The sequence below is a fragment of the Paenibacillus herberti genome (genome assembly GCF_002233675.1).
Taxonomy (GTDB): Bacteria; Bacillota; Bacilli; order Paenibacillales; family Paenibacillaceae; genus Paenibacillus_O; species Paenibacillus_O herberti.
This window is the reverse complement of sequence record NZ_NMUQ01000001.1, coordinates 2664018-2773355: the sequence shown is the minus strand read 5'-3', so window position 1 is coordinate 2773355 and position 109338 is coordinate 2664018. Positions and strand designations below refer to the sequence as shown.

Genomic DNA, 109338 nt, shown 5'->3' with positions numbered 1-109338 from the left:
GGAAGCTTAGCTCAGCTGGGAGAGCATCTGCCTTACAAGCAGAGGGTCGGGGGTTCGATCCCCTCAGCTTCCACCATTTTACTACCGCGGGGTGGAGCAGTCCGGTAGCTCGTCGGGCTCATAACCCGAAGGTCACAGGTTCAAATCCTGTCCCCGCAACCAATATGGAGCTGTGGTGTAGTGGCCTAACATGCCTGCCTGTCACGCAGGAGATCGCGGGTTCGAATCCCGTCAGCTCCGCCATTTTTTAAGAATATGTAAGGCTCGGTAGCTCAGTCGGTAGAGCAAAGGACTGAAAATCCTTGTGTCGGCGGTTCGATTCCGTCCCGAGCCACCATATGACAACTGAATAGTATGCCGCTGTAGCTCAACTGGTAGAGCAACTGACTTGTAATCAGTAGGTTGGGGGTTCAAGTCCTCTCGGCGGCACCATTCATGGAGGATTAGCGAAGTGGCCAAACGCAGCAGACTGTAAATCTGTTCTCTTACGAGTTCGGTGGTTCGAATCCATCATCCTCCACCAGTTTTTAGGGGCATAGTTTAAGGGTAGAACAACGGTCTCCAAAACCGTTAGTGTGGGTTCAATTCCTGCTGCCCCTGCCAGATGGCGATCGTGGCGAAGTGGTTAACGCACCGGATTGTGGTTCCGGCATTCGGGGGTTCAATTCCCCTCGATCGCCCCATTATTATTGGGGATTAGCCAAGCGGTAAGGCAACGGACTTTGACTCCGTCATTCTCAGGTTCGATCCCTGAATCCCCAGCCATTGCGGAAGTGGCTCAGCGGTAGAGCATCGCCTTGCCAAGGCGAGGGTCGCGGGTTCGATTCCCGTCTTCCGCTCCATTTTTTATTAAGGCGCCATAGCCAAGTGGTAAGGCAGAGCTCTGCAAAAGCTCTACCCCCAGTTCGAGTCTGGGTGGCGCCTCCATGTTGCTTAATGTGTGCCCTTAGCTCAGCTGGATAGAGCATTTGACTACGAATCAAAAGGTCAGGAGTTCGAATCTCTTAGGGCACGCCACAAGCAGAACTTATTGTTCTATGGCTTGCTTGTTTAAAGTAAAACTTGAATTTTATTATGCTGGTGTGGCGGAATGGCAGACGCGGCGGACTCAAAATCCGCTTCCGGAGACGGAGTGGGGGTTCGAGTCCCTTTACCAGCATCAAACCTAACTTTTAAAGCTTCGAGAATGAATCATTCTCGAAGCTTTTTTTGTGTTAACAATCAACAGGTCGGAAGCGATTCTGCAAATTCTGTTGAAATTTCCGATTTCATCGTATCATTGCTTGCGAGTCATCTCTATCTCCGAATAAACTGGCATAGAGTTCATTCCTTCCTTTCTCTGAAAAAGCTCTTGATTGATCCCACCAATCCCTCGTAGAAGCTTAATCGAAAAACTAGATTTTGTTTCATGTCTTAGAATTTTTTAGCGATCGTATTCAAAATTTTTTTGATATTATTGTTTTGATGATATCAAACCATGATCAGCGTTTGACCGTATAAAGCATTATGTTCAATTGCGCTATGAATGAGTGGAGCGATGCGCTCATACGAAAGTTTGACTTGGTTTCGGCTAGTATAAGTTCATCTAGGGGATAATTTCTCTGGTGAGCTTTTTTGTTTTGGGAGCGCTTCTTTTTATGTTCGAAAAAGTGTGTTATTATAAATCGAACAAAAACAAACCACATTGGTTCGCTCATCCATAAACCGCACCTGTATGAACCTAAGGAGGCTTATTTTCCCATGGAAATTCGTCATACGACTAATCCTGCAGATGTTAAACATTACACAACAGAACGTCTGAGGCAGGAGTTTCTTGTCGGAGGATTGTTCGAAGCGAATAAAATCAACATGGTGTATTCCCATTATGACCGTCTTATCGTGGGCGGGGTGTTACCGGTTGGCGAAGCGCTGAAGTTGGAGGATCGGGAAACGTTGCAGACGGAATATTTTCTGGAGCGTCGTGAAATTGGTTTTCTGCATATCGGCGGCGGCATTGCGGTTATTGCCGTTGATGGCAAAGCTTATGAGCTGTCGAAGCTGGATGTTCTTTATGTAGGAAAAGGCAGGCAGGACGTGACAATCGCCAGTAAGGACAAAAACGATCCCGCGAAAATTTACCTCGTTTCCGCAACTGCGCATGCCGAGTATCCAACGCGCAAAATGACGGCGGAAGAAGCAAATCCTACGCATCTCGGCTCGCTGGAAACGTCCAATGAGCGTGTGCTGAACAAATATATTCATGCGGACGGTATTCAGAGCTGCCAGCTGATGCTTGGCGTAACGACATTAAAGCCGGGAAGCGTCTGGAATACGATGCCGGCTCATGTGCATGACCGCCGCATGGAGGCGTATCTGTACTTTGATTTGAACGATGACGCCCGCATATTCCATATGATGGGCGAGCCCGCTGAAACGAGACATCTAGTTGCTGAGAACGAGCAAGCGGTTCTTTCTCCACCCTGGTCGATTCACTCTGGAGCGGGGACGAGCAATTATTCGTTCTGCTGGGCGATGGCCGGCGAGAACTATACATTTTCAGACCAAGAGTTTATTCCCATGAAAGGGTTGAGGTAGTAGCTATGCTTGCGGCAGATCGTCATCGGCATATTATCGAGCAGTTGGAGCAGCGGGGCAGCGTTAAAGTATCGGAGCTTAGCGAGCAATTCAAGGTAACGGAAAAGACAGTCCGCGAGGATCTTGAGAAGCTGGAAGAAAAGGGACTGCTTCGCCGCATTCATGGTGGGGCGGTGATGGAATCGACGGGGGAAGACAGCCTTCTGCCGATTCAAATACCGAATATTAAGCGCCAAAAAGAGAAGGCAGCGATTGCCGACAAGGCTGTCGCCATGATTGAACCCGACGACATCATCGCGCTTGATGCGGGAAGCACAACGCTGGAAGTGGCCAAAAGGCTGCCCAATATGCCGATTACAGTGCTAACCAACGATCTGCTCATTATCCGCGAGCTTACGCTTAAAGATCAGATTCGGCTTATCGTGGCTGGCGGCTACCGCCGAAAAAATCTGCTTATCGGTACGGAATCGAGCGAATGGATCCGCAAGTTGAACGTTCACAAGCTGTTCCTTTCTACGACCGGAATTCATCTCGAATACGGCTTGACGATTTTTACAGAAGAGCTGGCCGCTTTGAAAAGATTATATATGGAATGCGCAAAAACCGTAATTTGTCTCGCCGATCATAGCAAGTTCGACCGGGGAGCGCTAATTACGTTTGCCGAATTAAGCGAAATTGATTGTATCATTACAGATGCATCGATGGATGAGTACGTCGCGCTTAAATACGAGAATGCAGGCGTCCGTTTGATCGGAGTGTAACGGTTGAAGGGGGATTTTATCGGTGCATTATTTTGACCTGACGGGCAAGGTTGCTGTTGTAACGGGCGCGGGACGCGGACTTGGCGCAGCCATCGCGGTTGGGCTGGCGGAAGCAGGCGCGGATCTCGTGCTTGTCACAAACGATACGCCTGCCGACGGAACCGCCGGTAAAGTGCGGGAGCTTGGCCGCAAGGCAGTTACGCTCCAGGCTGACATTTCTAACCGCAGCAATCTGCCTGGCATTATCGACAAGACGGTTGAGGAATTCGGCCGGATTGATGTTCTCGTTAACAATGCAGGAATCATTCGCCGTACGCCTGCCGCCGAACACAGTTATAGGGATTGGGAGGACGTGCTGAACGTCAACCTGAATTCCGTCTTTGTTCTGAGCCAGGAAGCGGGCAAGCGGATGATCGCACAAGGCGCGGGGAAAATTATTAACATTGCATCAATGCTGTCATTCCAGGGCGGCATTAATGTGCCAGGCTACACGGCAAGCAAACATGCCATTGTCGGTCTGACGAAGCAGCTTGGCAATGAATGGGCGTCAAAAGGCGTACAGGTCAACGCCATTGCGCCGGGTTATATGGTTACGGACAATACGGAAGCGCTTCGCGAAGATCCGTTGCGCAGCACTCAAATTTTGGAGCGAATTCCTGCGGGGCGCTGGGGAACCGGGCAAGACTTGGCTGGCGCTGCTATTTTCCTCGCATCATCTGCATCCGATTATATGAGCGGCCACGTGCTGTGCGTGGACGGTGGCTGGATGAGCCGTTAATGTTGATAGACTTGAATTAATAAACGCTTAAAAGCTGCCGTTTCATCATTTGTTGATGGAACGGCAGCTTTTTTAATAGTCAGGTCTTCAGCCGCAGGTTGACAACGGAACATCATCGTTACAGCGTTCATCCCGATTCCTTCTTTTTACGGTATTCTCCGGGAGTGGTGCCGGTCCATTTTTTGAACACTCGGATGAATGAAAAGGAATGGACATATCCAACCTGCAGTCCTATGTCCTGAATGGAAGCGTTAGTCGTTACCAAAAGCCTCGTTGCCGCTTCTATGCGAATCCTTGTCAAATAATCAATGAATTTCTCATTCATCACCTCTTTGAACAAGGCGCTGAAGTGAGAGGGACTAAGCTGGAAATATTCACTGATCTGGTTCAGGGATAAGTTTGGATCGGCCAGATGAGCTGAAATATAAGCTTGGATCGCCCCAATATTCTGATAGTGGGGACTTGATTCTCGACGAATGTTGATTTTCTCTGAAATGTCGCAAAGGGCAGCAAAGATATCGCGCTCTAGCTCGTCGATTGATGCAAAGTGTTTTAGCGCTTCCTTTAGTTCTGGCAGCAAAATATGATTCCAATAAACCGCTATGTCCTCCGGCAGTCCGGAAATTTCCTTGGTTAGATGGTAATGCAAATAGTCGGCCATATTTACAATTGCTTTGCGTGAGGAATGCCTGGCCTTTATCTCGGCAAATATCGACCTGAACTCATTTTCCCATAACTCTTTGCCTGTTTTAATATAATGAATCATAGAGCGAATAGTGGCAAGTTGTTCATATATGACTGCAGTAGGCTGCTGCGACAGGTTTTTTTGCGAGATGACCTTATTCGAACCAAGCGTAGCTTTGATGTCCAGCATATCCAAAGCGATTTCATACGAGTAGGGCAGATTTGAAAGGGCAGGCACGGGTTCTCCCACTCCCACTGTAATAGTAAATTTCAAATACCCCTCAACCCAGTTTCGCCACTCTTCGCACATTTGCAAAATGGTGTCCAGCGAATTAGGCTCCACTTCATCCAGCGCAATGAGATTGCATAAGCGCGAGCCGGATAGCCATTCGATCCAAATGGAGTTGGAATAATGCCCGGACATTTCCGAGACGGCTGATTGCAGCGCAAATCTAAGCAAAAGCTGATCGCGTTCGTTGTACGTTTGTAAGAAAATGTTGTACGCATCCACCTCGATGAGCAAAACTAGGCAGGAACGCGGTGCTGCCTTAAATCTTTCCAGCAATTGCTGCTCCAACAGTTCCCGCTTAGTCTCGGCCTGAACCGAGTTCATCGTTCCGGTTACAAAATCACGAAGCAACGTGCTTTTTTTCCAAATGAGATCTTTGGCCGCCTGCGCTTCATGATGCTGAGACTGTAAAATTAGCTTTTCGATTGAGGAGTCGATGAAAGTGAACTGGTCGCCTTCATAGCGGTACTTGTCGTTGTATACATATTGCTGAATCCGGTTTGTAATCGTATCGATTGGCTTGTAATTGCGGCGAAACACATAGATCAGCAAGGAAATTCCGAACATCAGGACGAGGGTTATGAAAATAATCCAGAAGAAGGAAATGATTGATAAAAAGCCGCCAAACTTCGTGTTTTTCAAACCTGAATGGAGGCTCCAATCCGTTAGCTCCGATTGAATTTGGACCCGGTCATTGTTATAGGATTCCATTGAACGAAAGAACGGTTTACCCGCCGGATCGGTAAAATAGGCATAATGGAGATCGGATTGACCGATTTCCGCCAACTCATTTTGCAAATACGGCAGAAAAATGTTCACTACGAGCAGTCCCTGCTGAGCGGTGCCAAACGGAATCCCTTTCACAAGAGAGACAACCTGCCGGCTTTGCCCGCCTTTAATGGAGGAATAAGAGCGGGGCGAAGACCAGCTGTTCAGGTTAGGCTGCTCCATTCGGTTCGTTACGAACTCCTTGTCTTCGAAGTCGGCGAGGTCCAGCAGGTAGGAGTCTGACATGACCTTTTGATCGGAGGTCCGATAGAGATAGATAGAATCAATGCCGTTAATGCTGCTCGTCAAATCTCTAAACCGGGAGTATAGCAAATAATTGGAGTATATATCGTTGGTGCCGGTGTGGTCGTAGAACGATTGCAAATCGCTGTTTGTAAGAGTCTCTTGAATGATTGCCTGCTCGATATTCCGAAGCGTATTATCGAAAGTTTTCACTGCGGTGTGGGCATATCTGTTGTTGGCATTGTCGGCTTCCTGTTTGGAGGCGTTTCCGAGGATAAATAAAAAAATAACGACCAGCGAGACTGCTGTGAACAAAAAAACAAATAAATAGGACAGGAAAAAACGCAGCCATGGATTTTTTTTCATAGAAAACTTCCACCTCGGATTATATGAAGTAGTCTATCTGCGAATCCCGACCTAACCTTCGTTATGGTCAAGAAGAGGAACGACAAGTTCAACCGTACGGCAAAAGCACAGCTCCCTTTGCCGTGGATCGACAAAAGGAGTTGTGCCTGTTCTAAAAGTTCATTCGTTATTCTTCTTAATGAAATCGTAATAGTCCTTTGTCAGCAGCGTTTTGTCCTTGTTCTCTGTATACCATTCCTTCATAAAGGCTTCGACCTTGGCTCCGTTTGAAGTTTGCCAGGCAGCTTTTGCATCTTTGATGGCTTGCTGGGCGGTATAACTGCCGCCGGAAATGATGCTTTTGGCGATAATATCATAGACAGTTTTGAAGCCATTGGTTTGATTGATCTGTAGAGTTTGCGGCAATGAAGGCAAAGCGGCGTTCGGAATGATGCTGACCATCGGTCTGGACGGATCAAGGTAGGCGTCGAAAGCAGATTGATAAGCTGCTGCGAATTGTTTGGAAATTTCATAAGCGGCTTTGCCCTCGGCAGTCTGTTCTTTCGGTTCAATTGGATTCAGCAGCAGGTTGTAAGAGGCGCATTTGCCGGTAATGCCGCCTGTAATCATGGCAAAATCTCCGCTGTAGTTTTTCTCGATTTTGTTTTTGTCGGGATCGATGACAGTTGGACAGCCGTTGTCCCCAATTTTGTAATGCTCACCTTCAATTCCATTGTTCAGCACCATGATTGCTTTTTCTGACATCATAAAATCGATATATTTAATAATGTCAGCCGGATTTTTGGCTTGAGCATTAACGACGGCATTCATTGAAATTGGGGTGCCGATAATCGGGCTGAAAGAGCCAAAAAGACCTTCCGGCAATTGCAGCGCTGCAATTTCGGCATCCGGTACATTCTGCTTTAATGTGCTGTATGCGGCGGCATCCGGTCCGTTGGAGCCCCAAATGCCAAGCTTCCCGGTCGTAAAATCTAGCTTGGCTTTATCTCCCTTGCCATCGGTCAGAAAATCTTTGTCTACGATCCCCGCGTCATACAGCTTTTTCTTAAATTGGAGGGCGGCCTCTACCCGATCCCAGCCGAGCACCAAATTTCCGTTTTCATCCAGAATCCAAGGATTTTTGTCATTGGCATTAAAGATAGTGCCGAACATGGCGTCAACGCCCATCATGCCCACAAAGCTGAGGTTAGCGCCATAGGTATCCTTCTTGTTATTGCCATCGGGATCACCGTCCGCGAATGCTTTGGCAACGTTGAAGAAATCCTCTGTCGTCTTTGGCATTTCAAGGTTCAGCCCTTTGAGCCAATCGGTGCGAATATAGATGATATGCTGAGGAATAACATCGCTGATTCGTCCGATTTCATAAAGTTTGCCGTCATCTTTAGTTCCCAGCTTGCGCAGGGTAGGATATTTCTCGAGCATTCCTTTGTAAACGGTGCTTTTTTCTATATATTCGTCCAAGGGAAGCAGCTGCTTCTGGGTGTAAAGCTGGTTTTTGATGACCGAATCGTATTCCAAAATTAAATCGGGAGCAGTGCCCGACGCAAACAGCGTGTTCAGCTTTTGGGCGGACTCCCAGCGCGGCACGCTTACAAACGATACGTCCACCGGGCTGTTTTCGTTAATCCATTTGGACCACCGGTTGGAGATCATGGTGCCTTCCTCCGGTGCAACGCCGCCTCTGTCGTAAATGGTGGAAGTGATTTTACCTCTTGTCTCTGTGTTTTTTCCATCCGATTTGCCGCCGCTGCCGGTTTCTTTTGAAGTACAAGCGCTGAGCAACATCATGCCGCCCAGCAGCAATAACAAAATGGCAGAAGATGTTTTTTTGGATTCTATCATTGATATGCTGCCCCCTCCGAATGTCTTCTTCAGATTTAACGCCTCCTTGGTGAATCGAGCCCTCACCCTTTAATTGCGCCTATCATTACACCTTTGACAAAATACTTTTGAATAAAGGGGTAAACCAGCAGCAAAGGGATAATCATGACCATAACGCCTGCCGATTTGACGCCCTCCGGCGTAGACTGGGCGATATCCTCCGGCCGCAGCGCGAAATCCTGTGCCAGCGACTGGCTGCGGACCATTTGCTGCACAAGCACCGACAAATTCAGCTTATCTGCATCATTGATATAGATCAGCACGGACATGAAATTATTCCACATCGCGACTCCGTAAAACAGGGAAAGCGTGGCAAGCATCGGAACGGAGAGAGGAAGAACGATTCTACCGATAAAACGCAGCTCCGAGGCCCCGTCAATACGGGCGGCTTCTTCCAGCTCAACAGGAAGATTTTCGAAATAGTTTTTCATAATCAGCATGTTGTAGGCACTGATGGCGGCCGGCAGCCAAATCGCCCAATAGCTGTTGATTAGGCCAAGCGACTTGACCAGCAAATACTGCGGAATGACTCCGCTGCTGAATATCATCGTAAATACGATAGCAAGCGTAAAAAACTTGCGGCTGTAGAAGTCCTGCCGCGATAATGGATACGCTGCCAGAAATGTAAGCAGCATCGCAACGACTGTACCTGATACGGTAAGAATCAGGCTGTTCTGAAACGCATTAAGCACTGGGGTGCCTTTAAACAGAATTGCGTAGGCTTGAACATTCATTTCAATGGGCAATAGAAAAACTTTGCCGGACAGAATGGCTTCGTTGCTGCTCAGCGATACGGCGAGTATGTTGACCAGAGGCAGCAAACAGGTCAGCGCGGCAACCGAAAGCAGAACATAATTGATGAGATTAAACCATTTTTCGCCTCGAGTTATGCGCATCCCTTTTCCTCCTTACCATAATCCTTGGCCGAACCGGCGGGCGACCGCATTGGTGGCCAGTATGAGCACAAGAGCGATAACGGCCTCGAACAAGCCCATTGCAGCAGCCAGTGAGAACTGTCCTCCCTGCAAACCCATTCGGTAAATATAAGTGGATATGACTTCGGATACATTGGACACGATCGGATTTTGCAGGTTGTACACTTGATCGAAGCCGACATCCATCACTCTGCCCATGCCGAGTATAAGCATGAGAATGACGATAGAACGAATGCCCGGCAGCGTGACATGCCATATTTTCCGTATTTTCCCCGCTCCATCTAGAGATGCCGCTTCATAAAGGCTGGTATCAATATTGCCGAGAGCGGCCAAATAAATAATGGCGGCAAAGCCAGCTTCTTTCCATACTCCGGAAGCCAGAAATATAGTCAGCCAGGAAACCGGTTTATAAAGAAAAGGAAACGTTTCGCCCGTCCACTGCTTCAACAGATGATTGATGGTGCCGGACTCCTGCGCAAACAAAGTAATGACGAGTCCGCCGACTATAACCCATGAGAGAAAATGGGGAAGGTAGAGCAAGGTTTGAGCGGTTTTTTTGAACCATTGCTTGCGAACCTCGTTAAACATCAGAGCGAGTAGTACAGGAAACGGGAAGTTTACAACAATAGAAAGAAAAGCGATAACAAATGTATTCCGAATTGTTGCGAAAGCGAGCGGATCAGTGAACAGCAGCTTGAAATTTTGCATACCTACCCAGGGGCTGCCCCAAATGCCATCCGTAAAATTATAGTTTTTGAAAGCGATGACGTTCCCGCCCATCGGGATGTATTTAAAAACAATATAATATGCGACCACGGGGACGAACATGAACATCCATGGGATATTCTTACGGAATCTCCTTCTTCTTTGAATTTGTTTGCTGCTTAGCATACTGCTCTTTAGAGGGGATTTTTTGTCTTTGACTGGAGCGGTCTGTTGCATGATGTCACCTACTTTGGTGTTTGTTGTGATCTTACGGCCAGAATATAACAAAGTCCTTTGGAACCGTCCATAAACATGAATTCCCGCATCTACAATTCCCCGGATCATAATAATTGTGTATGTCTCCGTGAGTATTGTTTATTTTGTCTGCACCCCTTTTTTCATAATGTTAAGAGTACTAAAGAGGGAAAGAAGGTGCGGACAAAAAAATATGCGTGCCGATAATGGGTTGAAGATGGATTCGGAAATTCGGAAGGTAATGGAGCAGCTGAAGCATCTGCAAAGTCCTGTGGAGGAAGTTTGTCCGATCGGCATCGTATCGATGGACAACTGGGAATGGCCGCAGGGCGTAGGTTTGTTCGCGATTTATTTATACTACAGAAAAACAAAGCGACCCCAGCTGCTGAAGGAGCTTACCGACTGGTTCGATTGGCAGCTGGAGCAGGGGCTTCCGCCCAAAAATGTAAATACGATGTGTCCCATGCTGACGCTTGTTTGCCTTTATGAAGAAACGAAGAACGAGCGTTATTTGCGCGTATGCCGGGAATGGGCCGAATATGCCATGCACGAGATGCCGCGCACGGGAGAAAATGCCATTCAGCATACGGTATCGGGGGCGTTGAATCCCGGAGAAATTTGGGATGACACCTTGTATATGACGGTTCTTTTTCTTACGAAAACGGGCGTACTGCTTGGTAATGACGCTTATATCCAGGAAAGCATCCGCCAATTTTTGGTGCATTTGAAGTATTTGACCGACCGGAGAACGGGCTTGCTGTTTCACGGCTGGACTTTTCTGGAGAACCATCATTTCGCGAAGGCTTTATGGGCTAGAGGTAATTCCTGGTATACAGCGGGGCTGGTTGATTACCTCGAGATGGTGGAACTTCCCGAAGGCGTGAAGGCGGTGCTCCTATCGGCGCTGGAGAAGCAGGCTGAAGCTCTATTGCTGCTACAAAATTCCGAAGGCATGTGGCATACGCTGCTTGACGACCCGTCGTCTTATGCGGAAACATCGGCCACAGCCGCGTTTGCTTATGGTTTGCTCAAAGCGGTAAGGAAAGGATACTTGCCGATTGCTTACAAGGAGGCCAGCGTAAAAGCATGGCGGGCGGTACTCAGCCAAATAGACGATTGCGGAATCGTCCGCGGCGTATCCTACGGCACAGGCATGGGCCGAACGCTTCAGGAGTATAGGGATATTCCGATCTGTCCGATGCCCTATGGCCAATCGATGGTTTTGCTGATGCTGGTAGAAGGACTGGAGCATGATTTGGAATTGGAACCCTGATGGAAGAGGAGGTGAGACACGATATGGAAGGAGCGCTTTATTACGATTTACGGGGGCAACGTGAAAGGCGGGCTGTTATATGCGCAAGAGTGACAGCCGATACGCTGCAAATGGCCAACGATGGCACTCTCTGGAAGGAGCCGTCGATGGTAGACGATTTGCGCGAGCGGTTGTGGACGGCTTTGGTCTACTTGGAGCATGGCAGCAGTGAGGCGTCTGCAGCGGCAAACCGCATTATTATGGAGTCCTGTTATAAGTTCTGCCACTTTGCGCCGATGATTGCTTTGCAAATTTTAGTTAGAGATATGGCTTTGCTTGCGCCTCCAGCTAAAGAACTACTTCGCGAATATGTAACAAATGTGCTGCCTCATTTTTTGAGAGATGACATGGATTACGTTGGAGTAAACGACAACTTTCCTTCGATGGCCTCCTTTATCTGTCTGCTTGCCGGTCAAATGTTTCATGATCAAGTCGCATTTCGGGTCGGGTCGGGCCGTTTGCTGCAGTTTAAGGAGCTGCTTCGGCGGCGAGGCGTATCCACAGAATTCAACAGTCCAACCTATACGCCTATTCATGCTTATGCGCTTGCAGAAATTTCCGCGTGGGTACAGGATGAAGCAGTTGTCGTCCTTGCCCTTGAGTTGGAGGAAAGAACCTGGGTTGATTTGCTCGGGCATTACCACCCCCAAACTCTCCAGCATGCCGGGCCGTATTCACGCGCGTATATGAGGGATTCGGCAGGAAGAATTCATTCCAATCGGTTTATGCTGTTGTCGCTGCTCGGGGCGAGTTTACCGGATTACGTGGCCGATACGGAGTGGAGTTACGAGGCGCTGACAACGGGACAACGCATTTCTTCCGCTATGCGGATGATGGCCGACTTTCATTGCCCGACTAGGCTGGTGGATGCGCTGCTGCATAAAACGTATCCGTTTACATTTAAAGCCTCCTTCGATTGCAGTCCGTCAAGCGATTACGGCGCGGATGCGGAGCCCGATCTGTGCGTCCAAGGCGCCTATGAATATCCTGCTGCGGAAGGGCTGATTCAGAGCTTCATGACGGACAATTACGCGCTCGGGACCTCTACCCGCGAATTTCATAATGGCATGCAGACCGATGCCTTTCATCTATTGTACAGACGCGCTGTCCCCGTCCGAAAACTAAACGATGTTGGCACTGTATTTGCCAGATATGTGAGCAATGCAAAGAAAATCGACCTGTCCATGAACATATTGAACGACGAAGGCCGAAAAATAGCGCTTCAGCATGAAAATACGGCTGTTGTCGTGTATAAGCCCAAAGCGTTTCTGCAGTCGGGCATTCATCGGTTGGCGCTCCAACTTTATGTGACACTCGGCGATAATGGTGCTGCGCCGGATGAGATTTTTTTGGGCGAACAGCCCGTTGCGGGGGAATGGGGGGAGAGTGCAGCTCCATGCTCCATCTATGTGAAGGATGGCCCGGTTTATATCGCTATTCATCCGTTGCGAATTTCGAATCTGGGAAGGAAGACGGGAGTATCGGTAACAAGGCAAGGCGGTTTTTTGGTGGTATCGCTAATCAACTATGAGGGACCCGCCCGGAATTTCAGCGCAGAAGAGCTTCTAGCCGTTTGCAATGGTTTTGCGGTGGAGGTAGGCAGCGGGGAAAGGGATGGAGATTTTGCGTCATTCCGGGAGCGATGCGCGCTTTCTTCCGTCAGCGATAGGCTCTCTTCAAGCGTTCATTCGAGATACCGGATATCCCGGACGGTGAAGTTCAATCGCGATGGTTTGGAGCTGGCGCTGGAATACAGCCCGTTCAGTGAAGGAGTGCGATACATGTCCGTTAATGGAAAATCGATGGACATTCCGACGTTCGAGCTGTCAGGCTTTATGCTGTAATGACGCTGTAATGGTCCGCGTATGCACCAGCGGATCATCGCATGCGCGGTTCATGGGTTCTCGCCGTTATGAGCAATGTAGAGGAGGAGTATGATGAAACGCGGCGAATGGATAAAAATTGCAGTTGTTGTCAGTATGATGATAGGTCTGCTGCCGGTATGGCAGGCGGAGAAAGCCGAGGCTTTGTCTGAAGGTGCATGGTATGTGGATGCTGTTCAAGGAAATGACGATAATCCGGGGACGGCTGAGCTTCCATTCCTAACAATTGAGAAGGCGCGTGACGCGGTTCGCGGCATGACTGTCGGCATGGGGGCGGATATTCACGTTTATTTGCGCGGCGGCGTGTTTCGCTTAACGGATACGGTTGATTTTACTGCGCAGGATTCTGGGCAAAACGGCTATAACGTCATTTATGAAGCCTATCCGGGTGAATCGCCTCTATTGAGCGGAGATCAAACGATAAGCGGCTGGGAGTTGCACGACGCTGCAAAAAATATATACAAAGCGGCGGCAGGCGCCGATGTGGAGACAAGACAGTTATACGTGGACGGCATACGCGCGATAAGGGCGAGAAGTGAAGGCGGCATGCCGGACGCAACACATGATGATAACGGCCTGAGCACATCGGCAGCAGAGCTTGCGGGCTGGGGCAATCAAAGCGACATGGAAATGGTATTCAAGCAAATGTGGACCAATCCGCGCGGCGCTGTAGAGGCAATTACACTGTCTGATGGGAAAGCCTCTATCAAAATGAAACAGCCGGGCTGGTATGCTTTGCGCAGTAAAGGCTCCACATCGGCGACTGTTCCCTGGTATTATGAGAACGCTTACGAACTGTTGGATCAGCCGGGCGAGTGGTATTTGGACCGAACCAGCGATACGTTCTACTATAAACCTCGGCCGGGTGAAGATCCCAGCACCGCGCAGGTGTCCATTCCTAAGCTGGAGAAGCTTGTAACGATTACGGGAACGGAAAATGAGCCGGTTCATAACATTCAGTTCAGAGGAATAGGGTTTCAATATTCAACTTGGCTTGAACCAAGCAGCGCGCAAGGGCTGCCTGATGTACAGTCCAACGTGCTGCGCCGGAAGGATCTCAATACGGGCATCACTACGGAGAGTTTGACGCCTGCCGCCGTGGAGATTACAGCGGGCCGCTCCATCGTATTCGAGCGCAATCGTTTCTCGCAACTCGGCAGTGCGGCGGTCAATATGTCGGGCGGAAGCCAGAATAACCGTATCATCGGCAATGTGTTTATGGATTTATCCGGGAGCGGGATTCAAATTGGGGAAGTGGATATGCGCAATCCCGATCATTACAATCCGCTTGATCTCGGAAAGCTGGAGAAAGGCCATACGATTTCCAATAACTTTTTTTATCGGATAGGCGCTGAATATCGCTCCAGCGTTGCTATCTTTGCAGACTATCCGCAAAATATCGAAATCGCCAATAACGAAATATCGAATATGCCTTATTCCGGCATTACGCTTGGCTGGGGTTGGGGAGATGTAGATACAAGCAACCGAAACAATGTCATCCGCAATAACTACATTCATCATACGATGCAGGAGCTGGTGGACGGAGGCTCCATATATATGCTTGGTACCTCTTACGATATAACGATAACCGGTAATTACATTAAAGGTCAGAAAAATAACTTTGGCGCCATCTATTTGGACCAAGGAAGCAGCAACATAACGGCGGAGAACAATGTCATCGAGTTCGCTGCTATTCCGATCTTCATCAATCCGTCCTCCAACAATAAAGTGCGTTTAACTTATACGGATAGCCGCAAGCAGGTGAATATGGGAACCAACAGTGAAATTTCCGGTACGGTTTATGTGCCGGATGGCAGCTGGCCTGCCGGAGCGCAGGCGATTATTGCGTCGGCGGGAATTGAGAGCGCTTACCGCGATATCATCCCGACCGTGCCAGATTCCGGGGAGTTAATCAGACCGCAGCCGCCTGAGACGACACCATCGCTGCCGGTTGATTTTGCCGGAAAGAGCAGCTTTGTCCAATCCATCGTTAAAGCGGGCAAGCTTCGCAACGAATGGGGCGGCTGGGTAGGCATGAAGCTGGAGACGGCGGGCAATCCAATCGTCGTAACGGCTTTTGGACGCATTAACCTGCCCGGCAGTTACGGCCTGCATCGGATGAAAATGGTGGATGCCGCCACAGGCATCGATGTTCCGGGCAGTATGGTTCAGCTTAATATGTCGGATGCGGCAGCAAACGGCGATTTCAGCTATGTCCAGCTTCCCGCCGCCGTTACGCTGGAGGCGAATAAAGTCTATTATTTGATGAGCGAGGAGAAGGTCGGAGAGGATGTGTGGTATGACAGCGACATGATTGTAACGACTGCTTCCGTAGCGACTGCCCATATCGGAGTTTGGGGCTCGGCATACAAAGAGAGCCCTCCGGGAGGAAACAGCTTTGTCGGACTGGATTTTCTATACGAAAATGGCACTTCCGACACTCCCGCGCCCATCCTTCTTCCAGAACCTGTAACGACGCAGCCACAGCCTGAGCCCGACCCGCTTCCGGTGGATCTGGAAAATACGTCCGGATTCGTGCAATTAATATCGGGCGGTGAACAGCGCAGCGGCTGGAGCGGTTATGCAGGCATGAAGTTCACCGTTGGCAGCACGCCGATTATGTTGACTGCGCTTGGACGAAAGTTTGAGGCAGGAAACTTTGAAACTCATCTGCTCAAGCTGCTGGATGCCAATACAAAAGCTCTGGTCACAGAGGCCAAAATAAGGCCGGACGGTGCGCAGGATGGGGGCTTTCTCTATGCACAGCTTTACGAGCCGGTACGTTTGTTTCCCGGAAGATCCTATTATCTTGTCAGCAAGGAGAATTACGGCGGAGACAGCTGGATAAGCGGCAGTATTTCCGCATCGCTGCCGGAGATAGGTTCAATAGACGGTCCAATTTATGCTTCCGACGATAAAAAGCCGCGTGTAAATAATTATTTGGGAGAGCCATTTGCCGGAGGCGGGTTTGCCGGACTGGATTTTCGGTACACGACGGATCAGTCGGGAGCGAGCAACCTGCTCAATAACGGAGCCTTTGAATATAACACTTTAGGCTGGACAGCAATGAACGCTACCCTTTCCAGAGTGACGGTGACGGCGGATACTTACAATAATAGCGCCGGCTCCGCCAAAGTGACGGTGACAGGCAATTACGGAACAGCGTTGCAGAAGGTGGCGCTTGAAAAAAATAAAACCTATGAAATATCGGTTTGGGTTAAGCTGGCGGCAGGCTCCGATGTGGCCCAAATCATTCTCGACCATGGTACGGGAACGCCGAGATACGGATATGTCGCTAAAAATATGCCGGTTGATACGACATGGAAACAGCTGAAAATGAATTACACCTATACCGGTTCCAACGATACTGCAGATGCTTCTATTCAGCTTCGGATTGGCAACGGTACCTCCAGGCTGACCTATTATTTCGATCATTTTGAAATTAGGGAAGCCGACAGTGGGAGCCTTAATGGAGAGGTTGAGCCAAGCCCTGGCGAATAGACTGCTGTAAGGAGAAGTTGCCGATCGTTACAGAAGGGACGGGGAATTGAGTCCAGATGCGGGCGATGCGCCGCTCCATGCTGGTCAATTCCCCTTCCAGTCTCCATTCGGGAGGGAATTTGTCTTTTGCATTACCACAAAAGAGCTATATGAAACAATAGCTCTTTCGAGTGCTTTCTGTATTTTTCACCAAGTTTTCAGAAAGAGTTGACCCTTTCTTTAACGTTTAGAGACGAAGGCGTGTCAGTGATTGAATTGCGGAGAGACAAAGATATAATAATGATATCAGGTTTATATAGGCGTGTCAGATCTCGCTTCAGCCAGTAACAAACGGCAGGCAAGCGAAAGTTTATGTGGACAGCATCATTTGCATCTTACTTTGTGAAAAAATTCTCAATCACACGGTCAAGATCAAGGAACGCCATACTAAAAAGCAACATGCAAAGTTTTCATTAAGCCTATCCAAACCTGATATTGAATGCAGTCCAACGGCTAGCAAGCCTGATTAAAAGTTTTAATTTAACACAATAATGGAACAGAGTTTGAAAGGAGGCAGTTAAGTATGGCGATTGATACGGTACTGTGGAGTAGGCTAGTGACAGGCTTGACGCTCGGTTTCCACGTTATTTTTGCGACGATTGGTGTCGGTGTGCCATTAATGATCGCTATTGCAGAGTTCATCGGAATCCGCAAAAAAGATCAACATTATATACTGATGGCGAAGAGATGGGCACGAGGATTTGTCATTTCTGTTGCGGTTGGTGTCGTGACCGGCACAGCGATATCACTGCAGCTGGCCCTGGTGTGGCCGAATTTTATGAAGTTGGCTGGGAATGTCATTGCACTGCCATTATTTATGGAAGTATTCGCGTTCTTTTTTGAAGCTATCTTCCTGGGCATTTATTTGTATACGTGGGATCGGTTCAAAAATCAGTATATCCACTGGCTGTTGACGATTCCAATTGTGGCCGGGGCAGGTATGTCAGCCGTTTTTATTACGACGGTGAATGGATTCATGAACCAGCCTGGAGGCTTTGTCATGGAAGCAGGCCAATTCACAGCGGTTGACCCAGTGCAAGCGATGCTGAATACGGCTACGTTCTCCAAGGTATTCCATGTGTTAAGCTCGGCCTATTTGACAGCAGCTGCCCTGTTAGCCGGAATTGCAGCTTTTGCGATGCTAAGAAGAGGGGTATCCGCATACCACAAAAAAGCTTTGAACCTTATGATGGCGGTTGTTTTGCTGTTCGGTTTGCTGAATACGCTGGCCGGAGATGTTTCTGCCAAGTTTTTGGCCGAGCATCAGCCGGAGAAGCTGGCAGCGGCAGAGTGGCATTTTGAGACGGAAAGCGGCGCAGATTTGGTTTTACTGGGATGGCTGAATGCAGAGAACGAGATTCTAGGGGCTATTCACCTGCCGAAACTGCTCAGTTTCCTGGCCTTTGGAGATTTTAATGCAGAGGTAAAGGGGCTGGAGGAATTCCCCAAGGATGAATGGCCGCCGCTTCTCGTTCATTACCTGTTTGATGTAATGGCCGGAATCGGATTTACGTTGCTCGCTGTTTCGCTCTTGTATTTCCTGCTTGTGTTCTGGAAAAAGCGCAATGAGCTTAACAAGTGGATGCTCCGGATTATCGCACTGAGCGCACCGCTCGCCTTTCTGGCTGTTGAGATGGGCTGGTTTTATGCAGAAGTTGGGCGACAGCCGTGGATTATCCGTGGATATATGCGTGTAGAGGAAGCCGCTACTTCTTCACCGAGTGTAAGAATATTATTTTTCGTCTTTTTGCTCCTGTACATCTTACTCGGCGTCATGTGTGTAATCGTGTTAAGGCGCTTATTCAACAATAATTCGGCAGAAGTTGAGATGGAGAAATGGATGAAGGAAAAGTCTAATCATTCAAAGGGTGATCTGACATGATGAGTTACGAATTGATTGGCATCTCGGTGCTCTGGTTGTTCTTGTACGGCTATTTAATTGTAGCCTCCATTGATTTCGGAGCGGGCTTCTTCGCTTTCTATGCACGTTTGACGAAGCAGGATCATCTCATTAATCGTCTGATTTCCCGTTATTTATCACCCGTTTGGGAAATCACAAATGTATTTTTTGTCTTTTTCTACATTGGCATCGTCGGGTTTTTTCCGGACACCGCCTATTATTATGGCTCCGCGCTGCTTGTTCCGGGAAGCATTGCCGTTATTCTGCTTGCGATTCGCGGTTCGTTTTATGCTTTTGAAAATTACGGTTCCAAGAAGAACATTGTGTATCTGTTTTTGTACGGAGCTACAGGTTTGCTTATTCCGGCTTCGTTGTCAGTCGCGCTAACGTTGTCTGAAGGCGGCTTTATCGTGAAGCAGGGTGAGACGGTTTCTCTGGATTACTGGGAGCTGTTTACCAATCCGTTATCGTGGAGCATCGTTGGACTGGCAATCGTGTCCGTTTTGTTCATTAGCGGCTCGTTTCTGACCTTTTACGCTTCTCGGGCTGAGGATCATTCCGCGTTGAAGCTGTTGCGGAGTTATGCCTTGTTCTGGAGCACACCAACGATCATTCTCGCACTGACAGCATTTATTTATTTGGGTCAACACAATGAGCGGCATTTTCAAAATATGATGGATTTATGGTGGCTGCTGGCGCTTTCCGTTGCTTTTTTCATGATCGCGATGTGGCTGTTATACAACGGACGTCGTTACGGATTAGCTTTCATATGCGTTATGCTGCAGTTTTTCTGTGCCTTTTTCGCTTACGGGATTGGGCAATACCCCTATATTCTTGATCCTTACATCACGATTCAGAGCAGTGCAACTTCACCTGCGATGGGTTTAGCATTAGTTATTGTATTTATCGGCGGTTTGTTCCTGTTGATCCCATCCCTTATTCTGGTCTTCAAGCTTTTCCTGTTTGATGCGGATTATGTAAAAGGGAAAAAATAAAGCGAATTGTTCCATAAAGGAGGAGAGATCAGTGAAGAGGAACAGGAAATCGGGTCTGATTTCTGGGCAAATGTCTTCCCAAAGGAAAAACATGACCCTCCTCGCGGTCATTTCACTCGCGCTTGGTGCAGCTATTGTGAGTCAGGCTGGACTGTTAGCTGAAGCCGTCCAGCGGGTTTTTGTGGAGAGGGCTTCCTTTTCATCGGTTATCGTGTTGCTCGGCCTGCTTCTGGTAGTAATGGTTGTACGCACACTTTTGTCTTATGGAAACGGTAAAATAGGTTTGCGTATGGCTGCCGCTGCCAAGACGAATATGCGAGCAGCCGTACTGCAAAACTTGACTCATGCGACCATGCCTTCAACCCTTCGTGGACAGACGGGAGGCAAGGTCAGCATTGCTCTGGATGCTGTGGATGAGGCTGACAGTTATTTCAGTCAGTACATGCCGCGTATGATGGAAGCTGCTATGATCCCCATTCTGATTCTAGTCGTCACATTTATCCTGCATGCCAACACAGGTTTCATTATGTTATTTACTGCTCCGTTCATCCCGTTGTTCATGATTTTGGTAGGACTAAAAACGAAGAACAAATCCGAAGAAAAATATGCGCAGCTGGCCGAGTTTTCAGGTACGTTTCTGGATTCTCTTCAAGGGCTGGTAACGTTGAAAATATTTGGACGGGCTCACCGTCAGCAGCAGGAGATTGAACGCAGCAGTTTGGGTTACCGTGATGCCACGATGGGCATTTTGAAGATTGCGTTTACGAATACCTTTATGCTGGAATCGATCGTGATGTTAAGCATTGGCATTGTTGCACTCGAACTGGCCATCCAATTACTCGTTTTCAAATCAATGACGTTCCACACTGCCTTTTTTGTTTTGTTGCTCGTTCCCGAGTTTTACAGCCTGCTAAAAAATACGGGCACGGCCTTTCACAGTGGCCGAACAAGTATGGGAGCGGTTCGTAAAGTGGAAGGGATGCTACAGGAAACAACAGGGGAGAGCAGGGACACTAATGGCAATGAAGGAGCAGGTACATCCGATGGTATTAAATCAGAGATTTTCCATCCCGACGACCTTTCAAGGTTGCCGTCCATAGAGCTGGACAACCTCCGGTTTCGATATGCTCCAGATTCATTCGAGCTTGAGACGGGTCGGATCTCACTCGGTCCTGGAGAACACATTGCCATTGTTGGCAAAAGTGGTTCCGGCAAAACGACCTTGCTCCATCTCATTGCCGGTTTGCTGAAACCAGCATCGGGAACGGTTCTGGTCAATGGAATCCCCCTCTCGCAATACGATGAGACCGCATGGTTTCAACAGGTTAGCTACATTACACAGCATCCGTATATTTTTGCAGGTACATTGGCTGATAATATTGCGATCGGTGCTGGTGGGAACATCACCAGGGCTGAGATTGAGCGGGCGGCGGAGGAAGCTGGACTTGCTGCGCTGACAGCCCAATTGGAGCATGGATTGGATACCATTGTCGGTGAAGGAGGTAGAGGACTGTCAGGCGGGGAAAAACAACGGCTTGCCTTGGCACGCGCTTTTTTGAAGCGTCCTCTCCTCATTTTGTTTGATGAGCCCACGGTTGGGCTGGATTTGCACACCGAGCGGGTACTGCAACGCTCCATTGCTAAGCTGGCAAAAACGGCAACGATGATTACGGTGGCTCACCGACTATATACGATTCAACAAGCGGACAAGATCTTGTTTATGGACAATGGAGTATTGGTGGACTCCGGACGGCATAACGAGCTTCTGGAGCGTCTGCCTCAATATGCCGAGATGGTTGATGTCCAACGAAAAGGGGGATTATCATCATGAATGGACTGGCTGTTCTGTCGAAGGCGATGTTTCAGGAACGCAAGGATATCATTCTTTCGATTTTGGGTGGATTTATCGCAGGCATAGCCGGCGTGGCACTCTTTTCCGCAAGCGGGTATATGATTTCACAAACGGTATTTGCACCACCGCTTTATACTTTGATTTTACTCACCTCAATGGTCAAATTGCTTGGTTTGCTTCGGGCGGCAAGCCGTTATGGAGAACGTTTGTATTCTCATCAGGCGACATTCTCCATGCTTAGCCGTTTGCGTACATCCTTTTTTGCCAAGCTTATTCCTCTAACGCCCGGTATATTGAACAAAAATCGAAGCGGGGATCTGCTTGCGCGAATCGTTGGAGATGTGGAAAGCTTGCAAAATTATTTTTTGCGAGTCGCTTATCCCCCGATCATGGTCGTCATGGTGTTTTTGGCTACGGTGTTGTTTACTTCAGCCATTTCGTTCTGGATTGCCGTTCTGTTTATACTAGGCATGCTGGTGACGGCATTTGTTGTACCGGGAATTGTTTTGCTCGGACAGCGAAAAATAAATGGACGCGTTCGCGAGCAGCGGGCACTGCTTTCCACGGAAGTTACCGAGGTGTTGTATGGTTTCCGGGATTTGAAAGTATACGGGCAATTGGCACAGCGAGAGGGACAGCTTCAGCAGGCTTCCGCTGTATTGGCAGCTGAACAGCAACGAGCAGCCGGGCATTTGTTGCGCGGGCAATCGATGCATGCTTTGGTTACGTTCCTCATTTCGTGGGGGGTGCTCGCGCTTGGTGCCTATTTAATTATGGACGGAGCGCTTGCTGGGGTATTTCTTGCTATGCTGATCATGGCTTCGTTAACTGTATTTGAAGAAGCGGCGGCAATGGCCACATTACCTGCGTATAAGGAAGATAGCGAACACGCAGCTAAAAGGCTGACGGAAACGGTCCAGTCCACCGAGGTGCTGTCCCCGCAGCGGGGCGGCGTGTTGCCAGTTGATCATGCCATTTCGATAGAGCTATCCGGTGTTACGTTTCAATATGAAGGCGAGTGGAGACCAGCGCTCAGGGATATATCCCTGCATATTTCACCTGGCTCCAAAACGGCGATTGTCGGGGCGAGCGGATCAGGAAAGTCGACGATTATTGAATTGCTGCTCAAGCTGCGTGCACCAACGGCTGGCGACATACGATTAAGCGGCCTTTCGGTGAACGAACTGGATGAGACGAGCATTTGGCAAGCGGCTAACGTGGTGTTACAGCAAAGCCATTTCTTCCGGGGAACGATCCGGGACAACCTTCTTCTGGATGGAGAAGAACATTCTGACGATCAATTGTCGGAAGTGCTGACTAAAGTGCAGCTGCCCGATAAATCGTTGACCGATATGGTGTATGAAAAAGGAGAGAATCTGTCAGACGGCGAGAAACAGCGGCTGGCTCTGGCGCGAGCAATGCTCCGCAAAGGGCGGTTATGGCTGCTAGACGAACCAACTTCATCGCTGGATTATGTGACAGAGCAGCATGTTTTGAAGCAGCTGTACGCACAGGCGGCTAAAGATACGCTTATCTTGATCTGTCATCGGCTTGCCGGATTGGAAGAGATGGATCGAATTGTGGTCATTGACCAAGGCAAAGTAGTGGAAACAGGCTCCTACTGGGAGTTGATGGAGCAAAAGGGCTATTTTTATGAAATGAAGAATATTGAACGGCAAATGATCGGAGAAGTTGCACATATATAGCCCTCCTGAGTCATCTCAAAAAATACCGCTACTGTAAAATAGCAGAGAGATGACACAGAAGGGACATTACATTACTCATGCGTATGAAAATTGGAATTGCTTTCGGACTAGTTCTCTTTGCGGTTATTGTTTTTATTATTCCCTTTTCATTTGAGCCGCCAGGTGACACTCGTTTGGTAGCTGACCGAACGAAAAAGACTTATATTGCGCCTCCTTGTTTTGATGAAGCCAGTCCCACGAATAATCTTGCTGAAGTAGATTGGACTTGGGTAAAGGAGTCGGGCTACAAGCCAGAGTCATCCTGCACTTCGGAAAAGCTGATGACAGCAAAAGAGACGTTAGGAGAAAAGTTTACCCAGTTGCTGGGGCTGTCCAAAGACCCTTGGGCTTGGTGATTTTTGTCCAGAACTTTTGCTGTGGAGGTGTTGCGGTATGACATTCGAGTATGGCATGGAAATACCCAAAGTTGTGGCCCTTGCGGAGCGGTTTATAGAGAACTTTTCTATTATGTTGCTGCTCGGGATCTTTTTTTTCAGAAAATGTCTTTGGCCGACTGTTCAAGTGAAGTATGAGTTTGCAAGCATCATTCACCTGGAAAGAATCGCCGTTGTTTTAGTTCTTTACGCGGCGATCTTAACTGGTGAAGTGGATGGGATTTCCTTAACGAAGGTTATAGTTGGCGTATTATGGTTGGTATTCGCTTTTGAACGACCAGAGTCTGCATTAATATCTAATGGGGGAAAAGCTTTCCTTTCCGTAATCCTAATGGTAATCCTTGCAATCGATAACTATCAGGGAAGAGTCGACCTTGAAAGCATCGCCCCGCTTGTTATTGTTGCTATGAGCTACTGCGGCCAGATCATCCCGTTAGGTGGAGGGCTTGGATTATGGCTGTCCGGTCGAAGTCAATCGGGCTTGATATCGACTCAGTTGAAATCGCTTACGGATCGATTTATGTCCTGGGCTTTGTTTAGCCTTCTGTTTATTCTTTTTCCAGAACTAATTGCGCTATTGCAGGGCCAATTCTCAGCCATCAAGCTTTTTCTTCCCCTAATTATCGCTGTAATGGTTTATAGCTATCCACGCTCAATGCAAACCATCAAACAAGGTATTCTTGGCTTGAATATCAGCCTTCTGATCTTTCTGATTGTTTATGCTTCGATCTTGTCGGTCAGCTCTCCATCCCGTGAGGTAGAGCCGTTCTATTGGCATGTCATGGGAACGGAAGCTCATATGTCGTTACGTGTTATTCATAAAACGGAGCAAGCGAGGCTGGATACATGGCTTCCGATTGGAATGGGGAAACCGGTGGAGGCCGTTGCTGAATTAAGCAAAGCAGGCGTAAAGGTCCAGGTGCCTTTTTCCTTTAAAGAAGGGGGTGCGGATCCCTATGGTTATGAGGGGTTTGATAAGTACACCTATTTGGCTTCAGGGACCTATCTCGATAGCCCCGGAATATGGACTTTGTCCGTTACCGTGAAGGATATTAAGGGCGGAGTTCATGTATTTAAGAAGAAACAAATGGTTTATTAATGGAACGGATTGTCATGCTTGCGGCATGAGGCTTAGTCTTGCCCCGACCTCAGTCCAGGTCTAGAAACGTTCCGAGGTCCGTTTTGAGAAGTCGAATTCTAACCTAGAATAAAGACATAAAGCAAACGACCAATGAGTCGGGAAGGCGGTGACAATCAAAGATGAAAAAGAATTCGACGGTTGGCATGATCTTGATTGCAGCTGGAGTACTTGTGGCAATGAAGTTTTTGGGATTAGGGCATCTGATTAGCTGGGTCGTATCCCTGGTGTTCCCGCTAATTCTGCTCGGTCTTGGGTACATTGGCTGGAAGCACGGAAATCGCATAATCGGTGGTGTTATAGCAGGCGTCGGGGCTATCATGCTGCTTGGCAAGCTGTCCGGTCTGATCATGCTGTTGCTCGCGGTTGGCCTGATCGTGTGGGGCGTATCCAAAATCAAAGATAATCGTTCAACTAACAGAACATAAAGCCGATTTAACGCTTAAGCGTCTTACGAGGAGGATTAAACGATGAGCATCATACGACGTGTCCGGGACATTACCTTAGCAAGTCTGAACGAGCATCTCGAAAAATCGGAAGATCCGGTCAAGCTGATCGACCAGTTCCTATGGGGAACCCGGGAAGAGATCATCCAATCGGAGCGTCTGCACTCCCAATACTCCGCCCACAGCCAGCATCTTAAGATGCAATGGCTGCAAGCGGAACAGCAGAAGGATAAAAGAGAGCAGCAAGCTGTCACAGCGCTGAAAGCTGGCGAAGAGCAGCTAGCACGTATCGCTCTTCATGAGAAGGCCTCCGCTGATGAGCGGGCTGCCCAGTATCGTGAGCTTTACGAGCAGAGCCGCCTCAGCTTGGAAGATCTCGGGAATAATCTGCAGGAAATGCGCAGCGAGTACCAGATTGCATACGATAAACGGGAGTATTATTCAGCCCGGATGGAGTCCCTGAAGCTGCAACAGCGAATGAACTCGCGCTACGGTGCAGTCGGAGGAGGCAAGCAGGACGGCATGTTCCGCCGGTTGGACGATCGTCTGAGTGGCATGGAGCATGAAGCACGCAGCCTGCGCGAGCTGAGGCAGGGCGGCGTTGATTCTTCACAAGGACGCACAGGCGCTCAGAACCCAGCTGTCGAAAGAGAACTGGAGCAACTGAAGCGCAAGCTTGGACAAGGAGGCTAATTCATCATGAAGCAACTATACCGGTCCAGACAAAAGAAAATGATGGCCGGGCTCTGCGGCGGATTGTCCGATTACTTTAACGTAGATGCAAATCTGCTGCGTATTCTTGTAATCATTCTGGCGATCTGCACGAGCGGCGCCGCCATTCTAGTGTACATCCTGGCTGCCCTGGTTATCCCAAAGGAGCCCGTATACAATGACTATCCGCCCGGAAGCTTCGACTCCTACGGTGGTTACAACGATAACGGCAGAGGATACAACGAGCCGCACCGCTCTGGACGCGATGTTCGGAGAGGTCGTCCGCAAGGTCCCTTTGGTGGCCCATACCGCAATCCTTCGAATTTCGAGGGAGGTCAACCAAGTCAAGATTGGAATGCACCATCGGAGCCAACGGCTTCGGAGCTGGACAAGATGATGGACGATCTGGAGAAAAAGGCGCTCCGTAAAGAGCTTGAAGAATTGAAAGCCAAACTCGCGAATTACGAGAAGGGAGAATAACAACATGGGTATTTTCAAACGGGTAAAAGATATCACTAAAGCATCAGTACACGAGGTTCTCGACAAAATGGAAGATCCGATTGTTATGTTGAATCAGTACCTGCGTGATATGGAGCAGGAGATTCATCAAGCGGAGGTAACTGTAGCCAAGCAAATGGCCAACGAGCGTCGCATGCAGCAACGCTATGAAGAAGCGCAGCGCAGCGTAGCTGACCGCGACAGCAAGGCGGAAGCGGCCATTCGCTCCGGGCAGGAAGATTTGGCCCGCACAATGCTGGAGGAAAAGCTTTATTTTGAAGAAAAAACACAGGAATTCAGCCGCTTGCATGCTGAAGGCAAAGCTCAGGCCGATGATCTTAAGCATCAGCTGTACGGTATGAAGGATGAGTATTACCAGCTTCGCAACAAGCGCAATGAGCTGGTAGCTCGCGCTCAAATGGCGAAGGCCCAGAAGCAAATGTCTCAAGCGTCAGCTTCGACTAGCCATCTGGATACAGGCAGTGCTTCCCGCGGCTTCAATCGTATGGAAGAGAAGATCCTGCGTATGGAGGCGGAAGCGGATGTACTCCGTACACCTCACGGCGCTGGAGCTAATACTTACCGCGCTCAGGTTAAACCGGAGAATCAGCTGAAGGTCGAGGAGCAACTGCAACTGCTGAAAAACAAGTTGAATCCGCCACAGGAGCAGCAAAGTTCTTCGGAAGAATAGCTCAGCCTTTACCTGCTGCTGGGATAGGTAAACCATTCGTCCAGCAGTGTTAGCAGCAAGCCTTGTTCCAGACAGCTCAGGCTGCCTGGGCGGGGCTTGTTTGCTTGTGTAGAGATGGAAGCTTGTCCCGAGGATGCTTGAAGCGTTAAAGTATAGATAGAGAGGGGGATCCGAAGTTGGCTGTAAAAAAACCTCCTGGCATCGAGCAGGAGCCGAATCGACGCAATCGTTTGGAGATTATAATATGGCTTCTTATTATTATGGGACTGCTGCTGATTTTACTGCAGGGCATTGGGTATGTGGAGTTTTTTGCGCTGCAAGGCAAAGCCGCCCTGTATGGATTATCAATTATCGCGGTTGCATTAGCCGTAACGGCTCTTAAAAGCACGGTGCAGACAACCCGCCTGAGGGAAGCGCTGCGAAAGCTTAACCAGCAGCAAGGCAGAAGAAAGTCAATTACGATTCCTTCCTCAAAGGATGGAACAGAAGAGTCAGAGCAGGAAGAGCAAGCCCAAGAGGATTGGAGGGAGCAGGTCAAGTTTACTGCAGTCATTGAAGAGCGGCAGCGCTTGTCCCGTGAGCTCCATGATGCGGTCAGTCAGCAGCTATTCGCGATCTCGATGACCGCTACAGCGGTCAGCCGGACGATCGAAAAAGACTGGGAGAGAGCTCGCAGGCAGGTTCAGCTGATTGAAGAAATGGCGGCAGTAGCCCAATCTGAGATGAGGGCGCTGCTACTGCACCTGAGACCAGTTCATCTGGACGGCAAAGTTCTTGCGCAAGCGCTGGAGCTGCTGGTGACTGAGCTGCAGGTAAAGGTCCCGATGGATATTAACATTGAGGTGGACCGGACGCTACTGTTTCACCCTACGGTAGAAGATCATCTGTTTCGGATCGCGCAGGAATCGCTGTCCAATACGTTACGTCATGCCAAAGCGACCAAGATGGATATTTCCTTGAAACGTGATGGAAAAATGGCCAAGCTGAGCTTCATTGATAACGGCATCGGATTTGATTTGGAAGAGAAGAAACAAGCTTCTTACGGCTTGCTGACGATGGAGGAGCGGATTCATGAGCTGGGCGGGCTTATTGCCGTCATGACTGCCCCGGGAGAAGGTACAGCGATTGAGATGTGGATTCCGATCGAGGATGGAAAGGGGATAGGGGCATGATCAGAGCGCTAGGCCAAGAGGAAGAGCTGGCGCCATCGGTTCGTGTGCTGCTAGTCGATGACCACGAAATGGTTAGAATCGGACTTGCAGCGGTGCTGGATACCGAGGATGGCATTGAGGTCGTCGGGGAAGCCGGCAACGGTAAGGAAGGCATCCGGCTTGCCTTAGCTTATAAACCAGATGTTATTCTGATGGATCTTGTCATGGATGTGATGGACGGAGTAGAGACGACGCGTCTAATCATGGAGGAGCTGCCGGACACGAAGGTTATCGTACTGACCAGCTATCTCGATGACAGTAAGCTGTACCCAGTCATTGAAGCAGGAGCGTTCAGCTATTTGCTCAAGACTTCAAGGGCCAGCGAGATTGCAGAAGCCATTCGTGCAGCTTCGCGCGGCCAGTCGGTGCTGGAATCACAGGTAGCGGTTAAGATGATGAATCGTTTTCGCCAGCCCAAGCAGAACATGAAAAAAGCTCCGCATGAGGAGCTCACGGAGCGGGAAATGGATGTCCTGATGCTGGTCGCGCAAGGTTTGTCCAATCAAGATATTGCGGACAAGCTGTTCATCAGCATTAAGACGGTCAAGTTCCATGTGACCAATGTGTTGAACAAGCTGGGAGTCGAGGATCGTACACAAGCTGCAATCTATGCGCATAAGCATGACTTAGCTGTGGACTAGCTGATCTAGGCTGCGGAATATGATGGCCTCCGGCCGCTAGATGGATTCATGAAGCAGCCAGCCTTGAGTAGGTAATCCACCTTCATTCTGTCCGTACTCATTGTACTGACTGTAGGGGAGAGTTAGGGATCTGCTGATCATTGAACGAGCCGGCTGATGTAAAAAGTTGTTCAGAATTTCTTCGGCGCAGGGCAGAAGTCCCTCGCTGTTAAAAAGCGCATTCAGCACGGAATCTGGCCGCTCGTCGAGCAGCCGGCCAAGCCGGACGCGATCGATCTGCCACGGGCCTTCTGACTGGGACTTGAAGCCAGCAGTTATAGCGGCAGGATGTTCCCGCAGCCGGCTAAGTTCATCTTCGATTCTGGAGCTGAGGTTAGTACTACAGCGGAAATAGAGAAGTCCGAGCGAGTTCCAGCGTTCCTCGAGCTCATGCACCGTGTCGGTAATCCCGAGTAAATCGGGGTTACCGGGCTGGCTTTCCAGCGTGTGGCGGCGTTCCCTCATGCGGCGGAGCGCTTCCCGCTGTCGACTGGCCGCATCGCTCCAGCGAGCTGCGTCATCTAGCGCATGGCGCATCTGGCCGTAGGCTTCACCGTAGAGCAGATACCATCCTGGCAGTCCGGCTTGCCCGGCATGTCGGGCCGTTTCGGAGCGTAACGTAACACGTTGAACGGATGAGGCTCGTTCGACATTAGAACGGGTGAAGACGCGTGACAGGGGCGTGGGCATGAAGGGCCTCCTTCGGCGTAAAGCTTGATTTTTTCAAACCATTACCCTATACCAACCTATGCATAAACAGCCTGTAGAAGCTTCCAATAGGAAAGTTCCACAGGCTGTTTAAGTTTCCTGCTTGAAGTTCCGAACCAAGCGAGGCGAGAATCAAATAAGTAACAGCAGGAAGGCGAGAGCGGAGAGGCCGACTGCAAAAGCGGCACCAAAACCGAAGCCATTCCTGTACCCGTATCCGTACGGACGGTAACCCGGATAACCTCCAAAGATGGATCTAGACCCATAAGGATAACCTGGATATGAGGTGAAGGCCTTTATCTGGGCCGTAGGTTCCTTCATTTTGTCTGGAGCTTTCTTAATCGTTTTGCTCTTTTTTCCTTTTGTCGAGGAAGAGGTACTTGAGATACTGGCGCCGCCACTCTGGCGGGCATGATACTCTTCTCCTCCGTTCAAGAATATATGATCGTCTTGACATGCGGTCAAGATGCCTGTATAACGTGATCCGTCTCTCAGAACCATGCAGACGGGCATACCGCAAAATCTCTTGATATTATCTTCATGAAGCGGTTGAATCTGTTGCATATTGTCCCTTCATCCTCTCTGGCGATAGTGGGCTGGATGATGCATTATATTCACTTACGGGCTAATGCGTATGGTCAAACACCCATCTAGATGAATTGGAAGGAGCGAGAAGCTTGGACCCACTGCAAAGCAAGAAGCGCAAACGGTCGCTGCAGGCGATGGGAATGGTCGCGGCGGCGCTGCTGCTGGCTGCACTAGCGACGTTGTATTCTGCTGGAAATAAGGGTTCTCTCGGTTGGACACTTCCCGACAAGCCGGCCATAACGGAGCAGACGGGCACAGTTTCAGTGGAGGATCTTGCTCAGCTATGGCAATGGTCAGATGGAGAACTGCGAGGCGGAGCGGCTAACAGTCGGTGGGAGCTGCGTTGGCTTGCCAAGGGGATGACAGAGGAGCAGGCGTTGAAGTTGGCGGAGCAACTAGGTTATACGGATAAGGAAGTTGTGCCAGAGAAGGATGAATCAGGTGGCGATACGGGCATTCTATGGAAAGCGCAACATCAAGAGGATGTAGGTCGACTGATGGTGACAGCTATTCGGGATAGTGGCGAAGCTGTTGATCAGGTACAGGTAGTTCTTTTGCTTATACCATCCAATCCTGCACAGCATCTCGGGTTAGAAGAGGCGGATGGGCGCATTCGCGAAGCTATAAGGGCAAGCGGCGCTACCTCTGAACCGCTGCTTAGCGTCAAGCTGAGCGGGCAAACCCTGCATCAGGATAGCGTGGAGAGACTCGTTAAGGCTGCAGGAGCCCTGCAATTGGACAAGTACGAGGATGAGGCGACAGTCATCAGGACTTATTCTTCACCGAAGCTGGATGCTTCAATTCGGCTGGTTGATGGAGAAAAGGGGGCGGACGCAAGCCTGCAAATAGCGGTGCAACAGGCCCGTTCCGAAAAACAGAAAGACGAACCTTTAAACCTAACAATTGGAGTGCCGCTCATTGCCGGAGAGGCATTGGCGACGCAAATTTCGGGAAAGTGAAGGACCCATGAAGATTGAATGAGATCAATAGCGGTTGAAGCATCGATATGATACACTACATACCATATCAACCCGATCCAACCAAAAATTTACGACGAAAGAATGAGGAACATGAACAACTCTAACAAACAGGAACTGACAGCCGCCGAAGGCGCGGTCTACTATCTGTTCGGAGCCACCGGCGATCTGGCACGGAGAAAGCTGTTCCCGGCGCTGTTTTCTCTATATAAAGAAGGCAAGCTGGCGGAGAATTTCGCAGTTGTCGGGCTTGCGCGCCGTCCTCGTGACAACGAGCAATTCCGCCAGGACGTTTACGAGTCGATTCAGGAGTTCTGCCGGTATAAACCGTCCGACCGGGAGCTGTGGGAACGGTTCGCCCAGCATTTCGTCTATATGCCCCTAGATATCCATAATGTAGACGGCTTCCGTGAGCTCGATCGTCTCTCCAGTGAGCTGGACGAGAAATTCGGCATTAACGGCAACCGCCTGTTCTATCTGGCACTAGCACCAGAGCTGTTCGGTCCGGTATCGTTCAATCTGCGCGACGGCGGCCTACTGGAATCGAAAGGTTGGCATAAGCTCGTCATCGAGAAACCTTTCGGCTACGACCTGGAATCGGCGCGTGAACTGAACGGCCAGCTGAGCCAGGTGTTCAAAGAGGAAGAGGTCTATCGGATCGACCACTACCTCGGCAAGGAAATGGTTCAGAATATCCAGGTGCTTCGTTTTGCCAACCAGCTGTTCGAGCCGCTCTGGAACAAAAATCATATCGCCAATGTGCAAATTACGCTTTCGGAAACGGTCGGCGTCGAGGAACGCGGCGGTTATTATGACCATTCCGGTGCTCTGCGCGATATGGGACAGAACCATATTTTGCAAATGATTACGATGATCGCGATGGAGCCTCCTGCCAAGCTGCATGCAGAGAGCCTTCGCGACGAGAAGGTTAAGGTGCTTCGCTCGCTGCGTCAGTTCAGCGGCAGTGAAGAGGTGCGCGAGCGCGTCGTACGTGCGCAGTATGCGGCTGGCAGTAGCAAGGGCAAGGAACTGCCTGGCTACCGCGAGGAGGACAAGGTTAATCCGGAGTCCTCTACGGAGACGTATTTTGCAGCCAAGGTATTCGTTGATAACTTCCGCTGGGCGGGCGTGCCGTTCTACATCCGTACGGGCAAACGACTCCCAGTCAAGACAACCGAAGTTGTTATCGAGTTCAAAAACGTACCCGATAATGTACTGTTTGCGAAGCGGCATAATCTCGGACCAAATTTGCTCGTCATCCGGGTCAACCCGATGGAGGGCATTTACCTCAAGATCAATGCCAAGCGTCCAGGAGCGGACAATGAAGTTCAGCCGGTAGCAATGGAGTTCTGCCAAAGCTGCCAGATTGGCATCAATACGCCTGAGGCTTATGAGCTTCTGATCTATGATGCAGCGCGCGGCGATTCCACCTACTTCACTCGCTGGGATGAAGTGGCTGCGGCTTGGACCTTTGTCGACCGTATCGCTCAGGCATGGCGTGAGTCGCCAGAGGATCTTAAATCGTATCCAGCCGGTTCTTGGGGTCCGGAGGAGGGCGATCGTATGCTGAAGCAGGACGGATTTTTCTGGTGGCCGGTTAATGGCCAGGCGGAAGATAATGTGGTTTGGATTAGTGGGGGCGGCAGCTAAGGCAGCATTCCCTTTATAGAAGGTACTTCAATCCTGTTCGGGTTCCCGGACAGGATTTGAAGCGTTTATGGAGCAACTTATCCCTTTTTAGCGTTGAATTAGCTTGCGCGAAGGTGGGTTTACAGGTTTTAATTGAAGTTAGGGCTGCAGACAGCTGCGACAAAGCCAGGAAAATACACCTTTTCAAGGAGCACAACTATGACAAGGCCGATCTGATCCGGACTCTGCCTCATGTTTGAGCCGCAGATTCGCTTGCAAGAAGATAAATAGCAGGAAGCAAGGAGACCCAAATGACAAAGCCATTAATCGATGAAATTAAACAAGAGGTGGAAAAACGGCGCACCTTCGCCATCATCTCTCACCCTGACGCCGGCAAAACGACGCTGACCGAGAAGCTGTTGCTGTTCGGAGGAGCTATTCGCGAGGCAGGTTCAGTTAAGGCTCGTAAAGCAAACAAACATGCTACGTCCGACTGGATGGAGATCGAGAAGCAGCGCGGTATCTCGGTTACTTCCTCTGTTATGCAGTTTGATTACAACGGACACCGCATCAATATTCTTGATACGCCTGGTCACCAAGACTTCAGTGAGGACACTTACCGTACGCTGACAGCGGCGGATAGCGCCGTCATGCTGATCGACGTTGCCAAGGGCGTCGAGGCTCAGACGATCAAGCTATTCCAAGTATGCCGTATGCGTGGCATTCCGATTTTCACTTTCATCAACAAGCTGGATCGCGAAGGTCAAAGCCCGTTCGATCTGATGGAAGAGCTGGAAAGGGTGCTTGGTATCCGTTCGGTGCCAATGAACTGGCCGATCGGAATGGGCCGGGAGCTGTGCGGCGTTTACGACCGGATGAAGAATCAGGTTGAGCTGTTCCAGGGCAACGACCATTCCAATATCCAGGTGAATAAGGTAGGCGACTATAAGGACCCGATCATCCGTGAGATGGCCGGCGACTATCTCGCCGATCAGCTTGAGCAGGATCTGGAGTTATTGGATGTAGCAGGTGATCAGTTCGACTTTGAGAAGGTTCGGGCAGGAGAGCTGACGCCGGTATTCTTCGGCAGCGCCGTCAACAACTTCGGCGTGCAGACATTCCTCGAGAACTTCCTGCAGTTGGCGCCGAAGCCGGAGCCGCGCAACAGTACGAATGGCCCTATTGAACCAACAAGCGAAAAGTTCAGTGGATACGTCTTTAAAATCCAGGCAAATATGAACCCAGCCCATCGGGATCGAATTGCCTTTCTGCGTATCTGTTCCGGGCGTTTTGAACGCGGTATGAGCGTGAAACATGTGCGGATCGGCAAAGATATCAAGCTGGCCCAGCCGCAGCAGTTCCTCGCTCAAGACCGGGACATCGTTGAGGCTGCTTATCCGGGTGATATTATCGGTCTGTTCGATCCGGGTATTTTCAGGATTGGCGACAGCTTGGCGCAGGGCGGCAACGTCGTGTTCGACGAGCTGCCGACATTTTCACCAGAGATTTTCGCCAAAGTCTCGATCAAAAATGCGCTCAAGAAGAAACAGTACGAAAAAGGCATTGATCAGCTGACCGAGGAAGGCACCATTCAGGTGTTCCAATCCGCCAGCGGCTTCGAGGATACGATTCTCGGCGTTGTTGGACAGCTGCAATTCGAGGTGTTTGAGTATCGGATGAAGGCGGAATACGGCGTCGATGTCATTTTGCAGCGTATGCCATTCCAGTTCGCACGCTGGATTGTTGAAGAAAATATCGATCCTTCCAAGTTCCGCATTAACTCCACACTCGTGAAGGACAAAAAGGGCAACTATGTCGCCCTGTTCGAGAACGAGTATGCGATGCGTACCGCAGAGACCAAAAACCCAACTTCTAAATTCCTAGAAACGGCTCCTTAAGCCCATTAAGGCGGCGTGAATGATTTAAGCTCTCAGGCTGCAATGACTGTTGCAGGAGTCGGAAATTCGTGGAATATGGTGTTTGAACAAGTAGAGCCTTCGAGAAATACGATGTTTAAAGGAGCAGAGCCAGCCGAGAAATCGGTTGGCTTTTTCATGTTCAGGTAGCTGCCTGCATCGGGTATTCATTGCCTCATTGAGATGGCATAGAGAGGCGTGGCGTTGACAGCTAGAAGGATTTTATGAGAAAATGAACGCGCGTACATTATTGATACGGAATTTATAGAGGACAACATGTTGCCATCAGCAGTTGGCTGAATGAGGTGAAGAGAATGCGCAAGCAGGTAGCGGAGCGGGCTGGTGTATCGGAGGCGACCGTGTCTCGGGTATTCAGCGAATCAGACGCCGTCAAGGAGAAAACCCGCGAAAAGGTGTTGAAGGCGGCGGCGGAGCTCGGATATGTGCCGAATGAACTGGCGAGGCAATTCGCTCGTAAAAGAAGTGGCAATCTTGGTGTTATGCTGCCTTTTGTACCGAAGGCTAAGCTTTTTTCGACCTACTATTTTTACGAGATGATGGGCGGGATTAGCGAGGCTGCACAGCAGCATGGGGCAGATTTGCTATTACTGCAACGGATGCCGGGAGAGGACCGGGGATGTGGGCTGCTATTCCGGCAGCAAAAGATAGACGGGTTGATTCTGCTTGGAGCGAGAGATATTGCAGAGGAACGTGAAGAGCTACTGAAGCTGGATGCGGAGGGAAGATCATTTGCGTTTGTCAATCAGCGGATTGACGGTCTGGAGCATCGAGCAGTCGAGACGGACCATCGAAGAGGCTGTTTTTTGGCGGCTGAGCATTTGCTCCAACAGGGCTGGCGCAGACCGGCTTTTGTAAAAGGGCCACCAGGCTTCTCCAACAGCTTGGACCGGCTGCTCGGCTTCCGAGATGCCATGCCGGATGAGCTCAAGGGGGAGCACGCTGTTCTGCAAGGTAATTACAGCCGGACCAGCGGGCTGGCGCTTGCCGGAGAGGCGGCTGAACTGCTGCGCTCGGGACAGGCGGATGCCTTTGTGGCGGGTAATGACCGGATGGCGATTGGTTTGCTGCAAGGCCTGCGGCAGCTTGGATATGAGTCCAGTCGAGACTATGGATTGACTGGATTTGACGATTCAGATGGGGCGCGGCTTATGGAGCCAACGCTGACCTCGGTTTCTGCTTCCTTTTATGAGACGGGACGAATGGCGGCACTAATTGCACTGCAGGTACAGAGCATGCCGGTTGATAAGCTGCCTGTTGGGTTGGTGGTACGGGAATCGAGCTTGAAACGAACGTAGAAGAGGTTCGGAACAGGTTCGGAACGGACTAAATGCAAGGAGATGGATAGAGGATGACAACTGAAACCAACAATAAGAAAAAGACACTTCGGGTCGGCATGATCGGCTACAAATTCATGGGTAAGGCGCATAGTAACGCATACCGCGCGATGCCGATGTTTTTCAGTGGTGCGCCCCTTCAACCTGAGATGGCCGTGTTATGCGGACGCAACGCAGCAGGGGCTGAGGCAGCCCGAGCTCAGTTCGGCTGGCAAGAGCTGGAGACGGACTGGCGGCAGGTGGTCGCTCGGGATGATATTGATCTGATTGACATCAACACTCCGAGTGACGCACATCTTGAGATTGCGGTTGAGGCTGCTCGCTCCGGGAAGCATATCCTGTGCGAGAAACCGCTAGCTATCACGCTTGCGGACTCCAGGACGATGCTGCGAGCGGCGGAGGAAGCGGGAGTAAAACATATGACCGGCTTCAACTATCGCTTCTCGCCAGCGGTTAAGCTGGCCAAGAAGTTGGTTGAAGAGGGCCGGCTAGGGAAGATTAATCATTTTCGTGCGCGGTTCCTGCAGGACTGGCTCGTTGATCCAGAGTTCCCTCTTGTCTGGAGACTGAAAAAGGAGATCGCAGGCTCTGGAGCACAAAGCGATCTTGGAGCGCATCTGGTTGATCTGGCTCGCTATCTAGTAGGCGAGTTCGAAGAGGTTATCGGCATGACCGAGACTTTCGTTAAGGAGCGGCCACTTCCTTCAGAAGAGAGAGGACAAAGTGGCAAGGACGGAACGGATCAAATACAGCGTGGGCCAGTAACTGTGGATGATGCGGCTGTGTTTATGGCCCGTTTTGTCGACGGTGCTCTGGGAAGTTTTGAAGCGTCGCGCTCTGCTCCCGGACATCGCAGCACAAACGCATTCGAGATCAACGGCAGCAAAGGAAGCCTGAGGTTCGATTTCGAGCGGATGAATGAGCTGGAAGTTTATTTCACGGATGATGCCGAGGATGTACAAGGCTTCCGCCGTGTACTTTGCACGGATGAGGCCCATGCCTATTCGGAAGCTTGGTGGCCGCCGGGCCATACGATTGGTTTCGAGCATACCTTTACGCATGAGGTGCTGGAGTTTATGAGTGCGATTGCGGAGGATCGTCAGCCGTCTCCAAGCTTCGTTGATGGAGTGAAATGCCAGGAGGTGCTTGAGGCGGTGGAACGTTCCATCGAGGAGCGGCGCTGGGTAAACCTGTCGGAGATGGCCGAGAGCGGTAGCTAGAATTCGAGTCGACCAGTCGAGTCTAAACACAATGATGAGGCAAGGGAAAGAGAGCAAGCCAGAGGCCGTTGCCTCTGGCTTGTTTGATATTCCCGAGGTAGCGGCAATCTGCGTTGAATGGTAGGACATGCTGTTGATTGTCGGGGATAATGTTCCCGCGATAGTATGCTCAAGCTTTGTTCAAATGGCCATGCAGCTTTCCCACAAGAGTTTGCTGTTCGGCAGCAGAGCTGTCTTTCCAAATCATTTCGAACAGTACGCCAAGACCCGGCAGAGCCTTTTCGTCACTGTCGATGGAATCACGAATAATTTCGCTAAGCTCACCCTCAGGCTTGTCCTGAACGATCTGGGTAATGGCTTCACGCAGGTTAAACTGACTCATCCGTTCTGTCACTCCCCCTGTATTCAATTCTCGATTATAATGCCCTTTCCGCTCATGGAGCATTCGGGAAAGCGACGGGTCAATATGGTATAATGAAAGCCATTAGCGGGTTAGGAAAGGCGGAGTGTTCAGCATGCGTAAAAAGCAATTTGCCGTCGTCGGCATGGGCCGATTTGGCTCCAGCGTCGCCCAATCGCTGTCAGAAATGGGCTTTGAAGTACTTGCTATAGATAGCGACGAGGATCGCATCCAGGAAATCGCGTCGACCGTCACGCATGCGGTCTCGGCCGATACGACGGATGAGGAGGCGTTGCGCGCAATCGGCGTACGCAACTTCGACGTTGTTGTTGTCGCCATTGGCGAAGACATTCAGGCGAGTATTTTGACGACGCTCATCTTGAAGGATCTCGGCGTACCCTACCTGATTGTCAAAGCTCAGAACGAGCTGCATGGTAAAGTGCTGAGCAAAATTGGAGCTGACCGCGTCGTTTATCCAGAGCGGGATATGGGCTTACGCGTAGCTCATCATCTCATTTCGCCGAGCGTGCTCGACTTCATCGAGCTGACGCCTGAGCACGGTATCATCGAAATCGAGGCTCCAGATGCAATGATCGGGCGTACGCTGAAGCAGTTGGACCTTCGTGCGCGTCATCAGTGCAATGTACTTGGCATCAAAAACAACGGTAAGATGGACATTACACCGAGCCCGGATCATGTTATCGGCAAGGAAGATGTGCTCGTCATCGTCGGCTCAAACAAGGATATTCTGCGCCTTGAGGTAGCTTATGCGGTGGAACGGGAAGTGAAAAGCCGATGACTGCAGAGCTTATACTAACCTCTGCCAGCAATCCGCGCGTTAAGGCTTGGGCTGCCCTATTGGAGACGAAACATCGGAATCGACAGGGGCAATTTTTGGCCGAAGGCACGCATATGCTAGTCGAAGCACTAATATGCGGCGCAGCGGTACGCACGGTCGTTTACGATGCGGAGCGCGGTTTACCCTCTGAGCTAGAGGAGCCGCTGCGCCTGCATGGGGCAACGGTTGAGCTCGTTGCGGCAGCTCGCTCGGTCATTTCCAAATGTACAGGAACAGATTCGCCGCCGCCGGTTTTCGGGATCGTGGACAAACCCGTCGCTGACCATGCGGCGTTGTTCCGTGAGCGAGGGCTCGTCGTTGTACTCGATGGCGTTCGTGATCCGGGCAATGCCGGAACGATCATCCGCAGCGCTGATGCGGCCGGAGCGGATGCTGTTGTGCTTGGCAAGGGGTGCGTTGATTTGTACAATCCCAAAACCGTGCGTTCAACGATGGGATCGCTGTTCCATCTTCCCGTGCTGGAGGGAGATCTGACCGAAATGTTGCCAGAGGCGCGCTCCAAAGGCATGACAATTGCCGGCACGAGCCTGCAAGCGGCTCGCAGCTGTTATGAGTGTGATTTTACCGGGCCGCTTTGGCTGTTGCTTGGCAATGAAGCGGACGGCCTATCCCAAGCATCGCTGGAGCAATTGGATTACGGCGTTATTATTCCCATGAAAGGCCGAACCGAGTCGCTTAATGTGGCGATGGCGGGCACGGTCGTGCTATATGAGGCGCTGAGGCAGCGTGAGTTAAACAAATGACGGATTGTAATATGAAGTGCGACACCTAGAAAAAGAAACAGCCCATGGAAGATTCTTGTAAAATGGAGTCAACACAACAACCCTTACACAAGGAGAATCTCTCCATGGGTTACACACATTTTAGCATAACCGAACGCTGTAAAGTAAACTGCTGGTGAAGATGGGATGGTCGACACGATTAATTGGAAGGGAACTTGGTCGTCATCATAGTTCCATTACAACGTGAGATAAACGTGGCTGTCTGGATCAGGAGTACGAGTCCCGATCTGCTCAGGAGGCTTATTTTCATTGAAGAGTTAAGCCTCGTGGTAAATACTCCCCTGAGCTTGTGAAAGACATGAATGTGCAGTTGCAACTGAACTGGTCACCAGAACAGATTGCGGAGAAGCGACGGTTCGAGGCATGCCATTCGTCTGCTTTAAAACTATCTACCGTTGGCTGTATGCGGGACGTCTTGCGGCTGGTGAAATTCGGTGTCCTACGGCATAAAGTAAACGAAGTGAACCCATAGAAACAAGAGGGCGTTTCCTCGTAGGCAACAAAATTGGCAAATCATCGCCACCAAGCGTATCCTTACGCGGTCGGGTTGCGTAATAACAAGGCAAGCAAGCCGTCTCCATAACGTCGCACATCGTATGGAAAACGCTGTACTTTTTACTTTGAACCGCTTCATGCGCTAATGCCGGGAAAATTGAAGTGTCCGCCGAATGGCTTGGGGGATTTAACATATTTTCGATAAGTTTGCCGCTTTTGACTTGCATTTTCATATGTAGGCCTTTTTCCGTAAAATAATAAAGCCCGACTCGGTTAAAATTGGGGATGCGCCGGGATGTTCGTCCCTTACGAAAAGGAATGCGGCTGATGGAGCCGCGGTTACACCGTTTTTGGGGGAGGGGGCGTCGCCGTTCAGATTGTCAAGGGTCGCGAAACCCAACGTCTTACATTAGTGGAACGTAAAGCAGAACAGAAAAACCGCCTTCGGATTCGTCCCAAAATTCCATTACGGAAGGATTCGTTTGGATGCCGAAGGCGGTTCTTATTGCCTTACACTATTCAATTAGACCGAAGTAGGACTTCGCAAGGATTCGTCATGAAGCATTTTTGAATTACAATAATAAACAGACGAAGTTCCTTTGAGCAATGGAATATATTTAATTATAGCTCACCTTGTGTAGTCGCCAATTTAACCGATAACAAACCTGTCAGTGCTTCACTGTTCTCAGTGGAGATTGCAACATGAAAGTCTCCAGTTGACCACGCAGCAGTTCCATCTACGGACACTTGACTATTAGCTGGTACTTTAAAATTCATCTTCTCCTTCCCCGTAAGACTGCCTTGAGTAACGCGGACAGTCATTTCCGCATTAGTAGTATTTTTAACCCATACTTTGACCCATCCGTAACCCTTTGGGATATCGAAACTTGATTTTAAGCCATCTTTAAGTGCAGCGTTGAAAATGACATTTGAAGTATCGAAAATTCCGATTTTTGTTGGAGTAACCAAGCTAGGACTTGGTGCAGGAGAAGCAGGAGAAGCATTCTCGTTAGCAAATGCAGAGGACCCGCTCACCAACAAAGTGACAGCCATTGTAGCAGTTGTTGCAAATTTCATCATTCGATTCATCTCAAAAAAAATCTCCTTTATTGAAACAATTTTAGGTAAAATTAGAATATATTCCAATTCCACCCTTTCCTGAAACGAAGTATATCAATATATTGGAAATATTACAATATATTTTTTTCATTTCAGCGTACCCGGTTTCATTAAGCTTGAAGTTCTTGTTCGAATCGTATGCGCCCAATCCGTTATTGAACGCCCAAGTATATTCCCAACGCATTGTTCCTTTTGTCCCCGGCATAGCGACCCCCGTCACCGAATCTATGCGGTTGTCCCAACCGGTCGAGCAATACAAATGGGTAAAGGAAAATCAAGGCCCACAGGCGGATAAAGGCCTTGGCCGAACGAACTTGAAAGGTACCCACTCTACTTTTCCTCGATCCTTTCTCCAGTCTTTTTTCATGTAGAAAACAGGGAAAGCAGCCATCTGCAACCTTAACCCGGTTTGCTCCGTCCCTTTAACTCAAAGAGGGGGAGATGATTTGAAAAAAATTACGTCGCTTATAGTCGCGCTTCTACTGCTAATCCTGTTCTACTCGCCGCAGGCTCAAGCATTGTCTTGTGCACAGTTGCTGTCCGTGGAAGAAGCATATGCGAAATACGACGGCGTTATTGTCGGGAAGGTGGACAAAGTTGTCCCGAACGGGGTTCACAACATCGTAAAATCAACGGTAACAACAAGCTTTAAGGGCGTTAGTGCAAATAAAGTCTCGATTGGTGAGGATGGGTTTTGGGGCAATCTAAATGGTCCAAGTAAGGTTGGGAAGCAGTATTTATTTTTTCTAACCGAAAAGAACGGAAAGTGGGAAAATCCTTTATGTTCCCCCAGTAAGCTCGTTGGCGAGGCGACAGAGGAACTTGCTTTTTTACAAGGGAAAGAGATTCCGCTGCCAAGCATTCCGGATGAAAATGAATCAAAAGCCTCTCAAGCTTCAATCTGGATCATATCCGCCATTGCCGCTTTGGTTCTAGGGATATTGGCGTATGTTTATCTCCGCACACGTAGAAAAACTCCATCAAAATGAATAGCTCTATAATCGCCATTCTGTTGTAACAGCAGAATGGTTTCCTTATAATATTCATTATCTCAGGTGTAAAGGAGCGCTGATGGATATGGCAATAAAAGATTGCCGGATTGGCCGGTCTCATGCAAAGCCTGTTTTGAAGGCGATACTTTGCATGGGCGAAAATGAGTGACAACAACATCGCCTAAATGAGCATAGATCGGTTTCACGAATTGGCTTTGCACCTTATTTTGTTCCACTATAAAAAAATAAGGGGCTGTACCTAATGAGTGAACCATTTATCGTTAATCATCAATACAACTTTATTAAAAAACAAGCTGGGATATTGGAGCAAACTCTCAGGGCAAATGCCGATTCAAAAATATTGGAATCAGTGAGATACAGTGCAGAACTCAAAATTGCCGAACTGTTTCCGAACGGTACGAACTTCCAGAAACACATGCTGGAAGCGATTTTCAATTTACAATCTTCAGATGATTTTGCAAAGCATCTGATGGAGTTAGAGTCTTATTTAATTGAATTTCCGCAAATTACAGATAAGCAAATTCAGAAGTTATTTCCCAAAAATAAAAAGTTAAAGTTGCCTGATTTAGGGGCGATCGATTATCGGTATGTAACTTATATTAGCTGGATCGATATATCCACGAATAAGCTGTTCATTGTGTATCATATGAATGGACAATTCATTGGTATCGAAGGCAGGTATACGCCGACCAATAAAAAAGGCTATTGCTTTGTATGCAATAGGCATGAAGAACTTGCCCTGTTTACGGCCATCTCCAAAAAAAGGCCGGCAAATTCTTCGCCTGATTACTATAGAGCAATCGGTAACTATCTGTGTATACATGGTCATGAATGTAATAAGAACATTACAGACCCTTCGTTGTTAGAGAAATTTGTTGACTCTGTTATAGGTTAAACGTCATTTATAAGGCCGGGACTTCTTGCAACTTAAGAGTTCCGGTTTTTACTTTACCACGATGGCTATTTCCATAGACATCCCATAGAAAAGCCGTTATGATGTACAGGACAATTTCATATACAAACACGTAAAGGTGCAGATTTGTTAGGATACAAAGTCTGCTTAAAAGGGAAGTTCGGTTCAAATCCGACGCGGTCCCGCCACTGTAATTGAGGAGCGACTCTACATAAACCACTGGTTTTTATCTAAACTGGGAAGGGTGGAGAAGCGATGACTCATGAGCCAGGAGACCTGCCTTCACGCGAATGTTTTTAATTCTTCGGGGGGTGAGAATTGGAAATTCAGGGTAGATATACTTCGGTGTATTTACTTTGATGTCTGTTCATTGGCAACATACATACGTTGTTACAAGCCGTCCTATTTAAGGGCGGCTTTTTTCGTATGGGTATGTTAAATCTATTTCATCCGAAAGAGGGTACATATGAAACGATCTGCAAAAAGCACCTTCGGCAGGTACGCGCTGTCGTTATTGCTATCCATTACATTGTTGTTTTCCACATTAGGACAAGTTTATGGGAATACAGAAAATCCCGTATCCAATCTAAAGCAGGCTTCCAACGAACTGCTTCTGGCAGAGGTCCAAGCTGCAATTGAAGGAGCATCGAAATTTACTCTTGGTTTAGGCGGGATTAATGATTGGCAGGCTGTTGGCCTGTCGAAAGCAGACAAACTCCTTCCTGCTAGCTATGTTTCAGGATTGCATGGCACACTTTTAGCTAAAAAAGGGACATTTTCATTAGTAACGGATTATGAACGAATCGTCATTGGTCTGACAGCCGCGAATCAGGATGCAAGCAAGTTTGCAGGTTATAACCTGATTGAAGGCATTTACAACAATACCAAAATGACGAATCAAGGGATAAATGGGCTATTATATGCTCTTATCGCTTTGGATAGCGGTAATTATACGGTTCCTAACACTGCCTTGTGGACCCGTGATATGTTGGTTTCTACAATTGTGGCGAGGCAGAAGGATGACGGAGGATTTGCACTTGGGACCGGTAAAAGTGATCCCGATCTCACAGGCATGACATTGACGGCGTTAGCGCCGTACGCAGCGCAAGCCGGTGTTGGGAACTCTGTTGATAAAGCGGTGAATTGGTTATCGATCAACCAGACGCCGAGCGGAGGTTATCTGTCTTGGGGAGCGGATGCGAGCGAGAGTGTGTCGCAGGCCATTATCGGGCTGACTTCCCATGGCATTGATCCTACAGAAAGCCGGTTCACGAAAGATGGAGGCAATCTGGTTCAGAAGCTGCTGACGTTCCGTAAAGGCAACGGCGCTTTCTCTCATACTCCTACGGGCGGCTCCAATTCCTTGGCAACCGAGCAAGCTTTACAGGCTCTAGTTGCTTATGATTCCTTTAACAAAGGAAAGAAACGACTGTACGATTTCGGAGACCGTCAAGCTTATGAAGTCTCTCTTCAAGTGGAAGGACCGGATGGGCCGATTACTGAAGGAGATCTGAATGGCACTTACGTTCTGGAGACGCTGGAGCGTCTTCTCAACAATTCCAATATTCCATTTAGAGCTGCAGATTCCTCATCCGGAAAATTAGTGGCTTCTATAAATAACATCGATGCAGGCAAATACGGCGGCACGGATGGCTGGAAATACGCTGTTTACCGCGATGGTAGATGGCTCTTCCCGGCAACGAGTTTAAGTGTTTATCCTTTGAGTACAGACGATAAGGTCGTTATTTACTATTCCGGTGATGATACTCAGCTCGCGCATTCAATTCAAGTAATGCCAGCCGAGCCGGCAGTGGGCGAGCCTTTTAAGGTATGGGTTCAAAAGGCATCTAAGTCTGGCAATGGACCAGAGGGAGTCGTTGTTCCAGCTGCTGGCGTGCAGGTGAAAATCGGCAGCGTTACGCTGGACACCTATGCTGGTGGAGAAGCTGTTTTCAGCAGCGGTATAGACGCGATCGGCAATTACACGATTGAAGTATCAGGTTATAAAGGGGATACAGCGCCTCGTTTGGTGCGTGCGAGGAAGTCACTAACTATAAAAGAAGCGCCGATAGTAACTCCGGGTGAGCCATCGCCATCGCCGACTGCACCTCCTGGCAATGGAGGAGGCGAACCGTCACCGTCACCGTCTGCACCTCCTGGAAATGGAGGAGGCGAGCCAGAACCTTCACCATCTGTACCTCCTAACAATGGAGGAGGACAGCCGGAGCCACCGACAGCTCCTCCTGTCGAAGTCCCGACAGGGAATTATGCAACCATTTCTGTCACGGGTGACAGTCAAAAAGGAATGATTTTGGGTTCCAAGCAAGCGGTGCTGCAAGCGGGCGATACGGCGTTTTCGATATTGGAGCGGGAGCTGCCGGGTAAGATTCGTTACATTGGTTCGGGAAGTTCTCTCTATATACAAGAGATCGATGGATTAAGCGAATTTGACCGTGGATCGGAAAGTGGATGGATGTACTCGGTCAACGGCGTTTTCCCAGAGTACAGTGCGGGCGAATATGTTCTTAAGCCAAATGATCGTGTAGCGTGGCGTTACACATTGAATCTTGGTGCTGATTTTGGGCAGGTACCTGGCGGCGCTGCACCTGTACCAGCAACACCGCCTGGAGCAGTTCCAGCTCTGAAACAAACGGTAGTAGATGTGCCGCGAAATTTGCAGCAGGATTATGTTCTGCACCTTTCCAAGCAACAGAGGGATACAGAGCAGTTTACGCTCAACATCCCCGAAGAGACCCGCAAGATCATTCTTGACGTGGAGAATGCCAAAGAGGGTCTTCCCAAACTTACCGCTAATAAAGGGGATTTCACTTTCGAAATCGACAAAGGAACAAAGCTTAAAGCTGGTGACAACAGCATGGAGCTGTTCACCGGGATGGATGTTCAGGATTCAAGGCTGAGCGGACTCGTCCAGAACGGCCTTGCAGATAATGAAGAGATGGAAAAAGTTAGTCATGCGTTTATTATGGGGTCAGTGGATAAGCCTTTCTTATTCGATAAACTGTTGACGCTCAAAATAAAGGGCGGCAAGGGTCAGCTTGCAGGCTTTATAGAAGGTGACAAGTTCTCGCCGATCAAGCTTTACGAGTCTGATGATCAAGGATTACAGGCGACTAAAGGAGAGGGCGAAAAAATCACTTATGCCTATGTCTCTGGCAGTGATCTTGTAATAAAGACAAACCATTTTACTACATTCGTGACCTATACGACCCGCAGTAAAAACGAGGAAGATTCGAGCACGAGCATTGATCTGGGTCAGTCCTATTCGGATGCAGATCAGATTTCGGCATGGGCCTTGGAATCTATGAAAGCAGCGATACAAAACGAGTTTGTTCAAGGAAGCGGCGGCAAGCTGACTCCAAAAACCAATATTACAAGAGCTGAATTCACCCGGCTGATGGTTTCTATGCTTGGCTTAAAAGCAGCCATTGGAGAGTCTAGTTCATTCAAGGATGTGCCTCAGGAGGCATGGTTCGCTCCTTATGTTGGGGCCGCTCATAGGGCTGGGTTTATTACCGGCTATCAATCTCAATTCAAGCCGCATGATACGATCTCGCGAGAGCAAATGGCAGTCATGATGATTCGGGCGTTAGACGTTCAGTCATCCTCGTCAACGTCTGCAATTAAGGATTTGAATCGGGTATCCCCGTGGGCCAAAACCGCCGTTCAAGCGAGCGTATCGCTTCAATTGATGATCGGACAAGGCAATGAATTTAAGCCATCCGGTAGCGTTACGCGGGAAATGGCGGCGGTTGTGGTCATGCGGGCGTTTGATTATAAAAAATCTGCCCCGGATGATTCTGCAAAACCGAATAACAAAGAGCAGATTGCTCAGCAAATTGCTTTAACCGCAGCCTTTTTACAAAAATCCGTCCCTAATCCTGACGTCTCTACGCTTGGAGGAGAATGGACGGTACTAGGTCTGGCGCGTTCCGGTATTGAAATTCCGGACTCCTACTTTGCGAAGTACTATGCTAATCTGGAAAAGGAATTAAAAGAAAAATCAGGTGTTCTCCACAGTAACAAGTATACGGAGTACAGCCGTGCGATATTGGCTCTTGCGTCGATTGGAAAAAGTACAGAAAACATTGCCGGTTACAATTTACTTGATAAACTGGCGGATTTCGACGCTATAATCAAACAAGGCATTAATGGACCGATCTTTGCGCTTATCGCACTCGACAGCAAGCAGTATGACATTCCTTCTACCGTAGAAGTTAAGACTCGCACAACAAGGGATCTGCTAGTGGACTTTATCTTGAAGCGGCAGCTTGAAGGTGGAGGCTGGGTACTCGGAGAGCTTCAAAAAGAGGCGGATCCAGATGTAACGGCAATGGCGATTCAAAGCTTAGCGCCGTACTACCATTTGAACAATAAGGTTCAAGGGGCAGTTGACAAGGCTGTTACCTGGTTGTCTTCCGTTCAACGAGCGGACGGAGGTTTTGCCAGCAACAAAACCGTTAATTCAGAGAGCGCCGCACAGGTTATAGTCGCGCTGACAAGTATCGGAATTAACCCGCAAACCGATCACAGATTTATCAAAAACGGCAATTCCCCCATCGGGGCTCTTCTGGGTTTTGCAGCGTCTGATGGAGGATTTTATCACATAGGAGGCGTCAATAAGGTGGATGCAATGGCTACTGATCAAGCAATGTATGCGATGGTTGCCTACAACCGGTTACTGAATGGGCAAACACGTCTCTATGATTTGAGCGACAATGAATCATAAACATATGAAAAAGCTGTCCGCAAAAAAATGGATCGTATTTCTTGGAATTATCGCCATATTGGCAGCTGCGTTCCTCTTAGACGGAAGCGGAGACGGCGGAAAATCGGGACAATTAGCCATGCAAGAGGGGGCTTCTGCAACATCTGCGGAAGAGCCCTCAAGCTCTTCGTCTGCCAATGAAACGGGGCAGAACCCAGCGTCATCTAATCAGCCATCAGTTGGGCCAAGTACGGTTCCTCCATCCGCAACGAGCAGTCCTAGTGCACCGAATTCACAGCAATCGCCACTTCCGAGCCCGCAAAAGGAGACAGAGCCGACGAATGCGGTGAAGGAAAGTTCAACTCCTTTACCGACGCCAGCTCCAGGGGCGACAGCGGAACCAAACGGGTCCGTAATCGAGAAAGCTCCGTCTGCCAAGCCAAAGCCGACGACCAGCCCGGCGAAGCAGCAAGGCGGAAGTAAAAACACGGGCAAGCCAAAGCCAACAGCGCCGGTAACTTCTAAACCTACCGGAAAACCTTCATCAGGATCAAAGGAGAAGCAATCCAATTCGGCAACCTTGTCGGTAAAGGCCGATACGATTCTCGCAAACAAGGATCAATTTGATGAAGATAAGCTTGAACTGCTGCCGAAGGATGGAGTCATTTATTCCAAACAAAAAGTAATCTTTGAGAAAGGAGAGAGCGTCTTTGATGTTCTTCTCCGCGAAATGAAAAAAAAGAAAATTCATCTTGAATTTTCGAAATCATCGATCTATGGCAGCAATTATATTGAAGGCATTAATAATATATATGAGTTCGATGGCGGAGAGCTTAGTGGGTGGATGTATAAAGTAAACGGAGTATTCCCGAATTACGGCTCCAGCAGTTATAAACTTAAGGATGGGGATACGATAGAATGGATTTACACCTTAGATTTAGGACGGGATGTCGGAGCTAAGCAAGTGGCGGCACCGGAGGGGAAACGTTGAGACGAAACGCATTCACCACCTTCCATCCCATCGTTAATTTTGTTTATTTTACGTTTGTTCTGGTGTTCAGCATGGCGTTCATGCACCCGCTCTTCCAAGCGATCTCGCTTGCAGGTGCCATTGGTTATTCAATCCTATTGAATGGCCGCAAAGCGGTGAAATTCAATTTGCTCTATATGCTGCCGCTATTGCTCGTGATGGCTGCTTTTAATCCGATTTTCAATCATGCCGGGGTAACGATCCTATTTTATCTTCCTAATGGAAACCCCTTCACCAGGGAGTCTATTTTATACGGAATTGCCGCAGCCTGTATGTACGTGACCGTAATCGTCTGGTTCTCCTGTTTCAACAAGGTGATAACGTCGGATAAGTTGATGTATTTGTTCGGGAAAATAATGCCGGCAATTTCGTTAATTCTCGCCATGACGCTTCGTTTTGTACCGAGGTATAGGCATCAATTAAGCGTCATATCGCAAGCTCAACGATCTATAGGAAGAGATTTATCGCAGGGCAATCTCATCGAGCGAGCGCGCAACGGACTGCGGATTTTATCCATTTTGACGACATGGGCGATGGAAAATGCAATTGAAACGGCCGATTCCATGAAGGCAAGGGGCTACGGCCTACCGAAACGAACGAGCTTTTCCATTTATCGTTTTGAACGCCGAGATCAGCTAACGCTGTCCATCATGATAGGACTTGTTGCAATTGTGCTTACCGGAGCCGCATTAGAGGAAAATACGATTCGGTATTTTCCTTCCGTTGTCATGAAGGAGTATTCGCTGTTCAGCTTCGTTGTTTATGGGGCGTATTTCATTTTTTGTACGCTGCCCGTTATGTTCCAAATTGTGGAGGAAGTTAAATGGAAGTATATCGTATCGAAGATTTGAGCTTTTCCTTTCCGGGCCAACAAAAAAAGGCGCTATCGCAGATTGATCTTACGGTATCAAGCGGTGAATTCATTACGATTATTGGCAAATCGGGCTGTGGTAAAAGTACTCTTCTCAAGCAATTAAAGCCGATTCTGGCGCCTCATGGGGTAAGCAGCGGTACGATTCATTACAAGGAAGCCCCGTTAAGCGAGATAGATCATAGAACCCAAGCATCGGAAATTGGATTTGTGTTGCAAAATCCGGACAATGGGATCGTAACCGATAAAGTATGGCATGAACTAGCTTTTGGATTGGAGAGCCTGGGCCTTGATGGGCAAACGATTCGGCTTCGTGTGGCGGAGATGGCTAGCTTTTTCGGTATCCAAACTTGGTTCCATAAACCGGTGTCGGAGCTGTCCGGAGGACAAAAGCAATTGCTTAATCTGGCCTCTGTGATGGCGATGCATCCGTCCCTTTTGATTCTCGATGAACCAACGTCCCAGTTGGACCCGATCGCAGCGATGGAATTTTTGGAGACGGTAAGCAAAATCAACCGGGAGCTGGGAGTAACGGTCATTATGACGGAGCATCGTCTTGAAGAGGTGCTGCCACTCACCGATCGGCTCATCGTTCTGGATGATGGATGTTTGATTGCTGATGATGCACCTCGGAATGTCGGGAAAAAGCTGCATGCGATGGGACATCCCATGTACCTCTCGATGCCTGCACCAATGCAGATCTATACAGCGATAGAGACCGAAACAATGATGCATACGCCGCTTCCGCTTACCGTGAAAGAGGGCAGGCAATGGCTGCAGGGCAAGTTCCGCTATTCAGCGGAGACATCAGGATTACACGATCAGAAGGATGGACCCGCTGTAAAGCTCCAGCAGCCCGTCGCTGCCGAGTTCAAGGACGTCTGGTTTAAATACGAAAAAAATGGTCCTGACATCATTAAGGATCTGTCATTTAAAGTGCAAAAAGGGCAGTTTTACTGTTTAGTTGGGGGAAACGGCACTGGCAAATCAACCGCGCTCTCTCTACTAAGCGGAATTGTCCGTCCTTACCGCGGAAAAGTGCTGCTGGAAGGGAAACAACCGGCCTCTATGAAAGTACGTGATTTGTTCCACAATTTCCTGGGGGTGCTGCCGCAAAATCCCCAATCCTTATTTGTGAAAAAGACGGTTGAGCTTGATTTATACGAGATGCTGTCGGACTCAGAGGAAACGATGGAGCAGAAAAAAGTGAGAATGGACGCTGTTTCAGCTTTTGCGGAATTGGAACCGCTGCTCTCGATGCATCCTTATGACTTGAGCGGGGGAGAGCAGCAGCGGGCTGCGCTTGCCAAGGTGCTTCTGCTTGAGCCTACAATTCTGATCCTGGATGAGCCAACCAAAGGGTTGGACAGTTTTTTCAAAGAAAAGCTAGGCCTTTTCCTGAAAAAATTGAATGCGGAAGGAGTCACTATTATTATGGTTTCCCATGATATTGAATTCTGTGCCAAGTACGGAGAAGAGTGCTCCATGTTTTTTGATGGCGGCATCGTCTCTACGAACACGGCGACTGCTTTTTTTGCAGGAAACAATTTTTATACAACGTCGGCTAATCGCATGGCACGCCATTTATGGCGGGATGCGGTAACCGTGGAAAGCGTGATCGAGCGATGTCAAACCAGTCTTTGAGCAACCGTCGGCTCAGCAAACGCACTTTAGCTGCAGCTATACTGATTCTAGTTGTGATTCCAGTTACCATTTTAATGGGCGTGTTTTTATGGGAAAGCCGCAAGTACTACTTCATAAGTCTGCTTATTATGTTGTACACATTCATCCCATTTGCACTCGTATTCGAGAAACGAAAACCTCAGGCGAGAGAGCTTGTTGTCATCGCCGTAATGACGGCAATTACCGTAGCAGGAAGATCGGCCTTTTTCATGCTGCCGCAGTTTAAACCGGTCATTGCAATTGTGATTATTTCAGGGGTAAGCCTGGGAGCGGAAGCGGGATTTTTGGTAGGAGCAGCCGCTGGTTTTATATCCAACTTCTTTTTTGGACAAGGACCATGGACGCCGTGGCAGATGTTTGGGTTTGGCATTATTGGGTTTCTGTCAGGTCTTCTATTCCAAAAAGGGTGGCTTAAACGGACGAAGTTATCCCTTTGTTTATTTGGCGGTGCGGCTACAGTCTTGATCTATGGTGGTATCATGAACACTAGCTCGGTTCTTATGATTACTCCCACTATAAACAAAGAGATTCTGCTCGCCGCTTATGCTTCAGGAATAGGGTTTGATTTGGTTCATGCAGCCGCAACGGTATGTTTCCTGTTCATTCTCTCGCGGCCGATGCTTGAGAAGCTGGATCGAATCAAGTTGAAGTATGGGATGATCGAGTCGTGAATTGAAAACAATTATTTTTTGAAAAAACTCTTCATTGCTGTGCAGTTATACCGATGTAATCTGTGTATGATAAATTTACCAATACACAGAACGGGGGAAGTGAATTGTCTCTTAAGAGATGGTTAGTCGGGTGTCTTGCTTCAGTCTTGATTTTGTCCGGCAGTTCGGCGGTATATGCTGCGAAGACTGCCGACTCATTCAAAGATTTAAAGGATCTGGATGCGGCTACAAAGGCCAAGTTTGACGCTCTTATACAGGCGGGTGTTTTCAACGGGGTAGGCGAATCGCAGTTCGGTCTGAAAGAGGAAATGAATCGTGCTCAATTTGCCAAAGTAGCGGCGCTTATTTTCCAGCTGAATGTAGATCAGTCGCTTAAAACATCCAGCTTCAAGGATGTAAAAAGCGATGATGCAGCAAATGGATATGCGCTGCCTTACATCGAGGCGATTAAAGCGGCTGGAATTACAGATGGCGTTGGCGGAGGTTCATTTGCTCCATCAGGAAAAGTGTCGAAGGAACAGCTGGCTGCCTTTTTCATTAAAGGATTGGGGCAAAAGGAAGAAGCTGCAAAGACTAGCGGAGTTAACGATTCAACCGTTTCTGACTGGGCGAAGGGTTATGTTGGGCTTGCGCTTCATTTAAAACTTCTGAACAATGACAGCAACGGGAAATTCGGCGGCCAACGCAATGCTACTCGTGATCTGCTCGTAGTAGGAGCTTATGAAGCGAAGCAAACTTTTGAAGATCAGATTTCCCGGGCAACGCCGACACCAACGGCAACGCCGGCCCCAACAGCAACGCCGACACCAACGGCAACGCCGACACCAACGGCAACACCGGAGCCAACGGCAACGCCAGCGCCAACAGCAACGCCGGCACCAACAGCAACACCGGCACCAACGGCAACGCCGGTTGTCGGCAAGCCGGTTGCGAATCCTTCAGGCGGCTACATCCTTTCGGGAACACCAATCTCCATCAGCACGGGCACTGTCGGTGCATCGGTCTACTATACACTTGATGGAAGCGATCCAACGGAATTAAGCACATTGTACGCTCATCCAATTGGCATAGACGAGAATGTTACAGTTAAGGCGATTGCGCTTATGGAAGGCATGAATCCAAGCGAGATTATGACGGTAACCTATACAGTCTATGCTGAACTAACAGTTACAAGTTTGACTTATGACACGACCAATGGCTTAGTTGTCACATTCAATAATGAAGTTTTAGATAATGCTGAGGACGAAGTAAACTATACTTTAACCGTTAAGAACGGGTCCGGGCAGAACATAGAGATCGTAAGAGCTAAGTTTCTTTCATCGAACCAAGTAAAGCTTGATATTGGCTCCGCTTATGACGAATTAAGTCCAGGTGCCATTCTTCAACTATCGGTATCCGGGATAGAGGATGAGTATGGGCAGATCGCAGATGATTTGATTGAGTGGGTAGAACCAATCGACCCGAACACCCCTCCGGGACCGGTTTTTCCTCCGGGACCTGGCAATCCTCCAGTACCTGGTGGTCCTCCAGGAGGACCGCTGCCCGAAATGCCATAATTTAAGTCAGTCGAAAAAAGGATACTCCCAGGAGTGTCCTTTTTTTGATTTTCTGGACATTGGATCGATTAAACTCTAGCAATTTGGAACATACTAAATCTTACTAGACCCCTAAAAATCACATGCTACAAACTGTGGAATATGCTATGATGGACAAGAATTGTGCAAACGTTTGTACAACCTCGGCGAGCTGAAGGCGGATGGCATTTTCCCTTCCGAGCCAGACAAGCTAAAACAAAGGATGGTAAACAATGAATAAAACGATTCGCTGGTGGAAGGAATCAGCTGCGTATCAAATTTATCCGCGCTCCTTTATGGACAGCAATGGCGACGGAATCGGCGACATCCGCGGTATTATCTCCAAGCTGGACTATCTTAAGGGACTAGGCATCGGACTTATCTGGATCTGTCCGGTTTTCAAATCTCCTAATGACGATAACGGTTATGACATCTCCGACTACCAGGATATTATGGAAGAGTTCGGCACGATGGAAGATTTCAATCTGCTGCTGGAAGAGGTTCATGCCCGTGGTATGAAGCTGATTCTTGATCTCGTCATCAACCATACGTCGGATGAGCATCCATGGTTCATTGAATCGCGCTCTGGCAAAGAAAGCGAGAAGCGTGATTATTACATTTGGCGAGATCCGAACCCGGAGACGGGCGGCGAGCCGAACAACTGGGAAAGCATTTTTGGCGGTCCTGCATGGGAATTCGACGATAAGTCGGGTCAATATTTCATGCATATTTTCTCCCGTCGCCAGCCGGATTTGAACTGGGAAAACCCTGCCGTTCGCCAAGATCTGTATGGAATGGTCAACTGGTGGCTGGATAAAGGCATCGACGGTTTCCGTGTGGACGCAATCTCCCATATCAAAAAAACAGCTGGTTTCCCAGACATGCCGAATCCAAACGGCCTGACGTATGTACCGAGCTTTGACGGGCATATGAACCAGGAAGGAATTCATGATTTTCTTGCTGAGCTAAAGCGCGAGACGCTTGAGAAATACCCGGATGCAGTCACGGTAGGCGAGGCGAACGGCGTAACGGTCGATGATTCCGAGGCTTGGGTTGATGAGCAAAAGGGCGCTTTCAACATGATTTTCCAATTCGAGCATCTTGGCTTGTGGAACAAAAGTCCGGAAGGCGGACTTGATCTTCATTCGTTGAAGTCGACCTTGACGCGCTGGCAAAAAGGGCTGGAGGGCCGAGGCTGGAATGCTTTGTTCCTGGAAAACCATGATCAGCCGCGCTCGGTTTCCACTTGGGGCGATGACGGATTGTACTGGAAAGAATCGGCGAAATCACTCGCGACGATGTATTTCCTGATGCAGGGCACGCCGTTCATTTATCAAGGGCAGGAGCTCGGCATGACCAATGTACAGTTCCCGTCCATCGAGGACTACAATGACATAGCGATCAAGAATCTGTACCGATATGAGACGCAAAACGGGACGAGCCATGAGGACGTTATGCGGATCATTTGGAAAACGGGTCGTGACAACTCACGTACACCGATGCAATGGAATGCGGAGGAGAATGCTGGTTTCACGACAGGAACTCCGTGGCTCAAGCTCAATCCGAACTATACTCATATCAATGTTCAACAGTCGATAGAGGATCCAGATTCAATCTATAACCATTACAAACGGTTGATTCGTCTGCGTTCCGAAAATCAAGCTGCTATCTACGGCGACTATGATTTGATTTTGGATGATCACACCCAAATTTACGCTTACACGAGAACTCTCGGTGAGGAAAAGATCCTAGTCATTAGTAACCTGAGCTCGCTGGAAGCTTCCGCCCAACTGCCAAAAGAATTGGCGGGACGCACATCTGAGCTGCTTTTGACCAACTATTTGACAGATGCGGAGGAGCAGATCGGCGAGCTTACGCTTAAGCCGTATGAATCCCGTGTTTATCGGTTGATCGGAGCTGCAGGATCTACTGACTCTTCGTCGAAAAACAATTCGCCTGCGGCGGTAGATGCAAGCTCATCGGTTATCAGGAACAACTAAACTTTTCAGCCCCTTTTCTATCTGCGTCCAGCAGTGGAGAGGGGCTTTTCTAATTATCGAACTTAGCCGCTGCGGCTGTTTCCAGTCTGTTGCGAAGCTGCCGTCGTTTCTCCAGGCTGTTCAGCAGTTCCTTTCTGTAGCTGCGATCCGCGAGCAGTTCAGTCAGACCTGGCTGGGCAAAAGCGATTGTACGTATTCCGGGCCGACGGAACAATTGCTGCATATCGGAGGAGCTGCGTGAAAGATGCCGAATCCCTTGGGCAGCACGTATGCGTAGATAATGTTTTTCTATTCCATCTGTATTTGTCAGTTCCAACAGGAGGTCGGCAAGTAAAACTCCAAGACCCATATTCCCACAATCCCTTCCATAAATTGAATAATACTTATACGTCGGACCTTCAAATAAGGTTTCCATTACGGCTGTCTTATTGACTCGATCAACTGTAACCATTAGAATAACAGTATGGCAGGAAAGGGGGCATGCGGATGAATAGCGAATTTACGATAGCCGTCCATAGTCTCGTGTATCTGGCCAGCAGACCAGACCGAATGGCGACAAGTGACGCCATTGCCCGCAATGTGAATACCCATCCGTCAAGGATCCGCAAGGTCATGAGTTTGCTTCGCAAACAAGGATATATCGCCACTAAGGAAGGGATCGGCGGGGGGTATTTGCTGGAATGTCTTCCTGAGAATGCGACGCTCGCGGACATTTACCGGGCAACCTCAATTGGTTCGATCAAGCCGAATTGGTGCTCAGGGGACAAGCAGGGGAATTGCTCCATTGCTAGCCAAATGGCTGCGGTTATGGATGAGATATTTTCGGACACAGAAAAAAAGATGCTTCAGCATCTAGAGGAAATGACGGTTCGCGATGTGTTGGAGCGGGTCCGAATAGCCCACAGATAAAATTATAATCCGGCTTATAGGGGAGGACGAGCGGTATGAACTTGGAGACAGGAATGGAGCACATCGGAGTAGGCGATTGGGTGAGCGGTGTCACGGTGATGGATGAGAAGTTTATAGGATATGTTGATGTGGAAGATCCTATTGGCATATACCGCGTCGTCGTTACCCAGAGCGATCGGGATCGGATCATTGGCAAACGCGTAGGAGCAAGAGCGTCCAAGGTCCGTAAGCTGGATGATTCCCATACTGCTGGCAGCGGAGGAGAGCTCGAATCTCTGATCGAGCTCGCGCTAATGACTTGGGACGAGGCCTGGTTTCATGAGTTGGCATCGCGCAAGGGGCGGCCGACTGAGGGTGAGATCGGGAAGAAGCGTCCTCAGTTGCCTGTGAATCGGATTAAAATGAACGAAATGCCTTGATTTTTATGGCTTGAATAAGCCTTTTCGAAAACCGGTCCCATGTGGATCGGTTTTTTTCATTAGCCGATGACAACGAAGGCTTCTACATTGCTTGGAATCGTAGCTGAGCGAAGCACATTGCCCTCCATGTTAATCGCTAACTTGTAGCTGACTGTCGTTAAGACTGGAATTTCTGCAATGACAGCAACTCCGTTCGCATCAAACGGTGCAACTCCCACTGGATTATTGTTTGCATCAAGTATTATAGCAAAAACATTCGCTGATGTTTGTTTGGGAACACCATTTGTGTTTACCCAGAGAATCGTTAAGTTGCTAAAAGAGGTTTGGGATTGCGACATGCCTAGCAGTTTTCTTAATGCCTTGCAATTCGATTTTTTTTTGCACGTCGTGCTTTTTTTAGATTTAAGGGCCATAATTTCACTCCTTATTTTTTTGAATAACTTCTTCCTTTATATCAATATGCGAGTTGAAGTAGATTGGTATAGTCTATTATCCTATTGGTCTTTATTTATAATGCACGTGTCTTCTTATCACGGGCATGGCCGCATAGGATGGGAAAGGAACCTAGTTGTCCGGGGAGGGAAATCGATGGCACGATGGGGAAGACGCCGCATATCGTGGCGGATGCCGGTCCGGCCGGTAAAACGGATGAGGCTCGCCCGTCCTGCTGCAGCCCGCAGAGGCCAGGTAACGCCATGGAAGTTGAATTTGCGGCCGATGTTGCCGAGGCGCGGGCCGAGAATATACTCAGCTGCTCTAGATTCAGATTCAGCCCAGCCAAAAAGAAGGCGTCGCAGGGGCAAGCGTTGGATATTACTTATTATGGCGGTTCTGCTGCTCCTTTTTTCTATAAGCTCACTGCTTGTCATCGAAAAGAAGCTGCAGCCGCCGCTAATGCGGATTGCGCAGCTAAAGGTGAAGCAAATCATGACGGAAGCGATCAATAAGGCGATCATGGAACAAGTTGCTTCTGATACGAAATCCGAGGACCTGATCGATTGGAAGACAAACGAAAGCGGCAAAACGACCGGTTTCATGATGAATTACAATGAACATATGAAAATAACGGCGCAGACAATAGAAACCGTACAGCGTACGCTTAAGGAAACGGAAAATTTCCGTGAGGGAATTCCACTCGGCCAAGCGTTTGGCAGCGCGTTGCTCTCCTCTTTTGGACCTCGTGTGCCGATCCGATATGAGCCGCTCGGCGATGCGAGAGTAGAACTTAGTACGAGGCAAAAGGATGCCGGCATTAATAGCATGGTGATTGAAGTTTATCTTAAAATACGTACTGAGCTTTCCATCATTATTCCTTATGATGCGGCTTCGCAGACGGTAGAAATGGAAATACCAATCTCCTATTTAATGGTAGTTGGAGATGTGCCAACTTACTATTATGACGGGAAAGGCCGTGCAGTAGGCGATAGCGCTTCGTCAGCTCCGGCGCTAGCTTTGCCTCCCGGCCCAGCGAAACCAGGAGCAGACGGAGCGCTGGAGGGGGCAGCTGGGGAGTAAGATGGGGAGGTTGAGAAGGCTTAGGGGAGAATAGTAGGCTTCTTAGGTGGGAAAGTCAGGGAAGTCCTGAGAGAACAGGATATTTAAAGAATTTTAGTTTAGCAGGATGCAAACAAGCAGGAGGGGAGGCCCCGCCTGCTTGTTTGAGCTGCGTTGTAGAGATGCTGTTTAAGCCAGTTATTTTGCCTGTTTGCTCTTCTTGCGGGCTTTGAATTCCGCCTTTTCCCATTGGCGCAACAGTGGGTAAGGGTCGAACGCCCACTCCAGCATGCCGCGATCGCGATAGATGCCGTAATGGAGATGCGGTGGGAACTTGCCTGAGGTGCCAGGCTTGCCATAACCGGAGCTGCCGACCCAGCCAATCGTTTGGCCTGGCGTGACGGCTTGTCCGCTGCGCAGTGACTTATCGAAGCCGGACAGATGAGCGTAGTAATGGTATCGGTTATCGAGATCCCGAATGCCGATGCGCCAACCGCCATAGGAGTTCCAGCCCATATTTTCCACGACGCCATAACAAGTACTGCGAACCGGCAGACCATGATCGGCGAAAATATCTGTGCCTTCATGCGTCCGATGTCCGCCCCAGCCGCGGGCTGTTCCCCAGGTGCTGCGATAGGAATAATGCGTCCCGACGGGGACCGGGAATGCACTGCCTTCCAGATTCAATCGTCCGTGGGTACGGTACAGCTGGGCAAACTGATTTACGCGCTGTACGGCGCGCATATTGTGGTAGAATTCCCACACGCCGATTAGGAAATCATCGGAAGAGGATCCCATTTTGGCAACAGCTGAAGCTTGAGAATAGAGAAGGTCAATGTCGTTAGTGGGATCGGCTTTGCCGTCGCCATTGCCGTCTTTTCCGATTCCGCCGAAAAAAAGAATGGATGTGGAATTACGGTCTTCTTTGTCTGGATTTAAATAGCCGCTCCATTGGTCAGGAGTTACATAGAGCCCTGCCCAGGAGCCGAGCTTTGGCCGAGCTTTGGGACGAGCCTTACGTAACGTGCGCTCATACTGATCCAGCGCCGCCACCTGCTCCCACTCCAGCCCCGTCATCAGAGCTAGCCGGTCATAAGCAGATCGGCGTACCTCCAGCGCGCCAGCCTCTTTGGCTGGTTCAAGGGAAGGCTCCGGCGCTGCATAAACGGTCGCTGCCGCATAGGAGCCCAGCAGTACAGATGCGGTTGCCGCGGCTATCCATTTTTTCATTAATCTGCACACCTCCACCGCGAACTTGAGCTTGTTCCCTAGGTTCTGCGTTCTGATTGGTTTTTATCCGAAACATAGAATATATGATTCCGAAAAACCCTATTAAACCAAGGTTTACAAGACTTATAGAGTCGGTATAAGGGCAGAAGGTCACGGAAAGGTCACGTTTCTTGCAAAACGAGGCCCTTGAGGATGTCTTCGTACGATGTTGATACCATCGTCGCGGCATCCTTTTTCATTTTCTCCGTTATGTGTGTATAGATCTTCAGGGTGGTCTTTGGATCATCGTGACCTACTCGCTGCATGATGGTGCTTAGCGGCACTCCAGCTTCTGTTAGCATACTGATGTGCGTGTGTCGGAAAATATGCGAGGTCACGCGCTTGGTGATCTTAGTCTTCTTCAAAATCCTCTCTAAACGAAGCGAGAGCTTTTTCGGAGTCCAAGGATATCCATTATCGTTCCTGATTATAAAATTCCCATCATGGAAATCCTTAATGACAAGGCGTATTGATTCGAATTCCTCCTCTTGCTTTTGTTTCAGGGCCATGAGCATGTCGATGATTAATTCATCCAGGTCAAATTCACGGATTGATGCGTTCGTTTTTGGTGGAACCAGCTCGTATTGCTTCATGTTATTTTTCTCGCTGAACAGCGTCTTTGTAACCCGTATGTGTTTGATTAATGGTGTGAGGTCTGTCCACTTAAACGCAAGTAGCTCTCCCATCCTCATACCGCCGAAAGTCAACGTAAAGAAAACTTCCTTGTCGAGCTTGAGACCGTGTTGGATTACGGCTTCAAGAAATTCGCTTAATTCGTGCCTCTCTAAATACTTTTCCTCAATCGGGTTATTTTCAATCTCTTCGACCGTACGACGTCGTATCGGAATTACTGCCCCAGTGGCCGGGTTGTCCTTACGGTATTTCATCTTGACAGCATATTTGTAGATCATGTTAGCTGTCACATGTACCAATTCGATCGTCGACTTTGAATAGCCCTCATCATCCATCGTGTTTAGCATATATTGGTGGTCCCGCGGAGTGACTCGGTCAATGATCTTCTGTCCGTTGAATCTCAGGATCGTCTTGATGCAGCTTTTACGTATAATGATGGTTCTTTTTTTCACGCCTGTCCGATGATAGGATTCGATCCATTCCTCCGCGACTTTCTCAAAGGTCAGGTTCTTCAGCTTCTTCACGTCAATTCCGAACTCCGTCAAGCTGCGAATTGCCTCGTCGCAGCGAGCCTCAGCTTCCTTCCTCGTGTCTGCACGCCGTTTGATTTGATTCCGCGCGCCGGTAGCGGGGTCGGCCGGGCCATCCTTGATGCACATCCACTTATAGCCCTGCTTGTTGTTGGCTGGGATCTTTTTGAACGATGCCATGTCCAACCTCCTCCTGTCTCAGAATGTACGTTCGGATAAATATGGAAAGAAAAAGCCCTCAGCGGGCTTCTTCGAGTCTAAATTCGTACTGGCTCTTGACGTAGTACATGCCGTTTACCTTCACCGCGTCTTGAATGTGCAGCTCGATCAGGCCGTAGTCCTGCGGCTCACCGTCCTGCCAGATACTGATGGGGAGGCGGTGGAGGAAGGCGAGATTTAGCTCATTACTCCGCATTACTTAATTTTAAGGCTGTTGCTGGAATTTACCCAACCGACAACCTTGCCATCTTCGAATTTGACAGAGTCTTCTCCATAGCTCCAAGTATCAAATGGGCCAATACTATTTATTGAATCAGGGGCGCCCATAATCTTTTTGACAGTGTCTGTTGTATCATTAATAGTGAACGAATTATTTGGATCGAGAGAACTTTCTTTATAAATTGCAATTTCTTGTTGCACAGCTTGGAGATCTGACTCAACTTGTTGAAGAACTTCAGATCTAATACTCTCAACGACCTCGTTTTTTATATTTTCTTTATTCTGCTCAATTTGTTCATAAATTTCAGATTTGAATTCTTCAATTTCTTGTATGTCGTTAGTTGAATCAGATACTGTATTCCAAGTACTTCCGACCAATACTTTTGTTTCACCAGTAATTCGATTAATCTTTACGGGATATTTTTGATCGAGTTTGTCATACTTGTACAACGTTGGATAAACAAAAACTGCAATGCCGAACAATAAGATCAGAATGAATCCATACCGAATCAAGTCTTTTTTCACGCTATACACCTTATAGGTCCCCATCGGATGGGGGAGTTGCTCGTTATCCTCTATGACGATTTTTTCTCAAAGCCGAATCAACACTTTCTTGAATCGATATGTTGGCTCCAATCACTGCCAAAAACGCAAATATGCAAGTTGGAATCAGCGCGTAATAACCAATGAATTGATAGAGAATATACCCGCAAGCGATAAACCCCAAGAGCATGCTAATACCAGCAATGCCGACAAGAATCTTTGACCCCAATCCATGTTCTTTCAACTCGATCAGCCTTTCAATTCCTCATCGGATGAGGAACTTGCTAAATGTCGTAAAGCACACAGCTCACACAAAAATAGCCGAACCAATCCCTGATAAGGACGTCTTCGCAATGTCTGCAAATTCTGAGTTCCATATCAACTTCTGCCATAGCGGCGGCTTCCATCATAAAGATCTCTGAGTAGTACTTAAAATCATTTTCAGGAATAACAAAAAGCGACTTATCTTCTATGTGCTCTTGCTGCCATCCGTAAAAGAGAGATACTTCTTGGGTAAGACGCTCTTTAATACGTTCATCTAGCTTGTCCAGGCGTTTTTTAGCCGCTGATAAGTTGACATCAAACTTAGCCATTACTGAAGTAGCTGTCAGATCCATCACGCTCTGAAAAGCGTAGTCCGGCATCAATAGTCGACTGGCGAACCAATTAGCCTCGACTTCAATCTTACTATCCAGTTCAGGATCGGCAATCTGGTTCCACTCGAATTTAGGGTGCATTAGAATGTGGCCTATTTCGTGGGCCAGCGTGAACCTGTCGCGTCGATAGATCGTATCCTCGGGAAAAGATAGGTCTGCTTTGTCGCTTATGAATATCGCGTATTTCATTCCCGATTTCTTCTTGATCTTGTAAGTCATGCCGGCCGCGCCGCGGACATCGTCGTATGCTACCTTCCAGCCCATCTCTAAGGCAATCCAGAATGGATCGATTGGAGGCGGTGGATTCCCCAGCTCGCGTAATAGTTCGTTCGCCATGTTGATCGCTCGCTTGAAATCAGGACGAAACCTCGCGGAGCTGCTTCGCTTAATCCTCGTCGTCGAACATTTCTTTTGCCTTTTTTGCGAGCTCCATCAGGTGTTTGAAATCTTCAGGTGTCATGTCTTTTTTGGATCTGGCTATGAATTGAACGTCCTCAGTCTCATAAAAGAAAAACTCTTTTTCTTCCGTAGTGGTTGAGCTTAGTGTAATTTTACGTCCGAGGATATCGTCGACCGTTGTTTCAAATATTTCTGCTAGCTGATTTAAGAGGTCCGAGTTCGGTTCGTAAATCCCTGCTTCCCATTTTGAAATTGTTGTGTTGTCGACACCAAGGCGGTCAGCGAGTTGCCTTTGAGTTAAGTTTTTTAATTTCCTAAGTTTCTTAATTCTTTCTGCATAAGCTTTTACGGGAGGTTTCACCCTATCACCTCCATTATTTGATGATACCTCAAAGAAAGGATAGCAATATTTGAGGATAAAGAAAATTAAGTTGAGTAAAAAGCAAATAAATCATTGACAGTTGATGAAAACTCAAATATATTTAATTCATAAGTTGAGCAAACATCAACAAAGGTGGTGAGGGATAATGGATGTAAATTACGGAAACCTTCGTCAGTTAAGAATTGACAAACGCCTTCATCTTCATGAGATGGCAACGGCATTGGGCTTACGAACTGCGGGAGGATATCAAAGAATCGAAACGGGCGAAAACGAGTTAAAAGTGAAACATTTGCCGGCGATTGCTGAAAAGTTTGATATGGGAATTCTTGATTTGACAGATCAACTTTTTTTTCGAAAAAAAGTTGAGCAAAACTCAACTATAAAGGAGGTGATTTAAATGAATCCAAACGATATGAATCCATTCGACGAAATCGCAGCAAGCGGAGAAGGTGTAGAACCATTGGCTCCAGCACGGAGGATCCTTGAGTTGGCAAACATGGTCAGCAACTTGGTTGGGTATGTGCATCTCAAGCAGTGCTCACCGCTAGAGAAACAACTTGTCGCAGCGAGCTTCAGTGTCCTGTTGCTACAACTGGAGGAAGGAGCTGAAACGAATGCTTGAGGTCAAATTTGATGAGGATCAGTTGAACCGCATCATCAACGCCGCAGTTGACCGGGCGCTAGAGCGTCATAGCCTGGCAAACAGCTTACCGCCGATCCTTACCCGGAAACAGTTCATGGAGCTGATGGATATTGGATCGACGAAGGCTGCTGAGCTCTTCAATCGGGAGGATTTCCCGGTTACCCGAATTGCAGGATCGCCGAGGGTGCTGACTCACCTGTTGCTTGAGTGGTGCGAACGGCACACGGACTGGACGGAGAAGAATGCTGGTCCAGGCTGGACCCGGCGGAAAGGACAAGCCTCATGAAACAGCATATCGATGTTCGAAAGGTTATCGAGCAAACCGGATGGGGCCGGCAGTTCCTTGAATGGTGGGGGCCCGCTCGGTTAGTTGGCGGGCAATGGGATAGGCAAAGCGAGGCATCAATCGAGGCTGCCAAGCGGGGAAGTGAACCTGCTGCTTCCAGCTTACCCCCATCGAAAGGGACAGATAAGGCCCGGATGCGTGCCGGTTCAGCACAAAGTGGAGGCGGGTGGCCGGTGAAACAGCAACCGATCGGTGAGATTCTGAAAGCTTGACGTGAACGAGCGGGGATGACGCAGGAGCAGTTAGCGAGGAAGCTTCATGTTGATCGTTCCGTGATTGCGAAGGTAGAAACAGGTGCGACAAAAAGCCCCAGCTACACGCTTGTGAAACAGTGGGGAGCGGCAACTGAGGGGTTGGAAATGGTCAATATGGATTTGACTGGGGGCCAGGATGGCTGGAAGAAGCTGACGGCGATGGAAGCGGCCCTGAAACAAGTGAAGTCGGTGCTGGACGTGATGCCGATGCGGAAGCGCGGCGCGGTCAAAGAGAGGAGCGGGGCTTGATGAAGAGCAAGCGGATTTTGAAACAAGAAGCAAAGCAGCGGATTTCAGAGCTGCAGAAGCTGCGAGAATGGCTGCTGAAACATCCAATGCGAGTGGAGCTGGAACTGCGGAGAGCAGCAATCTGCTGGACCGAAATTGAAGTGACTGACATTGATCGGGAAATAAAAAACGCCATCCGGGCAGGGATGACGTCGCAACTGAGGACCCGACTAAAGGCGCTCGTTGACGCCATTATAGCACAGCCAGTTCGGACCGTGAAGGAGGAAGCACGATAACGAACAATGCGGCGATTGGATATTTCATCTTAGCAGCTCGGGAGTTTGGAATGAACTCCAAGGAAATTAAGGAGATTGCAGGAGAAATGAATTTTCAAATGGACATTTCCACCGAAGGGGAGGCAGAGGAAGCTTATGGAGCCCAACCTTGATCGTTTCAGTCGGCCCATGATCTGGGAGAAAGAAAAGCTGCGGGAGCGCTATGGATCTGATGTTGACGAGTGGGAAGAGGAAGAGCGGATGGAGCGATACGAGCGGGAAGAAGCGAACCGCAGCTCGTGGGACGAATGGCTGTAAATGATTCAACAGGGGCGCTTGTCCCCTGTCTATGGGTGGCGTGAACGGTTATCCCCCCTTCCGTTCATGCCGCCATAGATGCGGACAAGCATCCGGGGAACATCCCCGATTTTTGAGAAAGGAAGTGACCTATGAGCGAAATTAAAAAGAAGGTGGCTCAACTGTTCGAAGACGTGGACAAAGATATGACCGCGGAGCAGGCCGCTGAGTTTGTGCAAACCCTCGCCAGTGGATTCGGGGTATTCGTGGCAATGCATTATTCAGAGAGACATTATGGAACGATTTGCGCCGGGTTCAGCCAAATTGCAGAGAAGTCTGCAATCATTACCGAGACGCTGAACGGAGTAATTGGCAGGCAAAAGGGCGGCATTCATGTCGTGGTCATGAAAAACGAAAAATGACCGGCGGGCACCGGTCATCAAGATTACAACTTATGCGGCCATCTTAGCATGGTGGCCCATTCCAATCAAGAGGGAGAGTGCAAGGATGACAGTCAGAAGTCCCAAGTCCGAAACGTTGCGAACGCTGGAAAATCTGCTGGATGAATACGACGACATGATCGGTTCTAAGGTGTTTGGAGAATTGGAAACGGCATATGAAGCTTTGGATGACGAGGTGAGCGAGCTTGAGAGCGAGCTCGAAGATCGCGATGGGCAAATCAAGAGTCTTGAAGCTCAAATTGAAAAGCTGGAAGCCGAGAACGAACAGTTGCAGGGTCGGATCGACGGAATGGAGGGTGAATAGTCATGGCAATGGCAGTAGCAGCTGTAACGAAGGGAATGGAGCGGGCAGAGTGGCTTAAGCTCCGGCAGGCTGGAATCGGGGGTTCGGATGCAGCTGCAGTAGCCGGCATGAATCCTTGGAAGTCTCCGGTTGGTGTTTACCTGGAGAAAACGGGCCAGATCGTACCGGAAGTAGCTGGGGAGGCCGCCTACTGGGGCAATCAGTTGGAGGATGTGGTTGCGAGGGAGTTTGCGACCCGGTCTGGCTTCAAGATTCAGCGGAGCAACAAGCTCTACCGGCATAAGGATCATCCGTTCATGTTGGGCAACGTCGACCGTTTGATCACAGACGGCAGCAAACGGCGCGGAATCCTCGAGGTAAAGACGACGAACGCCTTTGCCGGAGATGACTGGGAAGGCAACAAGATTCCAGATCATTACGCGCTTCAACTTCAGCATTATATGGCAGTCCTTGGTCTGGATTACGGATTCTTCGCTGTATTGATTGGAGGCAATCGATTTGAAGAGCGGTACGTTGAGCGGGATAAAACGGTCATCGATGCGCTGATTTCCATAGAGAAGGAGTTCTGGGAGCAGAACGTCCTCAAGGGTATTCCACCCGTGGTTGACGGAAGTGGGGCCAGCACAGATCTGCTGAACTACCTATATCCAACGAGTAGGCCAGAACACACGGTTCAACTGGCAACGATGGACATGATTGAGGAGTTGCAAGCGGCGCAGGCAGCGTCAAAGACGGCCGATGAACGCCTAGAAGCAGCGAAGAACATCATTAAATCAGAGATGGGCGAGGCAGAAGCGGCTCTTTTCAATGGTGAGAAGGTCGTTACGTGGAAAAGCAACGAATCGACTCGATTGGATAGCAAGGCGCTTAAAGCAGAGCATCCGGAAATCTATGAACAGTATGCGCGGACGTCATCGTCCCGGCGCTTCCTGATTAAGTGAGGGGGATCTGAATGGCAGGTACAAGCAGAAGCACGCAGGAGCTTGGGAACAAGCTTCAGAACAGGGCGCAGCAGAGTGGTGAGAATAAGCCAGCAGTTACGCCGGCTCAGACCATTGGCGCATACATGGAGAAGATGAAAGGCCAGATCGCAGAAGCTCTTCCGAGGCATATGAGCATTGAACGACTGAGCCGGATTGCTCTAACGACGATCCGGACGAATCCGAAATTGCTTGAATGCACAACAGCCTCCCTTATGGGAGCGGTCATGCAGAGCGCGCAGTTAGGACTTGAACCGGGATTGATCGGTCACTGCTACATCATCCCTTACGGTAAGGAAGCCCAGTTCATTATTGGTTATAAGGGAATGATTGATCTGGCGCGGCGCAGTGGTCATATTCAGTCTATTGCAGCACATGTGGTCTACCAAAATGACTTCATAGAGCTTGTATACGGACTGGACGACAAGCTGACACATGTGCCATGGCATCTTCGATCCGATGCCTTTCCAACCGAGTCTGGGGCAATCAAGGGAGCATACATGGTTGCCAAGTTCAAAGATGGTGGCCATCAGATTCACTACATGCCGTACTCGGAGATTCTTCAGCACCGTGATCGTTCTTCTGGTTACAAGAACGCCGTCAAATATAACAAGACCGATAACCCTTGGATTTCTGACGAACCTGAGATGTGCAAGAAAACGGTTATCCGATCTGGATGGAAGTTCCTCCCGATCAGCGTGGAAATCTCTGCAGCGGTTACGCGTGACGAGTCGGTGCATGCAGACATCTCGACAGCTGCCGGCGATGACATGATCATCGATCTCGGCAAGAACGATTACAGCAGTGAAGAAGAGAACGCCGGAGAAATGGAGTTTAACGGCGCTGCTGCCGGTGTTTGAACCGAAGCTGGACGAGTTTGGTCGGCCAATGTGCCGATCGGGCGTCGCGGAGTGGATCTGGGCGTTCTATCGCTCAGATCCTCGGCGGTTCAAGGAAGAGGTTAAGAAGCACTTTGAATTAGGCTACCCGAACTACACGGTACGCAGTGCCAATTATGAGCAGCGGGTTATCTGGCTGCAGGAGAACAGGAGCGATAGGCTGTGAAAATTAAAATGCTCGAATCTATGAAGCCCTACCTTATTGAGGGCGTGCAGTATCCTGTGGTCAACCAAAATCAAACCCACCTCATCATCATCGACTCCAAGGGCAGTTATCACTTCATTAGCAAATCCGGTGTGCTGAATTTCAGATTAATCGAATAGGAGGGAAAAGATGCTAAACGACGTTACCGTGTTTGACTTTGAAACCTCCGGGCTCAAGCCGGATCGCGACCGTGTTATTGAGATGGCTGCCGTCCGGATCAAGAACGGCCAGATTGTGGCCGAGTTCAGTACACTCATCCGGATCGACTTCCCTCTTGATCCGAAGATCACTGAACTGACCGGCATCAAGCCGGAAATGCTGGCCGAAGCCACTGACGAAGTACTAGCCTTTAAGATCCTCCGCAACCTGATGGGAGACAGCCTTCTGGTCGCTCACAATGCGGCCTTTGACCTTCAGTTCCTGCATCACAGCATGCAGCGGCTGGCAGGCAAGTCCTTCACCAATCCCTTCATTGACACGCTCACGATCTGCCGAGACCGGCAGCCTTACCCGCACAAGCTGGAGAACATGGCGAGCCACTACGGTATTGAACTGGACGGAGCTCACCGCGCTCTGAACGATGTTAAGGCGACTTGGGAGCTGCTTGTAATGCTCCACCTCGAAAAGCCTGTAGATGACTGGGTGAACCGGCTGGGTTACCTCAGCAAGTACGGACCGCCCGCTTGGGCGCCGAATCACGCCATGCTCTTTGGAACATCCAACCGATACGCGAACTGATTCCGTTTGAGAGGAGGACACGGCCGATGGAATCGCAGGTTAACCCACAGCCGGACGACGCGCACATACGAATTTCTCACGAGGTTTACCGGGAGCTGATCCGCCGGAATTTCTCGAAGCGGCAGCGGAACATCATAGACTTCATCCTGACGCTCAGCTGGGGCTGCGGGAGGCCTGGAGCCGTGATTCCTCAGCTCTCACATTTCACTCTCTGCGGTGTGACGAAAAACAATATCCGCGACGAGCTGGAGGCTTTGGTGGCCGCAAAGGTCATCAGCTGGGAGAAGACGGAGGGCATCTTCCGATTCAACAAGCACTGGGACCAGTGGCAGATTACCCCGAATAAAGGGCATGATCCAGAGCTGATGAAGGATCTGATCGCATTAAATATTAGCCGAAGTAGCCCTGAAAAAGTTCTTAAAACAAGAACTCAGCGGTTCTTAAAACAAGAACTCGGCGGTTCTCAAAATAAGAACTTTGATGGTTCAGAGTTCTTAAAACAAGAACCGAAAAGTTCTCAAAACAAGAACTACCGAGTTCTTAAAATAAGAACCGCGACCCTCAAAAAAACCAGTCGTATCAAGGCTTTCCGGCTCTCTAAAGCAATTATTAAAGCAAATATAAAAAAAGATCTTAAAAGCAGCTGCTTTAAATCTTTACCCTCTGGGGCTGAAAAACAAGATCCAACCCCTGACCCCTTCATCCAGGTCTTAGACGTTTACTGTGAGCTTCACCGGAAGATCGATACGCAGATCACGATGATGGACCGGCAGACGATTCAGGAGCTGCTTGGAAAGGGAATCCCTTCTGACCTGATTTGTGAAGTCATGGGACGCGTCTACGCAGATCGGACGGCCAAGGGCCAGACAATCGGTTCCTTGAGCTATTACCGGAACCCGGTGCTGGAAGAGTGGCAGCGTCGGCAGGCTCCGCCGAAGCTTCAGGTCGTTCCAAGCCCAGCCCGGCAGCAGCCTGCGGTGCAGGAGCGACACTACGGCGGCATCATGAGCATCGAGGAAACCAACGACTGGATCGCCGAGCAGGACCGTCGGCGCGCCATCGTCGAGGAGGCGATACGAAACGGAACCTATGTCATCCCAGAGATCCCAGGAATCAGCAGACGTAAACCAAGTGCCGTTTGACACGCACCTTGAAGAGCATATTCTCGGCGCTATGGTGTACGAGCCTGCCTGTATCGCAGAAGTTTTTGAGACAGTTCAGCCCCGTTATTTTTATCACACGGCTTACTCCAAGCTCTGCAAGCGGATCTTCGAGCTGTGGGAGGATGACCCGAAGCAGATCGACCTAACAGCGCTGATTCCGGCGCTGGAAGATTCGGGTGTATCGGTTTCCAAGATGGCAGAGATGACCCGAAACGTCATCACGACGTTGAATATCACCAGTCACTGTGAGCGGCTGCGGGATATAGCTGCGCTGCGGGCCGGCATTCGGACTTGTCAGGAGCTTGTTCAGCAGGGCGGCCTCCGGGACCGTGACGAGATCCGAGAGGCGATTACGACAACGATGGGCAAGCTTTCCCGCGTATCGGACATGACCATCAAGGTTGAAACGATGGTCGACGCCAAGACGGCGGCGATGAACTTCCACGACAGTTTCGAACGGATGCTCGCCGGTGCCAAGAGCGGCATGAGCGGCATCCCAACCAAGATCCATGCGCTGGACAAGATTCTGAGCGGGCTGCAGGACAACAACCTGATCGTCATTGGAGCACGGCCGTCAATGGGCAAGACGACGCTCATGAATCAACTGGCCCTTAACATATCGCTCGCTGACGGTGGGCAACCGGGGGAACCCGGCGCAATATTTTCTCTGGAAAGCTCGTCGGATGAGTTGGCGCGCCGGATGGTGTCCAACATCTCCGGCATAAGCCTCCAGTCGCTCAAAGCTGGAACGATCCTGCCTGAGGAGTGGGAGAAATACACGATGGCCATCAGCATTCTGAGCAACGCCAATTTCGTGATCGACGACCAAGCCGGAACCACTGTGGCGGAGATCAAAGCCAAAGCGAGAAAGATCCAGCGGGAGCGTGGCCTCCGGTACATCCTGATCGACTATCTCGGCAAGATTGGCGGTGCGCCGGGAGCCAAGCGTTACGATCTGGTCAGCGAGAACATCCGCGGGCTCAAGGATCTTGCAAAGGAGCTGAAGGTGCCGGTGGTAGTGTTCTCGCAGCTCAGCCGGAAGGTCGAGGAGCGCCAGAGTAAGCGGCCGCTGATGAGCGACCTGCGGGAGAGCGGCGAGATTGAGCAAGAGGCGGATGTGATCGGATTCCTGTACCGAGACGACTACTACGACAAGGAATCTAGTAAAAAAAACATCATCGAGCTGGACATTGCCAAGCAGCGTGACGGCCCTCTAGGAACGGTCGAGATGGCCTTCCTGAAGGACTTCAACCGGCTGGTGAATCTGGACAGAGGAGAGAATGCACGTGCTGAACAAATGGCACTCGTATGAGGCTGCCAAGCAGCTATATATGGCAACTGGCATGGAGCCAACACTGCAGCAGGTAAACCAGCAACTGCTCGGAATCGAGACTGAGGCGCTGGTAGACGGGATGATCGAGTTTTATAAATCGCAGGGGAGTGGATGGCGTGTACCAGTTGTTTTACAAGGGGCGGAAAATCGGGCCGGAGTACAAGTCGGAGAGCGAGGCAGCCGCGGCACTGGTGAGGAATTGGGCCTGCTTCCACGGACTGACCTGGAAGCGCGTAGCTTAGATCGCCAGCAGCGGGCTGGGCAAAGCTTCCTTCGAGTGCTGGATGACCTGGAGACAAAGGCGGAGCTTATGCGCGAGCTTGGCGCTTCGACAGCAGCCCTTTGCTATGAGTATGCGGCGGGGCAACTACGGACGGCGTTAGCGGATGCCTAGGTATGTCGGGATGGATCCGAGCACGAAGACCGGGATTGTCATTCTGGATGAGGATGGCGAGGTTTGGGAGGAGCGGGAGATTTCGGAAGACAGCCTGAACGGCCGCTCGCCGACGCCAGAAGCGATGCTCCGACTGTTGCGGAAGGTGATGGCCCTCGTTGAGCCCGATGATCAGGTGGCCATCGAGGGTTTCGGTTTTGCGAGCCAGAGCGGGTTCCTGCTCGGCGGCATCGGCTGGGCAATCCGCTTGCAGTTGCACATCCGGGGAATACCGTTCATCGAAGTCGCACCGTCCGCGCTAAAAAAGTTCAGTGGCGCCAGCGGCAACTGCGCCAAGGAAGAGCTGGCCGTTGAGGTCTACGCTCGCTGGGGCTTTCGGAGCAAGAGCAACAACATCACGGATGCCTATGTACTGGCGCAGATCGCGCGCGCCATGCACGAGCCAATCCGGCTTATTAAAAAGCAAGAGGAAGTCATTTCAAACCTGAGAGGATCTGATAATCATGGCAAACGTTCAATTTCAAGCGAAGTTCGGGAAAATCACACTGGCAGGAAAAAACAAAATCGAGCTTGAGTTGCCGGAGAGTATAGCCTTTGCGAAGATCGCGGAGATTGCGAGTTTCAAAGGGCACGAGATCGTCGTCCAGTTCGGGAATCCGCAGGTGGAGATGCTTTTCCATTCAACGGCGGGTGGTGGCTTAATCGCTAGGGTTGACGGCCAAGGCGTTGTTCAATCTGCTGGGCGGTCAGAAGATGGCGAGGGCGATCCGGAAATGGAGCTAGACTTTGGCTCCGACGATCCGGGTGCTAGCAGTGAAGAGACGGGCGAAGGAGAGCAAGAGCAGTCAGAAGAACCGGGCGATTCAGAGCCAGGAGACAGCGCCGAAGAAGGTGAGTCAAAAAACGACAGTGAGGAAGAGGAAGACGTGAGCAAGGAAGAGCTTGAAGACTTCATTCTCTCTGTTAAACCAACCTTCCAAGACATTCCGTTCGACTTCCCCGGCATCCTTTCCAGAAAGCGCGATAGCGGAGAGTCGTGGGTCAAGATAGCGAGGTGGCTCAACACTAGCAGCTCCAAGCTTCAGGTGAGTTTCACCGCATACAAGAAACGCGTCAAGCGCATGATTCACGAGCAGAGAGAAGACAACGGGGCTGCCTAAGCCCCGTTTCCCTTGGAGGATAGCATGTGCGATAGAAAATTTCCGTATGAAGCCGAGCTGCTGAAGCTCGAAGAAGGGCAGGAAGAAGTCCTGATTATCGGAGGCAGAGCGTTCATTGTCTCGCCGGCAACTGAGGCGGACATTGAGCGAATTGGGAAAGGATTCTTTTGCCTGGATTAGGATTCTTCAGAAATTCGTAATTCCACTTGGTGTTTGCAGTTTGGGCAGCAAGTAGTAGCCATAAATTTTTTCTTTTCTTGATGTACTAAATCAAAAAGTTGAGCGGTTATTCCCGGGAGAGAAAGGGCTCCTAGAAATAACGCCATTGAGTTTACAAAAACGGTGTCTTTAATAAGAGTTTTACTAGCTATGCCGCCAATGAGAAAGAACCCCAAAAACAAAATTACTAAAATAATTGTAAGAGCGTACACAACCTTAATCCATTTAATAACTAGTTTCATATTGATTACACCCCTTTTAAAACTAGTTATCGGATGGCTTCGCGACTCCCATTACCAAGGAGGGAACAATGCGCTTCCTCAGCTGGATAAATAAAAAAGGCCGCACAAGGCGGCCAGAACACTCACAACTCAATCATAAGGCAGGAGAGGGCGATGGTAAAGGGCCGATGGGAGATTCATGGGGGCTACGCGATTCTGAAGGACTCGACGGGCCGGGAGGTTGGTCTCCTCAAGATGTTCGAACCTCAATCACAGGAGATTCTGAGAGGAGACATGAAGAAATGCCACAAGAAGAGATGCAAGCCAAGTACGATGCCCTTGAGGAAGAGAGGAGCGCTTTGAACCCTGACAACCCGGATGATCGCTTCCGCCGGACTGTGCTGGAAAATGAGCAAGCTGGGATCCTGACTCAGATTAAAGAGGCCGGGCGCCTCCAGCGTCAGGCTGAAGAGGTTGCGGATGTGCAGCTGCCAGAGGATTATGATGCTCGTTGGGGAGTCACAGGTGCTAACGGCGAGATCCGGAACTTAATTAGCCAGGTCAAAGAGTACGCGTTCGCACAGCACAACGATGAGCTCGCTACGTTGATTGATGAATATGTGGTGCGTGAGCGGGAATTACAGGAACAGCTCCAGGCACTATCAGAGCAAGCTACTGAGACAAAGCGCCTAGTGGATGATACGGCAGAAGAAATGCGAAGGGAGCGCTCAGCTAAACATGCTGCCGTTGAAGGGATGCAGGACGCCGAGCAGAAGCGCGACAACGCTGTGGCGATGCTTGAAGAGTCACAGGCGGAAGCTCAACGGTTGAAAGTCCAGAATGATAGCTACAAACGCCAGATTGACGAGTTGGAAGGCATGATGCGGACATACCGTAGCCGTCAAAGCTCCGGCAACAAGGGTGGCATGATCCTGACATCCACGCTTCCAAAAGAGAGCGATGAGGATCGGGAAGAGCGACTGAAACGCGAGAAGCTGGAGCAACTCAACCGTCAACTCCAAGCCCGCGGTATTGATCCGCTTCCAGTACCTCCCTTGTCCGGATCCGTCATCTTTCCCTCTGCGGCTGATGATGCACCAGCGAGTGTACCGGCGGAAGAGGTGAAACCGGCAGACGAGCGATTTTCTACGGATGCGGTTCCACACGACTCCTTGGACGGACAGCCCGCTGATGGAGCGGTGGCGCTCTCGCCAGAAGAAGTTATTGCAAGATTCACAGCACTGGAAGGAAGAATTGAACGCCTCGAAGCGCAACGGATTCCCGTAATGCACGGAACACAGTCGGCCTAATTCATAAACAATCGCCAGGAGCGCCCATAGCGGCGCTCTTTGGCTCATTTAGAAGGAGGATGAACAGAGAATGGCAATCGGACCGCTGTATACGAAGTATGAAGCCTTTACAATCATGAACATGGGGCCGGCGACAGCTGACAACTACCGGCGCTCCCGGAAGATGACACGTGCCGTGCATTCAAGGGCAACCGATAAGGCAGAGCGGCGAGTCCTTGCTGAAATGGTGGCGGAGTGCGATTACGTCATCGACTGGCTGGAGACTGGCCGACGGCCAGGAAGCTTCACTGGTGCGGAGCGTGCGGTGCGCGTTCAGACTTGGGATCCGTCGATTCTAGACAGCTATAGCAGCCCGAACAGTCGCTGGGTGATTGAGAGGGACAAAAGCTCTCGCGACCTGACAGATGACGAGCGCTTCCGCATTGAGGAGGCTATGCGGGACCTCTCTCAAAGGGAGCGGCAATGTTACATGCTGAATGTGGTCGACGGTATGACGTTCGAGGAGATTAGCAGGGAGCTTCATGTTGGGCGGAGCAGTGTTCAGAAGTATATTGAGCGGGCACGTGAGAAAATCGAAAATACAAAGATGACGAGCTTGTTCCTTTTGGAATAAGCTTTTTTTGAGTTAATAGATTCTATTGGAAAGAACATGGGATACCAATATACTATCCTCTGAGGTGATTCTAGTGAATCAACAGGGGAGAGTAATTTTGTTTATTGATTTCCAATCGCTTTATGCGTCTATGGAAAAAGCGGCACATCCACAATACAAAAATCGCCCTGTCGTCGTAGGGGATCCAGCGAGCATGGACGGCATGGTGCTGGCGGTCTGCCCGATGGCTAAGGAGAGAGGTGTATTGACTGGTTGGCTTATTAGAGAGGCGCTGGCTAAATGCCCCGAGCTCGTAGTTATCCGGCCTCGAATCAAAGCCTACATTGAAATTTCTCATCTTATTAGCAACATTCTTAAATCTTATTCAGACCAGTTTCAACCATTTAGTATTGATGAGCAGTTCATAGACATCACGATTTCTGCCAATTTATACGATACTCCAGAAGAATTGGCTCATATTATTCAAAATCATATCTTCTTGTCCACTGGCGTTTGGGCCCGAATAGGGATCGGGCCAACCAAAATTATGGCCAAGATGGCCATTGATAATTGTACAAAAGAAGGGCCGGAAGGCGTGTTTACGCTATGGCGCGAGATGCTGGAGTCGACTTTTTGGACGCTGCCGGTGAAACAGTTATTCATGGTGGGGGCAAGGATGACACGCCATTTTACACAAATGGTGCTTCTCACAATAGGTAACATTGCCCGTTTAGAGCTCCAGGAGTTTAAAAGTCGTTTGTCAATTGAGATGGGTAAACAGAGTGATAATCTGGCGGTCTATTACTGGCAAATGGCCAGGGGACTCGATCCAAGCCTCGTTAAAACAGACATACAGGAATCTTTTAGTCAAAGTAGAGCACTCCAGTTGCAGATATTCCGCAGCTTGGCAGATATCGAGGCTGTTTTACTAGAATTAATAATAGAAGTCTCTCAACAAATGAGGCGGCATAATTATAGGACTGCGGTTGTCTCCATATCTGCTATTGAGACAGAAGGGGATCAAACTGGTGGTTTTAGTCGGCAGATTAAGCTATCTCAGCCGACCTTTCTGATTCACGAGATAGCTGAAATAGCGGTAAAGGTCCTGCGCGAACTTTGGAATGGTATGCCGGTGAGTCGCTTGAGCGTAACCCTTTCAGAACTGACGGATGAAAGTATCGTTCTAGGAACACAAAATAAAGGAATGGACGAGAGAGGGCATCAAAAAACCATTTGTTCCCGCCTCCATCATAAGAGAGGTGCCTATTATGTAGGTAGACATGGAGCGCAAGTTGCTAAAGCGGTAAAGGTCTCCACTGCGGAGGAGCGCTTGATGATTAGTAAATACATCTTCCTGCTTTACCTGGAGAAGATGGCTCATAAGGAACTTCTAGAGCTTGAAAACTCATCATACCCACTCCTGCGTGTCTATAAGATGACTATTTACAACGTTTTGAATCAATTTATTAACGAAATCTACTTCCTTCGGCGTGAACTTCGCAGCCGTAATATTCGAATGCTTTCGGAAAATCACTCAAGTGCCGATATATACCTCCGGTACTCTTGTCGCGGATATGAAGAGCACTTTGTCATGAAGCAGGAGGTTATGCATTCTAAAATTAAAGAACAGATAAAGCACTATACGGAAAAGTTCTAATCAAGAAGCTTAATTTGTTTCTTCTTGGAAATTTAGCTTTTTAATTGTTGAAGGGAGTCAGAGAGAGGTGAAACTCACTGATTTTATTAGCATCATTACGCTTATCGGTGTTGCTGGGACTTTTTTGTCAGGCTTATCTAACATGAAAAAATATCAATTTGAAAAGAACAGGGATTTAAATTTAAAGAAATTAGAGAGAGTCTATGCACCGTTATATTCTCACTTAGTTAAACAAGAATTAGTGAGAGGATATTTGCCTAAGGAATTCACTCGCAATTCATTCCCTATATTTGATTTAGTTAATAGAGCCCCAAGTGTTATGGGATTTACTTTGTATCATATTTTTACAAGAGCTAAAGATGAACCGTTGTTTATAGATCGTACTGATATAATTAATATTGTAAAAGAAAATAAAGAGCTATCCTCTCATTTATTATTAAAAAGAGTGAGCGAATATGAGGTTTTAATATATATACGAGAATGTATTTTAAGAAATAGTGCTGGAGTTGATGTTGAGCCAGTAAAAAAACATATTCAATTAACTGAAAAATTAATAGTTGATGAAATAGTACTTGGATATAAGAAGTTAATTGTTGATCTGAAGCTAGAGGAACAGGATTCAATAGCACGGATAGATCAGTTTTATGAAAAAAACTAGTACTATTGACGAGCTTATTCCTTCTGGGATAAGCTTTTTTTATTGTTAATTTTCCATATGATTTAGGGGGAGTCTTTTTGACAAATATATTAGCTGATAGTGATGAAGAGAATGTCCAATCTTTAAAAACCTGCTTTGTGATTATGCCAATTGCTGATGCCGATGGTTATGAGCAAGGGCATTTTAAACGTGTATATGATTACATTATAAGAGAGGCTTGTAAGAGAGCAGGATTTAAAGCAATTAGAGCAGATGATGTACTGCAAACAAATGTAATTGTTGTTGATATAATAAAGCAAATTTTGGATTGTGATATGGCTATTTGCGATTTAAGTGGTAGAAATCCAAACGTGCTATACGAATTGGGAATAAGGCAGGCATTTGATAAGCCTGTAACCCTAATAAAAGATAACCTAACTCAACGTATATTTGATATTTCTGTTTTACGCGATGTTGAATATAGTAGCTCTTTACGGATCGATACCGTCGAAAGAGACATAACTGCAATCGAGAAATCATTAAAAGCCACATATGAAAATCGGGACTCCGGAGATCTGAATTCTCTAATGAAATTTGTGGGAATAAAACCGGCGACTGAAAAGGTATCTGAAATAGCACATGATACCTTGGTAATACTTGAAGCAATAAATAACATATCGACAAAAGTCAATAAGTTAGAACAGATCAATAATAACTATATTGTGAAAGACTTTGATTTAATACGTGGACAAAACGTATCTCATAAAATTCATGGGCTAGGGAAAATTACGAAAATACTTGAAAATGGTGGTTGTATTGTTCACTTTACGAGAGATAATGAACTAGTTATTGTTGAACAAAATTCATTAGTGCCTACGAATCGTTTACTAACGAAGATTATTAAAAACAAAGAGGCACTTATAAATGATACCGTTGAAATTATTGAGTAATTATTTAGTCGTACACCTCGCCATTTAACGAAAAGCATAACGTTAAGCCTCGAGCCCTTGCTATAAAAGGGATTGAGGCTTTTTTGATTGGGATTTTAACGGAAAGCCTAGGCTCCAAGCCTCGTCGTTTAATTTTTAACGTTAAGGAGGGCGGACGATGGCAAAGCCGCTGAAGATTGAACAGCTTGGTCTGCAGCACATCGTTGCGGCCGGCATTAAAGATGGGAAGAATCCGCAGCAGATTGCGGCGCAGTGTTCAAAGGAAGCGGAGGAGCCTATTAGCAATATGGCAGTGCGGCGGTACTTGGAGACTTTGGAGGTAAGCAAGATTACTCCAGCTCAAGCTGCTGCAGCACCTGTCTCCACTAAAGTACCGGTAGAACAGAAGCAGCGGATAGTGCGCAAGGATCCTGAGCGTGTGACGAAGCTGATCGATCGTGACATTGACCTGATAGAGCTTCAGTTCCGGACAACACAGGCGCTGGCTGATCGCTTTGATTGGATCGCTGACCTGCCGGACATGTTCGAGCGGCGCATGATCATGATGCGGGACATGCTCAAGGATGACGGTGTCGATGTATCCGCGCTGGATAGCTGGGGCATCGGCTTCACCTTGGAGCTTCGGCGTAATATCGGCACGATGACGGCTCTTAATAGGGAGCTGCGGGAGAACGCAAGGTTCATGGCGACACTACGGGAGAAGGCGTTCGAGTTCTCGCTGATCCAGGAGTACCTGTCCGTCTTCATGGACATCTTTCGACAGGAGAATGCCGAAGCTTACGAGATAGCCGAGACAAAGATCGCGGCCAACCCGCGCTTGCAGCGGATTGTTGAGCAGCAACAGCAGATGAGGGGTTATGAAAACGTGAATTGATAGAGCCTCCCTTCCGATGTAGAATAAATTGGAAGGGAGGTGTGGAAGATGGAAATCAAAGGTTTAAAGGAACTTCAAAAGAAGCTCGCCGGATTAAATGATGCCATGAAGGATGATGTCAATGGAGAGCATTCTTTAAAAGATCTCATGAATGAGTCTTTTATGAAGCGGAATACTCAATTTTCTTCTCTCGATGAGTTCCTTGATGCAAGCCCATTTGAAATTAACTCGAATGAGGATTTCAAGAAGATTGACGAAACTGAGTTGAATGCTTACGTTTCTGATAAAACGAACTTTTCTACCTGGGAAGAAATGCAGGGTGAGGCAGGGAAAGAATTCGTTGCTGCAAAAGTAAAAGACTATTTTAAGTAAAGAAGACGCCTCCTTTGGAGGTGTTTTTTTATTGGTGGTGAAAGAGGCAATGTTTCTTGCCAAAATCCATAACCGAATCAAGGAGCAGGCGAAGGTAAAAAACACACCCAAGTGGGAGCGGAGGCCGCGCGAGTACATCCAGGAGCGGTTCTATATCCGGAACAAGACGAAGCAGGTCGTTCAGCTTCGCTTCAACCCGATTCAGGATCTGTACTGGAATGACAAGACGAATCGCGACATTATCCTAAAACCTCGCCAGCTGGGCTTTTCAACGCTCACGCTGGCGAGGTTTTTTGAGGCGGTTGTCAATGAGGAGAATGTCACGGCCGTTGTCGTGGCGCATGATGCGGACAGTACGCAGAAGCTCTTCCAGACGGTCCAGCTGATGTACGAGCGGCTGCCAGAAGCGAAGAAGGAGCAGCTGAACAACGGCAAGAACCGGCCGAAGTACGGCAACCGGAAGGAGTTCTTCTTCGCGGGGAACAACAGCCGGATCTACGTAGGTACTGCGGGCTCATCCAGCTTCGGTCGCGGACAGACGATTAACTATCTGCTCTGTTCCGAGACCGCCTTCTGGCCGAATCCAGAGGAGCTGATGACCGGCCTCCTGCAGGCGGTGCCACCTGATGGCGAAATTGTCATCGAGAGCACGGCCAACGGCGTCGGCAACTACTACCACCAAACCTATGAGGATGCGAAGCGCGGCGGGAACAACTGGCGCGCACATTTCTATGCCTGGTTCCAGCATCCGGAGTATCTGCTTCCGCTAGCGGTCGGCGAGCGACTCGAGTACGACGATGAGGAGCAGAAGCTGGTCGAGCGGTACGGACTCAGCATGGAGCAGATCAAGTGGCGGCGCTGGAAGATCAGCGAGATGCCGCAGACGGCGGACCGAAGCAAGGAGGATCAGTTCCGGCAGGAGTATCCCGCGAACGACCTGGAGGCTTTCCTCATGACAGGTACGCCGGTGTTCGACAGCAGGAAGGTTATGGTTCGCATCGAGCTGCTCCGCGTCAAGTACGAGGAACAGCGCAAGGCAGGCGAGGGGCCGGTTCGAGGCAGCTTCGTCTATACCTACCAACAGGAACGGATAGTCGACAGTTCCATTCGGTTCATGCCGGATCCTAATGGTGTTTGCACCATATACAAATATCCGGAGCCACGGCGGCCGTACGCGATGGGCGGCGACACATCTGAGGGCGGCAAGGACTATTCCGCTGGCCAGATGCTCGACAACATCACCGGCGAGCAGGTAGCGGTCTGGCACGGCCACAGTGACACGGACTTGTATGCCAAGCAGATGTATTGCTTCGGTAAGTATTACGGTTACGCGCTACTGGCCATCGAAATGAACTTCGACTTGCATCCGATCAAGGAGCTGGAGCGGCTAGGATACTGGCGGCAATACCGGTGCGAGAAGCTGGATGACATCAACGAGCCGGAGCAGACCAAGCACGGCTTCCGGACGACGAGCGTCACGCGACCGGTCATCATCGCTGAGTTGGTCACGGTTGTGCGTGAGAGCATCGAGCTAATCAACGACCTGGCGACGCTGCACGAGATGCTGTCCTTCGTTCGCGGGCCGACGGGTAAGCCCGAAGCATCACCAGGCAAGCACGATGACCTGATCCTGTCGTTGGCCATTGCTCATCAGGCTCGCGGGCAGCAGAGTATGCAGCTTGAGCCGGAGCAGCAGTATGACACAGGCGATTATGAGGTGGCGTTTGGAGGGACAGGGTATTGAAGCGAACGATACGGCTCCAGTACTCTCGGGCAGACCGGGAGGCAACTGGCTTGATGATAGATTGCTGCAGGAATCGGCATTTGATAATCGATCTCTACGGGGACCCAGGAGCTGCGTACTGCTGTCGTAGTTGTGGGCGGCCGCTAGCCTGTATGGGGATTGACGGTAAGCTCTACCGCGTGGGTGATCCAGTCATAGAGGGGAGGAGGGACAAGGATGGCAACAAGCAGCAATAAAAAGAGAACGGCGGCCTGGTACATGACCAGAATCGAAGCGTCCGAGAACTACCGGGATCGCACATACAAGGAGCGATGGACTCGATACTACAAGATCTATCGCAACATGGTGGATAAGCTGACTGATAGGCAGACGGGTAAGGTCATCACCGACAGGAGCAACATCAGCATTCCCATGGCTTTCACGATGCTTGAGACGATCCTTCCACGCTTGGTGGAGACGCTGTTCGCTGCGCGTCCGTATGTGCGATTGCGGGGCGTGCCGATTGATGTGATGGATTTCCGGACTAATAAGGAAACGAAGCCTTGGGAGGCTGCAGCTCGGAAGATGGAGGTACTGCTGGACTATCAGCATAACGTGCCGATGGACTTGCAGGACCTGTTCATTAGCGGGCTTAAAACCTGCTGCCTCTATGGTACGACGGTCGCCTACACGGGCTGGCGATACTCGGAGCGGAAGCGTATCCGTCGAGAGCTGCAGCCAGTCATGAGCGACGAGCTGGATCCGTTAACGGGTGAGCCAATGCCGCTGATGGACGATGATGGCATGACTCCCGTCCAAGATTGGCAGCCGATTGAGGAGACTACAATCGATTACGACGATCCAGAGGTCAAGTTCATGGACTTGGGCCTATTTTTCGTGGATCCGAACGCGGAGGATATTGAAGATGCGCGGTATTGTGGCCATGCCGCCTACCTCTCAAAAGAGGAGCTTCAACGCATGGCCGACGATGATGACGAGATGAAGCTGGACTGGAAGAAGATCCCGAAGCAGTCGGCCAAGAATAAGGCCCGCGATTATCGTATGAACGCGATCGGGCTACCAAACGTCGACGATGCCAATTTGGAGCAGGACGGAGATGACAGTCTCTACGAGGTGCACTTCTACTGGGAGGACGACCGGCAGGTCATCATTATCAACCGGACGTACCTGGCGAAGGACGGGGGAAATCCGTTCTGGCACAAGAAAAAGCCCTACGACAAGGACGTGTACTGCGACGATCCCGGCAACTTCTACGGCATAGGGGTAATGGAGACTCTCTATGATCTACAGATGGAGCTGAATACGGAGCGGAATCAACGCATCGACTACCGTTCATACAGCATGCGTAGGATGTGGAAGGTGCGACGAGGTGCGGTTGTCGATCGCAACCAGCTCAAATGGCGGCAAGGTGGCATCGTCGAGGTCGACAAAATGGATGATCTGGTGACGCTAGACGCTTCAGACAGCAATCTAGGCAACTCATATAACCAAGAGGCCACGATCAAAAAGGATGCTCAGGATGCTACTGGCGCACAGGATGTAGTGATGGGATCCAGCGGTGCAAGTGAGACGGCTACGACGACCATGAGCAAGGACAACAACGCCAGTGTACGCTTCAAGATGATCATTTCAAGCTTGGAAAAGAAGTTGTTGGTTGCCATTAGCCGGAAGATGATTCAGTTAAACCAGCAGTATATCGACGACATCCGGCTTCTCCCGCTCTTTGACAAGGACGAAGCGGAGTGGCCGGAGATCAGCCCGGAGGAGATCCAAGGCGAATTCTTCCTGACTCCGGCAGGCAGTAGCGTCGAGCCTATCGCCAACAAGGAAGCCTACAAACAACGGATGGTTGAGCTCTACAACATCGCGAGCAAGGATCCTTTCTATCAGCAATTCCCATTGAAGCGGCGCGCTTTGCTGGAGAAGATCCTCGAAGCCTACGACATCCAAGATACGGACGAGCTGCTGCCGACCGATGCTGAGCTTAATGGCCAGATTCAGCAGCAGGCCGTCATGCAGTTCCTCCAGACTTTGCCGCCGGACATCGCCCAGGCGCTAATACCGTTTGCTCAAGGCGCTGGGCAGCAACCGGATCCGCAAGGCGCTCCTCCTGATGGTGGGATTGCGGCGGGCGGAGGTGCAAACACCGCACTGATGCAGGAACAAGGGCTGCAGATGCAGGAATCGGGATTATGAGTGCGCAGCAGCAGGCGCAAGAGTTGCGCTTCCTCGTTGAGATGGCCGGCTGGCAACAGGTAGAGAGCTTCATAGCAGGGCGCATCCATGACCGTATGCAGCAACTGCGGACGTGTGGTAGTTGGGAAGAAGTTATTCAGCACCGCGCCGGAGTCGAGGCTCTGGAGTCGGTGCTTTTATATATATCCACTACGATTGAGAAGGGAATTGATGATGATGAGCCAGCAGATTGAGAACAATTTTAAGTACCACGCCCCGAAAGAAGGACAGCCAGAGCAGTACGAGAAGATTCGGAGCATGGCCAAGGAGTTGGCCTACCTGATCGAGGCTGAGGTACCGAACAGTCGCGAGAAGTCGTTGGCCATGACTAACCTTGAACAGTCGGTGTTTTGGGCAAACGCAGGCATCGCACGCAATTGATCCCTGGGCGTCAGCGAGACTCTGGCGCCCATTAACCACTACGGTGGATCGGCTCCTACGGGAGCCTTTTTATATTCCACAAATTGAGAGGAGCATCACCCATGAGCATTTTCGGCGACGAAGGTACGATAACCGTGAGCGAATCCCCGGACACGACCGGACAAGAAGAGCTGGCGGCCGGACAAATCACCGAAGGCGAAGGCGCTGATCCCGAAGAGCAGGACGACTTTGAGGACGGTGCAGAGCAAGACGAGGATGGCGATGAGGATGATGCGTCCCCGGATGAATCCGGACAAGGCGATGAGCTCATTCTTGGCAAATTCAAAACACCGGAGGACTTGACGAAGGCTTACCAGAACCTCCAGCGGGAATTCACGAAGAGCCGACAACAACCTGCAGCTGCTCCAATTCAACAACAACCTCAAACGCAGCCAGGCGGACAGCCTATGGATCCCAATTCAGTGTTCTGGGATCACTTCCGGGATAACCCGCTTGGGACAATCCAGCAGCTTGTCTCGATGGCGACGCATCAACAAGTGGCGCCTCTGCAGCAAGCACGCGAAGATGAGCAACTGATGCGTAACGTCGAAACGCTGGCCAAGCAGTACCCGAAGGCGACGACTGACGAGGGCATGGGGCAATTGTTTGGGAAAGTGGCCGAGATTGCCAACGAACTCGGCAACCCTGGGCTGATCAAGAATCCATCACCACGCATTCTACGCATGGCGGCCGCCGAGGCTTTCGGCGAATCCGGGGCCAAGGCATACGAGCAAGGCAAGAGAGCAGGCCGCGAGGAGAGTACAGCTTCACGCAGAACCAAGAAAGCCGCGAACCTGCCAAAAGGAAGCGGCAAGAAGCAATCCGAAGGCGAGCTTTCCCCTATCGAGCAGATGAAGGCCAACATCCTCGCTGCTAGTGCAGGCGGAGGCATCTTCGGTTAACCCAACCCAATCAGGAGTGTGATCCCATATGCCACCGCTTGTTACCGGTGTACGCGATACAGCCAATATCGCACAAAGTAAAATTGTAGTAGACATGTCCGATACGATCGGCCTGCTGCAACCTAATGCAGAGCCTTTGATTTCTTTCCTCAAAATTGCCAAACGCAATACAGAGGTTGCCAACAGTCCGAAATTTGAGTGGTTGGAAGATGACTTGCTACCACGTTGGGATGCGATTAACTTGGCTGCTGGTTACATTGCGACTGATACCTCTATGGTCGTAGACAATGGTTCCTACTTCAGCGTCAACGACATCCTCAAGGTACCGCGCACAGGTGAGGTAATGCTGGTCAAGACAGTTAACAGCGGAACCAATACGATTACGGTAGGCCGCGGATATGGCCTTACAGCTGCTGCGGCAATCGTTAACGATGATCCGCTGGTCATCATTGGCAATGTCAATCAAGAGGGATCCGGCACGCGGGAAATCAAGTCGACTCAAGAGGTTAACAAATTCAACTACACGCAGATCTTCAAAACGCCATTTGGTGTGACAAACACCGAAAACGCAACGAAGATGTACGGTGGCAAGGACTTGAGCTATCAGCAAATGAAGGGTGGCGTGCAGCACAAGATCGATATTGCACGCTCCTATATGTTCGGTGAGCGTAAGCTGGACACGTCTGGTGCTAAGCCGATGAGGGCTACGGGTGGTCTGTTGTCCTATCTCAACAAAAATAACTATGACGCCGGAGGCCTGCTAACACAGCCCGAATTTGACAACAACATCTCTGAGGTTGTGTTCAAATACGGATCCAAAGAGAAAATTATGCTCTGTTCTGCTCGCCTGATTTCAGTGATCAATGGCTGGGCTATGGGTAAACTGCAGATCAACCAAACGGCGAAGAGCTTCGGCTTGGAGATCTTCGAATATGTCACGCCATTCGGAAAGTATCAGCTCATAAATTATCAGCACATTCTGGAAGGCGCGGTTTACGGTGGACACGGCGTCATCATTGATCCAGGCAATGTTAAGCACCGCCCACTCGCTGGCCGCGACACAAAGCTGGAGACGAACATCCAAGCCAACGACGCAGATGCTCGGATTGACCAGTACATTACAGAGGCTGGGCTTGAGGTCCGTAATCCGGAGACGCACGCCGTCTTGACAGGTGTTACTAGCTAGTATTTGAGCTAATCGAAGGGAGATAGTCCAATGGCAAGGTTCAACAGTCGATGCGCCAACCAAGTGCTCTGCATGGTTCAAGCGCGTAACAGCATCGTTGATGGTATTATCGTACCGGTTCCGGGCCAGCATATTCGGTTTGAAAACGGGGATTACAGCACAACAGTGAAAAAAGAGGTCGACTTTATTAAAGGCCATCGCTTGTTCGGATCGGCCATCGTCGAGGTAACTGGCACGGAAGCAGTGAACGAAGGTTGAAACCAAGGGCAGGGCATTCGTGCCCTGCCCTTTTTACGTTCGAGGAGGGATGATTCATGACGCTGGACGAGATGATCCAGCAGTGCGCGGGTGACATCGATGAGACGTTAACTAAGTCGGCAGCGGGGACTTATGAGGGTGAGGAGTTGTCTGTCGCATCCAAGATCGTGACGGGGATCAACTATGCCTATCAGCTGATCGCCCGTGAAAAGTACGTGCTGACGGCGGTGGAGCCAGTGGTGCTGAGTGAGAGAGGATCCTTTGATCTCAGCAGCTTAACGATGCCAGCAGTTAAGCTACTGAACGTGTACGCAGATGATGAGGCGGTGGACTGGACGCAGCGCAATCAGTCGACGATCTACTGCCTTGGCTTTGGGGCGACTAATCCGCAGGTGGAGTATGCCTATCTTCCTCCGCGACTTCCTATCAGCAATCTGGCTGCAGTTCCGCTCGTGCCAGAAAATCGAGTAGACCATCTGTTGTTCTGCTACTACGCCAATTTTTACGTGTTGAGTCTGGAGCCGGACAACGAAAGTCGCGAGAAGGCGGCCACGTTCCTCGGTCTGTTCAACTCGGCCTTCGATCAGCTTCAGACGCGAGTCAGCCAGTACATGACCTTCAGCGTAGAGAGGTGATTAGATGGGCATCTCGATAGACCGCCCAGCGGCAACTGCGCCTCCACCCGAGCTGCGGCTCGGTGCAGACTCGCAGGTCATGCTTTCTGGCGGCGTCTCCTATAAGTACGATCCTACGCAGATCCGGGACAACCAAAGCCCGGCTATGCTCAACATGCTGGCCAACGATAACGGCAGCATTCTGAGTAAGAGGGATGGCCAAGCCTACGTCTTCGCTACTTCGCTTGGAGCTGGTCGTGTGAATGGGGCATATGAGCGCCTTTGGATGGGGCAGCGCGTCTTTGCTTGGGGAACAGGGTTGTACCGACAGGGCGGTAGTAGCGCGCCTGTATCTCTTATGAGTGGCTTAGCTAATACGCCAGGTACCTTCTTCGCATTCGGCGGCGGGAAACTCTATTATCTCAACGGCAGCCAGTACGTTGTCATCGACAACAGCTTCGCCGCGGCTAACGTAACGGGCTTCGTGCCAACGTTGACGATTTCGGTTCCACCGAGCGGTGGTGGAACTCCTTATCAACAGGCCAATCTGCTCACGCCAGCATTCAAGGTCAGCTTTAGTTCGGACGGCAAGGCGACCAAGTACTATCTGCCAGTTACAGGGATGGATGCGACGGCCATCACGCTAACAATCAACGGTGCGGCGAAGACGGAGGGAACACATTTTACAGTAGACAGGACGGCATCGCCCTATGCCTTTGTAGATTTCGCCAGTGGCGGTTCTCCTGCCGGAGTGATCCCAACCAGTGCGCCGAACAACGTCATCGTTACTGCCTATAAGACTAATCCCGGCGCAGCAGACCGAATCCGTGGCTGCCGTTATTCGATTGACTACGGCGGTGACAACGACACGCGCGTGTTCCTATGGGGCAATTCAGGTTATCCAAACCGAGCGTTCCGAAGCGGGCTCATGGATCCGACCTACTGGCCGGAGAACGAATATTCGGATGTGGGTAGCAGTTCGGAGCGGCTCATTGCCTGTGCTAAGCATTACGACAAGCTCGTGTACCTCAAGGAGCGCAGCCTGTACTTCACCAGCTACTCCAACCCAGTCACGCAGGGCTTCTGGGGGGCGAGCCAGATCGGTGCATCGTTCCCGCTCTATCCGATCAACGGCGCAATAGGCTGTGACATGCCGGGCAGTGTTCAGATAATTGATAACAACATAGTTTTCTTTAACTCGGAGCTGGGCGGCTTCATTCTGCTGCAGACGAGCCTCAAGGACGAGCGCAACGTACAGCCGATTAGTGGCAATATCAACGGGCAGCCGACGAGGCCGGGGCTCTTGGATCTACCGCGGTCGGACTTGCAGGCGGCAAGCAGCGTCGACTTCGATGGCCGTTACTGGCTCTGCGTCGGCTCGACCGTCTTCGTCTGGGACTACCGGCTCGGTCCCTTCGGGAGCAGCGGTAATGTGGCAGCTGACGAGGAACGGCTCCCATGGTTCCCGCTCAGCGGTATCGACGCGGCATGCTGGACCCAAAGCGACCGTGAGCTCTACTACGGTAGCCGCGGGGCGGGGCGGCTTGTCAGCTTCACGGCCAACCAAAATGACTTCGGTCAGCCGATCAAGGCGTATTGGCTGACCAAGCGCTTCAGCTTCGGCTTACCGGACTGGCTTAAGACGGTGAAGAAGGTCTGGTTCACGAGCAAGGCTGGGGGCTATAGCACGGTAAGCATTCGGTACATCAGCGAGCGGGGTGAGAAGGTCGACGAGGAAGAAGTAAACGTCAACTCATTCCGTTGGGATCTGGCTGCCTGGGATATTTGGACGTGGAGCGTGAACGAGTATCCACCGCCGGAACGCCTTCGGCCGCGAACGAAGAAGGTCGTTTACTTCCAGATGGAGTTTGCGAACGCGTCTCTGAACGAGAATCTCTCCCTGATGAGTTTGATTATCCAGTATCTAATTGTGAAAAAAGTCAAATAGGAGGTGCAGCGTGCCTTTTCAATTTAATCCACCAGACGGATTTCGGAATACGGTGACATTCCCGCAGAAGCCGGCCAACGAAACGGCCTTTCGGGACCAGATGATGCAACCGCTAGATCAGATGCGGGATTATATCAACGGATCAGATCCTTTGCCCCAATATTCTATTTCAAATCGAAGCAAACAAGCATTTATTAACGGAGGCTTTGATATCTGGCAGCGAGGCAGCTCTTTTTCAGGACGCAACATATACACGGCTGATCGATGGATTGTAACTGATGACGGAGGCTCAGCTTCTTATGCCGTTTCTAGATTGCCTTTTCCTTCAGGAGAGATGTTGGGTGGTCTGAATCCAAACTATTATTTATCAATGAATGTAACATCACTATCAACAGGAGCAGTCACGTTAGGCCAAAGAATTGAAGACGTCAGAACATTTGCAGGTCAAAAAGTCACCTTGAGTATGTATGCTCGCTGTGCGAATTATAACAGCACGATTGACGTGGCAGCTTTTCAAATTTTCGGTAGCGCAGGCTCACCATCACCAGGGGTATCAGTCAATTCTGCAATAACGTTAACAACTACTTTCCAGCCCATATCCATAACTCTAAACATTCCAACCATTACGGGAAAGACTATAACAGATAATAGCTGCTTGTATTTCCAAATTCTTAGGCTCGGAAGCACTGCAAAAACGGGGACTTACGAGTTTGCTAACGTCCAGCTAAATGTCGGGGAGTGGGCTTTTCCTTTTGCTTCAAGATCGATTGGGGAAGAGTTGGATTTATGCCAGCGCTATTACGAGAAAAGCTACGATTTAAATACAAAAGCAGGAACGACGACTCATACGGGGTCCAATCTAACGTCTAGTTTTGACGGAACCAACACAGGTACAACCGTTAATTCAATTAGTTTTAAAACGCCAAAGCGCATCGCGCCGACTGTGAAGATATATGGCATCACGGGCATGGAAACGGCAATCTATGACGGAATTGGGGATCGTACTGTAGTTAATGGTAGTATTGCAGTTTCTATAGGGGAAAGAGGATTTGTGCAAGATTATGTTCTGAATGGTCCACAAACCCCAAAGCGGTACTGTCATTGGACTGCTGATGCAGAGCTATGAGGAGGATTTGAATGAACGATTACCAATGGTACATTCGAGCCAACGTTGATGGACTTGTCGTGTTGGGATATACAACGGGCTTTGAGCAACCACAGCCAGGAGACATCCCAGTCTCCGGGCAGTCCGGCAGGCACTTCAACATTCCGTTGACTAACGAACGCGGTCAACCAATTTACAAAATCGTGAACAGCAATATGGTCATGCGCTCGCAGGTTGAGCTTGATGAAGAATGGAGCGCACGACTAGTTCCAAAGACGCCGGACCAGCTCCGTATCGAACAGCTAGAGCAGCAGTTGGCACAACAGTCTGCTGACCAGACGGCATTCATGGAATTTATCTTGGATAGCATGGGGGGACGGTAGATGGCGGTTTATGCGTTCCTAACAGGAAACTACGCTCGCGACATTTTCTTGTACGGAAATCGGGCTTTTCCAAACATTCGAGTGGAATACGTGCAACCGGTAAAGCAGTACGCTGCTGCAACATACAGTTACGACCAAGTGGATAACGCAAAGGCTAAAGGCTGGGTTACGGAGCAGGAACATGCAGCGACAGAGGCGTTAATGCCTCCTCGTCCAGTACAACCAGAGCCGGAACCTACTCCGGATCCTCCAGTGGAGCCCGGACCGCCGGTGGTGATTCCTACTGATCCAGCGACACCGCCGGTAGAGCCTACGCCGGATCCGGTGCAACCTCCAGAGGAAGGAGCGGTTTAGATGGCTGGTATTGATTTGGCCAAGTTACGTGCAGCACAAGAAAAGGCAGCAGCTGCAGGTAGCGAGAAGGCACAACAAGCTCTGCAATCACAGGCAAACGGTGGTAATGCGCTAGGTGGCAGCTTCACGCTGCAGAACCCAATTGTCAACAAACCGAGCGGCGGTAACTATACCACTTATGGCAGCAGTGCGCCTACACCTGCACCGTCTCCTGTCCCCTCGACGAATTACGTACAACAGGGAACTAACGTCACTGGTAGCGCTGGCTCAGGAAAACTGCTCAACGACATCCTGTATGCAAAGGATCAGTATGATGTAGGTAATAAAAATTGGGCGTCTAGTACAGCTCAAGGGTTATATGCTCAACTTGATCCAAGTCTCGCCAAGCAGATCCAAGGCATGAATGCAGGGCAACTGCGAACATACTTGGCTGGACAAAACAACAGCACACCTACACCGTCGCAACCATCTGGTGGAGCGACGTTTACTCCTTCTCCCAACTACCCGATGCAAGGTGGGCAAAGTGGCATGCCGCAGTCATCTCCAAATAGCGGCGGTTACCAACCATCTTATACTGGGCCGGATATGAATGGCATGAAGAATGAGTTAAACGCGCTCTACGATAACCGCTTAGCTTCGGAGCAACAGAAACTTCGAGATGCACTGGCAACGGCACTACAAGGTTACAACTCGCAAGAGACGCAAGCCAAGCAATCAGCCTATGACAATCGGAATGCATCTGACGTGGTCTCTATGCAGGGCCAGCAGTCGATGCAGGAGCAAATGGCTAATGCCGGGCTTACAGGAGATGGGCAAAATCTTACGCTCGCAGCATCCCAAGCGGCAAGTCGGCAGGGGGCGCTCACGGATATTAACCGACAGGAATCGAACGCCCTTCAAAATATCAGTGAGCAGCGCTCACAGTTACAGAACAACGCAGCGAAGAACGAGCTCGCTCTGCAGCAAGGAGTCAACTCGGATAAAGCGGCGGCACTCTATGATCTGCTCAAGTACGGCGATGGCCGGGCTTTTGAAATGGACCAGGTCAACTACGGCCGCTATCGGGATGACATCAATCAGCAGTTTGCAGAGGATCAGTTTGATTGGAACAAGCTGATGCAGGAGGCTGGTTTAACAGGCCAGTACAACGGTCAGTCAACAATGGCAGGTAAGCAGCAGAACCTCGAAGCGGCTTTAGCCTATTCAAATTTAACGGGGCAGGTTTTGGGACCGCAGTCGGATTGGAGCGGGCTACTCCGTCAGGCTTCGAGCGGTAATGCACCATTGAGCCTCGCGGGCCAGCAATCTCAGCTCCAGAATCGACAAGCCAACTTTGATGCTGCTCTTGGAGTGGCTGGTCTTACAGGCAATATTGTAAACCCACAGTCGGATTGGACGGGTCTATTCCGTCAGGCTGCTGCTGGCGGTAAGGGAAAGACGATGGAGGCATTGCAGCTTGCGTTTAATCAAGCGATGTCCCAGCAGCAGTACAATCGTGGTATTTATCAAGATGACCGTGATTATGGTAGAGGCGTGCTGGAATCCGATCGTTCATATCAGCTGCAGCAAGGAAGTCAAGGCCAGCAAAATAGTAATAACTCTTTCAACCGCCTCGTTGACATCTGGAAACTTACTGGTCAAGCTCCAGCAGGACTTGAATCCTTCGGAGTACAATCGGGTACCCCATACAGCGATGGTAAGGCCGCGGAGATCCGTACAGTCAACCCTAATCAAATCAAAGACTTGGCACAATCCTTTCAGTATGAGGGCAAAGACGGCACGGGTAAGGCGTATAGGTATACACCGCCGAAAACCAATGCTGGTGCGAGATACAACGTTTGGGTGGACACGGTTACCTCAATGCAGTCTCAGGGATACGATGACGGCAGCATTGCGCAGGTGCTTCGCTACATGGGTATTACCTCAGATGAAGAAACAGCCTTCATGAAACAGAACCAAGGTGGAGGCAGAATCACGACACCGGATCAGCCAAATATGGGAAAGTAGGTGCTGGTGTAGAGGCGCCGAACCAATACGCCAGCCTATTCGATTCGGCACAAAGTAAATACGGTCTACCATCCGGAATCCTAGAATCCGTGGCCAAGACGGAGTCAGGATTTAACCCCAACGCTAAAAATAAGAAGAGTGGTGCAGCAGGGATGATGCAATTTATGCCAGCAACCGCACGCGGCTATGGCATCGATCCTTATGACCCAACCCAAGCAGTGGATGCTGCAGGTAAAATGCTCTCAGGCCTAGCAGCTAAGTATGATGGGGACTGGCAAAAGGCGCTCGCCGGTTACAACTGGGGCGGAGGTAATGTAGACAAGGCCGTCCGTAAATACGGAGACAACTGGCTTGCACATGCTCCAACAGAGACTAAGAACTACATCAGGAAAATCTTAGGCTAAAGCCTGGAAAGGAGAATGATGATGGCCAGCAAGTATGCGGGAGTGAAGCCCCTTAATGGATCGACGGAGAGCAGCTCATCTGGCAACGGAAGAACGTCTCGTTATTCCGGAGTGAAGGCTGTTTACGCGGACACATCTCCAGCGCCGCTAAGAACGCCGGAAGAAAAGGCTATTGGGAATCAGGTCTATGCAATGACCAACCCCTGGACGATCCAAAAGAATCTTGATTATATGGCAACTCCGAAGGCTGCGGCATCCTCGCCGGAGCCTTTTGAATTCGATCCAATCAAGCGAGGAGCTGCTGTTTTCGGCCAGTCACAGGAACGGAAGACACTGCCAGGCATGATTAAGGTTCCAGAGGTGCACTACGAGACCAACACAAGCAGGGGACAACAATTCCTTGAGGATCTGAAGGACTTTCCCATTTATCGAGCCGGCGAGGTCTTCCAAGAAGGAAATTACAACTCATCAGTTCCGTGGGGGAAACCCCGGTACGATGCGACGACAGGCAATGAGGAATTCGATAAGTTTTTACGTGGGCTTGGGGGCGGTATGTCGGAGCTGACGCGTGGCTTAATGGCTGGTGGTCCGGCTATGGGGGCAGGTGCTATTGCGAGTCAGGTAGAGCGTGCTGCAGCAACCAAATTGCCCGGATTCGCATCGAGGATCCTTGGCGGAGCGGCAGAAGGTGCGGCGACCAACGTTGCAACCGGTATGGCCATGAACAAAACTGATGGCGGTGAGATCGCTAATCTAGCTGTTACAGGCGCTCTGCTCGGCGGTGGCCTCAGTGGGGCTGTTGAAGGATTGGCACAGATTCCTCGGGCCATTCGGAACGTGCAGCAAGCTCCTCTGCGTAAGGAAATAGAATCGTTCATTGAGAGAACGAATGCTCCTACTCCTCCGGATAGCTTCCCGGTACCATCTTCTGCGCGCATTGAGCGGAACATCAGCGGGCAGGCGACGGCTGATCAAGGCGTGGAGTTGGCAGGCAATCTGAACCGGTATGATAAGCTGCAGCAACAGTACGGACAGGCGGTTGATGATCAATACCAATACCTCAAAAAGTCGATGACGGAGCGCGGCGGTGTGAGGCAGGGCGGTCTTGTTCAGAACGCCGATGGGGAAGTCACAGGGCGTTTCGGCAGACAGTCGGAGAACCCACGGTGGTACCGTGATTTTTTCGCAGAGAACGGCCGGAAGCCTACGAATAAGGACTTGCAACAGCTCGCTGTGAAGCAGGTAAATGAGGGCTTTGCTGACGATATGGGCGATGTACCGCCTTGGCGCCCGAAGGACATCGAGGATATTGATGACGAGCTGGCATCGATCCGTGCGGTGGCTCCAACAATTGAAGATACAACTGAGCGGGCAGCGGTGCAGCAGGTAGCTGACTCTCTACAGACAAGCCGAAATCAGATCAAGCGGCAACTTCCGGAAGGATCGCAGGCGCGAATCGCGCTTCCGGGGAGCCCCACGGTAACAACACCGTCACCGACTGTAACAGGTACCGGCAAAACAATTTCCCGCGTGCAGGTCGTAGCGAGCTACCGAAAAAATCTTGGAGTAACAATTGATACTGGGCGTATGGGTGTTTCCCGGAAGAAGGTTCTCGGCCTTTATAAGGTTCGTCCGGAAGTCATCCGAACCGGTTATGCCGAAGATCTGGACACCATGGCACATGAGGTTGGCCATCACTTCGACAAAAAGTTCAACCTGAAGCAGAATCGTCAGCTTGAGCAGGAGCTGCTGAACATGATGGATCAGGTCGCCGTCCATGATTATAAGCAGTATCCGCGCAGTGAGTGGTTCGATGAAGGAATCGCAGAATTCTTCCGCGTTTACCTTGCCGATCCGGCACAGGCGAAGCAGTTGGCTCCTCAATTCGGAGCTTTCCTCAACTCCACGATGCCTGCAAAGATGCAGCGCGGTCTGGTGCGCGTTCAGCGTGACATGCAGACGTGGCTACAGCAGGGCGACTACGAGCAGGCAAAGGGCCTGATCGAGATGGGCGGAGGCCAGAAGCAACGGCGCTGGAACTGGAGCAACTTCTACACGCAGGCGTTTGATGACCTAAATCCGCTTCGGTTGGCAGAGCTCGCGCTGACCGGCAAAGTCGAACAAGGAGCTAAGTCGCTTTACAAGCTGGCTCGGCTCAGTCGCGGCATCCCTGAACGCGCCAAGATGGCCGTAACTCGCGGTGTCTTCGACGAGAAAGGAAACCAATTGAGCGATGGCATGGCCAACATCGTCCGGCCGTTAGAGGAAATCGGGATGCGCGAGCATGACTTCGCGACCTACCTTAGCGTGAAGCACGCTTTTGACTTGCGCCGGCTTGGTAAGGAGACACCCTTCACTCCAAACCAGATGATGGAGGTTATGAATCGCTGGGACAGCAATCCGATCGTGCAGAAGGCTCATCAGCAGATTATGGAGTATAACAATGCTCTCCTAAGCATCTTACAGGACGCTGGTGTTGTTTCCGGGCAGGCGGTTCAGGAGATGAAGCGGCTTTATCCTAACTACGTGCCCTTCATGCGCTACTTCGATGACGATGGCGTGGCTGGTTTTAAGAACGGAGGCTATGGCGCGTCGAAGGCGTTCGCCAACATCACGACCCCGATCCGGAAGATGAGTGAGGAGGGAAGTCAGCGGAGCATTATCAATCCGTTTGAGTCCATGATCAAGAATACCTTTCTCGTCATGAACTCGGCGGCGAAGAATAAGGTCGGCCAGCGTCTTGCAGCTCTAGCGGATGTGGAAGGCGCTGGTGCATGGGTTGAACGGGTACCGGGCCAGAAATCTGGTAAGGAACATATTATCGACGTATATGAGGACGGCAAGAAGGTCGCGTACAAGGTTCGTAACCCAGACCTCTACAACGCAATGCTCTCGCTGGACGACGAATCGACGAATAGCCTCCTGCGTTTCCTCGGTGGAGCTGCAGGGATGCTGCGGGCTGGTGCTACTCTCACACCGGAGTTCATCATTCGGAATGCCTTTAGGGACGTAGTAGGAGCCATGATCAATAGTAGTAAGTACGGCTTCAACCCGATCGACTTTTTCAAGGGGCTTGGCCATGTGGTCGGTAAGACAGACGTATACGAGAAGTTTGTGAACTCCGGAGGCGCGATGGGTACAATGATGTCGCTCGACCGTGACGCCAGCCGGGAGGCAATGGAGGCGGTGTTTAGGCAGAGCCTGCGTGACAAGACTATGAAGGTCGTCACCTCTCCGGCTGAGTTGGCCAAGCATCTCAGCGGATACAAGTTGTTGAAAGGCACAGTCGGAGTGTTGCGCCAAGGCGCAGAGGTCTCCGAGCTTGCTACAAAGGTGGGAGCTTTCAACAAAACGTTGAAGAAGACTGGCGACATTGAGGAAGCTGCTTATACGGCAAAGGACCTGATGGACTTTAATCGTGCCGGTAGCGCTATTCGTTCGGCAAACCGTTCAATCGCGTTCCTCAATGCCTCACTGCAGGGTACAGACAAGATGCTTCGGGCGTTGGCCGAGAATCCAGCCTCCTTCTTAGTGCGTGCTTTTACTACGCTTGTTCTTCCTGCGGCGGCGATCTACGCATGGAACCGGACGCAGCTCAGCCCAGAGGAGCGAGCGACATTCGATAATATTCCACAAAACCAGAAGGACAATTTCTTCGTCATCGGCATTCCAGGGACAGACGAGTTCGTCCGAATCCCAAAACCGTTTGAGGCCGGTATGCTGTTTGCTACCAGTACGGAGCGATTCCTCGGCTGGCTGGAAACCGACGATCCGGAAGCCTTCGATGGTTACGCCAAGACGATGCTGAAATCCTTCACTCCGCCGGTACTGTTCACGGCTCTGACGCCACTGCTCGAGGCGGTCACGAATTACTCTTTCTTCCGAGGTTCTCCTGTTGTCCCAATGGGCGAGCAGCGCTTTGAGAAGAAGGATCAGTACGGAGTCTATACGAGTGAGCTGTCCAAAGAGATCGGCTCATTCATGGCGCAGATCGGCGTAGGGGGAACGAATCTTGCCAGCCCGCGGATCATCGACAACACAATCAGCGGATACGGCGCCGGTCTTGCCAACTACGGCGTTGACATGATCGATACAGGCATTAATGCAGCGCGCGGCGGGAGGGAAGTTCCGCTTCCAGCCAAGAAGCCGACTGAGCAGCCTATTGCCCGTTCCTTCTTCGTGAGCACGTCTGGCGGTGGCCAGGTCCGGGAGGATTTCTATAAAGAGTGGGACAAGGCCAGCAAAAAGAAGGCATCTGCTGATTTTAACGAAGTAGAGATGAAGCCCAAGGATCTACAGAAATACAATCAGATGAAGCCCTATCAGAAGGAGATCGCTAGGCTGCAGAAGCAGTATAAGGAGACCCTCACATCGAAGGATGTTCCATCTGGGAACAAACGCAGCGCACTGGACGAGCTGGATGCTAAAATGAACGCAGCAGCTAAAAAAGCGCTTGGGAAGTAGGTGGAGCATGAGCCAGAAGGCGGGCAATACGCTGATTATCATCGGGATTATTCTGCTAAACCTGATCTTGATGACGAGCGGCGGCCGTAGCGGGGATTACTATGAATCTCAAGTGGAAGCTGATGTATCATTTTATGAATCTCATTTTTCTAATGTTGAAAATTAAGATTCAGATTTGAATATTCATATTCGGATTCGGTATACTTCACGCGAATTTTGGGTATAATTGAATAAAGCCCCGTGTATCAAATAAACGAAAAGAGGAAGCGCGCCAACGCTCCCTCTCCGTACAGCCTTTTTGTAGGTGGAACCCTCCAACTGAATTTAGAGCAGAGAGTAACCCGTCAGGCGTCCAACCTGTGGCGGGTTACTTTCTTTTGTCGATGTAGGTCAGGAGAGCCAGCAGAAAGCTGCCGAAGGCAAACATGGCCATGATCGCTTGGAAAGTTTCCATAGGCGTCCCTCCTTTCCGGAGGGCGCCACCACAAGCTGTGCTGTACCGGATAATTATACCAACTCTATGAGTCTCCGTATACGGGGGCTCTTTTATTTTGCCCGAAAAGAGGGAGTCGGATGATAGAGATGGATGAGTCGGAAATGCTAGAGTCCGATTTCGACGACAACGGCCTACGAATGGTCGGATCGCTACTAGGTCCATGGGTGGCGCAATGGCTGCTTCTTCCCGGTTCTGTACCGGTTCAGCTCCCGGAGAAGATTGAACGGCATGTATGACCTTATCTTAGAGCTGACGCACACGGTTTGGAAGAATGGCCTCTCACTGAGCGCACTCGGGACGGCCGTCTATGTGCTGCTAAAGCAGCGCAAGGTCAAGCGGGCGCTACGGCGTGTGGTTCCGTGGCTGCTCGAAGATGAGAGTGAAGTTAAAGCCTATGTGGCGAACCAGCTCATCATTATGGAAAATCAGCGGCGTACGATGGCCGCGCTTGGAGTTGATCCATTATGTCCGGAGGATGCAAATATTTCGAAGACGTCGAGAAACTTTCGGCGCGCTCTCAAAACGTTCTGTATTTCGTTCTTGGCGGCACGATCGCGTGCCCTCGATGTAGTCGGCCTGGAAACGTTGTTTACCATAAGCTCACCTATAAAGAAGCGGAGGAAAATGAACATGATAAAAAAATGGTTTAGAGCAGATTCTCTTACGGTGATTGGAGCGGCAGCTGCTGCAGGAGCAACACGTTTATTTGGTGTTGAAATCGACCTGACGAACCTGGCAGCAGCAACACTAGTACTGCTCGGCTACTTCAAGGCCAACGAGTATGTGACCGTGGTACGTGGTGCCAACGGTCTGCCGATTGGCTTCAAAGCGAATAGCCGGAAGTTCATCTTTACTTTGGTTGCTTTCGGCCTGATCATCGCGGACGAGCTGTTCAAACTCCAACTGGGCAACGAGCTGATCTTCACACTGACAGCAGCCGTCACAGGCTACAACCTGGTTGAAGGCAAAAAGGATGCAAAAGAAGCGGAGCAAGAAGCAAGCGATGCTCGTCAAACTTTCTAGGAAAGGGGCTTTCCAATGATCGATATGAAATGGATGGGGGACCGGGTGCCGAACCATGGTCCTCGCTCATATAAAGGACGGGCATATATACCGATCGTCATCGTCAACCATATTAGTATTGGCACGATGACCAGTATGGATGCGTGGTTTAGAAACCCGAAGGCTCAGGCTTCCTCTCACTTCGGAAACAGCAGAGCCGGCAAGATCCATCAATACGTAAACCTAAAGCGGGCAGCCTGGACGCAGGGGCTGGTTCCAGAGGCGATCCCAAGGGCGAAAGCTTCAGTGGTGCAGAATATGGGCGTGAACCCGAATCTTTACTGCATCAGCATCGAGAATGAGGGTTATGCAGGCAACGGCGCAGACGGCACGCTCACTGAAGAACAGTTCTGGAGTCTCTGCTGGCTGCACAAATACATTCAGCAGGAAGTGGAACGGGAGTGGGGCCACCACATCCGGTTTGGTCCGGACACGGTGCTGGGCCATTACCAGATTGATCCGGTGCGGAAACCGTTTTGTCCCGGCCAGAACTTTCCGTGGGTACGCTTGTATGCGGAGCTGGCCATTGCGGAGAGCATACCGACATTAGAGCTCTATGAGGAGCGTGTCGCATACCAGCTCAGCCAGACAAGCCAATACGCAGCGGCCTTTGCCATCGCAGGCAGAGTACGGGACTTAGCCGAACGGCTATCGGATAAAAAATGGGGAGCAGCGGCTGAAACGAAATTGCTATATCTGGAGCCGATCATGCCTCAGCTTGCCTACGGAGACGGACAAGTAACAGCAGCAGGCATTGCGTCTCGGGTGCTGCAGTTGTCCCAGACGGCAATGGGATCCGGTAAATGGCAGGAAGAGGCCGTGAGGAAGTTACTACTTCTCGAACCAATAATGAAGGAACAAGGCTTGCTCTGATTTCTCGGAGCAAGCCTTTTTTTATTGAGCGTTCGTATATTGTTCGCATATAATGGGGGCATAACGAACAAGGGGGAACGAGCGAGATGGAACGCCGTCTGGATGATATTGAACGTAAAGTGTTGCGGATATTGGTCAACCAATCCAAGCTTTCATCGCAAGTACTTTCCATTGATAAACTCTGCCGTTATACTGGTAAGCGAGAAGGACGTCTCCAGCACATCCTCACTGTATTGGAGCAGGAAGAATTCATTCAGGTCACGAGTTGGCTGCCTTTCCGTTACCGTGTACTTAGAGAATGGGAAGCGCCGCGCTATGGCTGGGAAATCATAAAAGGTCACAACTGATTGAAAGGTCACGGTCAAAGTCACGGATTATCCGTTATTTTGCGAAAATGACCGAAACACATACATGAAAAAAGCTTCTAAAAGGCCGTTTTTATGCGATTTAGAGAAGTGCTGCGGAAGCGCTCGAAGTCGCTAAATACATCCGAAACATGCTATAATAGATGACAGCTTTAAGCCTGAGCATTTGCCCTTATATCTGAAGCAGCATGCAATGGACCGATCTACAGAAAGCAGGGGATTCCATGAGCACGAGAGCGCCTAAACCCAAGGCACCGAAGCCGGAATGGCTCAAGATTAAATTAACGACAGACGGCAATTATGCCGAGCTCAAAGATATGATGCGCTCCAAAACACTTCATACCGTATGCGAGGAAGCGCGTTGTCCAAATATTTACGAATGCTGGGCAAACCGCACCGCTACATTCATGATTCTTGGTGATATTTGTACCCGCGCTTGTCGCTTCTGTGCCGTCAAGACGGGTCTGCCGACCGAGCTCGACTTGCAGGAACCGGATCGCGTCGCAGAAGCGGCCGAGCAAATGGGCTTGAAACACTGCGTAGTTACATCGGTAGCACGGGATGATCTCAAGGATGGCGGAGCTTCTATTTTCGCTGCCACAATTAAAGCGATCCGCGCACGGCTTCCTTTATGCAGCGTTGAAGTGCTTATTCCTGACTTTTTGGGTAACAGAGATGCGCTTCAGGTTGTAATGGATGCCAAACCAGACATTCTCAACCACAACATTGAGACGGTTGAACGCATGTCTGATCGTGTCCGTGCCAAGGCGAAGTACAAACGTTCGCTAGAACTGCTGCGACAGGCGAAGGAAATGAATCCGTCGATTCCGACAAAGTCCAGCATTATGCTTGGCGTCGGAGAAGAGTACGATGAGGTCATCGCGGCGATGGACGACCTACGTGCTATTGACTGCGATATTTTGACGCTGGGACAGTATCTTCAACCGTCCGCGAACCACTTGGCGGTAGCACGTTACGTGCACCCGGACGAATTCAAACAGCTGAAGGTCGAAGGCCTCGCCCGCGGCTTCAGTCATGTAGAATCCGCACCATTGGTACGCAGTTCGTACCACGCGCATGAACAGGTCAAATCTGCAGCAGGAGCGGCATCCGGAGTTTAACCTGCCGCTTGGGCCGTTAGGAGGGCTACTGGTGATTTTTATCGGAACCAGAAAGTACGAGCTTATCCACGAACATAAAACCGCTTGGAACGCTGAGGTGTTCCGGGATCGCTATAGTGATGTGCTGGATCGTTATGATTATATTTTGGGCGATTGGGGTTATAACCAACTGCGGCTCAAGGGTTTTTATCGTGATGGCCATCTCAAGGCGACCCGTGATACGGGCTTTGCAAGCATCATGGAATACATTAATGAGTACTGCAACTTCGGCTGTGCTTACTTCATCATGGAAATGAAGGAGCTGGCATCGATGGATGCTGACGCTCCTCCAGAGGAGCCAGGCGAGGGCGATATTGTCATCGAGCCGGGCGTAAGAAGATTTGAGGAGGACAGCTACAGCCGTCCTCCTGCGGTTGACCGCCGGCGCGGAGCGGAAGCCCGCTCTGGCGGCGCTAAGCGTGGCGCAGCGGAAGGCGCGGAGGGTGAGCGCCGCGCTGGCGATGAGCTGGCCGCGGAGGCGCAACCGGGCGCAGCTGGCGAGCGCCGGGCGCAGCAAGGCGGCGGCCGCCGCGAGGGAAGCGGCGGCAAGCGCCAGGGCGCCGCGCAGCAGAGCGGCGGAGCCAAGCGCCGCGAGCAAGCGTCCGGCGGCGACGCGAAGCGCGGCGGCGAGCGTCCGGCGGCGCAGGCGCCTGGCGCTGAGCGCCGGGAGCGGCGCGAGCGTCGCGAGCAGAGCGGCGGCGCTGTAGCGGAGCGTGCGCGCGAGCAAGCGCCGAGCGAGCCGGGCGCGAGCGCTGAGCGCGGCGGCGGTAGCGCGCCAGCGCCAGCCGTGCGCGAGCAAGCTGGCGCTGGCGCGGACACGCGCAGCGAGCGGCGCGAGCATAGCTCGGGCGGCCGCAGAGGTGGCTCGCAGCGCCGCAGCGGCGGTAACCGCCGCGAAGGCGCGCCTGAGCAAGGCCAAGCTGGCGAAGGCAACAATGCCAGCCAAGGCGAAGCACGCTCAAGCAACGGCCAGGAGCCGCGCCAACAAGGCCGGCGCAAGCCGCATAATCCTGGCGGAGGTGGAGGCAACACACCACCCGAATCAACGCCGACAGGCAATCAATAAACATGGACGAGCCCCTATTTCGGATGTTACCGAAAATAGGGGCTCGTCTTCTTTTACCATATAGATGGGATATACCTAGCTGCGGGCTCCGGGCCCGTTATCGCAGTCATTCATATCGATGAATGCATCGCGGACGCGATTCCAGAAGGGGAACGGCCGATAGCGCGCAAAAGTAACCTTGGAGTCGGCGACGCTGCAGCGAATAGAACGGATATCCGATCTTTGAATGCTCAGATGGTCGATTGTCAGCAGCAACCTCTGATCCTTCTTGGAAATCAGATCGCAGTGATGATGCTGCGGCAAAATGACCGAGGTTCCGAGGGTGCGGTATACCCGATTATTGATCGAAGCGATTTCGGCTAGCTGCAGGGAAGCCATTGATGGGTGAATGACGGCGCCATTCAAGCTCTTGTTGTAGGCTGTGCTGCCAGTCGGAGTCGAAATTACCATGCCATCGCCCCGGAATGTCTCGAACGGTTCATCATTGATATTAACCTGTACAACGAGCGTACCATCGACACCTTTAAGTGTAAATTCGTTGAGGGCCAAATAACCGGTGATTCCTTCCGGTGTATCAAGCTCGATTTGGGCGAGTGGGTAATGAACTAGCTTGGGCTCGTTCTCCGCCATCATCCGCACGAGTTCCTCTAGCTCATTGGCCTTCCAGTCTGCATAAAAGCCGAGATGCCCCGTATGCACACCTACAAACGCGATTTCGTTGATTCGTTCCAAATAAGTATGAAAGGCATGAAGCAAAGTGCCGTCCCCGCCAATGGAAATGACTGTATCGGGCTTTTTGTCGTTGCGGATAAATCCGCGATCAGCCGCCAGTCGGTGAAATTGTTCCGTCAGCTCATTGGAAAAACGGTCACCTCTGCTCAGTACCACATAGTTCAACAACGGGGATACTCCTTCCGATTCAACCAGGATACCCTGATGATAGCGGAAATTAAAAACGAACACAATGTGCGAGACCAACTTAACCTGTTTCATTTCACGACGGTGGCTGACTAAATATATTATGCAGGACCAAGCCAGCCCCATAGGATGTAAACGAGCGCAGCTGCCAGCAGGCCATGCAGGAAGCGGGCGATTAGAAATGGCCTATAACGCATGCCGGTATGGCTGAGCAGGCTTGCGATCTGGGCATGCACCGACAGCCCGGCCCAACTGAGCACCCATGCGGCAAGAGCTGTTTGATGCACCAGTGGAGCCCCAGTTTCAGCAGCTGACTTGGCGCCAAGAGTTACCTCGAACAGCCCGTTTACAATCGCTGTAGCTGAGGTGGGGGAGCCTCCGAAAGTTTGGAAAACTAACCCGAGAGCTTGCTCGAGCAAATTCAGTAAGGTTGCTTGCCGAAGCAGCTCCATCATTACGGAGAAAAGCACGACAAGACCTCCGACTACGATCATCAGTTTTAAGCCGGATTGGATGGCTTCCTTGATCAAAACGCTGAAAGGCCTGCCGTCAAGCTGCCTGGCAACATGCATCGCTTTTAAGGCAGCGGATAATCCGCGCTGAGGACGGGCTTTGGAAGTTGATCTTGCGTCCGACGTCGATTCTTCACGGCCATGGAATCGCATCAACAGTCCGATGAGAAGACTGCCGCCATAATGGGCTGCCGCCAGCACAGGGGCAATTGCTGCCTGATGGAAGAAGCCGACGGAAACGGCGCCGATCAGAAAAATAGGATCAGAGCTGGTCGTAATCGCGACGAGCCGTTCCCCTTCTACTTTATTTATCAGCCTTTGGTCCCAGAGCTGCGAGGTCAGCCTCGCACCGACCGGATAGCCGGATAAATAGCCCATTGCCAAGACGAATCCGCCACTGCCGGGAATACGGAAGACAGGTCGCATAAATGGATCCAATAGCTTGCCTGCAAAATGAACAATACCAAGTCCAAGCATAAGTTCGGAGAGAACAAAAAAAGGAAACAGTGCCGGGAAAAGAACTTCCCACCAGATGGAAAGCCCTTTTAGTGAAGATTCCAGCACTGGCGCCGGAAAGCAGGCCATTAGAAGCATAAGCAGCACAGCGATGAGAGCGGTTAAAGTGGATGGATGCAAAAGAGTCCGAAGCATTTTACAATGCTCTCCTTCCTGAAGGCTCCGAAGTTTGTCCTTAAAACAGACTATGAGACAGGCCAGGAAATCAGAATGGATATGAGTTTTCAGAAAAATCAAAACAATTTAAAAATTTTAGAAAACGCTTGCAAAAAGGGGTGGCATTCCTCAAGCTTTATGGTACAATAGCATTACTCTAAAGGCTTGGAGTGATGAGAATGAGTGTTGTCGCAGGCATTCTGGTATGCGCTTTTGTGTATGTGATTCGCGAGTCCCTCATGGCTCCTGGAGAAGAAGATTACGAAAGCTGAGCTCCTACCTTTACCATACCTCCGAATGCCCGCCATGCGGGCATTTTTTTCGTGTTTGTTTAGATATTTCGAACTATTTGGGTAGGACTATAATCATGGATCTTTAGAACTAATAATTGGAGAGTGTTTAACCGATGAATAAACAAAACAGTCCTTATGAGCTTATGGGAGGGGCTGCGACAGTTGAGCGTCTTGTGCATGCCTTTTACCCGCGCGTTGTGAAAAATGAGCTTCTGGCCCCATTGTTTCAAAGGGACATTGGCCCAGTTATGGAAAAACAGATTCAATTTCTGAGCCAGTTTTTCGGAGGCCCTCCGCTATTCTCTGAACAGCATGGACATCCCATGATGAGAGCGCGCCATCTCCCTTTCCGTATTACAAAGGATCATGCTGCCGCATGGCTGGCATGTATGGACGAAGCTGCGCAAGAAATCGGTATGCCGGAGGACCTCCGAACATTTGTCATAGACCGCCTTTCCGGTCCGGCCTATCATTTCGTTAACACAGAGCTTGACGGCCGGGAGGAATAGAGCTTTTTAGGGAGATGATTCGCAGATGGAGCCGCTTTATGAGACAGAGATCACCTGCCCTTACTGCGATATGTCGTTTTTAACCTCGCGTGTGCGTTCTAGCTTCAAGCGAGCCAAAGCTGTCGATTCAGATTTTTGCGGCTATTATAAAGCAGAAGTTAATCCCGATTTTTATGTCGTTCGAGTATGTCCTCAATGCGGATTCTCTACAACGGAGAATAGCGCTCAGTCGCTCCGGCCAGATCAGAAGCAAACTTATTTCCGGCTGATCGGCACGACCTGGAAACCGCGTCACTACGCTGGTTCGCGGACGAGGGAGCAAGCGCTCGAATGTTACAAGCTGGCGCTCATGAGCGCGCAAGCGATCGGGGATAAGGAGAGGCTGATTGCTGGCATGCTTCATCATCTAGCCTGGCTTTACCGATATGGTCGGGAAGAAACACAGGAAAGACGTTTTCTCAGGCATGCTTTAGATGCCTATCAATCCGTTTTTGAGAATGAGCATGTGGACAATGATGCCAAGCTGATGTATTTGATTGGGGAGCTTCACAGACGATTGGATGAGCCTAGAGAAGCCGTTCGATGGTTTTCGCGTGTCGTCCAGGACAGATCCATTATTGATACCGCGATGATTCAGGCGAGCCGTCGGCAGTGGCAGCTCATTCGGGAGCAAGCTCAGGAAGTTCCGGAATGGATGATGGACTCGGAGGGAAATGGTTCGGCGCACCTTAATCTTTACTAAGGCTGTTCGGCTGCATGGATATTGAATTTAGAATAAATGAAGAGGGTGTACGTGAGCAGATGAGCTGCTTCGCGTACACCCTCTTATTGTTAATCAGTCATGCAACTACTTAAAGATTGCGCACCTGCGTATCCATCAGCAGATAATCGCGGTCTGCGTCAATTATGGTAACTCGGCTATGGCAGCAAGGAAATACGAGCAGCTTCTTGGCGCCGTCCGCAATATCCTTCAGCTCGGTCGGCTTCAGCGGGAGAAGCACATGTTCTCTCTTGCAGAAGGGGCAGGAGGAATACACATCCTTCATTTCCACATCGTACGGCCATGCTCTGTCAAAAGGAATCATAATTGCTCATCCGGCTTGTCTTTAGAATCTGAGTCAGTTGAGTCAGTTGACTCAGGCTCCATCGTCTCGGATTGGACACGAGCCAACTCGGCCATCTTCTGCAAAAGAATATGGCGAGGCATGTGCATAAGGTGCTCAAGTGGAACCTTCAGCTCTTTCGCGAGCATGACCGCCGTTTCGGCGGATATTTGAAGCGGTCTAGACATGATGGAATACCTCCTTGCCAATTGGCAGCAGTCCGGGTTTAGTGGCGGACAGGCTGCGGCACAGGCTATAATGGTAGCATACAACGGCCGGACACGCTATGCAATTTATAACATTGCTTAAGCGCTTACAACGCGCGAGGCCCGGTTGAGAGGAGAAGATGAGATACGATGTCAACGTCCGCTTACCCACTTAATTGGAATTTGGATGTTTTTTACCCTGGCGGCTCTGTGTCTCCAGAATTGAAAGCCGAGCTGGAAGGGTTGAAGAAGGATATAGCCCTGCTCGGGAAAGAAGTGATTGCTGCCTCGGGGTCCGAAGGTGTTCCTGGAGCGCGTTCGGAGCAGATGGATCGCTGGACCGAGACCGCTCAATCGATTGCTGCGCGTCTAGGCCAAGCCGACAGCTTCGTCGGCTGTTTGCTGGCCCAGAACGTTCACGATAGCGCTGCGGCTGCACTGAACGGCCAGGTACAGTCTCTGGTTGCGGATTATACGATTGTTATGACTCGTTTTGATGACCTCATCAGCCGCACGCCTGACTCGATTTGGGATGGCTGGGTACAGAGCTCGCCGGTTCGCTTTTATCTGAATGAGCGCCGTCAAAATGTTCGCGAGAAGATGAGCCCGGAGTTGGAAGCCTTTGCGGCTGATTTGGCAGTTGATGGCTATCATGGCTGGGGCAACCTTTACAATACAATCGTCTCGCGCGCTAAGTTCCGAGCCAAGGATAAGGAGGGCAAGGAGCAAATTCTTTCTGCCGGCCAAATGTTTAATCGACTGACGGATGCGGATCGCAGCGTGCGCGCCGAGGCTTTCAGCGAATGGGAAAGAGAGTGGTCGGAGCATGCCCAGTTATGTGCGGACGCTCTCAATCATATCGCTGGCTTCCGTTTGAAGTTGTATGACCGTAGAGGCTGGGACAATGTGCTCAAAGAGCCGCTCAAGATGAATCGGATGAGCCAGGCTACGCTTGATGCCATGTGGTCTGCGATCAATGAGGGCAAAAAGGACTTGGTCCGCTATTTTGAGCGCAAGGCGAAGCTGCTTGGCGTAGAAAAGCTGGACTGGCATGACATTACGGCGCCGCTTGGCACCAGCACAAAAAAGATCAGCTACGATGAAGCATGTGCCTCAATCAAAGAACAGTTCGCGGGTTTTGATCCCAAGCTGGCCCAGTTTGCCGAAATGGCTTTCAAGGATGGCTGGGTCGAGGTCGAAGATCGTCCAGGCAAGCGCCCCGGAGGTTTTTGCGCCTCGTTCCCGGTGAGTGCTCAGACAAGAATTTTCATGACCTATTCCGGAACCGTGGACAATGTCAGCACATTGGCGCATGAGCTTGGTCATTCTTACCATGCGTATGTGATGGAAGATTTGCCGACTTTCTCGAAACAATATGCAATGAACGTGGCTGAGACCGCCTCGACGTTCGCCGAAATGATCGTTGCAGAATCCCAGTTAGAGCAAGCGGACACCAAAGAGGAGAAAATTGCCCTTCTGGAGCTGAAAATTCAAAACGCCGTCGCCTTCTACATGAATATTCATGCGCGTTTACTGTTTGAACTGAGCTTTTATGAGGAGCGTCGCGCTGGGGAAGTATCCGTTGAGCGTCTTAACGAGCTAATGACGGCTGCACAACGTGAGGCTTACAGCGGCGTTCTTGGCGAAGTCCACCCTCATTTCTGGGCAGCCAAACTGCATTTCTTCTTCACCGATACACCGTTCTACAACTTCCCTTACACGTTCGGCTACCTGTTCAGTGCTGGTCTTTATGCTCGCGCCAAGGAGAGCGGCCCGGCTTTCGCGGAGCAATATGTTAGCCTTCTTCGCGATACAGGGAGCATGACGGTGGAGGAGCTGGCTCTCAAGCACTTGGGAATCAACCTGCAGCAGGATGCTTTCTGGAGCAGTGCAGTCGCTCTAAGCAGCGATGATATCTCTAAATTCCTTGAGCTTACTGAAGAGTAATTTAAGACCCAGGTTGTCATCTGTTGGCGGACATTGTCCTCTCGTGACGGACGTCAATATAACAACGTCTAACGTCAGTTGTCGATGAAGATTGGATAAAGAGTCTTGAAACCAAGCTCTATTAGGAGTATTCTGACGTCAGGAAACAGCCGTTACATGCAGTATTTCCTAGGAAATGATCGG

At 50.0% G+C, this 109338-nt stretch carries 110 protein-coding genes, 13 tRNA genes, 2 pseudogenes and 1 riboswitch; of the genes and pseudogenes, 103 read left to right on the top strand and 22 right to left on the bottom strand.

Features of this window, described 5'->3' with window-relative positions:
* From CGZ75_RS12645 to kduD, 16 genes are all read left to right on the top strand, one after another.
* A tRNA-Val gene (locus tag CGZ75_RS12645) sits at window positions 1-76 on the top strand.
* A 9-nt stretch (window positions 77-85) separates the two neighbouring features.
* Window positions 86-162, top strand: a tRNA-Met gene (locus CGZ75_RS12640).
* 4 nt (window positions 163-166) lie between these two features.
* Window positions 167-243: transfer RNA gene (locus CGZ75_RS12635), tRNA-Asp, on the top strand.
* An 18-nt stretch (window positions 244-261) separates the two neighbouring features.
* Window positions 262-337 (top strand) — tRNA-Phe (locus tag CGZ75_RS12630).
* A gap of 19 nt (window positions 338-356) precedes the next feature.
* Window positions 357-432, top strand: a tRNA-Thr gene (locus CGZ75_RS12625).
* Between the two features lie 5 nt (window positions 433-437).
* Window positions 438-523: transfer RNA gene (locus CGZ75_RS12620), tRNA-Tyr, on the top strand.
* 6 nt (window positions 524-529) lie between these two features.
* Window positions 530-603: transfer RNA gene (locus CGZ75_RS12615), tRNA-Trp, on the top strand.
* Window positions 604-607: 4 nt separating this feature from the next.
* Window positions 608-683, top strand: a tRNA-His gene (locus CGZ75_RS12610).
* A 7-nt stretch (window positions 684-690) separates the two neighbouring features.
* A tRNA-Gln gene (locus CGZ75_RS12605) sits at window positions 691-765 on the top strand.
* Window positions 766-767: 2 nt separating this feature from the next.
* Window positions 768-842, top strand: a tRNA-Gly gene (locus CGZ75_RS12600).
* An 11-nt stretch (window positions 843-853) separates the two neighbouring features.
* Window positions 854-927: transfer RNA gene (locus tag CGZ75_RS12595), tRNA-Cys, on the top strand.
* 13 nt (window positions 928-940) lie between these two features.
* A tRNA-Arg gene (locus CGZ75_RS12590) sits at window positions 941-1017 on the top strand.
* Between the two features lie 59 nt (window positions 1018-1076).
* Window positions 1077-1159, top strand: a tRNA-Leu gene (locus CGZ75_RS12585).
* A 581-nt stretch (window positions 1160-1740) separates the two neighbouring features.
* Entirely contained in the window at window positions 1741-2574 is an 834-nt protein-coding gene (gene kduI, locus CGZ75_RS12575) for a 5-dehydro-4-deoxy-D-glucuronate isomerase (protein ID WP_089524472.1), read from the top strand.
* Window positions 2575-2579: 5 nt separating this feature from the next.
* A complete protein-coding gene (locus CGZ75_RS12570; RefSeq protein ID WP_089524471.1) occupies window positions 2580-3335 on the top strand; it encodes a DeoR/GlpR family DNA-binding transcription regulator in 756 nt (251 codons plus the stop codon).
* Between the two features lie 22 nt (window positions 3336-3357).
* Window positions 3358-4113: a 2-dehydro-3-deoxy-D-gluconate 5-dehydrogenase KduD gene (gene kduD / locus CGZ75_RS12565; protein WP_089524470.1), complete on the top strand. Its 756-nt coding sequence runs from the start codon at window positions 3358-3360 to the stop codon at window positions 4111-4113.
* Here kduD and CGZ75_RS26175 read toward each other — a convergent pair.
* The 5 genes from CGZ75_RS26175 to CGZ75_RS12545 form a co-directional block, all read right to left on the bottom strand.
* On the bottom strand, window positions 4110-4244 hold the full coding sequence (locus CGZ75_RS26175) for a hypothetical protein (RefSeq protein WP_281255101.1): 135 nt from the start codon (window positions 4242-4244) through the stop codon (window positions 4110-4112). The genes kduD and CGZ75_RS26175 overlap by 4 nt on opposite strands.
* Window positions 4241-6463 carry a helix-turn-helix domain-containing protein gene (locus CGZ75_RS12560; protein WP_089524469.1) on the bottom strand — a complete coding sequence of 741 codons (2223 nt, stop codon included), beginning with the start codon at window positions 6461-6463 and terminating at the stop codon, window positions 4241-4243. Before CGZ75_RS12560 ends, CGZ75_RS26175 begins: the two co-directional genes overlap by 4 nt.
* A 159-nt stretch (window positions 6464-6622) precedes the next feature.
* Window positions 6623-8305, bottom strand: a complete 1683-nt coding sequence (locus CGZ75_RS12555) for an extracellular solute-binding protein (protein ID WP_089524468.1) — start codon at window positions 8303-8305, stop codon at window positions 6623-6625.
* Between the two features lie 62 nt (window positions 8306-8367).
* Window positions 8368-9240: a carbohydrate ABC transporter permease gene (locus tag CGZ75_RS12550; protein WP_089524467.1), complete on the bottom strand. Its 873-nt coding sequence runs from the start codon at window positions 9238-9240 to the stop codon at window positions 8368-8370.
* A gap of 12 nt (window positions 9241-9252) precedes the next feature.
* Window positions 9253-10113 carry an ABC transporter permease gene (locus CGZ75_RS12545; RefSeq protein WP_342745666.1) on the bottom strand — a complete coding sequence of 287 codons (861 nt, stop codon included), beginning with the start codon at window positions 10111-10113 and terminating at the stop codon, window positions 9253-9255.
* A 319-nt stretch (window positions 10114-10432) separates the two neighbouring features.
* Here CGZ75_RS12545 and bglB point away from each other — a divergent pair, with 319 nt between their 5' ends.
* The 15 genes from bglB (at window position 10433) to CGZ75_RS12470 (ending at window position 29197) form a co-directional block, all read left to right on the top strand.
* On the top strand, window positions 10433-11512 hold the full coding sequence (bglB, locus tag CGZ75_RS12540; RefSeq protein WP_089524466.1) for a beta-galactosidase BglB: 1080 nt from the start codon (window positions 10433-10435) through the stop codon (window positions 11510-11512).
* A 23-nt stretch (window positions 11513-11535) separates the two neighbouring features.
* Entirely contained in the window at window positions 11536-13395 is a 1860-nt protein-coding gene (locus CGZ75_RS12535) for a hypothetical protein (RefSeq protein ID WP_089524465.1), read from the top strand.
* 93 nt (window positions 13396-13488) lie between these two features.
* Entirely contained in the window at window positions 13489-16935 is a 3447-nt protein-coding gene (locus CGZ75_RS12530) for a carbohydrate binding domain-containing protein (RefSeq protein ID WP_217900055.1), read from the top strand.
* A 562-nt stretch (window positions 16936-17497) separates the two neighbouring features.
* The gene (locus tag CGZ75_RS12525) at window positions 17498-18856 is read left to right on the top strand and encodes a cytochrome ubiquinol oxidase subunit I (protein ID WP_089524463.1); all 1359 of its coding nucleotides are present in this window, start codon (window positions 17498-17500) and stop codon (window positions 18854-18856) included.
* The gene (locus tag CGZ75_RS12520; protein WP_089524462.1) at window positions 18853-19869 is read left to right on the top strand and encodes a cytochrome d ubiquinol oxidase subunit II; all 1017 of its coding nucleotides are present in this window, start codon (window positions 18853-18855) and stop codon (window positions 19867-19869) included. The genes CGZ75_RS12525 and CGZ75_RS12520 overlap by 4 nt, the downstream gene beginning before the upstream one ends.
* Before the next feature lie 70 nt (window positions 19870-19939).
* Window positions 19940-21700: a thiol reductant ABC exporter subunit CydD gene (gene cydD / locus CGZ75_RS12515; protein ID WP_089524691.1), complete on the top strand. Its 1761-nt coding sequence runs from the start codon at window positions 19940-19942 to the stop codon at window positions 21698-21700.
* Entirely contained in the window at window positions 21697-23427 is a 1731-nt protein-coding gene (gene cydC / locus CGZ75_RS12510; RefSeq protein ID WP_089524461.1) for a thiol reductant ABC exporter subunit CydC, read from the top strand. The genes cydD and cydC overlap by 4 nt, the downstream gene beginning before the upstream one ends.
* 77 nt (window positions 23428-23504) lie before the next feature.
* Window positions 23505-23822 carry a hypothetical protein gene (locus tag CGZ75_RS12505; RefSeq protein ID WP_089524460.1) on the top strand — a complete coding sequence of 106 codons (318 nt, stop codon included), beginning with the start codon at window positions 23505-23507 and terminating at the stop codon, window positions 23820-23822.
* 37 nt (window positions 23823-23859) lie between these two features.
* Window positions 23860-24960 carry a hypothetical protein gene (locus CGZ75_RS12500; protein ID WP_089524459.1) on the top strand — a complete coding sequence of 367 codons (1101 nt, stop codon included), beginning with the start codon at window positions 23860-23862 and terminating at the stop codon, window positions 24958-24960.
* A gap of 161 nt (window positions 24961-25121) precedes the next feature.
* A complete protein-coding gene (locus CGZ75_RS12495) occupies window positions 25122-25427 on the top strand; it encodes a LiaF transmembrane domain-containing protein (RefSeq protein WP_089524458.1) in 306 nt (101 codons plus the stop codon).
* A gap of 42 nt (window positions 25428-25469) precedes the next feature.
* Window positions 25470-26138 carry a PspA/IM30 family protein gene (locus tag CGZ75_RS12490; RefSeq protein ID WP_089524457.1) on the top strand — a complete coding sequence of 223 codons (669 nt, stop codon included), beginning with the start codon at window positions 25470-25472 and terminating at the stop codon, window positions 26136-26138.
* A gap of 6 nt (window positions 26139-26144) precedes the next feature.
* Entirely contained in the window at window positions 26145-26636 is a 492-nt protein-coding gene (locus CGZ75_RS12485; protein ID WP_089524456.1) for a PspC domain-containing protein, read from the top strand.
* A 4-nt stretch (window positions 26637-26640) separates the two neighbouring features.
* A complete protein-coding gene (locus CGZ75_RS12480; protein ID WP_089524455.1) occupies window positions 26641-27345 on the top strand; it encodes a PspA/IM30 family protein in 705 nt (234 codons plus the stop codon).
* 176 nt (window positions 27346-27521) lie between these two features.
* On the top strand, window positions 27522-28517 hold the full coding sequence (locus CGZ75_RS12475) for a sensor histidine kinase (RefSeq protein ID WP_245850795.1): 996 nt from the start codon (window positions 27522-27524) through the stop codon (window positions 28515-28517).
* Window positions 28514-29197, top strand: coding sequence for a response regulator (locus CGZ75_RS12470; protein WP_089524454.1), 684 nt, complete (start codon window positions 28514-28516; stop codon window positions 29195-29197). Before CGZ75_RS12475 ends, CGZ75_RS12470 begins: the two co-directional genes overlap by 4 nt.
* A 36-nt stretch (window positions 29198-29233) precedes the next feature.
* Here CGZ75_RS12470 and CGZ75_RS12465 read toward each other — a convergent pair whose 3' ends face one another.
* Both CGZ75_RS12465 and CGZ75_RS12460 read right to left on the bottom strand, forming a co-directional pair.
* On the bottom strand, window positions 29234-29926 hold the full coding sequence (locus tag CGZ75_RS12465) for a hypothetical protein (RefSeq protein WP_089524453.1): 693 nt from the start codon (window positions 29924-29926) through the stop codon (window positions 29234-29236).
* Window positions 29927-30076: 150 nt separating this feature from the next.
* Window positions 30077-30508: a hypothetical protein gene (locus tag CGZ75_RS12460; protein WP_089524452.1), complete on the bottom strand. Its 432-nt coding sequence runs from the start codon at window positions 30506-30508 to the stop codon at window positions 30077-30079.
* A 113-nt stretch (window positions 30509-30621) separates the two neighbouring features.
* On the opposite strand from CGZ75_RS12460, the gene CGZ75_RS12455 reads away from it, so the two are divergent.
* From CGZ75_RS12455 to CGZ75_RS12435, 5 genes are all read left to right on the top strand, one after another.
* Window positions 30622-31491, top strand: a complete 870-nt coding sequence (locus tag CGZ75_RS12455) for a hypothetical protein (protein WP_089524451.1) — start codon at window positions 30622-30624, stop codon at window positions 31489-31491.
* 111 nt (window positions 31492-31602) lie between these two features.
* Window positions 31603-33159, top strand: coding sequence for a glucose-6-phosphate dehydrogenase (zwf, locus tag CGZ75_RS12450; RefSeq protein WP_089524450.1), 1557 nt, complete (start codon window positions 31603-31605; stop codon window positions 33157-33159).
* A gap of 290 nt (window positions 33160-33449) precedes the next feature.
* Entirely contained in the window at window positions 33450-35036 is a 1587-nt protein-coding gene (locus CGZ75_RS12445; protein ID WP_089524449.1) for a peptide chain release factor 3, read from the top strand.
* A gap of 332 nt (window positions 35037-35368) precedes the next feature.
* Window positions 35369-36370 carry a LacI family DNA-binding transcriptional regulator gene (locus tag CGZ75_RS12440; protein WP_089524448.1) on the top strand — a complete coding sequence of 334 codons (1002 nt, stop codon included), beginning with the start codon at window positions 35369-35371 and terminating at the stop codon, window positions 36368-36370.
* 53 nt (window positions 36371-36423) lie between these two features.
* Window positions 36424-37629: a Gfo/Idh/MocA family protein gene (locus tag CGZ75_RS12435; RefSeq protein ID WP_089524447.1), complete on the top strand. Its 1206-nt coding sequence runs from the start codon at window positions 36424-36426 to the stop codon at window positions 37627-37629.
* A 169-nt stretch (window positions 37630-37798) separates the two neighbouring features.
* On the opposite strand, the gene sspI is transcribed toward CGZ75_RS12435, so the two are convergent.
* Entirely contained in the window at window positions 37799-38011 is a 213-nt protein-coding gene (gene sspI / locus CGZ75_RS12430; RefSeq protein WP_089524446.1) for a small acid-soluble spore protein SspI, read from the bottom strand.
* 124 nt (window positions 38012-38135) lie between these two features.
* On the opposite strand from sspI, the gene CGZ75_RS12425 reads away from it, so the two are divergent.
* Entirely contained in the window at window positions 38136-38828 is a 693-nt protein-coding gene (locus CGZ75_RS12425) for a potassium channel family protein (protein WP_483869961.1), read from the top strand.
* Window positions 38825-39631, top strand: a complete 807-nt coding sequence (locus CGZ75_RS12420; RefSeq protein ID WP_089524444.1) for a TrmH family RNA methyltransferase — start codon at window positions 38825-38827, stop codon at window positions 39629-39631. Before CGZ75_RS12425 ends, CGZ75_RS12420 begins: the two co-directional genes overlap by 4 nt.
* Before the next feature lie 1155 nt (window positions 39632-40786).
* Here the strand turns inward: CGZ75_RS12420 and CGZ75_RS12415 are convergent.
* Window positions 40787-41311 carry a hypothetical protein gene (locus CGZ75_RS12415; protein ID WP_089524443.1) on the bottom strand — a complete coding sequence of 175 codons (525 nt, stop codon included), beginning with the start codon at window positions 41309-41311 and terminating at the stop codon, window positions 40787-40789.
* A 419-nt stretch (window positions 41312-41730) separates the two neighbouring features.
* Between CGZ75_RS12415 and CGZ75_RS12410 the strand changes: the two genes are divergently transcribed.
* The 9 genes from CGZ75_RS12410 to CGZ75_RS12360 all read left to right on the top strand — a co-directional run bounded on the left by CGZ75_RS12410 (window position 41731) and on the right by CGZ75_RS12360 (window position 55765).
* Complete coding sequence (locus CGZ75_RS12410; RefSeq protein WP_089524442.1) at window positions 41731-42273, top strand: hypothetical protein; 543 nt, start codon at window positions 41731-41733, stop codon at window positions 42271-42273.
* Window positions 42274-42538: 265 nt separating this feature from the next.
* Window positions 42539-43192, top strand: coding sequence for a FusB/FusC family EF-G-binding protein (locus tag CGZ75_RS12405; protein ID WP_089524441.1), 654 nt, complete (start codon window positions 42539-42541; stop codon window positions 43190-43192).
* 117 nt (window positions 43193-43309) lie between these two features.
* Window positions 43310-43508, top strand: a riboswitch (cobalamin riboswitch).
* A gap of 168 nt (window positions 43509-43676) precedes the next feature.
* Complete coding sequence (locus CGZ75_RS12400; RefSeq protein ID WP_089524440.1) at window positions 43677-47957, top strand: S-layer homology domain-containing protein; 4281 nt, start codon at window positions 43677-43679, stop codon at window positions 47955-47957.
* On the top strand, window positions 47947-48927 hold the full coding sequence (locus tag CGZ75_RS12395) for a DUF4430 domain-containing protein (protein ID WP_217900054.1): 981 nt from the start codon (window positions 47947-47949) through the stop codon (window positions 48925-48927). The genes CGZ75_RS12400 and CGZ75_RS12395 overlap by 11 nt, the downstream gene beginning before the upstream one ends.
* Window positions 48924-49817: an energy-coupling factor transporter transmembrane component T gene (locus CGZ75_RS12390; RefSeq protein ID WP_089524439.1), complete on the top strand. Its 894-nt coding sequence runs from the start codon at window positions 48924-48926 to the stop codon at window positions 49815-49817. Before CGZ75_RS12395 ends, CGZ75_RS12390 begins: the two co-directional genes overlap by 4 nt.
* Window positions 49790-51481, top strand: coding sequence for an ABC transporter ATP-binding protein (locus tag CGZ75_RS12385; protein WP_089524438.1), 1692 nt, complete (start codon window positions 49790-49792; stop codon window positions 51479-51481). The genes CGZ75_RS12390 and CGZ75_RS12385 overlap by 28 nt, the downstream gene beginning before the upstream one ends.
* Complete coding sequence (locus CGZ75_RS12380) at window positions 51463-52191, top strand: ECF transporter S component (protein WP_089524437.1); 729 nt, start codon at window positions 51463-51465, stop codon at window positions 52189-52191. The genes CGZ75_RS12385 and CGZ75_RS12380 overlap by 19 nt, the downstream gene beginning before the upstream one ends.
* A gap of 104 nt (window positions 52192-52295) precedes the next feature.
* A complete protein-coding gene (locus CGZ75_RS25260) occupies window positions 52296-53747 on the top strand; it encodes a chitobiase/beta-hexosaminidase C-terminal domain-containing protein (RefSeq protein ID WP_176444792.1) in 1452 nt (483 codons plus the stop codon).
* 251 nt (window positions 53748-53998) lie between these two features.
* Entirely contained in the window at window positions 53999-55765 is a 1767-nt protein-coding gene (locus CGZ75_RS12360) for a glycoside hydrolase family 13 protein (RefSeq protein ID WP_089524436.1), read from the top strand.
* Between the two features lie 49 nt (window positions 55766-55814).
* Here the strand turns inward: CGZ75_RS12360 and CGZ75_RS25255 are convergent, their stop codons facing one another.
* Window positions 55815-56114 (bottom strand): hypothetical protein, encoded by a 300-nt coding sequence (locus CGZ75_RS25255; RefSeq protein WP_089524435.1) that lies wholly within the window; start codon window positions 56112-56114, stop codon window positions 55815-55817.
* 137 nt (window positions 56115-56251) lie between these two features.
* Between CGZ75_RS25255 and CGZ75_RS12350 the strand changes: the two genes are divergently transcribed.
* Together CGZ75_RS12350 and CGZ75_RS12345 are read left to right on the top strand one after the other, a co-directional pair.
* Complete coding sequence (locus CGZ75_RS12350) at window positions 56252-56674, top strand: RrF2 family transcriptional regulator (protein ID WP_089524434.1); 423 nt, start codon at window positions 56252-56254, stop codon at window positions 56672-56674.
* A gap of 35 nt (window positions 56675-56709) precedes the next feature.
* Window positions 56710-57093 carry a hypothetical protein gene (locus CGZ75_RS12345; protein ID WP_089524433.1) on the top strand — a complete coding sequence of 128 codons (384 nt, stop codon included), beginning with the start codon at window positions 56710-56712 and terminating at the stop codon, window positions 57091-57093.
* 59 nt (window positions 57094-57152) lie between these two features.
* Here CGZ75_RS12345 and CGZ75_RS25250 read toward each other — a convergent pair whose 3' ends face one another.
* Complete coding sequence (locus CGZ75_RS25250; protein WP_176444791.1) at window positions 57153-57506, bottom strand: hypothetical protein; 354 nt, start codon at window positions 57504-57506, stop codon at window positions 57153-57155.
* 175 nt (window positions 57507-57681) lie between these two features.
* Between CGZ75_RS25250 and yunB the strand changes: the two genes are divergently transcribed.
* Complete coding sequence (gene yunB / locus CGZ75_RS12340) at window positions 57682-58608, top strand: sporulation protein YunB (RefSeq protein ID WP_176444790.1); 927 nt, start codon at window positions 57682-57684, stop codon at window positions 58606-58608.
* Window positions 58609-58785: 177 nt separating this feature from the next.
* Here yunB and CGZ75_RS12335 read toward each other — a convergent pair whose 3' ends face one another.
* Both CGZ75_RS12335 and CGZ75_RS12330 read right to left on the bottom strand, forming a co-directional pair.
* Window positions 58786-59817 (bottom strand): M23 family metallopeptidase, encoded by a 1032-nt coding sequence (locus CGZ75_RS12335; protein WP_089524431.1) that lies wholly within the window; start codon window positions 59815-59817, stop codon window positions 58786-58788.
* A 161-nt stretch (window positions 59818-59978) separates the two neighbouring features.
* Window positions 59979-61199, bottom strand: a complete 1221-nt coding sequence (locus tag CGZ75_RS12330) for a tyrosine-type recombinase/integrase (protein ID WP_089524430.1) — start codon at window positions 61197-61199, stop codon at window positions 59979-59981.
* Between CGZ75_RS12330 and CGZ75_RS25610 the strand changes: the two genes are divergently transcribed.
* A complete protein-coding gene (locus tag CGZ75_RS25610; protein ID WP_217900053.1) occupies window positions 61186-61419 on the top strand; it encodes a hypothetical protein in 234 nt (77 codons plus the stop codon). The two genes, CGZ75_RS12330 and CGZ75_RS25610, sit on opposite strands and share 14 nt — an antisense overlap.
* A 14-nt stretch (window positions 61420-61433) precedes the next feature.
* On the opposite strand, the gene CGZ75_RS12320 is transcribed toward CGZ75_RS25610, so the two are convergent.
* From CGZ75_RS12320 to CGZ75_RS12310, 3 genes are all read right to left on the bottom strand, one after another.
* Window positions 61434-61982 (bottom strand): hypothetical protein, encoded by a 549-nt coding sequence (locus tag CGZ75_RS12320; protein WP_141136736.1) that lies wholly within the window; start codon window positions 61980-61982, stop codon window positions 61434-61436.
* 302 nt (window positions 61983-62284) lie between these two features.
* Window positions 62285-62992: an ImmA/IrrE family metallo-endopeptidase gene (locus CGZ75_RS12315; protein WP_089524427.1), complete on the bottom strand. Its 708-nt coding sequence runs from the start codon at window positions 62990-62992 to the stop codon at window positions 62285-62287.
* A gap of 49 nt (window positions 62993-63041) precedes the next feature.
* Window positions 63042-63416 carry a helix-turn-helix domain-containing protein gene (locus tag CGZ75_RS12310; protein ID WP_176444789.1) on the bottom strand — a complete coding sequence of 125 codons (375 nt, stop codon included), beginning with the start codon at window positions 63414-63416 and terminating at the stop codon, window positions 63042-63044.
* Window positions 63417-63582: 166 nt separating this feature from the next.
* Here CGZ75_RS12310 and CGZ75_RS12305 point away from each other — a divergent pair, with 166 nt between their 5' ends.
* The 20 genes and pseudogenes from CGZ75_RS12305 (at window position 63583) to CGZ75_RS25235 (ending at window position 73297) form a co-directional block, all read left to right on the top strand.
* A complete protein-coding gene (locus CGZ75_RS12305) occupies window positions 63583-63834 on the top strand; it encodes a helix-turn-helix domain-containing protein (RefSeq protein WP_089524425.1) in 252 nt (83 codons plus the stop codon).
* Window positions 63835-64059 (top strand): hypothetical protein, encoded by a 225-nt coding sequence (locus CGZ75_RS12300; protein ID WP_089524424.1) that lies wholly within the window; start codon window positions 63835-63837, stop codon window positions 64057-64059.
* The gene (locus CGZ75_RS12295; protein WP_089524423.1) at window positions 64052-64366 is read left to right on the top strand and encodes a hypothetical protein; all 315 of its coding nucleotides are present in this window, start codon (window positions 64052-64054) and stop codon (window positions 64364-64366) included. Before CGZ75_RS12300 ends, CGZ75_RS12295 begins: the two co-directional genes overlap by 8 nt.
* Window positions 64363-64638 (top strand): hypothetical protein, encoded by a 276-nt coding sequence (locus tag CGZ75_RS25805; RefSeq protein WP_245850794.1) that lies wholly within the window; start codon window positions 64363-64365, stop codon window positions 64636-64638. Before CGZ75_RS12295 ends, CGZ75_RS25805 begins: the two co-directional genes overlap by 4 nt.
* Window positions 64639-64650: 12 nt before the next feature.
* Window positions 64651-64929, top strand: a pseudogene (locus tag CGZ75_RS12290) (helix-turn-helix domain-containing protein); the annotation flags it as partial.
* Window positions 64929-65204 (top strand): hypothetical protein, encoded by a 276-nt coding sequence (locus CGZ75_RS12285; protein ID WP_089524422.1) that lies wholly within the window; start codon window positions 64929-64931, stop codon window positions 65202-65204. The pseudogene CGZ75_RS12290 and the gene CGZ75_RS12285, both read left to right, overlap by 1 nt.
* A 135-nt stretch (window positions 65205-65339) precedes the next feature.
* The gene (locus CGZ75_RS25245) at window positions 65340-65501 is read left to right on the top strand and encodes a hypothetical protein (RefSeq protein ID WP_176444788.1); all 162 of its coding nucleotides are present in this window, start codon (window positions 65340-65342) and stop codon (window positions 65499-65501) included.
* A gap of 131 nt (window positions 65502-65632) precedes the next feature.
* On the top strand, window positions 65633-65902 hold the full coding sequence (locus CGZ75_RS12280; RefSeq protein WP_089524421.1) for a hypothetical protein: 270 nt from the start codon (window positions 65633-65635) through the stop codon (window positions 65900-65902).
* An 85-nt stretch (window positions 65903-65987) separates the two neighbouring features.
* Window positions 65988-66245 carry a hypothetical protein gene (locus CGZ75_RS12275; protein ID WP_089524420.1) on the top strand — a complete coding sequence of 86 codons (258 nt, stop codon included), beginning with the start codon at window positions 65988-65990 and terminating at the stop codon, window positions 66243-66245.
* Window positions 66246-66247: 2 nt separating this feature from the next.
* Complete coding sequence (locus tag CGZ75_RS12270; RefSeq protein ID WP_089524419.1) at window positions 66248-67186, top strand: YqaJ viral recombinase family nuclease; 939 nt, start codon at window positions 66248-66250, stop codon at window positions 67184-67186.
* Between the two features lie 11 nt (window positions 67187-67197).
* The gene (locus CGZ75_RS12265) at window positions 67198-68085 is read left to right on the top strand and encodes a recombinase RecT (RefSeq protein WP_089524418.1); all 888 of its coding nucleotides are present in this window, start codon (window positions 67198-67200) and stop codon (window positions 68083-68085) included.
* Window positions 68030-68290, top strand: coding sequence for a hypothetical protein (locus CGZ75_RS12260; RefSeq protein ID WP_245850792.1), 261 nt, complete (start codon window positions 68030-68032; stop codon window positions 68288-68290). The genes CGZ75_RS12265 and CGZ75_RS12260 overlap by 56 nt, the downstream gene beginning before the upstream one ends.
* On the top strand, window positions 68287-68448 hold the full coding sequence (locus tag CGZ75_RS25240) for a hypothetical protein (RefSeq protein WP_176444787.1): 162 nt from the start codon (window positions 68287-68289) through the stop codon (window positions 68446-68448). Before CGZ75_RS12260 ends, CGZ75_RS25240 begins: the two co-directional genes overlap by 4 nt.
* A 10-nt stretch (window positions 68449-68458) precedes the next feature.
* Complete coding sequence (locus CGZ75_RS12255) at window positions 68459-69067, top strand: 3'-5' exonuclease (RefSeq protein WP_089524416.1); 609 nt, start codon at window positions 68459-68461, stop codon at window positions 69065-69067.
* A gap of 26 nt (window positions 69068-69093) precedes the next feature.
* Window positions 69094-70209, top strand: a complete 1116-nt coding sequence (locus CGZ75_RS12250; protein WP_089524415.1) for a replication protein — start codon at window positions 69094-69096, stop codon at window positions 70207-70209.
* A complete protein-coding gene (locus tag CGZ75_RS12245; RefSeq protein WP_176444786.1) occupies window positions 70199-71542 on the top strand; it encodes a replicative DNA helicase in 1344 nt (447 codons plus the stop codon). Before CGZ75_RS12250 ends, CGZ75_RS12245 begins: the two co-directional genes overlap by 11 nt.
* Window positions 71517-71957, top strand: coding sequence for a hypothetical protein (locus tag CGZ75_RS12240; protein WP_089524413.1), 441 nt, complete (start codon window positions 71517-71519; stop codon window positions 71955-71957). Before CGZ75_RS12245 ends, CGZ75_RS12240 begins: the two co-directional genes overlap by 26 nt.
* A gap of 10 nt (window positions 71958-71967) precedes the next feature.
* A complete protein-coding gene (locus tag CGZ75_RS12235; RefSeq protein ID WP_245850791.1) occupies window positions 71968-72531 on the top strand; it encodes a RuvC family protein in 564 nt (187 codons plus the stop codon).
* Window positions 72461-73117 (top strand): hypothetical protein, encoded by a 657-nt coding sequence (locus tag CGZ75_RS12230; RefSeq protein WP_141136734.1) that lies wholly within the window; start codon window positions 72461-72463, stop codon window positions 73115-73117. Before CGZ75_RS12235 ends, CGZ75_RS12230 begins: the two co-directional genes overlap by 71 nt.
* A 24-nt stretch (window positions 73118-73141) precedes the next feature.
* Window positions 73142-73297, top strand: coding sequence for a hypothetical protein (locus CGZ75_RS25235; protein ID WP_176444785.1), 156 nt, complete (start codon window positions 73142-73144; stop codon window positions 73295-73297).
* On the opposite strand, the gene CGZ75_RS12225 is transcribed toward CGZ75_RS25235, so the two are convergent.
* A complete protein-coding gene (locus CGZ75_RS12225) occupies window positions 73294-73578 on the bottom strand; it encodes a hypothetical protein (protein WP_089524411.1) in 285 nt (94 codons plus the stop codon). The two genes, CGZ75_RS25235 and CGZ75_RS12225, sit on opposite strands and share 4 nt — an antisense overlap.
* A 281-nt stretch (window positions 73579-73859) precedes the next feature.
* Here CGZ75_RS12225 and CGZ75_RS12215 point away from each other — a divergent pair, with 281 nt between their 5' ends.
* The 23 genes and pseudogenes from CGZ75_RS12215 to CGZ75_RS25230 all read left to right on the top strand — a co-directional run bounded on the left by CGZ75_RS12215 (window position 73860) and on the right by CGZ75_RS25230 (window position 98139).
* Window positions 73860-74867 carry a coiled-coil domain-containing protein gene (locus CGZ75_RS12215; protein WP_141136733.1) on the top strand — a complete coding sequence of 336 codons (1008 nt, stop codon included), beginning with the start codon at window positions 73860-73862 and terminating at the stop codon, window positions 74865-74867.
* 70 nt (window positions 74868-74937) lie between these two features.
* A complete protein-coding gene (locus CGZ75_RS12210) occupies window positions 74938-75480 on the top strand; it encodes a sigma factor-like helix-turn-helix DNA-binding protein (RefSeq protein WP_089524408.1) in 543 nt (180 codons plus the stop codon).
* Window positions 75481-75577: 97 nt separating this feature from the next.
* Window positions 75578-77116: a YhjD family protein gene (locus tag CGZ75_RS12205; protein ID WP_089524407.1), complete on the top strand. Its 1539-nt coding sequence runs from the start codon at window positions 75578-75580 to the stop codon at window positions 77114-77116.
* Window positions 77117-77183: 67 nt separating this feature from the next.
* Window positions 77184-77774: a hypothetical protein gene (locus CGZ75_RS12200; protein ID WP_089524406.1), complete on the top strand. Its 591-nt coding sequence runs from the start codon at window positions 77184-77186 to the stop codon at window positions 77772-77774.
* Window positions 77775-77851: 77 nt separating this feature from the next.
* The gene (locus CGZ75_RS12195) at window positions 77852-78703 is read left to right on the top strand and encodes a hypothetical protein (protein WP_089524405.1); all 852 of its coding nucleotides are present in this window, start codon (window positions 77852-77854) and stop codon (window positions 78701-78703) included.
* A gap of 157 nt (window positions 78704-78860) precedes the next feature.
* Complete coding sequence (locus tag CGZ75_RS12190; protein WP_089524404.1) at window positions 78861-79577, top strand: hypothetical protein; 717 nt, start codon at window positions 78861-78863, stop codon at window positions 79575-79577.
* A 48-nt stretch (window positions 79578-79625) separates the two neighbouring features.
* Window positions 79626-79949, top strand: coding sequence for a hypothetical protein (locus CGZ75_RS12185; protein ID WP_089524403.1), 324 nt, complete (start codon window positions 79626-79628; stop codon window positions 79947-79949).
* A 31-nt stretch (window positions 79950-79980) separates the two neighbouring features.
* Window positions 79981-81693, top strand: coding sequence for a terminase large subunit (locus CGZ75_RS12180; protein ID WP_089524402.1), 1713 nt, complete (start codon window positions 79981-79983; stop codon window positions 81691-81693).
* A gap of 216 nt (window positions 81694-81909) precedes the next feature.
* Complete coding sequence (locus CGZ75_RS12170; RefSeq protein WP_089524400.1) at window positions 81910-83889, top strand: portal protein; 1980 nt, start codon at window positions 81910-81912, stop codon at window positions 83887-83889.
* Window positions 83886-84122, top strand: a complete 237-nt coding sequence (locus CGZ75_RS12165) for a hypothetical protein (protein WP_089524399.1) — start codon at window positions 83886-83888, stop codon at window positions 84120-84122. The genes CGZ75_RS12170 and CGZ75_RS12165 overlap by 4 nt, the downstream gene beginning before the upstream one ends.
* Entirely contained in the window at window positions 84100-84309 is a 210-nt protein-coding gene (locus CGZ75_RS12160) for an Acb2/Tad1 domain-containing protein (RefSeq protein ID WP_425436472.1), read from the top strand. The genes CGZ75_RS12165 and CGZ75_RS12160 overlap by 23 nt, the downstream gene beginning before the upstream one ends.
* A 101-nt stretch (window positions 84310-84410) precedes the next feature.
* Window positions 84411-85250 (top strand): hypothetical protein, encoded by an 840-nt coding sequence (locus CGZ75_RS12155; RefSeq protein WP_089524398.1) that lies wholly within the window; start codon window positions 84411-84413, stop codon window positions 85248-85250.
* Window positions 85251-85278: 28 nt separating this feature from the next.
* A complete protein-coding gene (locus tag CGZ75_RS12150; RefSeq protein WP_089524397.1) occupies window positions 85279-86436 on the top strand; it encodes an SU10 major capsid protein in 1158 nt (385 codons plus the stop codon).
* Window positions 86437-86466: 30 nt separating this feature from the next.
* Window positions 86467-86694 carry a hypothetical protein gene (locus CGZ75_RS12145; protein WP_089524396.1) on the top strand — a complete coding sequence of 76 codons (228 nt, stop codon included), beginning with the start codon at window positions 86467-86469 and terminating at the stop codon, window positions 86692-86694.
* A 56-nt stretch (window positions 86695-86750) separates the two neighbouring features.
* On the top strand, window positions 86751-87329 hold the full coding sequence (locus CGZ75_RS12140; RefSeq protein ID WP_089524395.1) for a hypothetical protein: 579 nt from the start codon (window positions 86751-86753) through the stop codon (window positions 87327-87329).
* Window positions 87330-87333: 4 nt separating this feature from the next.
* Window positions 87334-89256 carry a hypothetical protein gene (locus tag CGZ75_RS12135; RefSeq protein WP_089524394.1) on the top strand — a complete coding sequence of 641 codons (1923 nt, stop codon included), beginning with the start codon at window positions 87334-87336 and terminating at the stop codon, window positions 89254-89256.
* A gap of 10 nt (window positions 89257-89266) precedes the next feature.
* Window positions 89267-90382: a hypothetical protein gene (locus CGZ75_RS12130; protein WP_089524393.1), complete on the top strand. Its 1116-nt coding sequence runs from the start codon at window positions 89267-89269 to the stop codon at window positions 90380-90382.
* Between the two features lie 11 nt (window positions 90383-90393).
* Entirely contained in the window at window positions 90394-90744 is a 351-nt protein-coding gene (locus CGZ75_RS12125) for a hypothetical protein (RefSeq protein ID WP_089524392.1), read from the top strand.
* Window positions 90745-91098 (top strand): hypothetical protein, encoded by a 354-nt coding sequence (locus CGZ75_RS12120; protein ID WP_089524391.1) that lies wholly within the window; start codon window positions 90745-90747, stop codon window positions 91096-91098. It begins immediately after the preceding gene.
* Window positions 91099-93105, top strand: coding sequence for a hypothetical protein (locus tag CGZ75_RS12115; protein ID WP_089524390.1), 2007 nt, complete (start codon window positions 91099-91101; stop codon window positions 93103-93105).
* 47 nt (window positions 93106-93152) lie between these two features.
* Window positions 93153-93509, top strand: a pseudogene (locus tag CGZ75_RS12110) (lytic transglycosylase domain-containing protein); the annotation flags it as partial.
* Window positions 93510-93524: 15 nt separating this feature from the next.
* Window positions 93525-97973: an LPD38 domain-containing protein gene (locus tag CGZ75_RS12105; RefSeq protein ID WP_141136731.1), complete on the top strand. Its 4449-nt coding sequence runs from the start codon at window positions 93525-93527 to the stop codon at window positions 97971-97973.
* 7 nt (window positions 97974-97980) lie between these two features.
* Window positions 97981-98139, top strand: coding sequence for a hypothetical protein (locus CGZ75_RS25230; RefSeq protein ID WP_176444784.1), 159 nt, complete (start codon window positions 97981-97983; stop codon window positions 98137-98139).
* 201 nt (window positions 98140-98340) lie between these two features.
* Here CGZ75_RS25230 and CGZ75_RS26475 read toward each other — a convergent pair whose 3' ends face one another.
* The gene (locus tag CGZ75_RS26475; RefSeq protein ID WP_219623315.1) at window positions 98341-98427 is read right to left on the bottom strand and encodes a putative holin-like toxin; all 87 of its coding nucleotides are present in this window, start codon (window positions 98425-98427) and stop codon (window positions 98341-98343) included.
* A 119-nt stretch (window positions 98428-98546) separates the two neighbouring features.
* Between CGZ75_RS26475 and CGZ75_RS25225 the strand changes: the two genes are divergently transcribed.
* The 6 genes from CGZ75_RS25225 (at window position 98547) to CGZ75_RS12080 (ending at window position 102995) form a co-directional block, all read left to right on the top strand.
* The gene (locus CGZ75_RS25225) at window positions 98547-98705 is read left to right on the top strand and encodes a hypothetical protein (protein WP_176444624.1); all 159 of its coding nucleotides are present in this window, start codon (window positions 98547-98549) and stop codon (window positions 98703-98705) included.
* The gene (locus tag CGZ75_RS12100; protein WP_089524387.1) at window positions 98698-99492 is read left to right on the top strand and encodes a hypothetical protein; all 795 of its coding nucleotides are present in this window, start codon (window positions 98698-98700) and stop codon (window positions 99490-99492) included. Before CGZ75_RS25225 ends, CGZ75_RS12100 begins: the two co-directional genes overlap by 8 nt.
* Window positions 99493-99507: 15 nt before the next feature.
* Window positions 99508-100404, top strand: a complete 897-nt coding sequence (locus tag CGZ75_RS12095) for an N-acetylmuramoyl-L-alanine amidase (protein WP_089524386.1) — start codon at window positions 99508-99510, stop codon at window positions 100402-100404.
* Between the two features lie 86 nt (window positions 100405-100490).
* Window positions 100491-100751 (top strand): hypothetical protein, encoded by a 261-nt coding sequence (locus tag CGZ75_RS12090; RefSeq protein ID WP_089524385.1) that lies wholly within the window; start codon window positions 100491-100493, stop codon window positions 100749-100751.
* 242 nt (window positions 100752-100993) lie between these two features.
* Window positions 100994-101890 (top strand): lipoyl synthase, encoded by an 897-nt coding sequence (gene lipA / locus CGZ75_RS12085; RefSeq protein ID WP_089524384.1) that lies wholly within the window; start codon window positions 100994-100996, stop codon window positions 101888-101890.
* A 31-nt stretch (window positions 101891-101921) separates the two neighbouring features.
* Window positions 101922-102995: a YutD family protein gene (locus tag CGZ75_RS12080; RefSeq protein ID WP_089524383.1), complete on the top strand. Its 1074-nt coding sequence runs from the start codon at window positions 101922-101924 to the stop codon at window positions 102993-102995.
* A gap of 75 nt (window positions 102996-103070) precedes the next feature.
* On the opposite strand, the gene CGZ75_RS12075 is transcribed toward CGZ75_RS12080, so the two are convergent.
* Window positions 103071-103892 carry an NAD kinase gene (locus CGZ75_RS12075; protein WP_089524686.1) on the bottom strand — a complete coding sequence of 274 codons (822 nt, stop codon included), beginning with the start codon at window positions 103890-103892 and terminating at the stop codon, window positions 103071-103073.
* A 122-nt stretch (window positions 103893-104014) separates the two neighbouring features.
* A complete protein-coding gene (ylbJ, locus tag CGZ75_RS12070; RefSeq protein ID WP_089524382.1) occupies window positions 104015-105076 on the bottom strand; it encodes a sporulation integral membrane protein YlbJ in 1062 nt (353 codons plus the stop codon).
* A 427-nt stretch (window positions 105077-105503) separates the two neighbouring features.
* Between ylbJ and CGZ75_RS12065 the strand changes: the two genes are divergently transcribed.
* Both CGZ75_RS12065 and CGZ75_RS12060 read left to right on the top strand, forming a co-directional pair.
* Window positions 105504-105899, top strand: coding sequence for a globin domain-containing protein (locus CGZ75_RS12065; protein WP_089524381.1), 396 nt, complete (start codon window positions 105504-105506; stop codon window positions 105897-105899).
* A gap of 25 nt (window positions 105900-105924) precedes the next feature.
* A complete protein-coding gene (locus tag CGZ75_RS12060) occupies window positions 105925-106641 on the top strand; it encodes a DUF2225 domain-containing protein (protein WP_089524380.1) in 717 nt (238 codons plus the stop codon).
* Window positions 106642-106750: 109 nt separating this feature from the next.
* Here CGZ75_RS12060 and CGZ75_RS12055 read toward each other — a convergent pair whose 3' ends face one another.
* Complete coding sequence (locus tag CGZ75_RS12055; protein ID WP_089524379.1) at window positions 106751-106984, bottom strand: hypothetical protein; 234 nt, start codon at window positions 106982-106984, stop codon at window positions 106751-106753.
* Window positions 106981-107190, bottom strand: a complete 210-nt coding sequence (locus tag CGZ75_RS12050) for a YycC family protein (protein WP_089524378.1) — start codon at window positions 107188-107190, stop codon at window positions 106981-106983. Before CGZ75_RS12050 ends, CGZ75_RS12055 begins: the two co-directional genes overlap by 4 nt.
* 168 nt (window positions 107191-107358) lie before the next feature.
* On the opposite strand from CGZ75_RS12050, the gene CGZ75_RS12045 reads away from it, so the two are divergent.
* Window positions 107359-109155, top strand: coding sequence for a M3 family oligoendopeptidase (locus CGZ75_RS12045; RefSeq protein ID WP_089524377.1), 1797 nt, complete (start codon window positions 107359-107361; stop codon window positions 109153-109155).
* Window positions 109156-109338: the final 183 nt, after the last annotated feature.

Coding starts and splice junctions, on each gene's coding strand:
- CGZ75_RS25230 (WP_176444784.1), top strand. CDS start 97,981: ATGAGCCAGAAGGCGGGCAATACGCTGATTATCATCGGGATTATTCTG.
- CGZ75_RS25225 (WP_176444624.1), top strand. CDS start 98,547: ATGATAGAGATGGATGAGTCGGAAATGCTAGAGTCCGATTTCGACGAC.
- CGZ75_RS12385 (WP_089524438.1), top strand. CDS start 49,790: ATGGAAGTATATCGTATCGAAGATTTGAGCTTTTCCTTTCCGGGCCAA.
- CGZ75_RS25805 (WP_245850794.1), top strand. CDS start 64,363: ATGAAACAGCATATCGATGTTCGAAAGGTTATCGAGCAAACCGGATGG.
- CGZ75_RS12470 (WP_089524454.1), top strand. CDS start 28,514: ATGATCAGAGCGCTAGGCCAAGAGGAAGAGCTGGCGCCATCGGTTCGT.
- CGZ75_RS12165 (WP_089524399.1), top strand. CDS start 83,886: ATGAGTGCGCAGCAGCAGGCGCAAGAGTTGCGCTTCCTCGTTGAGATG.
- CGZ75_RS12525 (WP_089524463.1), top strand. CDS start 17,498: ATGGCGATTGATACGGTACTGTGGAGTAGGCTAGTGACAGGCTTGACG.
- CGZ75_RS12045 (WP_089524377.1), top strand. CDS start 107,359: ATGTCAACGTCCGCTTACCCACTTAATTGGAATTTGGATGTTTTTTAC.
- CGZ75_RS25235 (WP_176444785.1), top strand. CDS start 73,142: ATGTGCGATAGAAAATTTCCGTATGAAGCCGAGCTGCTGAAGCTCGAA.
- CGZ75_RS12285 (WP_089524422.1), top strand. CDS start 64,929: ATGAAGAGCAAGCGGATTTTGAAACAAGAAGCAAAGCAGCGGATTTCA.
- CGZ75_RS25255 (WP_089524435.1), bottom strand. CDS start 56,114: ATGGGTCTTGGAGTTTTACTTGCCGACCTCCTGTTGGAACTGACAAAT.
- sspI (WP_089524446.1), bottom strand. CDS start 38,011: ATGAGTCAGTTTAACCTGCGTGAAGCCATTACCCAGATCGTTCAGGAC.
- CGZ75_RS12345 (WP_089524433.1), top strand. CDS start 56,710: ATGAACTTGGAGACAGGAATGGAGCACATCGGAGTAGGCGATTGGGTG.
- CGZ75_RS12535 (WP_089524465.1), top strand. CDS start 11,536: ATGGAAGGAGCGCTTTATTACGATTTACGGGGGCAACGTGAAAGGCGG.
- CGZ75_RS12460 (WP_089524452.1), bottom strand. CDS start 30,508: ATGCAACAGATTCAACCGCTTCATGAAGATAATATCAAGAGATTTTGC.
- CGZ75_RS12100 (WP_089524387.1), top strand. CDS start 98,698: ATGTATGACCTTATCTTAGAGCTGACGCACACGGTTTGGAAGAATGGC.
- CGZ75_RS12490 (WP_089524457.1), top strand. CDS start 25,470: ATGAGCATCATACGACGTGTCCGGGACATTACCTTAGCAAGTCTGAAC.
- CGZ75_RS12305 (WP_089524425.1), top strand. CDS start 63,583: ATGGATGTAAATTACGGAAACCTTCGTCAGTTAAGAATTGACAAACGC.
- CGZ75_RS12145 (WP_089524396.1), top strand. CDS start 86,467: ATGGCAAGGTTCAACAGTCGATGCGCCAACCAAGTGCTCTGCATGGTT.
- CGZ75_RS12185 (WP_089524403.1), top strand. CDS start 79,626: ATGGAAATCAAAGGTTTAAAGGAACTTCAAAAGAAGCTCGCCGGATTA.
- CGZ75_RS12215 (WP_141136733.1), top strand. CDS start 73,860: ATGCCACAAGAAGAGATGCAAGCCAAGTACGATGCCCTTGAGGAAGAG.
- CGZ75_RS12115 (WP_089524390.1), top strand. CDS start 91,099: ATGGCTGGTATTGATTTGGCCAAGTTACGTGCAGCACAAGAAAAGGCA.
- CGZ75_RS12090 (WP_089524385.1), top strand. CDS start 100,491: ATGGAACGCCGTCTGGATGATATTGAACGTAAAGTGTTGCGGATATTG.
- CGZ75_RS12435 (WP_089524447.1), top strand. CDS start 36,424: ATGACAACTGAAACCAACAATAAGAAAAAGACACTTCGGGTCGGCATG.
- CGZ75_RS12055 (WP_089524379.1), bottom strand. CDS start 106,984: ATGATTCCTTTTGACAGAGCATGGCCGTACGATGTGGAAATGAAGGAT.
- CGZ75_RS12280 (WP_089524421.1), top strand. CDS start 65,633: ATGAGCGAAATTAAAAAGAAGGTGGCTCAACTGTTCGAAGACGTGGAC.
- CGZ75_RS12555 (WP_089524468.1), bottom strand. CDS start 8,305: ATGATAGAATCCAAAAAAACATCTTCTGCCATTTTGTTATTGCTGCTG.
- CGZ75_RS12530 (WP_217900055.1), top strand. CDS start 13,489: ATGAAACGCGGCGAATGGATAAAAATTGCAGTTGTTGTCAGTATGATG.
- CGZ75_RS12230 (WP_141136734.1), top strand. CDS start 72,461: ATGGCAAACGTTCAATTTCAAGCGAAGTTCGGGAAAATCACACTGGCA.
- yunB (WP_176444790.1), top strand. CDS start 57,682: ATGGCACGATGGGGAAGACGCCGCATATCGTGGCGGATGCCGGTCCGG.
- CGZ75_RS12150 (WP_089524397.1), top strand. CDS start 85,279: ATGCCACCGCTTGTTACCGGTGTACGCGATACAGCCAATATCGCACAA.
- CGZ75_RS12065 (WP_089524381.1), top strand. CDS start 105,504: ATGAATAAACAAAACAGTCCTTATGAGCTTATGGGAGGGGCTGCGACA.
- CGZ75_RS12060 (WP_089524380.1), top strand. CDS start 105,925: ATGGAGCCGCTTTATGAGACAGAGATCACCTGCCCTTACTGCGATATG.
- CGZ75_RS12265 (WP_089524418.1), top strand. CDS start 67,198: ATGGCAGGTACAAGCAGAAGCACGCAGGAGCTTGGGAACAAGCTTCAG.
- CGZ75_RS12465 (WP_089524453.1), bottom strand. CDS start 29,926: ATGCCCACGCCCCTGTCACGCGTCTTCACCCGTTCTAATGTCGAACGA.
- CGZ75_RS26475 (WP_219623315.1), bottom strand. CDS start 98,427: ATGGAAACTTTCCAAGCGATCATGGCCATGTTTGCCTTCGGCAGCTTT.
- CGZ75_RS12295 (WP_089524423.1), top strand. CDS start 64,052: ATGCTTGAGGTCAAATTTGATGAGGATCAGTTGAACCGCATCATCAAC.
- cydC (WP_089524461.1), top strand. CDS start 21,697: ATGAATGGACTGGCTGTTCTGTCGAAGGCGATGTTTCAGGAACGCAAG.
- CGZ75_RS12125 (WP_089524392.1), top strand. CDS start 90,394: ATGAACGATTACCAATGGTACATTCGAGCCAACGTTGATGGACTTGTC.
- CGZ75_RS12135 (WP_089524394.1), top strand. CDS start 87,334: ATGGGCATCTCGATAGACCGCCCAGCGGCAACTGCGCCTCCACCCGAG.
- CGZ75_RS12380 (WP_089524437.1), top strand. CDS start 51,463: ATGTCAAACCAGTCTTTGAGCAACCGTCGGCTCAGCAAACGCACTTTA.
- zwf (WP_089524450.1), top strand. CDS start 31,603: ATGAACAACTCTAACAAACAGGAACTGACAGCCGCCGAAGGCGCGGTC.
- CGZ75_RS12500 (WP_089524459.1), top strand. CDS start 23,860: ATGACATTCGAGTATGGCATGGAAATACCCAAAGTTGTGGCCCTTGCG.
- CGZ75_RS12570 (WP_089524471.1), top strand. CDS start 2,580: ATGCTTGCGGCAGATCGTCATCGGCATATTATCGAGCAGTTGGAGCAG.
- CGZ75_RS12495 (WP_089524458.1), top strand. CDS start 25,122: ATGAAAAAGAATTCGACGGTTGGCATGATCTTGATTGCAGCTGGAGTA.
- CGZ75_RS12095 (WP_089524386.1), top strand. CDS start 99,508: ATGATCGATATGAAATGGATGGGGGACCGGGTGCCGAACCATGGTCCT.
- CGZ75_RS25245 (WP_176444788.1), top strand. CDS start 65,340: ATGGAGCCCAACCTTGATCGTTTCAGTCGGCCCATGATCTGGGAGAAA.
- CGZ75_RS12210 (WP_089524408.1), top strand. CDS start 74,938: ATGGCAATCGGACCGCTGTATACGAAGTATGAAGCCTTTACAATCATG.
- CGZ75_RS12155 (WP_089524398.1), top strand. CDS start 84,411: ATGAGCATTTTCGGCGACGAAGGTACGATAACCGTGAGCGAATCCCCG.
- CGZ75_RS12275 (WP_089524420.1), top strand. CDS start 65,988: ATGACAGTCAGAAGTCCCAAGTCCGAAACGTTGCGAACGCTGGAAAAT.
- CGZ75_RS12505 (WP_089524460.1), top strand. CDS start 23,505: ATGCGTATGAAAATTGGAATTGCTTTCGGACTAGTTCTCTTTGCGGTT.
- CGZ75_RS12120 (WP_089524391.1), top strand. CDS start 90,745: ATGGCGGTTTATGCGTTCCTAACAGGAAACTACGCTCGCGACATTTTC.
- CGZ75_RS12445 (WP_089524449.1), top strand. CDS start 33,450: ATGACAAAGCCATTAATCGATGAAATTAAACAAGAGGTGGAAAAACGG.
- CGZ75_RS12050 (WP_089524378.1), bottom strand. CDS start 107,190: ATGTCTAGACCGCTTCAAATATCCGCCGAAACGGCGGTCATGCTCGCG.
- lipA (WP_089524384.1), top strand. CDS start 100,994: ATGAGCACGAGAGCGCCTAAACCCAAGGCACCGAAGCCGGAATGGCTC.
- CGZ75_RS12545 (WP_342745666.1), bottom strand. CDS start 10,113: ATGTTCATGTTCGTCCCCGTGGTCGCATATTATATTGTTTTTAAATAC.
- CGZ75_RS12250 (WP_089524415.1), top strand. CDS start 69,094: ATGGAATCGCAGGTTAACCCACAGCCGGACGACGCGCACATACGAATT.
- CGZ75_RS12330 (WP_089524430.1), bottom strand. CDS start 61,199: ATGGCATCGTTCAAAAAGATCCCAGCCAACAACAAGCAGGGCTATAAG.
- CGZ75_RS12485 (WP_089524456.1), top strand. CDS start 26,145: ATGAAGCAACTATACCGGTCCAGACAAAAGAAAATGATGGCCGGGCTC.
- ylbJ (WP_089524382.1), bottom strand. CDS start 105,076: ATGCTTCGGACTCTTTTGCATCCATCCACTTTAACCGCTCTCATCGCT.
- cydD (WP_089524691.1), top strand. CDS start 19,940: ATGTCTTCCCAAAGGAAAAACATGACCCTCCTCGCGGTCATTTCACTC.
- CGZ75_RS12560 (WP_089524469.1), bottom strand. CDS start 6,463: ATGAAAAAAAATCCATGGCTGCGTTTTTTCCTGTCCTATTTATTTGTT.
- CGZ75_RS12360 (WP_089524436.1), top strand. CDS start 53,999: ATGAATAAAACGATTCGCTGGTGGAAGGAATCAGCTGCGTATCAAATT.
- CGZ75_RS25250 (WP_176444791.1), bottom strand. CDS start 57,506: ATGGCCCTTAAATCTAAAAAAAGCACGACGTGCAAAAAAAAATCGAAT.
- CGZ75_RS12520 (WP_089524462.1), top strand. CDS start 18,853: ATGATGAGTTACGAATTGATTGGCATCTCGGTGCTCTGGTTGTTCTTG.
- CGZ75_RS12395 (WP_217900054.1), top strand. CDS start 47,947: ATGAATCATAAACATATGAAAAAGCTGTCCGCAAAAAAATGGATCGTA.
- CGZ75_RS12420 (WP_089524444.1), top strand. CDS start 38,825: ATGACTGCAGAGCTTATACTAACCTCTGCCAGCAATCCGCGCGTTAAG.
- CGZ75_RS12440 (WP_089524448.1), top strand. CDS start 35,369: ATGCGCAAGCAGGTAGCGGAGCGGGCTGGTGTATCGGAGGCGACCGTG.
- CGZ75_RS12235 (WP_245850791.1), top strand. CDS start 71,968: ATGGATCCGAGCACGAAGACCGGGATTGTCATTCTGGATGAGGATGGC.
- CGZ75_RS12255 (WP_089524416.1), top strand. CDS start 68,459: ATGCTAAACGACGTTACCGTGTTTGACTTTGAAACCTCCGGGCTCAAG.
- CGZ75_RS12140 (WP_089524395.1), top strand. CDS start 86,751: ATGACGCTGGACGAGATGATCCAGCAGTGCGCGGGTGACATCGATGAG.
- CGZ75_RS12190 (WP_089524404.1), top strand. CDS start 78,861: ATGGCAAAGCCGCTGAAGATTGAACAGCTTGGTCTGCAGCACATCGTT.
- CGZ75_RS12335 (WP_089524431.1), bottom strand. CDS start 59,817: ATGAAAAAATGGATAGCCGCGGCAACCGCATCTGTACTGCTGGGCTCC.
- CGZ75_RS12480 (WP_089524455.1), top strand. CDS start 26,641: ATGGGTATTTTCAAACGGGTAAAAGATATCACTAAAGCATCAGTACAC.
- CGZ75_RS12105 (WP_141136731.1), top strand. CDS start 93,525: ATGATGATGGCCAGCAAGTATGCGGGAGTGAAGCCCCTTAATGGATCG.
- kduI (WP_089524472.1), top strand. CDS start 1,741: ATGGAAATTCGTCATACGACTAATCCTGCAGATGTTAAACATTACACA.
- CGZ75_RS12550 (WP_089524467.1), bottom strand. CDS start 9,240: ATGCGCATAACTCGAGGCGAAAAATGGTTTAATCTCATCAATTATGTT.
- CGZ75_RS26175 (WP_281255101.1), bottom strand. CDS start 4,244: ATGAACGCTGTAACGATGATGTTCCGTTGTCAACCTGCGGCTGAAGAC.
- CGZ75_RS12270 (WP_089524419.1), top strand. CDS start 66,248: ATGGCAATGGCAGTAGCAGCTGTAACGAAGGGAATGGAGCGGGCAGAG.
- CGZ75_RS12315 (WP_089524427.1), bottom strand. CDS start 62,992: ATGGCGAACGAACTATTACGCGAGCTGGGGAATCCACCGCCTCCAATC.
- CGZ75_RS12400 (WP_089524440.1), top strand. CDS start 43,677: ATGAAACGATCTGCAAAAAGCACCTTCGGCAGGTACGCGCTGTCGTTA.
- CGZ75_RS12225 (WP_089524411.1), bottom strand. CDS start 73,578: ATGAAACTAGTTATTAAATGGATTAAGGTTGTGTACGCTCTTACAATT.
- CGZ75_RS12405 (WP_089524441.1), top strand. CDS start 42,539: ATGAGTGAACCATTTATCGTTAATCATCAATACAACTTTATTAAAAAA.
- CGZ75_RS12350 (WP_089524434.1), top strand. CDS start 56,252: ATGAATAGCGAATTTACGATAGCCGTCCATAGTCTCGTGTATCTGGCC.
- CGZ75_RS12300 (WP_089524424.1), top strand. CDS start 63,835: ATGAATCCAAACGATATGAATCCATTCGACGAAATCGCAGCAAGCGGA.
- bglB (WP_089524466.1), top strand. CDS start 10,433: ATGCGTGCCGATAATGGGTTGAAGATGGATTCGGAAATTCGGAAGGTA.
- CGZ75_RS12170 (WP_089524400.1), top strand. CDS start 81,910: ATGGCAACAAGCAGCAATAAAAAGAGAACGGCGGCCTGGTACATGACC.
- CGZ75_RS12160 (WP_425436472.1), top strand. CDS start 84,100: ATGATGATGAGCCAGCAGATTGAGAACAATTTTAAGTACCACGCCCCG.